General features: G+C 41.8%; 105 protein-coding genes, 1 pseudogene and 1 riboswitch (2 of these 107 running past the window's edge). Of the genes and pseudogenes, 43 read left to right on the forward strand and 63 right to left on the reverse strand.

Annotation, left to right across the window (positions count from 1 at the left end; translation table 11 throughout):
* Positions 1 to 492, forward strand: the 3' portion of a protein-coding gene (locus IRQ78_RS08540; protein ID WP_194441802.1) for a TetR/AcrR family transcriptional regulator. The gene continues 36 nt to the left of window position 1, outside the view; only the last 492 of its 528 coding nucleotides appear in the window; its start codon lies off the left edge, out of view; it ends in the stop codon at positions 490 to 492.
* Between the two features lie 72 nt (positions 493 to 564).
* On the opposite strand, the gene IRQ78_RS08545 is transcribed toward IRQ78_RS08540, so the two are convergent.
* Positions 565 to 1,047 (reverse strand): winged helix-turn-helix transcriptional regulator, encoded by a 483-nt coding sequence (locus IRQ78_RS08545; RefSeq protein ID WP_054551119.1) that lies wholly within the window; start codon positions 1,045 to 1,047, stop codon positions 565 to 567.
* A gap of 166 nt (positions 1,048 to 1,213) precedes the next feature.
* On the opposite strand from IRQ78_RS08545, the gene putA reads away from it, so the two are divergent.
* Both putA and IRQ78_RS08555 read left to right on the forward strand, forming a co-directional pair.
* Entirely contained in the window at positions 1,214 to 5,017 is a 3,804-nt protein-coding gene (gene putA, locus IRQ78_RS08550; protein ID WP_138599685.1) for a bifunctional proline dehydrogenase/L-glutamate gamma-semialdehyde dehydrogenase PutA, read from the forward strand.
* A gap of 152 nt (positions 5,018 to 5,169) precedes the next feature.
* The gene (locus tag IRQ78_RS08555; RefSeq protein WP_054551117.1) at positions 5,170 to 6,378 is read left to right on the forward strand and encodes an HD-GYP domain-containing protein; all 1,209 of its coding nucleotides are present in this window, start codon (positions 5,170 to 5,172) and stop codon (positions 6,376 to 6,378) included.
* Between the two features lie 20 nt (positions 6,379 to 6,398).
* Here the strand turns inward: IRQ78_RS08555 and IRQ78_RS08560 are convergent, their stop codons facing one another.
* Together IRQ78_RS08560 and IRQ78_RS08565 are read right to left on the reverse strand one after the other, a co-directional pair.
* Positions 6,399 to 7,448 carry a general secretion pathway protein GspB gene (locus IRQ78_RS08560; protein ID WP_194441803.1) on the reverse strand — a complete coding sequence of 350 codons (1,050 nt, stop codon included), beginning with the start codon at positions 7,446 to 7,448 and terminating at the stop codon, positions 6,399 to 6,401.
* 13 nt (positions 7,449 to 7,461) lie between these two features.
* Entirely contained in the window at positions 7,462 to 8,382 is a 921-nt protein-coding gene (locus IRQ78_RS08565; protein ID WP_138599682.1) for an ExeA family protein, read from the reverse strand.
* A gap of 125 nt (positions 8,383 to 8,507) precedes the next feature.
* On the opposite strand from IRQ78_RS08565, the gene IRQ78_RS08570 reads away from it, so the two are divergent.
* Positions 8,508 to 9,617, forward strand: coding sequence for a tRNA nucleotidyltransferase (locus tag IRQ78_RS08570; RefSeq protein ID WP_054551114.1), 1,110 nt, complete (start codon positions 8,508 to 8,510; stop codon positions 9,615 to 9,617).
* On the opposite strand, the gene IRQ78_RS08575 is transcribed toward IRQ78_RS08570, so the two are convergent.
* From IRQ78_RS08575 to IRQ78_RS08590, 4 genes are all read right to left on the reverse strand, one after another.
* Positions 9,605 to 10,126, reverse strand: a complete 522-nt coding sequence (locus IRQ78_RS08575) for an Lcl C-terminal domain-containing protein (RefSeq protein WP_194441804.1) — start codon at positions 10,124 to 10,126, stop codon at positions 9,605 to 9,607. The genes IRQ78_RS08570 and IRQ78_RS08575 overlap by 13 nt on opposite strands.
* Position 10,127: 1 nt before the next feature.
* Complete coding sequence (locus IRQ78_RS08580) at positions 10,128 to 11,804, reverse strand: Lcl C-terminal domain-containing protein (protein WP_194441805.1); 1,677 nt, start codon at positions 11,802 to 11,804, stop codon at positions 10,128 to 10,130.
* 83 nt (positions 11,805 to 11,887) lie between these two features.
* Complete coding sequence (locus IRQ78_RS08585) at positions 11,888 to 12,220, reverse strand: hypothetical protein (RefSeq protein ID WP_054551111.1); 333 nt, start codon at positions 12,218 to 12,220, stop codon at positions 11,888 to 11,890.
* A gap of 27 nt (positions 12,221 to 12,247) precedes the next feature.
* Complete coding sequence (locus IRQ78_RS08590; RefSeq protein WP_138599679.1) at positions 12,248 to 12,961, reverse strand: DUF2982 domain-containing protein; 714 nt, start codon at positions 12,959 to 12,961, stop codon at positions 12,248 to 12,250.
* 242 nt (positions 12,962 to 13,203) lie between these two features.
* Between IRQ78_RS08590 and IRQ78_RS08595 the strand changes: the two genes are divergently transcribed.
* The 3 genes from IRQ78_RS08595 to msrA all read left to right on the forward strand — a co-directional run bounded on the left by IRQ78_RS08595 (position 13,204) and on the right by msrA (position 17,976).
* On the forward strand, positions 13,204 to 14,256 hold the full coding sequence (locus tag IRQ78_RS08595; protein WP_138619266.1) for an efflux RND transporter periplasmic adaptor subunit: 1,053 nt from the start codon (positions 13,204 to 13,206) through the stop codon (positions 14,254 to 14,256).
* A gap of 3 nt (positions 14,257 to 14,259) precedes the next feature.
* Complete coding sequence (locus IRQ78_RS08600) at positions 14,260 to 17,358, forward strand: efflux RND transporter permease subunit (protein ID WP_058585800.1); 3,099 nt, start codon at positions 14,260 to 14,262, stop codon at positions 17,356 to 17,358.
* 84 nt (positions 17,359 to 17,442) lie between these two features.
* Complete coding sequence (gene msrA / locus IRQ78_RS08605) at positions 17,443 to 17,976, forward strand: peptide-methionine (S)-S-oxide reductase MsrA (protein WP_054551107.1); 534 nt, start codon at positions 17,443 to 17,445, stop codon at positions 17,974 to 17,976.
* Positions 17,977 to 18,036: 60 nt separating this feature from the next.
* On the opposite strand, the gene IRQ78_RS08610 is transcribed toward msrA, so the two are convergent.
* The 3 genes from IRQ78_RS08610 to IRQ78_RS08620 form a co-directional block, all read right to left on the reverse strand.
* Entirely contained in the window at positions 18,037 to 19,890 is a 1,854-nt protein-coding gene (locus tag IRQ78_RS08610) for a TonB-dependent receptor domain-containing protein (RefSeq protein WP_138599676.1), read from the reverse strand.
* Positions 19,891 to 19,924: 34 nt separating this feature from the next.
* Positions 19,925 to 20,080: riboswitch (cobalamin riboswitch) on the reverse strand.
* A gap of 189 nt (positions 20,081 to 20,269) precedes the next feature.
* Positions 20,270 to 20,509, reverse strand: a complete 240-nt coding sequence (locus tag IRQ78_RS08615) for a hypothetical protein (RefSeq protein ID WP_054551105.1) — start codon at positions 20,507 to 20,509, stop codon at positions 20,270 to 20,272.
* Between the two features lie 143 nt (positions 20,510 to 20,652).
* Positions 20,653 to 21,135: a YajQ family cyclic di-GMP-binding protein gene (locus IRQ78_RS08620; RefSeq protein WP_054551104.1), complete on the reverse strand. Its 483-nt coding sequence runs from the start codon at positions 21,133 to 21,135 to the stop codon at positions 20,653 to 20,655.
* Positions 21,136 to 21,292: 157 nt separating this feature from the next.
* Between IRQ78_RS08620 and IRQ78_RS08625 the strand changes: the two genes are divergently transcribed.
* Both IRQ78_RS08625 and IRQ78_RS08630 read left to right on the forward strand, forming a co-directional pair.
* Entirely contained in the window at positions 21,293 to 21,643 is a 351-nt protein-coding gene (locus tag IRQ78_RS08625) for a VanZ family protein (RefSeq protein ID WP_054551103.1), read from the forward strand.
* Positions 21,636 to 22,529, forward strand: a complete 894-nt coding sequence (locus IRQ78_RS08630; protein WP_194441806.1) for a ketopantoate reductase family protein — start codon at positions 21,636 to 21,638, stop codon at positions 22,527 to 22,529. Before IRQ78_RS08625 ends, IRQ78_RS08630 begins: the two co-directional genes overlap by 8 nt.
* A gap of 83 nt (positions 22,530 to 22,612) precedes the next feature.
* On the opposite strand, the gene thiI is transcribed toward IRQ78_RS08630, so the two are convergent.
* Both thiI and IRQ78_RS08640 read right to left on the reverse strand, forming a co-directional pair.
* Complete coding sequence (gene thiI, locus IRQ78_RS08635) at positions 22,613 to 24,070, reverse strand: tRNA uracil 4-sulfurtransferase ThiI (protein WP_054551101.1); 1,458 nt, start codon at positions 24,068 to 24,070, stop codon at positions 22,613 to 22,615.
* A gap of 108 nt (positions 24,071 to 24,178) precedes the next feature.
* A complete protein-coding gene (locus tag IRQ78_RS08640) occupies positions 24,179 to 24,832 on the reverse strand; it encodes a TetR/AcrR family transcriptional regulator (RefSeq protein ID WP_138619258.1) in 654 nt (217 codons plus the stop codon).
* A 217-nt stretch (positions 24,833 to 25,049) separates the two neighbouring features.
* Here IRQ78_RS08640 and coaD point away from each other — a divergent pair, with 217 nt between their 5' ends.
* Both coaD and IRQ78_RS08650 read left to right on the forward strand, forming a co-directional pair.
* On the forward strand, positions 25,050 to 25,532 hold the full coding sequence (gene coaD, locus IRQ78_RS08645; RefSeq protein ID WP_054551099.1) for a pantetheine-phosphate adenylyltransferase: 483 nt from the start codon (positions 25,050 to 25,052) through the stop codon (positions 25,530 to 25,532).
* Complete coding sequence (locus IRQ78_RS08650; RefSeq protein ID WP_194441807.1) at positions 25,529 to 26,905, forward strand: capsule assembly Wzi family protein; 1,377 nt, start codon at positions 25,529 to 25,531, stop codon at positions 26,903 to 26,905. Before coaD ends, IRQ78_RS08650 begins: the two co-directional genes overlap by 4 nt.
* Positions 26,906 to 26,914: 9 nt before the next feature.
* Here the strand turns inward: IRQ78_RS08650 and IRQ78_RS08655 are convergent, their stop codons facing one another.
* The 9 genes and pseudogenes from IRQ78_RS08655 to argC all read right to left on the reverse strand — a co-directional run bounded on the left by IRQ78_RS08655 (position 26,915) and on the right by argC (position 34,862).
* Positions 26,915 to 27,448 carry a hypothetical protein gene (locus IRQ78_RS08655; protein ID WP_054551097.1) on the reverse strand — a complete coding sequence of 178 codons (534 nt, stop codon included), beginning with the start codon at positions 27,446 to 27,448 and terminating at the stop codon, positions 26,915 to 26,917.
* 47 nt (positions 27,449 to 27,495) lie between these two features.
* Complete coding sequence (locus IRQ78_RS08660; RefSeq protein ID WP_194441808.1) at positions 27,496 to 27,966, reverse strand: hypothetical protein; 471 nt, start codon at positions 27,964 to 27,966, stop codon at positions 27,496 to 27,498.
* 63 nt (positions 27,967 to 28,029) lie between these two features.
* Entirely contained in the window at positions 28,030 to 28,563 is a 534-nt protein-coding gene (locus tag IRQ78_RS08665; RefSeq protein ID WP_054551095.1) for a hypothetical protein, read from the reverse strand.
* A 14-nt stretch (positions 28,564 to 28,577) separates the two neighbouring features.
* Positions 28,578 to 28,784: a hypothetical protein gene (locus tag IRQ78_RS08670; RefSeq protein ID WP_054551094.1), complete on the reverse strand. Its 207-nt coding sequence runs from the start codon at positions 28,782 to 28,784 to the stop codon at positions 28,578 to 28,580.
* Positions 28,785 to 29,036: 252 nt separating this feature from the next.
* Positions 29,037 to 30,901, reverse strand: a pseudogene (gene argH / locus IRQ78_RS08675) (argininosuccinate lyase).
* A gap of 52 nt (positions 30,902 to 30,953) precedes the next feature.
* A complete protein-coding gene (locus IRQ78_RS08680) occupies positions 30,954 to 32,156 on the reverse strand; it encodes an argininosuccinate synthase (RefSeq protein ID WP_054551091.1) in 1,203 nt (400 codons plus the stop codon).
* Positions 32,157 to 32,165: 9 nt separating this feature from the next.
* A complete protein-coding gene (locus IRQ78_RS08685) occupies positions 32,166 to 33,086 on the reverse strand; it encodes an ornithine carbamoyltransferase (protein WP_054560941.1) in 921 nt (306 codons plus the stop codon).
* 7 nt (positions 33,087 to 33,093) lie between these two features.
* Complete coding sequence (gene argB / locus IRQ78_RS08690) at positions 33,094 to 33,852, reverse strand: acetylglutamate kinase (RefSeq protein ID WP_138599667.1); 759 nt, start codon at positions 33,850 to 33,852, stop codon at positions 33,094 to 33,096.
* Positions 33,852 to 34,862 (reverse strand): N-acetyl-gamma-glutamyl-phosphate reductase, encoded by a 1,011-nt coding sequence (gene argC / locus IRQ78_RS08695; RefSeq protein ID WP_194441809.1) that lies wholly within the window; start codon positions 34,860 to 34,862, stop codon positions 33,852 to 33,854. The genes argB and argC overlap by 1 nt, the downstream gene beginning before the upstream one ends.
* A 221-nt stretch (positions 34,863 to 35,083) precedes the next feature.
* Here argC and argE point away from each other — a divergent pair, with 221 nt between their 5' ends.
* A complete protein-coding gene (argE, locus tag IRQ78_RS08700) occupies positions 35,084 to 36,232 on the forward strand; it encodes an acetylornithine deacetylase (RefSeq protein WP_194441810.1) in 1,149 nt (382 codons plus the stop codon).
* Between the two features lie 293 nt (positions 36,233 to 36,525).
* Here the strand turns inward: argE and panP are convergent, their stop codons facing one another.
* Positions 36,526 to 38,154 (reverse strand): pyridoxal-dependent aspartate 1-decarboxylase PanP, encoded by a 1,629-nt coding sequence (panP, locus tag IRQ78_RS08705; RefSeq protein WP_194441811.1) that lies wholly within the window; start codon positions 38,152 to 38,154, stop codon positions 36,526 to 36,528.
* A gap of 248 nt (positions 38,155 to 38,402) precedes the next feature.
* Between panP and IRQ78_RS08710 the strand changes: the two genes are divergently transcribed.
* A complete protein-coding gene (locus tag IRQ78_RS08710) occupies positions 38,403 to 40,253 on the forward strand; it encodes an EAL domain-containing protein (RefSeq protein WP_138599663.1) in 1,851 nt (616 codons plus the stop codon).
* Here IRQ78_RS08710 and trmB read toward each other — a convergent pair.
* The 8 genes from trmB to folB all read right to left on the reverse strand — a co-directional run bounded on the left by trmB (position 40,250) and on the right by folB (position 46,404).
* On the reverse strand, positions 40,250 to 40,915 hold the full coding sequence (gene trmB, locus IRQ78_RS08715) for a tRNA (guanine(46)-N(7))-methyltransferase TrmB (protein ID WP_194441812.1): 666 nt from the start codon (positions 40,913 to 40,915) through the stop codon (positions 40,250 to 40,252). The two genes, IRQ78_RS08710 and trmB, sit on opposite strands and share 4 nt — an antisense overlap.
* On the reverse strand, positions 40,915 to 41,682 hold the full coding sequence (locus tag IRQ78_RS08720; protein WP_054551083.1) for an ABC transporter permease: 768 nt from the start codon (positions 41,680 to 41,682) through the stop codon (positions 40,915 to 40,917). Before IRQ78_RS08720 ends, trmB begins: the two co-directional genes overlap by 1 nt.
* Positions 41,682 to 42,611, reverse strand: coding sequence for an ABC transporter ATP-binding protein (locus IRQ78_RS08725; protein ID WP_166340578.1), 930 nt, complete (start codon positions 42,609 to 42,611; stop codon positions 41,682 to 41,684). The genes IRQ78_RS08720 and IRQ78_RS08725 overlap by 1 nt, the downstream gene beginning before the upstream one ends.
* Positions 42,608 to 43,231 (reverse strand): flavin prenyltransferase UbiX, encoded by a 624-nt coding sequence (locus tag IRQ78_RS08730; protein WP_054551081.1) that lies wholly within the window; start codon positions 43,229 to 43,231, stop codon positions 42,608 to 42,610. Before IRQ78_RS08730 ends, IRQ78_RS08725 begins: the two co-directional genes overlap by 4 nt.
* Positions 43,232 to 43,253: 22 nt before the next feature.
* The gene (gene mpl / locus IRQ78_RS08735; protein WP_054551080.1) at positions 43,254 to 44,597 is read right to left on the reverse strand and encodes a UDP-N-acetylmuramate:L-alanyl-gamma-D-glutamyl-meso-diaminopimelate ligase; all 1,344 of its coding nucleotides are present in this window, start codon (positions 44,595 to 44,597) and stop codon (positions 43,254 to 43,256) included.
* Positions 44,598 to 44,756: 159 nt separating this feature from the next.
* Entirely contained in the window at positions 44,757 to 45,560 is an 804-nt protein-coding gene (locus IRQ78_RS08740) for an undecaprenyl-diphosphate phosphatase (protein ID WP_194441813.1), read from the reverse strand.
* Complete coding sequence (folK, locus tag IRQ78_RS08745; protein WP_194441814.1) at positions 45,557 to 46,045, reverse strand: 2-amino-4-hydroxy-6-hydroxymethyldihydropteridine diphosphokinase; 489 nt, start codon at positions 46,043 to 46,045, stop codon at positions 45,557 to 45,559. Before folK ends, IRQ78_RS08740 begins: the two co-directional genes overlap by 4 nt.
* A gap of 2 nt (positions 46,046 to 46,047) precedes the next feature.
* Positions 46,048 to 46,404: a dihydroneopterin aldolase gene (gene folB, locus IRQ78_RS08750; RefSeq protein WP_138599658.1), complete on the reverse strand. Its 357-nt coding sequence runs from the start codon at positions 46,402 to 46,404 to the stop codon at positions 46,048 to 46,050.
* A gap of 227 nt (positions 46,405 to 46,631) precedes the next feature.
* Here folB and plsY point away from each other — a divergent pair, with 227 nt between their 5' ends.
* On the forward strand, positions 46,632 to 47,234 hold the full coding sequence (gene plsY / locus IRQ78_RS08755; RefSeq protein WP_194441815.1) for a glycerol-3-phosphate 1-O-acyltransferase PlsY: 603 nt from the start codon (positions 46,632 to 46,634) through the stop codon (positions 47,232 to 47,234).
* A gap of 9 nt (positions 47,235 to 47,243) precedes the next feature.
* On the opposite strand, the gene tsaD is transcribed toward plsY, so the two are convergent.
* The 3 genes from tsaD to IRQ78_RS08770 form a co-directional block, all read right to left on the reverse strand.
* The gene (gene tsaD / locus IRQ78_RS08760; protein ID WP_054551076.1) at positions 47,244 to 48,257 is read right to left on the reverse strand and encodes a tRNA (adenosine(37)-N6)-threonylcarbamoyltransferase complex transferase subunit TsaD; all 1,014 of its coding nucleotides are present in this window, start codon (positions 48,255 to 48,257) and stop codon (positions 47,244 to 47,246) included.
* A 62-nt stretch (positions 48,258 to 48,319) separates the two neighbouring features.
* Complete coding sequence (locus IRQ78_RS08765) at positions 48,320 to 48,910, reverse strand: YjaG family protein (RefSeq protein WP_054551075.1); 591 nt, start codon at positions 48,908 to 48,910, stop codon at positions 48,320 to 48,322.
* The gene (locus IRQ78_RS08770) at positions 48,894 to 49,259 is read right to left on the reverse strand and encodes a putative signal transducing protein (protein ID WP_054551074.1); all 366 of its coding nucleotides are present in this window, start codon (positions 49,257 to 49,259) and stop codon (positions 48,894 to 48,896) included. Before IRQ78_RS08770 ends, IRQ78_RS08765 begins: the two co-directional genes overlap by 17 nt.
* 86 nt (positions 49,260 to 49,345) lie before the next feature.
* Between IRQ78_RS08770 and IRQ78_RS08775 the strand changes: the two genes are divergently transcribed.
* The 4 genes from IRQ78_RS08775 to IRQ78_RS08790 all read left to right on the forward strand — a co-directional run bounded on the left by IRQ78_RS08775 (position 49,346) and on the right by IRQ78_RS08790 (position 53,098).
* Positions 49,346 to 49,753, forward strand: coding sequence for a DUF2721 domain-containing protein (locus IRQ78_RS08775; RefSeq protein ID WP_054551073.1), 408 nt, complete (start codon positions 49,346 to 49,348; stop codon positions 49,751 to 49,753).
* Between the two features lie 51 nt (positions 49,754 to 49,804).
* The gene (locus IRQ78_RS08780; RefSeq protein ID WP_054551072.1) at positions 49,805 to 51,331 is read left to right on the forward strand and encodes a response regulator; all 1,527 of its coding nucleotides are present in this window, start codon (positions 49,805 to 49,807) and stop codon (positions 51,329 to 51,331) included.
* Between the two features lie 119 nt (positions 51,332 to 51,450).
* Complete coding sequence (locus IRQ78_RS08785) at positions 51,451 to 52,338, forward strand: LysR family transcriptional regulator (RefSeq protein ID WP_054551071.1); 888 nt, start codon at positions 51,451 to 51,453, stop codon at positions 52,336 to 52,338.
* Between the two features lie 139 nt (positions 52,339 to 52,477).
* Complete coding sequence (locus IRQ78_RS08790; RefSeq protein WP_054551070.1) at positions 52,478 to 53,098, forward strand: 2OG-Fe(II) oxygenase; 621 nt, start codon at positions 52,478 to 52,480, stop codon at positions 53,096 to 53,098.
* On the opposite strand, the gene ubiA is transcribed toward IRQ78_RS08790, so the two are convergent.
* Positions 53,099 to 53,977, reverse strand: coding sequence for a 4-hydroxybenzoate octaprenyltransferase (gene ubiA, locus IRQ78_RS08795; RefSeq protein WP_194441816.1), 879 nt, complete (start codon positions 53,975 to 53,977; stop codon positions 53,099 to 53,101).
* The gene (locus IRQ78_RS08800) at positions 53,974 to 54,519 is read right to left on the reverse strand and encodes a chorismate--pyruvate lyase family protein (protein WP_194441817.1); all 546 of its coding nucleotides are present in this window, start codon (positions 54,517 to 54,519) and stop codon (positions 53,974 to 53,976) included. The genes ubiA and IRQ78_RS08800 overlap by 4 nt, the downstream gene beginning before the upstream one ends.
* Positions 54,520 to 54,720: 201 nt before the next feature.
* Between IRQ78_RS08800 and IRQ78_RS08805 the strand changes: the two genes are divergently transcribed.
* Positions 54,721 to 55,089 carry a flagellar basal body-associated protein FliL gene (locus IRQ78_RS08805; protein WP_371351978.1) on the forward strand — a complete coding sequence of 123 codons (369 nt, stop codon included), beginning with the start codon at positions 54,721 to 54,723 and terminating at the stop codon, positions 55,087 to 55,089.
* A 41-nt stretch (positions 55,090 to 55,130) separates the two neighbouring features.
* Here IRQ78_RS08805 and glpG read toward each other — a convergent pair whose 3' ends face one another.
* The 6 genes from glpG to IRQ78_RS08835 all read right to left on the reverse strand — a co-directional run bounded on the left by glpG (position 55,131) and on the right by IRQ78_RS08835 (position 60,359).
* On the reverse strand, positions 55,131 to 55,946 hold the full coding sequence (gene glpG, locus IRQ78_RS08810) for a rhomboid family intramembrane serine protease GlpG (protein WP_194441818.1): 816 nt from the start codon (positions 55,944 to 55,946) through the stop codon (positions 55,131 to 55,133).
* Entirely contained in the window at positions 55,943 to 56,260 is a 318-nt protein-coding gene (gene glpE, locus IRQ78_RS08815) for a thiosulfate sulfurtransferase GlpE (RefSeq protein WP_054551065.1), read from the reverse strand. Before glpE ends, glpG begins: the two co-directional genes overlap by 4 nt.
* Before the next feature lie 54 nt (positions 56,261 to 56,314).
* Positions 56,315 to 57,340 carry an L-threonine 3-dehydrogenase gene (tdh, locus tag IRQ78_RS08820; RefSeq protein ID WP_054551064.1) on the reverse strand — a complete coding sequence of 342 codons (1,026 nt, stop codon included), beginning with the start codon at positions 57,338 to 57,340 and terminating at the stop codon, positions 56,315 to 56,317.
* A gap of 55 nt (positions 57,341 to 57,395) precedes the next feature.
* A complete protein-coding gene (locus IRQ78_RS08825) occupies positions 57,396 to 58,592 on the reverse strand; it encodes a glycine C-acetyltransferase (protein ID WP_054551063.1) in 1,197 nt (398 codons plus the stop codon).
* A 163-nt stretch (positions 58,593 to 58,755) separates the two neighbouring features.
* Entirely contained in the window at positions 58,756 to 59,301 is a 546-nt protein-coding gene (gene gmhB, locus IRQ78_RS08830; RefSeq protein WP_138619224.1) for a D-glycero-beta-D-manno-heptose 1,7-bisphosphate 7-phosphatase, read from the reverse strand.
* Positions 59,298 to 60,359 (reverse strand): glycosyltransferase family 9 protein, encoded by a 1,062-nt coding sequence (locus IRQ78_RS08835; RefSeq protein ID WP_194441819.1) that lies wholly within the window; start codon positions 60,357 to 60,359, stop codon positions 59,298 to 59,300. The genes gmhB and IRQ78_RS08835 overlap by 4 nt, the downstream gene beginning before the upstream one ends.
* Positions 60,360 to 60,483: 124 nt before the next feature.
* Here IRQ78_RS08835 and IRQ78_RS08840 point away from each other — a divergent pair, with 124 nt between their 5' ends.
* Positions 60,484 to 61,206 carry a 3-deoxy-D-manno-octulosonic acid kinase gene (locus IRQ78_RS08840; RefSeq protein ID WP_054551060.1) on the forward strand — a complete coding sequence of 241 codons (723 nt, stop codon included), beginning with the start codon at positions 60,484 to 60,486 and terminating at the stop codon, positions 61,204 to 61,206.
* On the opposite strand, the gene hldE is transcribed toward IRQ78_RS08840, so the two are convergent.
* The 3 genes from hldE to IRQ78_RS08855 are packed head-to-tail and all read right to left on the reverse strand — an operon-like array spanning position 61,196 to position 64,712.
* Positions 61,196 to 62,635 (reverse strand): bifunctional D-glycero-beta-D-manno-heptose-7-phosphate kinase/D-glycero-beta-D-manno-heptose 1-phosphate adenylyltransferase HldE, encoded by a 1,440-nt coding sequence (hldE, locus tag IRQ78_RS08845; RefSeq protein WP_194441863.1) that lies wholly within the window; start codon positions 62,633 to 62,635, stop codon positions 61,196 to 61,198. The genes IRQ78_RS08840 and hldE overlap by 11 nt on opposite strands.
* Positions 62,635 to 63,225, reverse strand: coding sequence for an SIS domain-containing protein (locus IRQ78_RS08850; protein ID WP_054551058.1), 591 nt, complete (start codon positions 63,223 to 63,225; stop codon positions 62,635 to 62,637). The genes hldE and IRQ78_RS08850 overlap by 1 nt, the downstream gene beginning before the upstream one ends.
* A gap of 32 nt (positions 63,226 to 63,257) precedes the next feature.
* A complete protein-coding gene (locus IRQ78_RS08855; RefSeq protein WP_194441820.1) occupies positions 63,258 to 64,712 on the reverse strand; it encodes a capsule assembly Wzi family protein in 1,455 nt (484 codons plus the stop codon).
* A 154-nt stretch (positions 64,713 to 64,866) separates the two neighbouring features.
* Between IRQ78_RS08855 and waaA the strand changes: the two genes are divergently transcribed.
* Together waaA and IRQ78_RS08865 are read left to right on the forward strand one after the other, a co-directional pair.
* Positions 64,867 to 66,126 (forward strand): lipid IV(A) 3-deoxy-D-manno-octulosonic acid transferase, encoded by a 1,260-nt coding sequence (waaA, locus tag IRQ78_RS08860; RefSeq protein WP_194441821.1) that lies wholly within the window; start codon positions 64,867 to 64,869, stop codon positions 66,124 to 66,126.
* Positions 66,127 to 66,197: 71 nt separating this feature from the next.
* Positions 66,198 to 66,719, forward strand: a complete 522-nt coding sequence (locus IRQ78_RS08865) for a DUF1415 domain-containing protein (RefSeq protein WP_194441864.1) — start codon at positions 66,198 to 66,200, stop codon at positions 66,717 to 66,719.
* Between the two features lie 75 nt (positions 66,720 to 66,794).
* Here IRQ78_RS08865 and IRQ78_RS08870 read toward each other — a convergent pair whose 3' ends face one another.
* The 4 genes from IRQ78_RS08870 to purL form a co-directional block, all read right to left on the reverse strand.
* The gene (locus IRQ78_RS08870) at positions 66,795 to 67,130 is read right to left on the reverse strand and encodes a YdbL family protein (RefSeq protein ID WP_054551056.1); all 336 of its coding nucleotides are present in this window, start codon (positions 67,128 to 67,130) and stop codon (positions 66,795 to 66,797) included.
* Between the two features lie 9 nt (positions 67,131 to 67,139).
* Positions 67,140 to 67,322: a YnbE family lipoprotein gene (locus IRQ78_RS08875; RefSeq protein WP_194441822.1), complete on the reverse strand. Its 183-nt coding sequence runs from the start codon at positions 67,320 to 67,322 to the stop codon at positions 67,140 to 67,142.
* Complete coding sequence (locus IRQ78_RS08880) at positions 67,315 to 69,798, reverse strand: YdbH domain-containing protein (protein WP_194441823.1); 2,484 nt, start codon at positions 69,796 to 69,798, stop codon at positions 67,315 to 67,317. Before IRQ78_RS08880 ends, IRQ78_RS08875 begins: the two co-directional genes overlap by 8 nt.
* Before the next feature lie 161 nt (positions 69,799 to 69,959).
* Positions 69,960 to 73,844: a phosphoribosylformylglycinamidine synthase gene (gene purL, locus IRQ78_RS08885; RefSeq protein WP_194441824.1), complete on the reverse strand. Its 3,885-nt coding sequence runs from the start codon at positions 73,842 to 73,844 to the stop codon at positions 69,960 to 69,962.
* Positions 73,845 to 74,155: 311 nt separating this feature from the next.
* Between purL and mltF the strand changes: the two genes are divergently transcribed.
* Positions 74,156 to 75,625, forward strand: a complete 1,470-nt coding sequence (gene mltF / locus IRQ78_RS08890) for a membrane-bound lytic murein transglycosylase MltF (protein ID WP_138599644.1) — start codon at positions 74,156 to 74,158, stop codon at positions 75,623 to 75,625.
* Positions 75,626 to 75,727: 102 nt separating this feature from the next.
* A complete protein-coding gene (locus IRQ78_RS08895; RefSeq protein WP_165385080.1) occupies positions 75,728 to 75,898 on the forward strand; it encodes a hypothetical protein in 171 nt (56 codons plus the stop codon).
* On the opposite strand, the gene tadA is transcribed toward IRQ78_RS08895, so the two are convergent.
* On the reverse strand, positions 75,899 to 76,396 hold the full coding sequence (gene tadA, locus IRQ78_RS08900; RefSeq protein WP_194441825.1) for a tRNA adenosine(34) deaminase TadA: 498 nt from the start codon (positions 76,394 to 76,396) through the stop codon (positions 75,899 to 75,901).
* A gap of 180 nt (positions 76,397 to 76,576) precedes the next feature.
* Between tadA and IRQ78_RS08905 the strand changes: the two genes are divergently transcribed.
* Positions 76,577 to 77,881 (forward strand): inosine/guanosine kinase, encoded by a 1,305-nt coding sequence (locus tag IRQ78_RS08905; protein WP_054551050.1) that lies wholly within the window; start codon positions 76,577 to 76,579, stop codon positions 77,879 to 77,881.
* Positions 77,882 to 77,887: 6 nt separating this feature from the next.
* On the opposite strand, the gene glsB is transcribed toward IRQ78_RS08905, so the two are convergent.
* The 5 genes from glsB to ftsY form a co-directional block, all read right to left on the reverse strand.
* Positions 77,888 to 78,808: a glutaminase B gene (glsB, locus tag IRQ78_RS08910; RefSeq protein ID WP_166340525.1), complete on the reverse strand. Its 921-nt coding sequence runs from the start codon at positions 78,806 to 78,808 to the stop codon at positions 77,888 to 77,890.
* Positions 78,809 to 78,888: 80 nt separating this feature from the next.
* Positions 78,889 to 79,752, reverse strand: a complete 864-nt coding sequence (gene rpoH / locus IRQ78_RS08915) for an RNA polymerase sigma factor RpoH (protein WP_054551048.1) — start codon at positions 79,750 to 79,752, stop codon at positions 78,889 to 78,891.
* A gap of 272 nt (positions 79,753 to 80,024) precedes the next feature.
* Positions 80,025 to 81,011, reverse strand: a complete 987-nt coding sequence (ftsX, locus tag IRQ78_RS08920) for a permease-like cell division protein FtsX (RefSeq protein WP_054551047.1) — start codon at positions 81,009 to 81,011, stop codon at positions 80,025 to 80,027.
* Positions 81,008 to 81,685, reverse strand: a complete 678-nt coding sequence (gene ftsE / locus IRQ78_RS08925) for a cell division ATP-binding protein FtsE (RefSeq protein WP_194441826.1) — start codon at positions 81,683 to 81,685, stop codon at positions 81,008 to 81,010. Before ftsE ends, ftsX begins: the two co-directional genes overlap by 4 nt.
* A 53-nt stretch (positions 81,686 to 81,738) precedes the next feature.
* Positions 81,739 to 83,745, reverse strand: a complete 2,007-nt coding sequence (gene ftsY / locus IRQ78_RS08930; RefSeq protein WP_194441865.1) for a signal recognition particle-docking protein FtsY — start codon at positions 83,743 to 83,745, stop codon at positions 81,739 to 81,741.
* Positions 83,746 to 83,954: 209 nt separating this feature from the next.
* Here ftsY and rsmD point away from each other — a divergent pair, with 209 nt between their 5' ends.
* From rsmD to IRQ78_RS08995, 13 genes are all read left to right on the forward strand, one after another.
* Positions 83,955 to 84,572, forward strand: coding sequence for a 16S rRNA (guanine(966)-N(2))-methyltransferase RsmD (rsmD, locus tag IRQ78_RS08935; protein WP_194441827.1), 618 nt, complete (start codon positions 83,955 to 83,957; stop codon positions 84,570 to 84,572).
* 145 nt (positions 84,573 to 84,717) lie between these two features.
* A complete protein-coding gene (rpsU, locus tag IRQ78_RS08940) occupies positions 84,718 to 84,933 on the forward strand; it encodes a 30S ribosomal protein S21 (protein WP_002957797.1) in 216 nt (71 codons plus the stop codon).
* A 21-nt stretch (positions 84,934 to 84,954) separates the two neighbouring features.
* Positions 84,955 to 85,401 (forward strand): GatB/YqeY domain-containing protein, encoded by a 447-nt coding sequence (locus IRQ78_RS08945; RefSeq protein ID WP_054551044.1) that lies wholly within the window; start codon positions 84,955 to 84,957, stop codon positions 85,399 to 85,401.
* A 136-nt stretch (positions 85,402 to 85,537) separates the two neighbouring features.
* Positions 85,538 to 87,289, forward strand: coding sequence for a DNA primase (gene dnaG / locus IRQ78_RS08950; protein WP_194441828.1), 1,752 nt, complete (start codon positions 85,538 to 85,540; stop codon positions 87,287 to 87,289).
* Between the two features lie 123 nt (positions 87,290 to 87,412).
* Positions 87,413 to 89,272 carry an RNA polymerase sigma factor RpoD gene (gene rpoD, locus IRQ78_RS08955; RefSeq protein ID WP_054551042.1) on the forward strand — a complete coding sequence of 620 codons (1,860 nt, stop codon included), beginning with the start codon at positions 87,413 to 87,415 and terminating at the stop codon, positions 89,270 to 89,272.
* 65 nt (positions 89,273 to 89,337) lie between these two features.
* Positions 89,338 to 90,219, forward strand: a complete 882-nt coding sequence (gene prmA / locus IRQ78_RS08960; protein ID WP_138619134.1) for a 50S ribosomal protein L11 methyltransferase — start codon at positions 89,338 to 89,340, stop codon at positions 90,217 to 90,219.
* Positions 90,220 to 90,489: 270 nt separating this feature from the next.
* Entirely contained in the window at positions 90,490 to 91,461 is a 972-nt protein-coding gene (gene dusB, locus IRQ78_RS08965; protein WP_054551040.1) for a tRNA dihydrouridine synthase DusB, read from the forward strand.
* A 21-nt stretch (positions 91,462 to 91,482) separates the two neighbouring features.
* Positions 91,483 to 91,773: a DNA-binding transcriptional regulator Fis gene (gene fis, locus IRQ78_RS08970; protein WP_002957804.1), complete on the forward strand. Its 291-nt coding sequence runs from the start codon at positions 91,483 to 91,485 to the stop codon at positions 91,771 to 91,773.
* 179 nt (positions 91,774 to 91,952) lie between these two features.
* The gene (purH, locus tag IRQ78_RS08975) at positions 91,953 to 93,539 is read left to right on the forward strand and encodes a bifunctional phosphoribosylaminoimidazolecarboxamide formyltransferase/IMP cyclohydrolase (protein ID WP_138619132.1); all 1,587 of its coding nucleotides are present in this window, start codon (positions 91,953 to 91,955) and stop codon (positions 93,537 to 93,539) included.
* Between the two features lie 99 nt (positions 93,540 to 93,638).
* Positions 93,639 to 94,460: a class I SAM-dependent methyltransferase gene (locus IRQ78_RS08980; RefSeq protein WP_194441829.1), complete on the forward strand. Its 822-nt coding sequence runs from the start codon at positions 93,639 to 93,641 to the stop codon at positions 94,458 to 94,460.
* 15 nt (positions 94,461 to 94,475) lie between these two features.
* Positions 94,476 to 95,762: a phosphoribosylamine--glycine ligase gene (purD, locus tag IRQ78_RS08985; RefSeq protein ID WP_194441830.1), complete on the forward strand. Its 1,287-nt coding sequence runs from the start codon at positions 94,476 to 94,478 to the stop codon at positions 95,760 to 95,762.
* 92 nt (positions 95,763 to 95,854) lie between these two features.
* Positions 95,855 to 98,353, forward strand: a complete 2,499-nt coding sequence (locus tag IRQ78_RS08990; RefSeq protein WP_194441831.1) for an EAL domain-containing protein — start codon at positions 95,855 to 95,857, stop codon at positions 98,351 to 98,353.
* 47 nt (positions 98,354 to 98,400) lie between these two features.
* Positions 98,401 to 99,210 (forward strand): DUF2797 domain-containing protein, encoded by an 810-nt coding sequence (locus IRQ78_RS08995; protein ID WP_188728008.1) that lies wholly within the window; start codon positions 98,401 to 98,403, stop codon positions 99,208 to 99,210.
* Here IRQ78_RS08995 and IRQ78_RS09000 read toward each other — a convergent pair.
* Positions 99,207 to 101,711, reverse strand: a complete 2,505-nt coding sequence (locus IRQ78_RS09000; RefSeq protein ID WP_194441832.1) for an EAL domain-containing protein — start codon at positions 101,709 to 101,711, stop codon at positions 99,207 to 99,209. The two genes, IRQ78_RS08995 and IRQ78_RS09000, sit on opposite strands and share 4 nt — an antisense overlap.
* 78 nt (positions 101,712 to 101,789) lie before the next feature.
* On the opposite strand from IRQ78_RS09000, the gene IRQ78_RS09005 reads away from it, so the two are divergent.
* A complete protein-coding gene (locus IRQ78_RS09005; protein WP_194441833.1) occupies positions 101,790 to 102,080 on the forward strand; it encodes a hypothetical protein in 291 nt (96 codons plus the stop codon).
* Here the strand turns inward: IRQ78_RS09005 and IRQ78_RS09010 are convergent.
* The 6 genes from IRQ78_RS09010 to IRQ78_RS09035 form a co-directional block, all read right to left on the reverse strand.
* The gene (locus tag IRQ78_RS09010; protein ID WP_138601705.1) at positions 102,077 to 102,997 is read right to left on the reverse strand and encodes a histone deacetylase family protein; all 921 of its coding nucleotides are present in this window, start codon (positions 102,995 to 102,997) and stop codon (positions 102,077 to 102,079) included. The genes IRQ78_RS09005 and IRQ78_RS09010 overlap by 4 nt on opposite strands.
* Before the next feature lie 68 nt (positions 102,998 to 103,065).
* Entirely contained in the window at positions 103,066 to 104,613 is a 1,548-nt protein-coding gene (locus IRQ78_RS09015; RefSeq protein ID WP_194441834.1) for a serine hydrolase, read from the reverse strand.
* Positions 104,610 to 105,125 carry a gamma-glutamylcyclotransferase family protein gene (locus IRQ78_RS09020; protein WP_175082464.1) on the reverse strand — a complete coding sequence of 172 codons (516 nt, stop codon included), beginning with the start codon at positions 105,123 to 105,125 and terminating at the stop codon, positions 104,610 to 104,612. The genes IRQ78_RS09015 and IRQ78_RS09020 overlap by 4 nt, the downstream gene beginning before the upstream one ends.
* 7 nt (positions 105,126 to 105,132) lie before the next feature.
* Positions 105,133 to 105,753 (reverse strand): LysE family translocator, encoded by a 621-nt coding sequence (locus IRQ78_RS09025; protein ID WP_194441835.1) that lies wholly within the window; start codon positions 105,751 to 105,753, stop codon positions 105,133 to 105,135.
* 6 nt (positions 105,754 to 105,759) lie between these two features.
* Entirely contained in the window at positions 105,760 to 106,542 is a 783-nt protein-coding gene (locus tag IRQ78_RS09030) for a hypothetical protein (protein ID WP_054551028.1), read from the reverse strand.
* A gap of 3 nt (positions 106,543 to 106,545) precedes the next feature.
* A complete protein-coding gene (locus IRQ78_RS09035; RefSeq protein ID WP_054551027.1) occupies positions 106,546 to 107,016 on the reverse strand; it encodes a CreA family protein in 471 nt (156 codons plus the stop codon).
* Between the two features lie 103 nt (positions 107,017 to 107,119).
* Between IRQ78_RS09035 and IRQ78_RS09040 the strand changes: the two genes are divergently transcribed.
* Together IRQ78_RS09040 and IRQ78_RS09045 are read left to right on the forward strand one after the other, a co-directional pair.
* Positions 107,120 to 107,707 (forward strand): outer membrane beta-barrel protein, encoded by a 588-nt coding sequence (locus IRQ78_RS09040; RefSeq protein ID WP_166340506.1) that lies wholly within the window; start codon positions 107,120 to 107,122, stop codon positions 107,705 to 107,707.
* Positions 107,708 to 107,717: 10 nt separating this feature from the next.
* A complete protein-coding gene (locus IRQ78_RS09045) occupies positions 107,718 to 108,047 on the forward strand; it encodes a 5-carboxymethyl-2-hydroxymuconate Delta-isomerase (RefSeq protein WP_194441836.1) in 330 nt (109 codons plus the stop codon).
* 1 nt (position 108,048) lies between these two features.
* Here the strand turns inward: IRQ78_RS09045 and IRQ78_RS09050 are convergent, their stop codons facing one another.
* Entirely contained in the window at positions 108,049 to 110,178 is a 2,130-nt protein-coding gene (locus IRQ78_RS09050) for a winged helix-turn-helix domain-containing protein (RefSeq protein ID WP_194441837.1), read from the reverse strand.
* A 330-nt stretch (positions 110,179 to 110,508) separates the two neighbouring features.
* Between IRQ78_RS09050 and IRQ78_RS09055 the strand changes: the two genes are divergently transcribed.
* Positions 110,509 to 113,529, forward strand: coding sequence for a TonB-dependent receptor domain-containing protein (locus IRQ78_RS09055; protein WP_194441838.1), 3,021 nt, complete (start codon positions 110,509 to 110,511; stop codon positions 113,527 to 113,529).
* A gap of 48 nt (positions 113,530 to 113,577) precedes the next feature.
* On the opposite strand, the gene zapE is transcribed toward IRQ78_RS09055, so the two are convergent.
* Positions 113,578 to 114,687 carry a cell division protein ZapE gene (gene zapE / locus IRQ78_RS09060; RefSeq protein WP_194441839.1) on the reverse strand — a complete coding sequence of 370 codons (1,110 nt, stop codon included), beginning with the start codon at positions 114,685 to 114,687 and terminating at the stop codon, positions 113,578 to 113,580.
* 58 nt (positions 114,688 to 114,745) lie between these two features.
* Here zapE and rsuA point away from each other — a divergent pair, with 58 nt between their 5' ends.
* A protein-coding gene (gene rsuA / locus IRQ78_RS09065) for a 16S rRNA pseudouridine(516) synthase RsuA (RefSeq protein WP_187489807.1) crosses the window boundary here: on the forward strand, positions 114,746 to 115,343 show its 5' portion. The gene runs 101 nt beyond the window's last position; the window shows 598 of its 699 coding nt (coding positions 1-598); its start codon is at positions 114,746 to 114,748; its stop codon lies beyond the right edge, outside the window.

Below are 115,343 nucleotides of genomic sequence, written 5' to 3' on the forward strand. Positions count from 1 at the left end.
ACAGCCTCATGGCAGCTTTTTTCAGAGCTCGGCTACCACCAGACCAGCACACGAGATATTGCAAGAGCAGCTAATGTCGCCAATGGCACAGTATTTAGTCACTTTGCGACTAAAGTTGAGATTCTTAAATACAGTTTTGAGAGTGAACTAGAAGATATTCTAAGCCGCGCTAAACACTCAGATTCGAGTACTACAGCGACAGATAGAATGTACCATTACGCTTGTTTTCTTTATGAGTTTTACCTTGCAAAAAAGGAGTTTAGCCGAGAGTTATTTAAAGAAATTATGTGGCAACAGCACGAGCTTGAACCGCAGCTTAAAGCATTCAAAAAGCGCCTGATCAATGACAATGAAGCAACCGCTTTAGATGCAGATATCATTATTGATATTTACTTTATGACGCTCATGGAAGGGCTTAATCAGGAAGACAGTTCTGTCGATTCGATGCTGGCAACACTCAAAGCAAAACTATCAAAAATTAACATCAATTAGGTTAGTTGTATAAACTGTAGCGCCGTTCGTTCAGTGCTACAGAAAGATAGGAAACCACTCGGTTTCCTTACGTTAAATATCGAATCTAAGGCCTGTGTCCTGTTTTATTTTTTCGATCACCATATAGGTGTGATGCGTACCCACTCCGGGAATATCAACTAAATCACCCAGTACTTGGCGATATTCATCCATATCTGAGACCCGTACTTTTAATAGGTAGTCATAGCCACCAGCGACCATGTCGCATTCAACCACTTGCGGAATATTCAATATATATTCGCGAAACACTTTAAATACCGATGTATTCGAGGTCACCAATGATACCTGTACATGTGCTAACAAGCTCTGGTTAAGTTTTGCTTCGCTAAGCTTTGCGTAATAGCCTTCGATATAGCCTTCTTGCTCTAAACGTTTTACACGATCTAGACACGGGCTTGGGCTCAGATTTACCTGTTTTGCGAGGTTTACGTTCGATATTCTGCCATTTTTTTGCAGAGCGTCTAAAATTGCTAAATCGATGCGATCTAACATGCGTAATCTATTCGGACTGGTCATAACAGAATTTTATGCGGCTAAGTTAACGGTATGCCCTGTAAATTATCGTAAATCGAAAAATTTAACCAGCATATTCTGCTGGATTTTAATTAGAATGCACGAATTATATCAATGGTAAGAAATGCAATAAGTTCATTTCTAGACTCCACATACCAGAGGGTTACATATGCTATTTAATGGCGATTTGACAACTGAATGTCCAATTAGACAAAAGATCCGTGATTTCTACCGTATTGACGAAAATGCGGTTATTGATCATATTTTGCCTTTGGCTGAAGTAGGCGTGAAAGCGCGTAGCCGAGCGTGGGAACGTGCTCGTCAAATGGTTTTAAATATCCGTCGCGATCAGGATGGTCAAAGCGGTGTAGATGCATTACTAAATGAATTCTCACTTTCGAGTGAAGAAGGCGTTGTATTAATGTGTCTTGCAGAAGCACTATTACGTGTTCCAGATAAAGCAACGCAAGAGTCACTAATTCGTGACAAACTTGCTAAAGGTGACTGGAGCTCGCATTTAGGTAGCAGCGATTCTTTATTTGTAAACGCCTCTTCTTGGGGTCTGTTAGTAACCGGTAAAATGGTTAACTACAGCGACAAGTCAAAAGAGCAGCAATTCGGTGTTCTTAAGAAAACAATTGGTCGTTTAGGTGAGCCTGTTATTCGTAAATCTGTGAACTTCGCGATGAAGATCATGGGTAAGCAATTCGTTATGGGTCGTACTATCAACGAAGCGATTGAACGTGCAGCCGATAAAGAGCAAAAAGGCTACGTATACTCATACGATATGCTAGGTGAAGGCGCACGCACAATGAAAGATGCAGAGCGTTACTTCAACAGCTACATGACAGCTATCCACGCAATTGGTAAAGCAGCAAATGGCCGTGGTCCAATCAAGAGCCCTGGTATCTCAGTTAAAATTTCTGCGATTCACCCACGCTATGAATTCACACATCGTGAACGTGTTATTGCTGAAATCGTACCTAAGTTAAAAGAACTTGCGCTTGCAGCGAAAAGCTACGATATCGGCTTTACTGTTGATGCTGAAGAAGCTGACCGCTTAGATATCTCTTTAGATGTTATTGAAGCGGTATTCAGTGATGACGATTTAGGTAACTGGAACGGCTTTGGTTTAGCAGTTCAAGCATACCAAAAACGCGCTATTTTTGTGGTTGAATGGGTTGCAGAGCTAGCTCGTCGCGTTGGTCGTAAACTAATGGTTCGTCTTGTAAAAGGCGCATACTGGGATACAGAAATCAAAACCACTCAACAAGATGGTTTAGATCACTACCCGGTATTCACGCGTAAAGCGACCACAGACGTTTCTTACAAAGCCTGTGCTATCAAACTACTTGAAGCACGTGATGTACTGTACCCGCAATTTGCTACACACAACGCCTACACTGCGGCAACTATTTTAGAAGTTGCAAAAGGTGACAACGAAGGTTTTGAATTCCAACGCCTACACGGTATGGGTGAGTCGTTATTCGACCAAATCGTAAGCCAAGAAAAAATTCAATGTCGTGTTTACGCGCCTGTAGGTCAACATGAAGACTTACTTGCCTACTTAGTACGTCGCTTATTAGAAAACGGTGCAAACTCATCATTCGTAAATGCGATTGTTGATACCACTAAGCCTGTTGAATCACTGTTACCTGACCCTGTAGAAACACTGCAAGGTTTACGTAACAAGTACAACACGCAAATTAAGATGCCAATTGATTTATACGGTGAAGAACGTGCTAATTCAAAAGGCATGGACTTAACTGATATCAATGTAATCACACCATTTAAAGAAAACCTTGATACCTGGTTTGCTGAGCACCGCATTGAATTAAGCGATGTGCCAGAAGGCTCTCTTCCGGTGAAGAACCCTGCGAATCACAAAGAAATCATTGGTCATGTGAAGCTACAATCTTCAGACGAAATGACTGCACTTTTAGAAAATGCAGAAAAAGCATTTGAGTCATGGTCACAAACGCCAGTAAAAGAGCGCGCAAACCTATTACGCCGTGTTGCTGATATCTTAGAGCGTCACCACGATGAGTTAGTGGCACTGTGTATCAAAGAAGCAGGTAAAGTAACTCAAGATGGTATCGATGAAGTTCGTGAAGCAGTGGATTTCTGCCGCTACTACGCTGCACGCGCTGAGGAACTTTCTGAAGATGAGCGTTTTGAAGCACGTGGTGTGATCTTATGTATCAGCCCATGGAACTTCCCACTTGCAATCTTCCTAGGTCAAGTTGCTGCGGCAATCGTGACAGGTAACACAGTTATTGCTAAACCTGCTGAGCAAACAAGCTTAATTGCACTTCGTACCATTGAACTTATGCTATCTGTTGGCTTACCAGAGCACGTTGTACAACCTGTTATTGCTCGTGGTAGCGAAGTAGGTAAAACAATCGTTCCTGATGAGCGTATTCAAGCTGTTATGTTCACAGGTTCTACAGAAACCGGTACTGTTATTTCGCAAACATTGGCTGCGCGTAATGATATTCAAGTACCGCTTATTGCTGAAACGGGTGGTCAAAACTGTATGATCGTTGACTCAACTGCTCTACCAGAGCAAGTTGTTGATGATGTAATCAGTTCAGGTTTCCAAAGTGCTGGTCAACGCTGTTCTGCACTACGTGTATTATTCTTACAAGAAGACGTTGCTGATGGCATCATTGAGATGATCAAAGGCGCTTTAAAAGAACTTCACGTTGGCGACCCTTCATTACTTTCAACTGATATCGGCCCGGTTATCGACGAAAAAGCACTTAAAAACTTAAGTGACCACGTTGAATACTTAAAAGGTAATGCAACACTTCACTATGAGTGTGCTATTCCTGATAACAGTGAAAATGGTGCTTACTTCTTTGCGCCTCGTTTATACGAAATCAAAGATTTATCTGTACTTAAGCGCGAAGTATTTGGTCCTTGTGTACATATCATCCGCTTTAAAGGCACAGAGCTTGATAACGTGATTGACCAAATCAATGGCACGGGCTTTGGCTTAACGATGGGTGTGCATTCACGTATCGAAGAGCGCTGTGAGTACCTAGCGAAAATGTCACGTGCGGGTAACGTTTACATCAACCGTAATATGATCGGTGCGATTGTTGGCGTACAACCTTTCGGTGGCCGTGGTTTATCTGGTACTGGTCCTAAAGCGGGTGGCCCTAACTACCTACAACGTCTAGTGAAAGAAAAAGCATCACCAGATAACGTACAAATGACTAACCTAACACCTGATGAGTTAGATACTCACCACTATTCAGGTGCAGCTGAGCAAGTTGCTAAGCTAATGGATAACTCATTACGCGATGAGAAGATCTGGCGTGCGACACCACTAAATGACCGAGTTTCTGCTGTACGTCAATTACTTGCAAAAGTAGCGACTGTAGAAATTATTGACGAGCTTGCCGATGACTTAGCATTAACGCTAGCTGATGCACGTGCGCAACTTAACCGTCTTGAAAAACACATGCGTAAGCACACTGTGTTGCCTGGGCCAACGGGTGAGTCAAACACACTTCACTTAGAGCCTCGTGGTTGTGTGGTTTGTTATGCAGATAAGAGTACGTCATTTAACTTCTGGGCAATTTCGGTTATCACAGCACTTGCTGCTGGTAACACGGTAATCACGGTTGCTTCTGAGTTATTCTTTGACGAAGCGGTTGCATTCAGAGACAAGTTTATCTCTACAGGTATCGCTGAAGGTGTATTCCAAGTTGCTAAACCTAATCAGTTACAAGCTATCTTAGCGCACCCTCACCTTGCAGGTGCGGTTGTTGCAGCTCGTTCATCACGTTTAGGCTACTTTAGCCAGCAGCTAGCACAACGTAAAGGTGCAATCCTGCCAGTGATCAGCTCTGAGTACTACGACACGCTAATCAAGCGCTTACTGACTGAGAAAACAATCAGCGTTGATACAACCGCATCAGGTGGTAACACATCACTAATGACCTTGGTTGAAGACGACGAGTAAGTTGTATTGCAATAACTAAATGAGAAAGCCCTCGCTAGTCGAGGGCTTTTTGTTTACAGCCATAAAAACCCCTCCTTTTTACTATTATTATTTACTGATACACGAACTTTCTGCTAATTTTATATTATTGTAGTCGTTTAGAAGTAAAGGTCTTGAAAACACTTCCTATCAATCAACTTAAGCCGGGCATGTTTGTACAGAGCGTGACAAAACAAACAGGCAAGATCCGTATAAAAAACCAAGGTTGGGTTAAAACACAGGGAAGTATAGACAAGCTGATCAAAGCTGGCATATTAGAAATTGCGATCGATCCAGACAAAACACTGACCTTAGACAGTGACAATAAAGTGGTTGAGCAGCAACACAATCCGCAACCAGTAGGAGACGCTGCCGCTTTCGATCCTTGGCACACCACTCACAGTGTGTCGGCAGAAATGACTAAAGCCAATAACTTATATAACGAAGCAAGATCATTACAAAGTAAAGCCTTTGACGATATTCGTAATGGCAACAAAATTGATATTGCCCCTTTTCAAGAGCTCGCGACTGGATTTATTGACTCGGTTTTTCGTAACCAAGATGCGCTTGCTTGTATCACCCGTATGCGTGACAAAGATACTTATCTACTTGAACATTCAATCAATGTTTCGATTTTAATTAGTATCTTTGCTAAACACTTAGGTATCGAAAAAACCATTATTGAGGAGCTTGCGACCGGTGCTTTACTGCACGATATTGGAAAAATAAATATTCCCGATGAAATACTCAATAAACCCGGCAAATTAACCGATGCCGAATACCAAACTATTCAAGACCATGCTCGTTTTAGTAAAGAAATTTTAGAACAAGCAGGCTTGAGCGGAATTGCTGTTGATATAGCAGGCTTCCATCACGAACGCTTAGACGGCAGTGGCTACCCATTTGGTAAAAGTGCTGAAGAGATTAGCTTGTACGTACGTATGGCTTCGATTGTTGATGTTTATGATGCATTAACCGCAGAGCGGGTCTATAAAGCTGGTATGGAGCCAATTAAGGCATTTAAAATATTAAAAGACGGCTGTCCAGATAGCTTTGACGGAGACCTAGTCACTAAGTTTATTCAGTGCATCGGTGTTCACCCAGTCGGCACCTTAGTGAAACTTGAAAGCCAAAAATTAGGTGTGGTCACTCACAGTAACCCTACTAGCCCTTTAAAACCTCAAGTTAAAGTGTTCTATAACGCTAAACATGCACGCTATACCGAAATACAGGATATAAACTTAGCAAATAGTCGCTGTCACGACAGTTTAGAAGCCGCCGTCAGGCCGACTGAGTTCAACATCGACCTGATCCGCTTTTTTAAGAACTCAATTTTACCTTAATCCCTTAAGCTCAGGACTGGCTATTCAGGCCAGTCTTGTAATGCTTTTAAGGTAAACTCATAGCCATCGTAACTTAATAAGCTCTGCTCTGGGGTAATTTCAACCACAGATAGAACACCAATGTTATCGCCTTCATATAACTCTCGACCATTTAACTTGATCCAGCGCTTCGATGTTTCTGAAGCATAAATATGCGCTTGGTATTTAATGGTAGGAATAAGGCTTTGTAATGCGTCAGGCAAGAGCTCAATAGGCTCTGCATAAGACGTGTTTTTAGTGCTACGGGTAATATCAACACTATGTTTGTTATCAACATCTTCAACCGCTTTAGCAAAGGCATCTTTCAATGTATCTGGCACATCTCTTAATTCATCATTTGTTGATGGTTGAGAAGCCGGTTGACTTGGCTGACCATCAAGCGGCTTGCCTAGCACCTTATATTTACTTAAATCAATGCCATTACTGCTCATTTGCTGCGGATTGATTTGCTGCATTGGCTGCGAAAACTGTGGCTGTGATTGATACACGGGCTGATTTTGATACATAGCTTGCTGCTGGTACTGAGGCTGAACTTGATAACCTTGATTAGCATACACTGGGGCTGAATTGACAGGTACTTGCACCCACTGATATTGCTGACCTTGCACTGGAGTCTGCTGCATCATTTGTTGCGGTACAGATTGTTGCACTTGCCCTTGTGGCATGGCAGCTGATTGCCCTGAGTTATTGGTCACTTGCGGGGTTTGGCTTTGTGCTACTTGCTGTTGCATCGTTGGTTGTTGTGTTTCAGGGTTTGCCTCAACTTCAGTCGCAACGCTTTCTGCGGCTTCATTACTGTTATTAACAACCTTTGGCTGCTCAGCAACTTTAGTTTGCTGTAACCATTTACCAATCGAAAAACCTGCCATAAGGGTTAATATCGCCGCCAGTAATAGGCCAAATGAAAAGGCCAAACGGCGATAGCGCGTTAATTCTTGCTGTTGTTTGAGCGCAAGAGCGGCTTGGTCATGATCTACAGCAGTTTGTGCATGCTGATCAGACTGTTTAATTGCATCTAATAATAAGGACATAAATGAACACTCGTTATATTAGGTAGGATAAACCAATACCCATTCCTAATACGGCTAAAAATGAAACTGGGTAAAGCCAAACATAACTCGGCTCTTTATTTGTTACTGTTGCAACAGGGGTACTGGTTGGAGGAAGAGCCTCAGCAGCAGAGAGCATTACAAGCTCACTGTCAATACTTAGCTTTTGCTGTGAAAATGCACCAACGAGGCACCGCTCACACAACAAATTGATTAATCTCGGCACCCCTTGAGTAACCTGATAAATCGCTTTTAACGCATCCCCTGAGAACAAGGCTTGCTCTGTCCCCGCTTTAAATAAACGATGCTTAACATAGGCAAACACCTGCCCTTCAGTAAGTGGCAATAAGTGATAACGAGCCGTAATGCGCTGGGCAAGCTGCCTTAATTCAGTGCGTTTTAATAACTCTTGAAGCTCAGGTTGCCCTACTAACACAATTTGCAGTAGCTTTTTATGATCTGTTTCGATATTGGTTAACAGGCGCAATTGCTCTAGCACATCAGGGGCGAGTAATTGAGCTTCATCAATAATTAAAATGGTATGACCGCCCGCTTGATTATTTGCCTCAAGGTGCTTTTTAATCACATCAGTAAGCGTCTTCAGAGTCGCATTCGCGCTGTCATACTCAATCTTTAATTCGTCACAAATACTGGCAAGCAGCTCAAGCTGTGACAAAGCTGGGTTATGAATTTGTGCCACTTGCGTGTTTTCAGGTAACTGCTCTTGCAGGCTTCTTGTTAGTGTTGTTTTACCTGTACCCACTTCGCCTGTTAATAATACGAAGCCTCCCGCTTCACCTAATCCATAGGTAAGGTGCGCTAATGCCTCTTTGTGGCGCTCACTAAGAAATAAATACTCAGGATTTGGGGCAATCGAAAAGGGTTTTTCTGACAAGCCAAAATAGCTTAAATACACCGTGTTATTCCTTGCGTTTAAAATCACGGTCTATAATGGCAAAAAACATCGCTACTTAAAACCTTGTTTACATTTTATTGGTTAAATAACGTAAAATAGCGAAAAGGTAAAATTATAGGTGTTTTATGCAGGTTTATTTAGTCGGTGGCGCAGTCAGAGACGCCCTACTTGGTCGTGACGTTAAAGAACGCGACTATGTGGTAGTTGGTGCCACGCCAGAACAACTGATCAGCCAAGGTTATCAACAAGTTGGTAAAGATTTTCCGGTATTTTTACACCCACAAAGTAAAGAAGAATATGCGCTGGCGCGCACCGAGCGAAAACAAGGTCAAGGTTACACTGGCTTCATTTGTGATTTCGCGCCGGATGTCACATTAGAGCAAGACTTAGTTCGTCGAGATCTCACCGTAAACGCCATAGCACAAGCCCAAGATGGCAGCTTAGTTGACCCATTTTCTGGCCAGCAGGATCTTGAAAATCGTGTCTTACGCCATGTCTCAGATGCCTTTAGTGAAGACCCTCTACGAATATTGCGAGTAGCCCGCTTTGCTGCTCGTTATCATTACCTAGGTTTTACTATTGCGCCAGAAACCCAGTCACTATTGACCGAGATGGTTAAAGCCGGTGAACTGAACACGCTAACTGCTGAACGCGTTTGGTTAGAATGCGAAAAATCCCTCAGTGATGGCGCATTTAGCGAGTTTCTAAATGTACTTGCCAGCATCCATGGCCTGTATGTAATTAGCCCTGAGCTTGAAAGTAAATGGTGTGATGAGCTTTACCGTACCTTACAAGCTCGATTTGCCTATGCGAATGAACAACAAATTAGTGACACTGCGTTATTATTCAGCCAAGTTACCTTAGCGCTTTCAAGCAATGAGATAAAAGCGATAGCTAGCAACATACGCTTACCTAATGAAGTGCGCGATTTAGCGCTGTTTAGCCAAACTCATCAAACAAGTTTAAGTGCAGAAAAGCCGACTAGCGAGACCGTTTTTGCTTGCTTTAATCAACTTGATTTATGGCGTCGCCCTGAACGTTTTGAGCAGGTACTCAAAACATTAGAAGTTAGTCACCAACAGCCTGTAGTTTGTTATGACTCTCTCAAAAACGCAGCCACGCAAGCACGAGCAGTCAGCCCGCAACAGTTTATTGCACAAGGTATTAAAGGCGCAGAAATAAAAACCGCGCTTGAGCAAGCGCGGTTAGAGATTATTAAAGGCTACTTTTCGTAGCGCACTAAACGCAAATAAACATCGGACGTTTTTGCGTGAAGACTGTTGATGCCTTTATCAAATTGATACACCCAAGCTAGATCAGTACGACTGATACCTGAAGTGCTACTCCAATAGTTTTGCAGCTTAGTCGATAAAAATGCGTTTTCGTTAATGCTAGGCTGCACACAACTGTGCTCTAAAATACTGGCTAACTCTTTAACATTTGGCACATGCCAATCGCTGTAATCAGCAAAGGTTGCATTTTCAGCCCCGCGTAAAGCTTCGCCCCAAGTAAGCTGCTGACTATTACCTTCACACGTATCCGTTTCAGTGTTGTAGCTTTGACCAAACGTACAACGTTGCCACATTAGACCTGTTTCGCTGTCGCTCACTGTGCCATCTTCGTTAATAATAAAGCGGCTATCAGGAGTCGTTTCATTGACAGCGCTATAACATACTTGCGCAGCGGCATAACCCGATTGCAGAGCAATAACAGTAAGTGCTGTAATTAATGGTAACTTTCGCATATTACTCTCCTGGCGTTCTAACTAAGCGCACAAAGGCGGTGTTACTTTTCGGATACGCTAAATCATTAGCACTACTCATATCGATAATATAAGCTTGCGATAAACTTGTACCGTCTGCCGCGGTTTGCGAAGTCCAATAAGGCATAAATGAACTGCTACCAGTGCTTAACTGAGTATCACTTGGTTGATTTGGGAAGAAGTCACTGTTAAGTAACGTAGACTCACCTTGCTTGGCATAATCTAATAACCCTAATAATTCCGTGTAAGTTGGCACACGCCAGTTTGTACCACCGCAAAAGTCGCTGCTGTTCACATCATTAATGTAAGTTTGTAGGCCACAGTCACTGGTGCTTGGACAGGTAGAGCCCGCAGCCCCTTGTACACTACCCGTTTGCACACCGCTTGAACCATTTAAATACCAAGTATAATGATTTGATGCTGCACGCTCGGAGGTTGCCGGTGGCAATGTTGAACTTGCTTCTTTTACTTCCCAAATAAGCCCAGTTACATTATCGCGTACGCAACTAAAGCTAGTCGCATCATCTGGAAGTTCGTCAGCAAACTCATTCATCTTAGTAAAATCAAATGCCAAATCACCTAGGCCGACTTTATCGAGCTGATTTGCGACGCTGTCACGACCTATATCTGCGTCTTGGCTTGGGAAGTCTTCGCTGTCACAGTTAATTTTTTGCGAATTGTTGTAGCAATCACTCATCCCGGTATCGTTAATTAACCCCAGTGGTTTTGGGCTAATATCAATAATCACTGTATCTGTGTCGCTACGCGATTTACTGTCTGTCACGGTAACTTCAAAACTAAGCTCTGAATCGGTATCAACATCAGGGGCTACAAACGTCGTGATACATTGGTTCTGGTTTGCCAAGGTCACAGTTTCGCCTGTTAATTGCTGCCAAAAACATGATTTTGTTGCCGTCACAATTTCACTATTGCTGGCATCAAGGGTTACGGTATCAAACTCGATAACCTGCTGATCAACACCTGCATCAGCAATAATTACCTCAACCGTTTTGTTTAAGGTGAACGACGCCTCTGTACTTGCTGATCCACCTTCATCATCCGTTACAGTTAAACGCCATGTCATCGCTGTATTTGATTCAAGTAGTGGGTGAGTAAAGCTAATGGTTTGGTTGTTGTAGCTGTCAGCCGTTAAATCAGGGCCATCAAGTTGAGTCCATAAATAACTGTCAACTGTACCGTTTTCATCTATATCAGCAGATTCTTCGCCACTTAATGTGATCACATCATTATATTTTGACGGTAACTCTTCTGGCGCAGTTTGGGTGATCACTGCAACTGGCAGTTGATTATTCGAGGTAATAAAAATACTGACCTGATCGGAAACAAGTTGCCCATCGTCGGTTTGGTAATTTACTTTTAAAACAAGTTCTGAGTTAAGTTTAATATCAGGAGCTGTAATGGTTTGTTCAGCACCTTCGGCAGGAAAACCTTCTACTGCGGGGCCACTGACTCGCTCCCAGGTAAAGGTACCATCAGCAGGAGAGCCTTTAGCTGAGACAGTAAATTCACTTTTTTCAATAATTTGTTGATCTGAGCCAGCATTAACTGTCGCTGCGATTGTATTCGAATCACTCGAACCGCCACCACCACAAGCTGTTAATGTTGTTAATGCTATTAGGCTAAGAGGCACTAATCTCATGAATACCACCTTAAAATACAAAGCCGGCAATAACCGGCTGCCAAATAAACTAACAACTAGCAATTAAAATGCCAAACTTGGGGTTATAAATAACTTTCTTGGTGGATACGTACGAAGAGCTTGGTGCCTATTTTACTGTAATCTACTTTGTATTCTCTGCCATCTAGGGCTTGGATAAACAACAAACGTTTTTCTTCTGCAAATACATCTGGGCTTGATACATACACCATTTCTAAATAACGCTCTTTAGCCTCGCGACGATTTTTTGGCAGGTCTTCTTTAAACGGCTCTAAACCATTTTGAGTTACTTTAATGCGCGGATGGTTCTCACCATTCACAACCACTAAATCGAGTTTCTTATCTTTATGTATAATTGTGTTTCGACCGCTTTTAATAAAAGAACGTTCTTGACTCATAGTCTTTTCCTACTACATAACTGCCGCCTATAGCTTACTTTTCTGTAAGCGAGTCTCTAAAAACTCTTTAGGGTTCAGTTTCCAACGATTCAAATCAGCACTGAATTGCCAAATATCAACATCAAGAACATTGGCAGGTAATAGTAAATCGTATCCTGTCAACTGCCTTAAATGTTGCGTACGATTGGCAAACATGGCAATCAATCCTTTATAAATCTGACCACTAGGGGCCGTGTAGTCCGTCTCTTCTATTAACCATTCTGATGGGCAATCACCATTTTTGCAATACTTTTGAATGACTTGCATAAATAAATGACGTTGCTCGATAAGTAATCGTCCGGCAATTCTTGGGTGAATCTGTGTTAAAAATTCATCTATGTTATTGAGTTTAATACCAACTGCATTTAACTCAAGGTATTCTAAGCCCTGTTCCACTTTTGGTATACCACTATGATGAAAATTAGCACGATTTAACTGCCAATTCCCAATCTTATGATGATAAATAAGCAAATTCTGAGTAAAAGTTAAGCTAAAGTATGGTTCTTGAGTTTTTAAAAAGCCAATAAAAATTGCCGCTATGCAGGTTGTGGCTAAAAAAATCTCAACAATGCTAATTTCACCGGGTCTCAATAAGTTAACCAGCATAATAATGATTAACCCAATTCCGCCAACAATTAAAAACTCACTGCCATGGCGAGATGATTGAGCACGCACTTTTAGTGCAGGAAGATTTTTATCCATAAACAGAGAAGTAAAAAATAAACATCACAATTGTGACCAATATTATTTTTCTGAGCGTTAAACAATAATTACACTTTGGTGCTTTACTCATTCTAAACCTTTCTTAATTTGTCACAATAAAGGAACAAATTAGCATAACTTTTCACTTTTACGCTAAATGCACAAATTTATGAGATACCTGACATACGTGGCACGTACTAATTTTGTACACTACACTCAACTAAATTTCTGGTAACACGACGATGTACTCTACACAATCTGGTAAGGCACTATTCCCTTTTATTATTACCCTTTTTCTAGGGTTATGCATTTACTTATACCTTCCTTCGAGCCAAGGTGAGCAGAGCAACTTCTCAGGCGCTGCAACTCAAGTAACAGCTCACACTGTCACATCTGAAGAAAATGCTGTGCTCATAGAAGCAATAGGTAGTGCTCGTGCTAACCAAGCGATCTATATTCGCAGTGCGCAAAACGATTATGTTACCGATATATTTTTCAATGATGGCGACTTAGTCAGTAAAGGTCAAAAACTGGTTCAGTTACAGTCTCAAGAAGAAGAATTAGCAGTTAAAGAGCTAAGCATTAATTTACGCGAAGAGCGCCGTCAACTTGATCGTCTCACTGAACTATCACGCTCACAATCAACGGCTAAATCTTTACTAGAAGAGCAGCTTTCACGTGTTGATGCAACCGAGGCGCAGCTTGAGAGCGCCAAAACCAAGCTGGCAGAAATGACAATTAAAGCACCGTTTTCTGGCTTACTTGGCAAGCGCGAGATTTCAATTGGTACTTATGTTAGCAATACTACAAACATCACCACCCTTGATGATATCAGTATCATTAAAGTCGACTTTAAAGTGCCAGAAAAATACCTAGCGCAGTTACAACTGGGTATGAAAGTGATGACGCAAAATGATGCTTACCCAGAAAAAACCTTCAACGGTAAAGTGACCCACATTAGCTCGCGTATCGATTCAGTCACTCGTAGCGTTGAAGTGACAGCAAGCTTTATCAATGAAAAAGGCCTATTACGCCCAGGCATGCTGTTAAATACAGCATTAGAGTTAAGCTCAAACCAAGCGCTAATGGTACCAGAGAAAGCCGTCATTCCTCAGCAAGACAAACACTACGTGTTCCAAATTGAAGATGGCGTTGCTAACAAAGTCGAAGTACATGTAGCGGGTCGTCACAATGGCTGGGTAGCTATTGATAAAGGCCTTGAAAATGGTCAGCAAGTCGTGACTGAAGGCATCATTAAGATCCGTACTGGCAGCAAAGTAAGTATCAAGGGCTAAACCATGAAAATTACTGATACTAGCGTTAAACGCCCGGTCTTTGCGATCGTAATAAACCTGTTGTTACTTACCTTTGGTTTGGTGGCATTTTCTATGCTACCACTGCGCGAATACCCAGATATTGAAACACCGATTGTTAGTGTGAGCACTGATTACACCGGCGCCAGCGCAGAGATCATTGAAACTAAAATCACCCAAGTACTCGAAAACCGCATTTCGGGTATCGAAGGCATTAAAAGTATTAACTCGTCGAGCCGAAATGGCCGCTCAAACATCACCATTGAGTTTAATATCAGCCGCGATATCGATGCCGCATCAAACGATGTACGCGAACGTGTAGCTCGTGCCCTTGATAGCTTACCAGAGCAAGTTCGCCCGCCAGAGGTCTCTAAGTCAAACAGTGATGAAAGCCCTATTGCCTGGTTCGTACTAAACAGTACTACCATGGATTCATTACAGTTATCTGATTACGCACAGCGCTTTATTGTTGACCGATTAGCCGTTGTTGATGGTGTCTCTAACGTACGCGTGGGTGGCGAGCGTAAATACGCCATGAAAATCTGGTTAAACCGTAAAGCGATGGCAGCACGCGGTATTACCAGTAGCGATATTGAAAACACCTTACGCACTGAAAACGTTGAACTACCTGCCGGTGAAATCGAATCTATCGACCGTGATTTTACAGTACGTACCGCGCGTAGTTATAAAGATCAGCGAGATTTTAGAAACTTAGTGATCAAACGTGGTGATGATGGCTATTTAGTACGTTTAGGTGAAGTGGCCGATGTTCACCTAGAAGCTGCTGACGACGAAAGCTTATTCCGTGGTAATGGCCGTAATATGATTGGTTTGGGTATCGTCAAGCAAGCCAAAGCCAATACCCTAACCGTGGTTGATAATGCCCGCGCTGAGCTTGAAAAAATTAAGCGAAACCTGCCAGAAGGCACCACCATTCAAGACAGCTATGACTCATCAATTTTCATCAAAGAATCGATTGATGAAGTATATAGAACCCTTGGGATTTCAATGGCGCTGGTTGTATTAGTTATTTACCTATTCTTAGGCAATATTCGCGCAACCCTAGTGCCTGCTGTAACCGTACCAGTGGCGTTAGTAGGCAGCTTTATGTTCTTGCTCGCTATGGGTTACTCAATCAACTTGTTAACTCTTCTGGCACTCGTGCTTGCTATCGGTTTGGTAGTGGATGATGCGATTGTAATGCTTGAGAATATTCACCGCCGTATAGAGCTGGGTGAACCACCACTGCTTGCTGCATTTCGTGGTGCCCGTGAAGTTGGCTTTGCGATTATTGCCACCACCCTCGTACTGATTGCGGTGTTCGTGCCGCTAGTGTTTATGGATGGCCGTATTGGTGCCCTATTCACAGAATTTGCGATGGCAGTAAGCGCCGCAGTGTTCTTCTCTAGTATTACGGCATTAACACTTTCTCCAGCGCTTTGCTCTAAAGTATTGAAAGCTTCAGAAAAAGAAAGCAAGTTTAGCCAGTGGATGGATAGAACCTTTAACAAAATCGAAAACGCCTATCGTAACTCTCTGGCTTCAAATATGGGCCGTAAGTGGAGCTTGCTACTGACTATGATTTTGGCTGGTGTTGCCAGCTTTATGCTATTTCAAAAAGTGCCATCAGAGCTTACGCCAAAAGAAGACCGCGGTACTTTCTTTATCATGATGAGTGGTCCTGAGGGCGCAAGTTATGAAAATAACGCTGCAAACATGGCAAAAATTGAAGAACGTTTAATGCCTTACTCTGAATCTGGTGAATTAAGCCGAGTGCTTGTTCGTGTACCTGGCTGGGGTGGCCAAGGTGGTGTTGCTATCATTGGTATGGCCGACTGGGATAAGCGTAAGCGCTCAACATGGGAAGTAATGGACGAAATCAGCGGCAAAATGACTGAAGTGACCGATGTGCGTGCATTTGCAATTATGCGCCGTGGTATTGGTGGCGGTGGTTCATCTCGCCCGATTGAATTTGTACTGCAAGGTAACGATTACGACCAACTAGCCGATTGGCGAGACCGTATCATTGAGCGTGCTGAGAAAAATCCTGGCTTGGTAAGAATCGATCACGATTACAAAGAAACATTCCCGCAGTTTTTAATCAATATTGATAAAAACAAAGCCGCTGATTTAGGGGTTTCTGTATCAGATGTAGGCCGCACACTCGAAACCATGTTAGGCCAACGCCGCGTAACGACCTTTATCGACCGTGGTGAAGAATACGATGTGATTTTAAAAGGCACCAAAGAAGACTTTGCTAATCCGACTGATATCTCAAATATCTATTTAAAATCACGCAGTGGCGAATTAGTACCGCTTGATAGCTTAATTAGCTTAAAAGAAGAAGCCACAGCATCGCGTTTAAACCGTTATAACCGTATGCGCGCAATTACGTTAAGTGCGAACTTAGCAGATGGTTATACCCTAGAAGAAGCGCTTAACTTCTTAAATCAAGTTGCAGCAGAAGAAAACGACATCGACGGTGCAATTGACTACAAGGGTGAATCGCAGCTGTTCTATGAAGGCGCATCGGCAATGACCTATGTATTCATACTGGCATTGACAGTCACCTTCTTAGTACTTGCAGCCCAGTTTGAAAGCTTTATTCACCCATTTGTGATCATGCTTACTGTGCCACTTGGTTTAGTGGGAGCATTATTTGGTTTGTGGTACACCGGACTTACTCTAAATATTTACAGCCAAATTGGTATTGTAATGCTGATAGGTTTAAGTGCGAAAAACGGTATCTTGATTGTTGAGTTCGCCAACCAACTGCGCGATAAAGGCGTTGAGTTTAACGAAGCGATTAGCCAAGCTGCTACGCAGCGTTTACGCCCAATTATTATGACCTCATTGACCACAGTAATGAGCTCGGTACCGCTGGTTCTTGCAAGTGGCCCAGGTGCAGAAAGCCGCATGGTAATTGGTGTGGTGGTGTTTACTGGTGTTATTGTTGCAACCTTACTTACCTTATTCGTGGTACCTGCAGCATACAGTGCACTTGCTCGAAATACTCAGTCGCCTGAGTACTTACAAAGCAAGTTAGAACAGCAAGCAAAAGACAAGCCGTTAGAAGAAATTTAAAACGCACTTTATTGATACAAAACGCCGTCTTTACGGCGTTTTGTTTTTTCGGCTATAGTCAGCAAAACGATAAGGGAGTTTAATATGGATAACAACATACAAATAGCCACTTTTGGCGGCGGCTGCTTTTGGTGTATTGATGCCGCATTTAGACGTGTGAAAGGCGTGCTTAATGTCAGCTCTGGCTATGCAGGCGGTGAGATTGAAAACCCTAGTTATCAGCAAATTTGTACTGGCTTAACGGGTCACGCTGAGGTGGTTCAGCTCGATTTTGACAGTAGTATCGTGAGCTATAACACCCTGCTTGAAATGTTCTTCACTTTACACGATGCCACACAATTAAACCGCCAAGGTAATGATGTCGGCACTCAGTATCGCAGTGTTATTTATTATCATAATGAACAGCAAAAAGCAGAATCTCAAGCCATGATTGATGCTTTACAAAAGCAAATTCGTGAGCCGATTGTCACCGAGCTGAGTCCGCTTACAAACTTTTACCCTGCAGAGCAGTACCATCAAGACTATTACAATGAAAACCCAAATCAAGGTTATTGCAGTATTCTTATTGCCCCAAAGCTTGCAAAGTTCGAACAGTATTACGCAGCTAAACTTAAATGAAAAAAGCCCGCTAAGTAGGTAGCGAGCTTTTAAACGCAGAACTAATAATTTTCCTTATTATTAGAACTGATAACGGGCACCTACAAACAAGCGACGCTCGGCCGTGTTGTAATAATAAAATTCGTCGTTGATGTAATCACCATCTAGGTCTGTACCATAGGCATCAACGGCGTTGTACTCTTTATCGAATAGGTTTTCTACACGAAGTGACACTGTTAAGTTGTCAGTCGCTTGGTAGTGACCAACTAAATTCCATAACGTATACGATGGTAAGTGCGTTAACTTGCCATCACGATCACCACGGTATTGCATATCGATACCAGCATCAAAATCACCCCATGCTTTGTTTAATGACCAATTCACACTGTGATTTGACACATAGGTTAGTGACTGACCTGTCTCAGTATCTTCCGCAGAAAGGTAGGTAAAGTTAAAGCTGTGATCAAAGCCAAACACTTGGTTTTTAAAGCTAAACTCAACACCTTCGTGGCGAGCTTCGTTTATATTAGTTGGGATCCACTGCCCTGATGCATTTGGTGCCCAAGCGATTTTGTTGTCGATTTCGCTGCGGAAAATCGCAATATCAAGGCTGATATCATTCACATTGAGTGATAAGCCAAGCTCTTGGTTATCTGATGTTTCAGGGTTTAACTCTGGGTTACCTGAGCCCGGGTAATATAGGTCATTAAATGTTGGAGATTTAAAACCTGTGCTTTGACTTACGCGGAATGTCGCGATGTCATTTAAGTGATAGCCAACAGCTGCAGTGTAAGTTGTTTCATCACCAAACTGCTGATCATCATCTTGGCGAACGGTTAGGTTTGCCAGCACGTGTTCGTCGTCATAATAAGCGCCAACAAACGCAGCGAATACTTCACGGCTGTCTTTTAAATAAGTACCTGAGTTAGTGTTCACTTCATCTTTATACCAATTCAGACCGCCACTAAGAGTCAGTGCTTGATTGAAAAAGTATTGGCCATTGTAATCAATTTGCTCACGCTCAGTTTCAAACTTATCAACCACCGTTGCACCCGTGTAATCAATGCGTGAGTCATCTGAGCTATCACTTGATATGGCAATATCAATGGCATGACTGTGTTTTTCGAAAGCCTTTTTCCAACCTAGTGAAGCTTGGTAATTTTCGAACTCGCCTTTTTCTACGGTGCTGTCTGCAGGGCTATAAGCACTATCGTATTTTGCTTCGCCTTCTGAGTATTGTGCTTGCGCTAAAAACTCACCTAACTGCTCATTTTGATAACCAAGATTAAAGCCAAGGTTTTTGTTCTCGTAGCCGTCTTCATCTGGCGCTAAGCCTTGCAGAACATCAAAACCATCTGTTTTTTCATAACCGGCATTAACGGCAACATCAACACCTGCAAACTGACCACCTGTCGCTACTTGGTACTCTTGGTAAGAGTCTGAGCCAAAAGTAACATCTAAGGTCGTGTTTTGTGCTTTACGGGTAATGATATTAATTACACCAGCTAGCGCATCAGAACCATATACAGCTGCACGTGAGCCTTTAATTACTTCAACACGCTCAATACTGTTTAAAGGAATATTGCTAATACTTTTATAGCCAAGTGTTGCAGAGCCTGTGCGTACACCATCAATTAAAATAAGTGTATGACGAGAACTTGCACCACGTAATGACACACCAGAGCTTTGCCCAAAACCACCATTGGCATTAATTTGAAAGCCTGCTTGAGTGGCTAGTAAGCTTGGTAAGTCACGAACATAGCTTGCTTCAATATCAGCGCGGTCAATGACAGTAACGCTGGCTAATACATCATTAATTGATTGTTCGAATTTATTGGCAGAAACTGTGATGTGCTCGATTGATTGCTCGTCAGCAGATACAGAAAAAGACAACGCAGCAGCAACCGCTACGCCTAACGCAGATTTATTTAGCATGATATCCCCTAGCCTGTGCCCACCGCACACGCGAATAGTAAGTTACTTCAAGGCCGGTCTCCGGACTCTGTACATGCATGGCATCTACATTACCGTTGCGGGGGCAGTGTTGGCATTGTTTTCTCCCTGAAAACGCACCAACTTCCCGATTATCTTGCGACTATTTCACCCTTTGAAATAAAACGTATCTGAAGATACAGCAAGCACCTCGAAAATAGGCCGTTATTGTGATGATTTTGGGGAGGAAAGTCAATGGACGGCTATACTTCTAAACCAAAGTTTTAAGTCTAAAGCTTCAAGCTGCAAGTTAAGTGCTAAGGTGTAAGCCTAAAGTAAAAAAGCCAATCAGCATGGCTGATTGGCTTTTATAAAACAATGATTACCAGAAATACTCATGGGGTTTCGAGTTTCCTAACGGAAAAACAATTCCTTCTGGGTCAGCACCATTAAGCACAAGCTTACAAAGAGCTTTATTTAAACGTCTTCTTGGCTTGGTCATCGTCATTTTCACCCACCAACTTGGTGTTTGTTGGTAAAAATAAGTACTGTGTGGGCCTGTGTATTTTCTGTTTATTTTACCGTGTTTATTACGATCTATTGCTTTGTTTTTTACTGACATAAATATCCTCTAGCTGAAAATAGCTAGAAGATATCTTTTTCTCTGTAACCTAATATTTGTCTCAAAATACGCTCCTTGTAAAGTTCAAAAACTTGTAGGCTTATAGCTTAAAACTTACAGCTTAAAGCTAAAAACATAGAGTATTAATCGCGGAAGTTTTTGAACTGGAATGGTTGACCTAAATCAGCAGTACGAACAACTTGCATTGCTTCTTGTAAATCATCACGCTTTTTACCAGTTACACGTAATTCTTCACCTTGAATAGCAGCTTGTACTTTAATTTTTGAATCTTTGATTAACTTAACGATTTTCTTCGCTACGTCTTTTTCGATACCTTGCTTAAGAGCAACGTCACGCATTACGTATTTACCGCTACGCGATTCATCTTTAAGCTCAAGGCTAGATACATCTAAGCCACGCTTTGAAATTTTCGCAGCAAGAATGTCAAAAAGTTGCATTACTTGTTGCGGTGCTTCTGCTTTTAACTTGATTACTTTATCACTTAGTTCGATTGATGCATCAACACCACGAAAATCAAAGCGTGTCTCTAGTTCACGCTTTGCATTATCTACTGCATTCTGCGCTTCGTTCATTTCTACTTCAGAAACAATATCAAATGAAGGCATGGGGTTCTCCTAACATAGTCTTTTTTAAATTCATTTATGGTTGGCAATTATAACGCTTATTTGTCGATTCTTTCTATTTTTATCCGGCTTGTTCAGGTGCGATGCAAAAATTGTTTGATATACTGGCCATTCAATTTCGGCATTTTTAGGGTTTATTGTGACAAGGCGTGTTTACCAAGTTATCTTTTTAGCCAGCATTATTGGCTTTACGATTTTGTTTGCCAAAGAAATTAAAGGGGTGAGTAACCTCTTCCCACACGTAGATAAAGTGGCGCATTTTGGTATTTTCTTTGTACTGGCTTTGGTGATGGATAAAGCCTTTAAATTACCACTTATGGTGCAAATTTTACTGTTAGCCGGATATGGTGCGGCCATTGAGTTTATGCAAGATATGCTGCCTTACCGTCAAGCCTCGGTTGGTGACTTTATCGCTGACTTTATTGGTGCCATCAGCTATTTTGCTATAAAACTTGGTTTTCATTTAGGTAGAAAGCAACGTAATGGCTAATGTTTTAATTGTTGGCGATGGTGCGATTGGCTTATTGTTTAGCCATTTTTTATCTGCACAACATGACATCACATTACTGACCCGTAAGCCGACCCTGACCACACGTTTTTATCAAGCAAGCAATGGTAAATCACACCCTATCAAAGCCCATCTCATTAATCACAAAGAGCTTGGTCATACAGCGCCCTTTGATTTGGTGTTAATAACAGTAAAAGCATTTCAAGTTCAAGCGGCCTTTAAGCAAATAAAACCTTATCTCAGTAGAACATGCCAAATCGTTATTTCTCATAATGGCATGGGTAATGTTGATGAACTTAATGCCCAGCTTTTGAATACGCAAGGATTAGCGTTTTTAACCACGCGTTTAGCTGGTTTTAAAACAACGCCTTATAGCGTAAACCATACAGGTAATGGTGAAAGTGTGCTAGGCGCATGTAATGCAGCTGCAAGCGAAAGGCTCAACGAGCTTGAGCAGCAGTTTAGTTACTTGCCGCATTTTTCTGTGAGCGATGATATTCACTCATTGCGATGGCAAAAACTGTTAGTGAATATTGCCATTAACCCGTTAACAGCAATTCATAACGTAAAAAATGGCCAGCTACGTGCACCGCAATTTAACACACGCATTATTAATTTACTCAATGAGGCCTGCTTGGTTGCCAATAAACAAGGGGTTAAAGTAAAACTCAGCGAGGCGCTGGATCAAGCCTACTCTGTGATGACAGCCACCGCTGAAAACTTTTCTTCTATGCAACAAGACATCAGCCATAATCGAGAATCTGAAATTGATGCAATTTGTGGTTATGTGTGCGAGCAAGGCGCTAAGTTAGGAATAAAAACCCCCTATAATCAAGCAATGCTCAGCATGATAAAAATAAAAAGTTAAGCTACAAGGGGAAAGGGGAAAGTTCTCGTAATGATTTCAGGCATTAAAAAAGCGCGAACATGTCGCGCTTTTATCAGTATCTTTTACGGACGATACACTTTTACGTTGCTAAAGCCTTCTTCGTGCAAGATCAGCGCTTGTAGCTGACTCATCACACCTTTAGCACAATATAAGTAATATTCTTTATCTTTTGGTAAGTCACCAAATTTAGTTGCTAAGCGGAAGAAAGGTAAATGTACAACTTCAATACCTTCAAGTTCTAGTGGGTTTGCGTCTTCTTCTTCAGGTGAGCGAATATCAACAACAACCGCCCCTTCAGGTAAATCAGATACAGACTCAGCTTCTTTCACCTCTTCTTTTGCTTCGGTGTCGATATCGCGAATATCCATCACACGTGCATTTTCAACAACTGTATTTAGCACGTCGAAGTCAAACTTAGCTTCTTCGGCAAGAATCGTTTTGATTTTAGCTTTAACCGTTGGCTTTTTAGAAATTACGCCACAGTATTCAGGCATGCTTTCTGCCATCTCTGCTGTGCCGATTTGACGCGCAATATTGATAATATCTTGCTTGTCGTGTTGGATTAACGGGCGAATGATTAAAGTTTCCGTCACACGGTCAATCACACTTAGATTAGCCAATGTTTGGCTTGATACCTGACCAATACTTTCGCCAGTCACTAGCGCTTGTACACCTAGTTTTTCTGCAACTTGGCTACCGGCACGCATCATCATACGCTTAAGCACAACACCCATTTGGCTGTTTTCAACATTCTCTAAAATCTCAGCAACAACAGGTTCAAAATCAACAGTAACAAACTTCACTTTGTGAGTAGAGCTGAACTGTTTCCAGATATAATAACTCGCCTGCTTAACACCGATTTCGTGCGCAGCACCACCTAAGTTAAAGAACAAGAAGTGAGTACGCGCACCTTTACGGATCATTTGGTAGCTTGCAACACCAGAGTCAAAACCGCCCGACATAAGCGATAATACATCTTCTTGTGTTGGCAACGGGAAGCCCGCCATACCTAAGTGAGTTTGAGTAACAATGTATGCTTTATCATCACGTACTTCTAAGCGAACAGTCACTTCAGGGTGAGATAATTTAACGCGCGCACCTTCAACATGCTGGTTTAAACCACCACCTACGTAGCGCTCTACATCGCTCGATGTGAAATCATGCTTACCAGAACGTTTACAACGCACACAGAAGGTTTTGCCCGCAATCGTGTGGCCGATTAGTTCAAGTGCTTTTTGGTAAATATCGTCGATTGAGTCGAAGTCTGTTTCTGTTACTTCAATAAACTGTACGATACCTGGAATGCGTTTTAAGCCGTCGATAATATCTAAGCGAACTTGCTCAGAGTCTAGCAAGCTAACAACAGAGATATTGTCCCAGTTGTTTCTTACCTGCACTTTTTCGTCAACACGACGCAAAACGATCTTAATGTTATTTTCTAATAACTTGGTAAAACGCTTACGAACAGATTTACTCTTGATCGCGATTTCAGGGTGTAATTTGACGATAAATTTAAGCATAGTTCACTCTTAGACTGTGGATTTCACACGCCCTAAGGTATAGCAACCTCAAGGGCGCGCGATTATAACAAAAATTATAGCGTCTAGGAAATAAACTGCTTTGCGGGGTTATTGTTCGCTTTGCTCTGTTTCAGCAAGGGCTAAATACTTTGCCCTTAATTGATTTACTTGCTCTAAGTGTTGCTCGGTGCAATGGGCTTTTAATAGCAGCAATACCTTTAAAATACCGTTATAAATATCGGCTCTGGCAAGTTCGCCGCTTAAGCGGCGAGCTTTGATGTAAGGTGTCCAAAAGCTCACGGTCATTTTAAGCATATGCGCAAGCTCTGTAACATCTTCATCTTCAATACAAATGATACCGCCTTCTCGTAATGCAAAAAGTACCTCTTTTACTTGCTCCAAAAGCTCTGCTTGAAACGCAATGTAGCCTTTTTTCAGCTCTTCATCACGAGATAAAATATCGCCTAAGTTGTCGTAGAAAAACTGAAAACGCCACATAAGTTCAAATAGCGAATCAAGATAGCCCGCTAGGTTTTCTAGTGCATCATCGTCAGGAGTCAGTGGCTTAAAGTGGGTATGTAAATGGTCGCTATACAAAGCAAATATGTGGCGAATAATATCTTCTTTATTTTTAAAGTGATAATACAAGTTACCTGGGCTTATCCCCATATGCGAAGCAATATGGTTAGTTGTTATGGCACGCTCACCGTGGCGATTAAATAATTCGATGCTGGTGTGTATGATCTTGTCCTTTGTGCTCATAGCCTATTTACTCTGTTTTTTATGATTATTACGGTCCCCAGCCGAGCAGTATAAACAAATGCGCGACAATTAAATACTACCTTGAAAAATATTAACCTCAATCGGCTTAGTACCTTATATAGGTGAAGGTTCCTAATCCGATACGCGTATTTTCTAAGCTGCATAGTCGAGAAAACACTGTTAATATAGCAAGCAAATTTATAAATCGCTGATAGTTATGAACGTTACTGCAATCTATCCGGGCACTTTCGACCCACTTACAAATGGCCATACAGACTTAATTCATCGCGCGGCAAAAATGTTCGATAAAGTGATTGTTGCCATTGCGCATAATCCTAGTAAACAACCTTGCTTTACCCTTGATGAGCGTGTTGAACTTGCTAATAAGATTTTGGCGCACCTTGATAACGTGAGTGTAATTGGTTTTTCTGGCTTATTGGCTGATTTAGCTCGCGACCATAAAGCCGAAGTGCTTATTCGCGGTATTCGTGCTGTGTCTGACTTTGACTATGAATTTCAGTTAGCTAATATGAATCGTCGTCTAAACCCTGATCTAGAAAGTGTATTTTTAACACCAGCAGAAAAGAATTCGTTTATATCATCAACTCTAGTTAAAGAAGTTGCACGCCACAATGGCGATGTGAGCGAGTTTGTTGACCCTATTGTAGCCAAAGCCTTACAGGATAAAATTCACGGATGAAATTAAAAAAGTTCATTAGCTTAACTGCATTACTAATGATCTCTGCGCCAAGTGTTGCTGGGCCATGGATAGAAAGCGACGACCCACTGCTTCGCGCTTCAATCGAAATGCTATTTAACCAAGGCATTATTAAACAACCTATTAATAGCTACCCATTAATGTGGCAAGGTATCGCACGGGACCTAGACGTTGCCAATACCAGCCAACTTGATGAGCAAAGCTTATTTGCGTACCAGCATGTAAAACATGCTCTTGATAATGCAAAGCAAAAAACTAGCTCAGGTATTCGCCTAAACTACAACAGCGAGCCACTGTCTCAGCAAGGGTTTGGTAAACGCCACCAGCAAGAAAGCGGTGTAAATAGTTATGGTTCAATCACAGGGAAGCGTGTTAGCGCTAAAGTCAGTGTAAATTACGCCGATGATGCCCTTGATAAGCAGCATGTTACTTACCAAGACAGCTATTTAGCCGTACTCTTAGGAAATTGGTCACTTAGTGCAGAGCAAGTAAGTCATTGGTGGGGGCCAAGTAACGATAACGCCCTACTACTATCAAATAATGCGGCGCCAATGAAAGGCGTGCGCTTTACCAGAGCAAATACACAATATGTAGGCCCAAGTTGGTTATCATTTATCGGTAACTGGCAGTTAACGGGTATCTACGCCAAACAAAAGTCATATCTAAATAGCTCAGATGACGGTAACTTTTGGGCGCTCCGATTTGCAAGTACGCCATTAACAGGCCTTGAAATAGCAATTAACAGTGCAGGCTCTGATTATTTAACTAACTTAGAAATTGACCCTGTTACACTCGAAAGCAGTGAATCAACACACCGTTTAACTAGCTTAGATGTTAAGTACTCAACCTCTTTAGCGGCGCAACCTGTGGCATTTTATGCTGAAGTAATGGGTCGAAATGAAAGTGGCTTAGCACCGAGCGAGCCATTTTATACGCTAGGTGTTGAAAGCTATTTTGGCTCGAAAGAGAGCCTATTAAAAAGCTACTTTGAATACTCCAATACAGAGCAAACTTGTGAGCAAATTAGTGATTGCGTATATGGCTCTGGTAGCTATACACAACGCTCACGTTTAATTGGCAGCTCAACACCACAACAAAGTAAATCGGCTATCCTAGGCGCCTATTACCATACTCTAAACGGTTATGGTGGCCATGCTAAGCTTCGTTGGATTGAAAGCGAAGCAGCGCAAGCTGAGCTCGCATCAGATATGAGTCAGCTGCAGTTAGAACTCGGTTATCAACAATCTGTCTTTAATGGTCTGTGGAAAGTGACGGGGCTTATTTCAAAAGATGAAATAGGCGATGAGTCAGAAACAAACACAGCCCTTAGAACCAGTTGGGAATTCCGTTTCTAACTAATGAGGTCAAGCTGGTTCAGCTTGGCCTCGAACTCGCCTATATAGCTTCACAAGCCCTAAAAAGTCTTTATTACTGAAAAGAGCGATGAGCATCATGATATCCATCAGATTCACAGTGATACTGTAAACATCCCAAAACCACCAACTTCCAGTATAAGCATAGTTAATATCGAAATACATGGCTAAAAACAGTGATGAATTGACGAGAAGCCCAGTGTACACATAAAGCTTAGCTGGAGCCTGTGCAAGATTTCGCTTTCGAGCAATTAACCATACAATTAGCAGTATTGTTAAATCAGATAGCGCCCAAATAACATAAGCAAAGCTTGAATCTAAAATATCATAACCAAGCGCGATATTGAGTAATGGGTCGCTCATCATGTAAGAAATAAACAGTGCAAGTGAAATCCACATCACTGTTTTGTCACCATTCGGTACAGATGATTTCTTTACCATGTTATAAAGAAACGACATCAAAAACCCCCACATGATGAATGCTGCGAGGTATACTCCAAAGTTGTCTTGGATTAGTTTAAGCATGAAGTAAGTCTTAAAATTTAGCTACTCTAAAAATACTACGAGTTTCATTAAGCGTTAGTAAGGTGTTCAGGTTTATCTAAAAATGACGCTCTAATTTTATATTTCATAAGACGGCAAAGTTTATGCAAAAGAAAAAAGTCGCGATTCGTAATCAATGCAATGAGCATAATTATATCAACGGTATTTACTCCAAACGAATAGATACTCCAGAGTGCCCAAGGTGTTCTGTTTTCGATAACAAAAATATCTAAAAATATACTAATCATCAAAGTTGCGTTTAAAAGCAACCCGAAGACAATGTAGTAGATCGCATTAAAAGTGCATATTTTTGTAAAGCAAATCCACGCTAAAATTGTTGTTATGGTTAGCAGGTCGAAATAAAACCAGTTTAGATAGCTATAAATAGATAAGTTAAAAATACCACTTAAAAAGTATGAAACCATCATTATAAACGCCAAAATAACTAAGCGTTTATCAGGTTTATTAATGTGGGTCACTAAATTAAAAAGAAAAGCCATTAAGAACCCCCATTCAATGAAAGATCCTATCAAACTTCCGACAAAGTCACTTATGTACATTTACTAAGCTTGTGTTCTAATTTCTTTTGGCTTAATTGACTCAGTAATAAAGTTTTTGAGTTTATGGAGACCCAAAATATCACGGTCTACAATAAGCGCAATTATCATTATTAGATCTATGATATTGACACCAAAAGAATAAACATCCCAAAAAAACCAAGGTTGAGTGTTTCCGTAAACGTACAGGTCAATATACATAAGGACAAAAAGAATTGAATTAAGAGATAAGCCTACAACAAGGTATAGAAATGAGGGGGTTGTTCTTCTCATAAAGAGATAAGCAATTGTTAGACAGACAATCGTTACAATGTCGTAGATCGCCCAGTCAAGGTATGTTGCAGGAACTGGTGATAACCAAGTGAAGAAATAGTCACCTGTTAAGTAGGATGTTGCCATGATGAATGAACTGAGCAATAAGGTAGTTTTTCTTTTTATACCTAAGCTAAAAACAAAGGTATTGAAGAAAAATGCCATCAACAAACCCCAAACAGCAAAAGCTGATAATGAAAAAACACCAAAAAGCTCAGTCAAAAACATTTAATACCCGTCATCTACTCTTCTTTCTTTTTATTTGGGAATACAGCACCGCCGCCACGTTGAAGGTCTGCGTCACCAGATAAAGCCAAGGCTTCACTTGATAAAGTTACTGTATCAGATTGCAGGGTTTTATTACTAGTAGTTTGTTCCAAAGCAGGCTTTGTTTGTTGCATTTGGCTGTAAGCTTGCATTTGCAATTGGCTATTGTTTGAAACTTGCATAAGTTAATTCCTTTAAGTTAATTGTTTTTTCAGTACAGCTTACAATAGCTTGTAAGCTGAGTTAAGCGTTCTCATTTTTTTGACGCTTTTTTATACTTCATCGCGACGTTGCCACCGCATTGATAATAAAAGCAATTAACGATCCAACTTTTACAAAAGTTGATCATTTTGATCATAAAAGTCAGTAAATCTAAATTTCAGACATAAAAAAACGCACAGGGGTAACCGTGCGTTTTTCCTATCCAGGGAAAATTAAGCCACGTGTTTACACGGGATCACCGCGCTATTACTTGGCTTTAAAATATATTCCATTGCCACTTCATCGCAATTATCTTTACGAAGGCAAAGCTCACAATCTTTGATCACTTTTTCTGGCAAACTGTCTTTGCTACAAAAGCTGAAACCTTGGCTTGCAAAAAATTCTGGCACTCTTGTCAGAACAATTACCCGACTAAGCGCCAAGCTTTTGGCTTTTTTTAGCAAATGTTCAACAAGTTGACGTCCCTGCCCGGCAATTCGTGATTCGGGGTCCACCCCGAGCGAGCGAATTTCAGCAAGGCCAGTATCGTAAATATAAAGCGAGGCACAGCCTGCAACTTGGTTTTCAACTTCAGTGACAGCAAACTCATTAATTGAGTGAATCATGTCGCTTTTAGCTCGTGGTAGGTTTTCACCTACCGTAGCCCAATGCTGAATTAGCTTAGCAATAGACTCAACATCATTTAAGGTTGCGTCACGTACCGCTATTTGCTGTTTTTTTTTGCGTATTTAATGGCACTTGTTACTTGCTCAAGAGAGGTGCCACCCAGAGCTTGTCTTGCTTTAATACAGGCGTCTATTTCTAATACAGGATATACATCTGATTCGAAAATGCTATGCACTGACTTAAATTGCTCTAAACTTAAATCTTCTAAGTTATTCCCTTGTGCAATAGCCATTTGCACGAGCGTACCAACAATGTGATGACCTTCCCTAAATGGAATACCTTTAGCCACTAAATAATCAGCAAGTTCAGTCGCATTTGAGTGACCACCTTTTGCAGCTGCTAATGTTTTATCTGCATTAACTTTAATGCCTTTGATACACGCTTGCGCCATATGAATACATGCCAGCCAAGTTGGCATCGCATCAAATAAGCCCTCTTTGTCCTCTTGCATATCTTTATTGTAAGCAAGTGGTAGCGCTTTTAATGTCATCATCATGGCACTGAATGCGCCAAAAACGCGGCCAGTTTTACCACGAATTAACTCTAGTGCGTCTGGGTTTTTCTTTTGCGGCATTAGTGAAGAGCCTGATGTTACCCCATCAGAAAGCTCAATAAAGCCCGCTTCTCCCGAATTATAGAAAATTAAATCTTCGGCCATACGCGATAAGTGAATCATCGAAATCGATGCACAGCTTAATAGCTCAACCACAAAATCACGATCTGATACAGCATCAAGGCTATTGCGTGTAGCACCGGTAAAGCCTAACCCTTCGGCAAGCATTTGCCTATCAATTGGGTACGCAGTACCGGCTAATGCACCGCTACCAAGTGGGCAATAGTTCATACGGTTTTTGGCATCGCTTAAACGGCTCTCATCACGCTCAAGCATTTCAACATAAGCCATACACCAATGACTAAATAACACAGGTTGTGCACGCTGTAAGTGCGTGTAACCCGGTAAAATAGTGCCAAGCTCACGCTCAGCTAAGGCAATAAACTCACCTTTCAGCTCTGCGATTGCTGCAAGAATATGCTCAGCTGTATCACGACACCATAAACGGAAATCTGTTGCTACTTGGTCATTACGGCTACGACCAGTGTGTAACTTTTTAGCAAGGTCACCCACTTTATCAATCAGTGCTGATTCAACATAAGAATGAATATCTTCATGCCCTGCTACAGCCACTGCTTGTGGGTTCGCTTTAACTTCATCTAACAGCTTATTAAGTGCCGCAACTAAGTCATCGTATTCTTGCTGATTTAAAACGTTTACTTGTTTTAACGCTCCAGCCCATGCAACTGAACCAATAATGTCTTGCTCTGCAAGTTGATAATCAAAAGGAAGTGAATCGTTGAATTGTTTAAACGCTTCATCTGGACCCGTAGAAAAACGTCCGCCCCATAGTGCCATTGAACTGTCTCCAAATTCGGCTATTGCCCTGCAATGCAGGGCAATAATTAAATTACTTTTTCGTTAGTGCTGAGATTCTGCTTGAAAGCGAGAATAAACGAATGAAACCTTCTGCATGAGATTGGTCATATACATCATCTTCGCCGAAGGTTGCGAAATCTTCGCTGTATAAGCTATTCGGTGATTTTTTCTGTACCGCAGTGACTTGGCCTTTATAAAGCTTAAGTACTACTTCACCCGTTGCTAACTTAGACAGTGATTCAGCACCTGCAAGAATCGAGTCTTTTAATGGCGTAAACCAACGACCATCATAGACTAAATGAGAGAACTCACCACCAAGCACTTCTTTCCATTTACGGCTTGATTTATCTAGCACTAACTCGTCAATCGCTTGAAGAGCAGCCATGATCACAGTGCCTCCAGGTGTTTCATAACAGCCACGCGACTTCATACCCACTAAACGGTTTTCTACGATATCAACACGACCCACACCATGCGGCGCAGCAATGTCATTTAATTTAACTAAGCAGTCATATGGTTTTAATGACTCACCGTTAACAGCAACCACTTCACCTTCAACAACGTTTAATGTTACATATTCTGCTTCATTAGGTGCTTGCTCTGGCGAGTTAGTCCATGTCCATACTTGATCACTTGGTTGGCACCATGGATCTTCAAGCTCACCACCTTCGTGAGAAATATGCCAAGCATTCGCATCACGGCTATAAATTTTCGTAGCTGACGCAGAACACGGAATATTACGCTCAGCTAAGTAATCAAGTAATGATTCACGGCTTGATAAGTCCCACTCACGCCATGGTGCAATCACTTTTAGATCTGGTGCAAGGGCTGCGAAACATGACTCAAAACGCACCTGATCGTTACCTTTACCAGTACAACCATGTGAAAGCGCATCAGCACCTACTTTACGGGCAATTTCAACCTGCGCTTTAGCAATGATTGGACGCGCCATAGACGTACCTAGTAAATAAGTGCCTTCGTAAATAGAACCCGTTTTTAAAGTTGGGTAAATATAATCACTGACCATTTCGTCTTTTAAGTCTACGATATGGCATTCCGACGCACCTGAAGCAATGGCTTTTTCTTCAACGCCTTCAAGCTCCTCTGCGCCTTGGCCTACATCAGCAACAAACGCGATTACTTCACAGCCGTAGTTTTCTTTTAACCATGGCACGATTGCCGATGTATCAAGACCACCAGAATAGGCTAATACGACTTTTTTAATTGAACTCATTGGTGTTCCTTAAACAAAATTTGGATTTAATAATGTGACAAGTAGAGCGTTTTGCGCGTGCATACGATTCTCTGCTTGTTGAATAATTTTTGATGCTGGACCATCCATTACCTCAGAGGTAATTTCAAACTCACGATGCGCTGGCTGACAATGCAGTACAGTCTGCGCACCGGTTTTCTCTAATAGGGCTTGGTTAAGCTGATAAGGCATATATTTAGCTTTTACCTGCTCAAGCGGTGTTTTATCACCCATTGAAACCCAAGTATCAGCATAGACTGCATTTGCGCCAACTGCCGCCTCAATTCTGTCACTCACCATAACAGACGCGCCATTCATTGCTGCAATTTGCTCTGCTTGCTTGAGAATTTGCGAATCTGGCGAACTGCCTTTAGGACAAACTGCAACAAAATCAGTGCCTAAAGTAGCGGCTAATAACATTAGAGAGTGTGTGACGTTGTTACCTTCACCTAAGTAAGCAAGCTTTAGTTTGCTAACATCGCCATGCACTTCTTGCAGCGTTAAAAAGTCAGCAAGTGCTTGGCATGGGTGATATAAATCACATAGGCTATTAACAACAGGCACCGATGAATATTCAGCAAGTGTGGTCAGTGTTTTGTGCGCATTCACGCGAGCAACAATGCCATCAGCCCAAGTTGAGATATTAAGGGCAAAATCTTTAACTGATTCACGAGCGCCCATAGCACCATTTTGTGAATCTAAATAAACCGCGTGACCGCCTAATTTATTAATACCAATATCGAATGACAAACGAGTACGTAAACTTGGCTTTTCAAACAAGGTAACCACTGATTTGCCCGCTAATGCTTGGCTGAAGTCTGTTGGGTTTGCTTTAATTTTTTGCGCTAAGTTTAGTAATTTAAGTGCGCCTTTTTGGTCTAATTCAAGACCATTTAAGAAATTTTTTAACATGAAATACCTATGGTGTAATTTTCGTTCCTACATGCTCGCCTTTTAATAAAGCGACTAAGTTCTCTGGCTTCAGCCAGCTTGAGATATACACACCACGTCGTAAATGTTGGGCAGCAAGAAGGCTGGTCTTTACTTTGACCTCCATCCCGCCCTGAATAACTCCTTCAAGGATAAGTGTTTCGATTTGCTGCGTATTAAGTTGATGTAGTGGCTGCTTATTGGCATCAAGCACAGCCTCTACATCTGTCATAAAAATAAGTTCTGCATTAAGCTCTTTAGCGATAGCCGCTGCAGCTTCATCTGCATTGACGTTGTACCATTGGCCATCTTCCCCAAAACCAATAGAGCTCACTAGAGGTAAACGACCTTGTTCAAGCATGCTAGGTAGCACGCTGTCACAACTACCTGAGCACTGACCTACTTGCGCCAATACTTTAAGTTTTTCAGATACCAGTACACCCGCTTCATAAAGGCTTAAACCAACCGGTTTGTGGCCAGCGCTGATTGCTTGGCTCATCAATTGTTTATTGGCACAACCGGCAAGAGCACCAACAATATATGGCATTTGCTCATTTGGGCTGATACGTAAGCCTTGATGTTTTGCAGTTACAAAGCCGGCGTCTTTAAGCCAAGCATCAACCAAGGCACCACCACCATGAACAATAACAAAGTTATCTTGTTCAGAGGCTAAAACATCAAAAAGCGCTTTTGCGGCATCTGCGCTATTTAACACAGCACCACCGACTTTAATGATCCAAGTTTTCATTACAGCGCTCCTACCAAACCAGTGTGGTGAGGTTCACCCATGGCTAAATTAATACACTGTAATGCTTGCCCAGCTGCGCCTTTTAGAAGGTTATCAATCGCTGACATAACGATGAGTTGCTCACCTTTTTGCTGCCATGCAATATCAACAAATGGTTGTTTAGCGACGCCTTTAATGCTTGGAATTTTATTGCCAAGTAAACGAATTAACGGCTCGTTAGCTAACACTTGATACGCCGCGCTCACTTGCTCTACTGTTACGCCTGGTTTTAATTGCACATAAATAGTTTCTAAGATTCCGCGAGGGAAATTACCTAAATGTGGGGTGAATAACACAGGGTGACCAAGGTGCTGCTCAATCTCAGGTGTGTGTCTGTGGTTAAACAAGCCATAAGGAGCAAGTGACACTTCGCAAAAGTGCGTGTTAACACTGGCTTTTCTGCCAGCGCCTGTAACACCTGACACCGCATTAACAATAATGGCTTGATCAGCTAATAGCCCTGCTTCTTTAAGTGGTTTTAAAGAATTAAGAGCCGCTGTTGGGTAACAACCCGCGACAGCTACAAGGCTCGCTTTACTAATCGCATCGCTATTCCATTCGGCTAAACCATACGCTGCTTGCTCTAAAAGCGCAGGGTGTTCATGTGCGAAACCGTAATAAGTCAGGTAATCCTCATTCCCAGCTAAACGGAAACCACCAGATAGGTCGAATACTTTTTTACCCATGGCTAAAAATTTCGGAGCAAGATCAACACTGACCTTGTGATCAGTACACAGGCATACATAGTCAGCATTGCTTTCGATATCTTGGAAAGCCTCAGCTGTTAGAGGTTGTAGTGGATACTCTAACAATCCAAGGTGCTCAGGGTATAAATCGCTTAATAATTTGCCTTTATCTAAACTCCCTTCAGACACATAACATGCTTGTAGGGTCAGTTTGGGGTGCTTAGCAACTAAACTTGCTAGCTCTGCGCCGCTATAACCACTTGCGCCAATAATCACTACATTCATTGCTTACTTTTACCTATTAAATCTGTTTATCGATACGCCTAAAATTACTCGCTCAATTGCGAATAAAAACACTGTCTAAAGTAATCAAATCAGGTTATCGTCGTTTCGTGTTCATCGTACAGCTTTACTAATATTTATGCTCAAAAAGTGAATTGATATTCATCATAAATACTTTTATATTGTTATGCAATTAGATTGAATAATTATTTTTGGATTTTTTTATGTCGCTACCCTCTTTTATATCTATGTATCAGCAGCTAATTGCTGCCCCTTCAATTAGTGCGATTGAAGATTCTTTGTGCATGAGCAATAAAGGGGTAATTACCTTGCTCGCAGACTGGTGCGAAAGCCTGGGTTTTACATGTGAAATCACAGAGCTTGAAAACGGCAAAGGTCGTTACAACTTATTAGCGAAACGCGGTAAAGGAGATGGCGGTTTAATGCTTGCAGGTCATACTGATACTGTGCCATTTGATGATAGCCGCTGGAACTACGATCCATTTAAACTCAGCGAGCATGACAATAAACTTTATGGCTTAGGTAGTATTGATATGAAAGGCTTTTTTGCCTTTGTACTACAGGCTATCAGCGAGCTTGATGAAACTAAGCAAACAGAGCCACTTTTAATCCTAGCCACAGCCGATGAAGAAACCACAATGGCAGGTGCGCAACAAATTTGCCGTCACCCAGACTTAAAACCAGCGCGCTGCATCATTGGTGAGCCAACTGATATGACACCGGTATTTACTCATAAAGGTCATATGAGTACAGCCATTAGAGTAATTGGTCGCTCAGGCCATAGCTCTGATCCTGAACGTGGTTTAAACGCCATCGAAGTCATGCATAAAATGATTACAAAACTGTTAATCATCAAAGAAGAATTAAAGAATAAATATTCAGTCGAGCACTTTGAAATTCCGTACCCAACCTTGAACCTTGGCCATATTCATGGTGGCGACAATGCCAACCGCATTTGTGGCTGCTGTGAAATGCACATTGATATGCGGCCTTTGCCTGGTTTAAGTGTGCAAGAACTACAAGCCATTTTGCTAACTGCTGCAGAAGAGATTAATGCCCAATACCCAAATGCAGTGAGCGTTATCGACATGCATGAACCTATCCCAGCATTTAGTGGTAGCACTGATACAGCACTTGTAAAGCTGGCCGAAAAAATCTCAGGTCAACCCGCTGTCGCTGTAAACTATTGTACAGAAGCCCCTTTTATTCAACAGCTTGGCTGCGAAACCATCGTCATGGGGCCCGGCTCAATTAACCAAGCCCACCAGCCAGATGAGTTTTTGGCGATGGAAAAAATTAAACCATCACAAGCGATTATCAGTAACATGATTAAAGCAAGCTGCTTTAGTTAATATACCCAAACCACCTCAAGATGCGAGTTTCAGTTGGAATTAAAAGCGATTTAGGCAAGGCATTGATTGCAAGTAATAGTGGTTCTATTGTTAAAATCAATAACGCAGTATAAATCGCTTTTAAACCAACCCTTCGGGCGCTTCACAGGCACTTACTCTCATCGTTGTTACTTCTTAAAAGGGACTACCATTCTTGCAAAGTAACGCCTTGATATTAAGCACCTGTGAAACGCTGAATTCTGCATCTTGAGGTGGCTTGGGTATAATAAAAAGGGAGCATCACGCTCCCTTTGTTAATCCATATACTTACTTAAATATTTTTTAAATACCGGGTCGGTTTTCGCCAGCTCTTTTTGCTCCGCTAAAATATCTTTTAGAATTGCTTTAGAGGTTAACGGGTTGGCTAATACAACACGAAAAACCACGGTGGGCTGATGGTCATATTTTGCAGGTGTTAAACGTGTACGCGATACAAAAGAGCGACCCGCTTCACGCTGACGCTTTTGCATGCTTGCAGTAAAGCGATTCAACGAAGCGTAAATATCTAATTTAGTTTCTTCGTCTGCTTCTTTCAGTTTCGCTTGGATTTCTTTTGGTACGTAACGATAGGTTAATAGGCAAAGTTCAGGCTCAGAGATTAATTCAAAATCTTCATCCTGCTTGATCATATCGGCAAAAGTGCGCGCTTTCACGATACTGCGATCAATTAGCATCTCGTAGCCTTTACGGCCAATAACACGTAAGCAAGCATGCACTAACATTGCCATACCTGGGCGGCTGCCCTCAAGGGTATGACTGCCTAAATCTTTTGAGCCTTTACGAAGAATATATTCCGCATGATGCTCAATAGCATCCGTCGCTGCAGGGTCTTTAAATAACACTAACCCCGCTCCCATTGGTACATACATTTGTTTGTGTGCATCAATAGTTATTGAATCAGCGCGCTCAATACCGCTCAATAGGTGGCGGTAATTTGAAGATAGTAAGGTTGCACCACCCCATGCAGCGTCGACATGAAAATGACAGCCAAGTTCTTCGCTCAAATCAGCCATTTCATTTAGTGGATCTATGCTGCCCGTTTCAGTCGTACCAGCAACACCCACAAGTGCCATTACCTTAATGCCAGCCGCTTCAAGCTCATGAGCCTTTTTACGCATCGCATCGACATCGACTTTATTATTTTCGCCGGTTGCAATTGCGACAATGTTATCGCGACCAATACCTAGTAGATCAACGGTTTTACCTAATGAGTAATGGCCTCGCTCAGAAACAAGCACAGCTAAGCCTTTGTAACCATAGTGCAGCATTCCCGCGATTAATCCCTGTGCAGCAATGCCTTTATAGTCACCATCGGCTTTTAATAAACGGTTGCGGGCAATCCATAGCGCAGTAATGTTAGCGACAGTGCCACCTGAACAGAATGCACCTAATGACGTTTTCGCACTGTGCATCCATTTGCTATAAAAGCTGTCGTCTTCACCATAAGCAAGGTGATGCATCATGCCCAAAACTTGTCTTTCAAGTGGCGTAAATGCCTTTGAAGTTTCAATTTTTACTAGGTTTTGGTTTAGACCGACCATTAATTTAGAAAGCGGTAACACAAAATGCGGTAACGCTGAGGTCATGTGACCAATAAAGCTTGGTGCAGCAGTGTGCACTGAATGAGCAACCAACTGCTCCATAATATCTTGAGCATAATCAGAAACAAAGGTTGGCTCTTCTGGGATAGTGGCCGTTTGAAAGTCTTTTTCAATTTCGTGCAAAGGCTTTTCAATTGCAGCTATATTCTCATTTAAGAACCCAGCTAAGTTGCTAGAAATTTCAGATTCGATTTTACTTAATGTCGAGTCTGGTGCTTCTGGCACCGTAAAAATACGAATCAAGCTTTCTTTAGAGGCGACGGCACAACGCTTTTGATCCATCCTAATACCCATAATTAGCAGCTAAAAATGCACCTGATGATGGGACATCTTGGTGAACACTTTTGCGGCACTGTTGCTACGAAATTGGCTAACTTTACTGGAATATCACGAAAATGTCTCGCATAAAGCTAAAAAGGCATAATTTCGATGACAAAAAAATGATTTATTGATGAAATTTGCGGTCAATTTATACTATCAGAGAAGTATTTTTTAAGTATAATCAAACGATAACCGCAAAGGGAACGTTTATGCCCAAAGGAATGCAAAAAACTAGCTGGCTGCTATATGGTTTCGCCGTTTTTTTTATTAGTTTATTTGGCTATATCTATTATACCTATGAAACCACACGTAGTGAGATCATGGCAAATATCGATAGCAAATTGCTAAATGCCGCGGTCAGTGTCAAGCATATCCTAGGTGATGACTACCATAATACAGTCAATGCTGGTCTACCTATTTCCAGTTCTACCTACAAAGAAAAGAGTCTTGCCCTTTCAGAGTACGCAAAGCAAATGCAACTTGCTTATGTGTATGCAATGGTCCTTCGCGATGACAAAGTCTACTTTAGCGCCTCAAGTTACACTCAAAAAGATCAAAACACTGGTCGTGTCACACAGTTTTTAGATGCCTACCCCGAAGCGACAGAACTTAACAAAGAAGCCTTTTATTCGACCGAACCCGTTTTTGAAATATCGCAGGATCAATGGGGGTATTTTAAAAGTATCTTTGTTACTTTTGTCGATGATAATGGCCAAACTTATATAACTGGCGCAGACATTACTATAAGTGACTTAAACCAGCAGCTTCAGCAAAGCGTTACAAGGGCGATGGTTACCAGTAGCTTTTTCTTCTTTATTGCATTACTTATAGCAGGATTATATTTCTTACAGCTTAAACGCTCGCTATCAACAGACGCACGCACTGGCTTTGCTAATCATGTTGCCCTTGAATATCACATAAAGAAAACGACCAAACACCGTATGGAATTGGCGATTATCATCATCAACGAGCTTGAAGACATCAGCAGTTTTTATGGCAGTGAAGTGAGTGATAAAGTAATGGCTAACATACTTAGGTACTTTCAATCACGTATACCTCGTGATGGCGGTATTTACCGTTTAACAACCAATAAAATCGCATTATTACGTACTCATACTGATGAGCATAATATCGACGAAGTAATAAACGCTTTTAACAATGCGATCCCAGCACTGAAAGAACCGTTTATTTATGTCAGCTTATCCGCAGGTGTCGCTACAGGTAATAAATTATTACTGATAGAAAACGCCCACATAGCACTTCAGCAGGCCAAACTAAACAACCAGCGTTTAATACGCTATGAAAATGTTTTTAAACAAGTTGAAGAACAATTTAAAAGTAACGTTTTCCTTGCTAAAGAAGTCAAAGAAGCCTTCGATAACAATCGCATAGTGCCTTATTTTCAAGCAATTTATAACAACCAAAGTAAGGCCGTAGATCATTATCAATGCCTTGCCAGAATGGTAAGTTCAACTGGTCGTATTCACGCACCTGATTACTTTATGATGGTACTAAAGCGCTCACGCATGGATGGCCCCTTGAGACGTACTATATTTACTCGTTGTATTGAGCAGTTTAGGAAAACCAATGTACGCTGGAGTATCAACATTACAGCACAGGATATCCTTGACCCAAGCTTGAGCGAGTTTTTTGAATTACAGCTAAGGCGTTATCCACAACCCCATAATATTATCTTTCAATTCCATGAACGCGATGCGATTGCTTACTTTGGTGAAATAAAAACCTTTATTAGCACTTTAAAGAATAAAGGTGCTCAGGTTTTTATTAATGAATTTGGCGCAGGCTTTTCAAACTTGCCTCACATTAGGAAGCTTGAGATCGATGGCTTGAAATTAGATAAAGGGTTGGTAAGCCAAATTCATACTAATAAAGATAACTATCTGTTTATTGAAAACTTGGTGAAATACGCTCAGCAACTCAAATTAGATGTAATCGCTGAGCAAGTTGATAACGAACAAATAGCAGACGCGCTTGCTCGTGCAGGTGTTACTTTAATGCAAGGGAGTCATTTTGCACCGCCAACTCCCTATATTCATTAAAGGTTGATCACCAAGCGGTGGCTTTGTTGACCACTGGCCCAATATTTACGTTCGAATGGGGTAATTGCAGTATCGCTTTCATACAGCTCAACATCGCACTTATGCCCTGCAAGCTCTAATGAGCGAGCAAACTCTTTTACGTATATATCCCAATTGCTTCTGAGCTCTAAGCGACCGCCTAATTTAACGATAAACGGAAATATAGCAGCGCCATGCCATCGTCTTTGCAAGTGCTTGGCTTTTGGCCAAGGATTTGGATACAGCAGATAGTGATGGCTTGGCTGCCAGTTTGCAGCCACCGCCAAGCGCCAGAAATCGTTTAAATCAGCTTGCACTAAAATGTACTGTCCCGCATCCGTTTGCTTGTATTCGATATCATGCTTATCTAGACGATGTGATGATTTATCAATGCCAATCACTAACGCATCTGGGTGGCGCTTTGCTAAGTTTGCGGTGCTTTCACCTACCCCACAACAGGAATCAAGAATAATAGGCCCTGCAAACGCTTGCACCTTTTCGTTTACCTGATCAAAAGCCGCTTGCGTATGCTCTGCAATCGGCTTTTTAAATTCAGCACTTAAGTGCTTTAAAACAATTTCGTCTAGCTTTTCATGTAAGCCAGGTTGATTCGATACAATACTTCTCGAATTTGCATCCGTCATTAGTGTCTAAGCCCCACACCACGTTTAATAAGGGTTAATGCTAAGGTAAATAACCCCACAATAAATAAACCAAGTACACCAAATGCTACCGATAAGTCGACATCAGACACACCTAAGAAGCCATATCTAAATGCATTCACCATATAAATAATTGGGTTTACTTGCGATACGCCTTGCCAAAATTCTGGCAACAAGGTGATAGAGTAAAACACCCCACCTAGATAAGTCAGCGGCGTTAAAATAAAGGTCGGGATAATACTAATATCATCAAAGCTATTAGCATAAATAGCATTGATAAGTCCGCCTAATGCAAACACAGCCGACGTTAAAATAACCGTAGCCATAATCACAAAAATATTATGAATTTGAATATCAACAAATAGCAAAGAGACACAGGTAACAATTAAACCAACCAGCATGCCTCGTGTCATACCACCGCCCATGTAGCCAAGTACAATGATGTAGTTTGGCACTGGTGCAACTAAAAGCTCTTCAATGCTTTTTTGAAATTTAGTCGAATAAAAACTCGAGGCAACATTCGAGTAAGAGTTGGTGATCACCGACATCATAATCAGACCCGGGACAATAAACTCCATATAAGTAAAGCCACCCATATCACCGATACGAGAACCAATCAGATTACCAAAAATCACAAAATACAGGCTCATCGTGATTGCCGGCGGAACTAAGGTTTGCACCCAAATACGTAAAAAGCGAATACACTCTTTGATCCAAATACTTTTTAGCGCTACTCCATATTTAAACATTATTCGCCTCGCCCTTGTTCTAATAACCCTACAAACAGCTCTTCTAAACGGTTTGCTTTATTTCGCATACTCAGCACTGTGTTACCTTGCTCGCTCAAGGCACTAAATACTTGGTTTAAGCCCTGAGACTTCGCCACTTCAACTTCTAAAGTGTGGTCGTCAGTCAGTGTGTATTTGTAACCGTCGATGCTAATTGGCTGCACAGGTTGCTTTAAATCCAGTACAAAGGTTTCTTTATCAAGCTTGGCAAGTAACGCTTTAATGGTGGTGTTTTCAACAATCACACCGCTGTCGATAATCGCGATGTTTTTACATAACAGCTCAGCCTCTTCAAGGTAATGGGTAGTCAAGATGATGGTCACACCTTGCTTATTTATCTCGCGAAGAAAATCCCACATAGAGCGGCGTAGCTCAATATCAACACCGGCTGTTGGTTCATCTAAAATAAGCAATTTAGGTTCATGCATCAGTGCACGAGCAATCATTAAACGACGCTTCATACCACCTGAAAGGGTGCGCGCTTGTTTATCTTTTTTCTCAAATAAACCAAGCTGCTTTAAGTATTTTTCAGCACGCTCATGCGCCAGCTTTCTTGGTACACCGTAATAGCCCGCTTGGTTCACCAAAATTTGATTTAGTGTTTCAAACTGACTGAAATTAAATTCTTGCGGCACTAAGCCAAGTTCTGACTTAGCTGCTTCAAGGTCTGTATCAATATCGTGACCAAATACCTGGACACGACCGGCACTTTTATTCACTAACGATGAGATAACACCAATAGTGGTTGATTTACCTGCCCCGTTTGGTCCAAGTAAGGCAAAGAAGTCGCCTTGCTGAACTTGTAAATCAATGCCTTTTACGGCTTCAACACCATTTTTATAAACCTTTTTTAGGCCTTCAATATTTAATGCGATCGTTTTTTCGCTCACTGTTTGCCCTCTCCATAACCCCAACGTTTCGTCAAAGTATGTTCAATGTTTAAATGATCTAAAATTCGCGCCACCATAAAATCAACCAAATCGGAAATCTGCTCTGGTTGATGATAAAAGCCCGGTGCCGCAGGCATAATAGTTACGCCTAGTCGTGCTAGCTTCAGCATGTTTTCAAGGTGGATTTCGCTAAATGGCGTTTCACGCGGGACTAAAATCAGCTGCCCACGCTCTTTAATGACCACGTCAGCGGCGCGTTCGAGTAAGTTATCTGATGCCCCGACCGCAATTGCAGATACTGAACCTGCACTACACGGGCATACCACCATTTTTTTCGGCGCAGCAGAGCCAGATGCAACAGGGCTAAACCAGTTGTCTTTACCAAATACTTTAAGTTGCTCAGGAGCGGCATTAAAAAGTGTACTCAGTTGCTCTGTCGCTTTGTCTTCATTACCCGAAAGTTTGATATTCGATTCTGTATCAAAGACCACTCTTGCCGCACTTGAAATCAATACATACACCTGAAACTGCTGTTCAAGTAATACTTCTAATAACCTTAAGCCATAAGGAGCCCCAGAGGCACCACTAAAAGCTAACGTTATTTTATCTTTAAATTGCATACAGTTAAGCTCCGTATACTGGTTAGTTTTGTTCAAGAGCAGTGATTAAACGCTGATGAATACCTTCAAAACCACCATTACTCATAATTAAAATATGTTGTGACGGCGCACTGTTGCCAACAACCTGAGTAATGATTTCCTCAGTGCTTTTCATGCAATGCATACCTGCTTTGTCTGCATATTCTTTCAGCGACCAGCTTAAATTTTCTGGCTCAAATAAATACACATCATCTGCTGCATCGAGTGAATCAATTAAGGTTTGTTGATGCACGCCCATTTTCATAGTGTTTGAACGAGGCTCTAAAATAGCAACTATCTTATCAGTGCCTACTTTTGCACGTAGCCCTGCTAAGGTCGTTTTAATTGCCGTTGGATGATGGGCAAAGTCGTCATACACTTTTATTGAGTTAATGTCGGCTTTCAGCTCCATACGACGCTTAGGAGAGATAAACTCAGCTAAGCCTGCAATACTGACTGATACCGCGATGCCTACGTGTCTGGCTGCTGCAATGGCCATTATGGCATTTTTGACATTGTGCTCGCCCATGGCTTGCCAGCTGACAACACCTTGTACTTGTGAATCTAGTAGCACTTCAAATTCACTACCATCAGCTTTAAGTAAGCGGTAATCCCAATCACCTAACAGTGTTTCGCTTTCGCTCCAAAGGCCACGTTCAATCACATCTTGTAGTGCTTCGTCTTGGCTTGGCCAAATTACTTTGCCACTACAGGGTAATGTACGCATCAAATGATGAAATTGTTTCTTTATCGCGTTTAAATCTTCAAAAATATCAGCATGATCAAATTCAAGATTATTCAGAATTAAGGTACGCGGTAAGTAGTGTACAAATTTACTGCGTTTATCGAAAAACGCCGTGTCGTATTCGTCGGCTTCAATAACAAAAAATGGTGTTTCGCCAACACGAGCAGAGACACCAAAGTTTTGCACGATTCCACCAATCAAAAAGCCCGGTGTCATTCCAGCGTATTCAAGTAACCATGCTAGCATACTAGCAGTGGTTGTTTTGCCGTGTGTGCCTGCTACAGCCAACACCCACGAATTTTGCAGTAAATTATGCTTTAACCATTCTGGGCCAGAAGTATAAGGTAAGCCTTTATCAAGAACGTATTCAACGCAAGGATTGCCTCTACTCATAGCATTACCAATTACCACCATATCTGGCGCAGGTTCTAGTTGGGCAACGTCATATCCTTGAGTGAGCTTTATACCTAGCTCTTCTAATTGTGTGCTCATCGGTGGGTACACATTTTGATCAGAGCCTGTCACTGTGTGACCTAACGATTTAGCGATTGCGGCAATACCACCCATAAAGGTGCCACAAATTCCAAGAATATGAATATGCATCTACTGTCCTGAGCAAAATGAATAAGAGATAAGTAAGGCGCTATAATGCCAAATATAAGCTTTACTTACCATTACTACACGGCATTAGACTTTTGCCAAATAGCCAACATAAAAAAACACCTCAACGTGAGGTGTTTTTGAATTAAGTTTAAAGCCTGTTTACAGCATTAAGAATGCAAACAAACCAACACCTAATAGTAAGCGATAGATAACAAATGGCATCATGCCCATGCGCTCAATCACTTTTAAGAAAAAGAAAATACAGGCGTAAGCCGACACAAATGATAAACCAGCGCCTAGTAAAATTGCATGCCAATCAATCGCCTCACCTGCAGTAGCCAACTGATATACATAATATGAACCTGCTGCAGCAATAACTGGAATTGACATTAAAAATGAAAAACGCGCAGCACTTTGTTTGTTTAGGCCCAGCATTAAACCCACTGTAATAGTAATACCTGAACGGGATGTACCAGGGAATACCATAGCAAGCACTTGTGAAAAGCCCAGCAATAGCGCACTAAAAAAGTTTACTTGGTAAATATTTTTAACTTGCTTTGCTTTAGCATCGGCATACCAAAGTAGCAAACCAAATACGATGGTTGAGGTGGCAATAACCCATGCATTACGCGAGTAGCTCTCTACAAAATCTTTGAATAAGTAACCAATTAATAATGCAGGAATAGTCGCAACAATAATCCACCAGCCTAAACGACTATCATCGGTTGCACCTTGTGCACCAAACGACTTAAACCAAGCACCAAGAATATCGACCACTTCTTTTCTAAAGTACAATACAACAGCACCTAAGGTTCCAACGTGAACAGCCACATCAAATGCTAAGCCTTGATCGTGCCAACCTAAAACTTGTGAGGGTAAAATTAAATGCGCTGAGCTCGAAATAGGTAAAAACTCAGTCAATCCTTGGATCAGGGCTAAAACAATTATCTCAATAATACTCATGGGTTAGAAAACTCCACCTTCCATAGTTTTTGTTGGGGGTTGTTATAATTATTCCATAACTCAGCCAAAGTTAGCTTAGCTACGGGGTGATAAAAATCAGGCGCTATTTCAGCAAGAGGCTGTAATACAAACGCATTTTTGGTTATTTCATCCCGCGGTAATTGCGCAGGTGTTTCACAGATAATGTCATCATAAAACAATAAATCGAGATCTAATGTCCGCGGGCTAAACTTTTTATCTTCACGGGTGCGGCCATTATCAAGTTCAATTTTTTTCAGTAATTTACATAGTTCAGCTAATGGCATATCTGTTTTTGCTGCAACAACTGAATTATAAAAATTACTACCTGCAAACCCCACCGCTTCACTTTCGTATACTGATGAATGAATAAAATCAGGAAAGTAAGCTTTCAGCGCGATAAGCGCCTGTCGAAGATAATGCTCTTTATTGACATTAGAACCTAGGCTTATAAAAATTTGCGCCATCTCTAATTTGCCTTACACCGGGTGATCTCAACTCCAACAGTTTGCGCTTGTGGCACTGCGGCTGGTTTACTCACGCGAATAGTGACTTGGCTGGTCGCAAACTCAGCTAAAATAATGGCAGCTAATTGCTCAACTAAAGTTTCTAGTAACTCAACAGGTTTTGCCGTTGTGTGCTCAATCACTCGCTCACTCACTTTGGCATAATCAAGAGCCAAATTTATATCATCTGTCGCCGCTGCGGCAGAAATATCACATAACATTTCGATATCAAAATACAGGCTTTGTTTACTTTCTTTTTCAAAATCATACACGCCAATGATGGTGTCTACGTGCAGTTGTGATATATATACCTTGTCCATTGATACTCCAAGCGACATAAATATTAAAAACAATACTCAGCCTTAACGCTTATTAATTTTAATAATGCGCTATATAAGCTGTCATACTGTTTTAATATGTAAAAATTACCCCTACAATAACGAATAGATGCATTGCATAGGGTGCTTACATCCGACTCGACGAGAGTGGCAAATGGTTTTGCCGCCAATGATAGCCCAAAAGTGCAGATTAAAAAATAAGGAAGCGCGTGTTAGAAGTTTTAATGTTAGTTTTGGCTTACATACTAGGTTCGGTCTCTTCCGCTATCCTTGTATCTCGGCTGTTTAAACTACCAGACCCACGCAGTCATGGATCGAATAACCCGGGTGCTACAAATGTTTATCGCCTTGGTGGTAAAGTCCCCGCTGTTTTAGTTCTTGTCTTTGATATTTTAAAAGGAACCATCCCTGTTTGGGGTGCTTACTTTTTAAAGATAGAGCCACTAATGTTAGGTTTAATTGGTGTAGCTGCTTGTTTGGGTCATATGTATCCACTGTTTTTTAGCTTTAAAGGTGGTAAAGCCGTCGCGACCGCTTTTGGCACGTTATTACCCATTGGTTTATCGCTAGGGGGGATGTTGATTGCAACTTGGCTTTTAATTATTGCTATCACGCGTTACTCATCTCTCGCGGCACTGGTTACGGTTTCATTAGCGCCTATTTATACTTGGTGGATAAAACCTTTGTATACTCTGCCAGTTACCTTTTTAACCGTACTGATAATTTTCCGCCACAGAGCAAACATTACTCGCTTGATGGCTGGGGAAGAACCTAAAGTAGGGGCTAAGAAGAAAGCCCCAGAGCAGGAATAGTGATGTAAATTAAAGCGCTTCGAGTGAATCAATAGGCCAGCGCGGCTTAGTTTTCATATCAAGGCTAGCAAACTGCCCTGCCTTTAAGCGCTGCATACCAGCGTAAGCAATCATTGCACCGTTATCTGTACAAAACTCTGTGCGCGGGTAATACACACGCCCTTTCATGCCTTGCATTACTCGTTCAAGTTGCGCACGCAATTGCACGTTTGCACTCACACCACCGGCGATCACTAAACGTTTGATACCGGTTTGCTTTAATGCACGTTTGCATTTAATGATTAAGGTATCAATTACCGCTGTTTGGAATGCATGAGCTATATCAGCTTTGGTTTGCTCGTCATCATCGCTATCACGAATAGCAAGCGATGCCGCCGTTTTTAAACCACTAAAACTAAAATCTAAGCCTGGTTTATCAGTCATCGGACGTGGAAATACAAAACGCTTAGGCGTACCCTGCTCCGCAAGTTTTGCTAAACGCGGGCCACCTGGGTAATCAAGACCTAATAACTTCGCGGTTTTATCGAATGCTTCACCAGCCGCGTCATCAACTGACTCTCCCAGCACTTCGTATTCACCAATGCCAGATACTTTTACCATCATAGTATGGCCGCCAGACACCAGTAGTGCGATAAACGGAAATTCCGGTTTGTCCTCTTCAAGCATTGGCGCAAGTAGGTGACCTTCCATATGATGTACAGCAACCGCTGGAATATTCCAACCATAAGCCAGTGAGCGACCAATTGAGGTTCCCACCAGAAGCGCACCAACAAGTCCAGGGCCTGCGGTGTATGCAATGCCATCTAAGTCTTCAGGACCACAGCCAGCTTGCGCAAAGGCAGCATCAATCAAAGGTAAGGTTTTACGTACGTGATCGCGTGAAGCAAGCTCAGGAACCACACCGCCATAATCAGCATGTACTTTTACTTGGCTATACAGTTGATGTGCTAATAAGCCTTGTTCATCATCATAAATGGCAATACCCGTTTCATCACATGATGATTCAATACCTAAAATTCGCATCAATTACTCCGCCAAGAAAAAACAAATGCGTATTTTACAGTGAAAATACGCATTACTGAATATTAAATTGCAATACCAATATTGGTTTGACCGTCAGATACCGCAAGTTGCTTAAGCTCTTTTACGTTCTCTGAGGTAATTCGGCCCATTTGCTCTACAAAATCAATAAGCTCTGCAAGCACATCAATTTCATACTGCATTAAAGGGTGTTCACGAACAGCTTTGTTATCAGCAATTTCACCATCCACTGTTAGTTGATATTCAATGAAACGAGCCACTGAAGCCTGTGAAATTTTACTAATATTTAAAAACTCTTGTTCATCTTTGGCTATCAAACCGTGCAGCATGCCAAGCAAAGCTGTCGCTGTATCGATTGCGGGATAGGTGCCAAACATGTCAAAGTCAGTAAGCTCTGGCACGTTTGGTTCAATTTTTTCAATTTGCTTTTCAAGGCTGATTTTACTTTTTGGCAGTAAGATTTTTTCCCAGCAAACACTCAATGCGCTACGAAAAACCGCGGCATCACCGAACCCTGTTGCTTCACTAAATAAACTGTAATTAGGCAGCATACGCTCAAGTAATGCGCCACCTAATACCGCTTTTTGCAAATAGTTTAATTCTCTAATACGTTGAAAATTATTCGCTTTCGTCATTCTTTACAGTCCCACAAGACCAACATATTTCAAATGTTGCTCCGTTAAGCTCATGACATTTTGGGCATACCCAGTCAGGAGCCGATTGTTTTAATTGCCGGTAGTTTAGCAATATTTCTTGCGCCTGGCGCTCTTTTAATGCGTAAACAAGTATATCGACCCCTGTTTGTTCAAATGGGATCTCCCCAAGCGCCCCTTGTAAAAGCTCACCTTGCAGTTGCGATTCGATCCCTTTACTTTTTAAAAGCCCTTTAATAATGTTTGCCTCTAAGCCATTTTCAGCCTGAAACACTTTTACCCAAGTGAATGGGTCCTGCTTCGCAGGTTGATTTAAATTACTGTTTTGCAAATCACTTCCCTTTTACTTTTCTATCTTTAAATCCTAAACTACGCTAGCAACTAACTTCGCTGCAATGCTTATTTCAAGGTAGCCACATGACTTTAACAACACCGGGATTGTTATTCCCAGCAATTTCTTTACTGTTACTTGCTTACACCAACCGTTTTTTGGTGCTTGCTCAGCTTATTCGAGAGCTCAATGCACGTGAAGGAGAAAGTATCCGCCCATTAGTTGTTGCACAGATTACCAATTTAAGAAAACGCATTAAATTAATTCGCGTAATGCAAGTTTATGGTGTTGCCTCTTTTTTAATGTGTACCTTATCAATGTTTGCATTATTTATAGAATTTAATACTACTGGAATCATTTTATTTGGCATCAGCCTCGCGTGCTTAGCCTTGTCGCTTCTCACCTCTTTGTATGAGATCCACATTTCTTGCGATGCAATCGAGATTGAATTGAAAAATATCGAAAAAAAACCTCTTTCAGATAAGGCAGAGTAAAATTCACCCTCTATACTTATTGTATGAGATACAACAATAAGTGGTGCTTTTGTGGATGATTTTTTATTTTCTGAAGAATCCTTAGAAGAAAATAATGTAGGTACGGAAGAGGCTGAATACTGGCATATTCTTGTTGTTGATGATGAAGAAGATATTCATCAAGTTACGAAACTAGTATTAGCTGGGTTCACTTTTGAAAATAAAGCGCTTCGCTTTTATCATGCCTATTCTGCTGCTGAAGCGAGAGAGCTTTTAGGTAAAGGAACTCCATTTTCAGTGGCACTTGTTGATGTGGTAATGGAAACAAACCACGCAGGCCTCGATCTCATTCAATACATCCGCGATGAAATAGAAAACCATGATATACGTTTAATACTGCGTACAGGTCAGCCTGGGGAAGCCCCTGAAGAAGCCATCATTCGTGATTACGATATCAATGATTACAAAAATAAAACTGAGCTCACCGCGATAAAAATGAAAACTTTGCTCTATTCAGCGCTACGTTCACATCGTGATATTCAGATTATTGATCATCATAAACATGGCCTCGAACAAATTATCAATGCCTCAGCCAATTTCCTAAAATGTGATAGTGTGCAAGAGTTTGCCTCCACAATTTTAAACCATGTTACTAACGTAATGGGGATAAGTGACAGAGAAATATATTGTGCCGCTGCGGTTAACCTGCAATCATCGCCAGCTAATGACTTTCAATTACTTGCCGCTTCAGGTGTTGAGCCAACTCCATGTAAAAATAAAATTCCTGAGGATGTAAAAAACTTATTTATTGATGCACATGAAAGAAAATCGTCTTTAAAAAACAGCACAGATTACATTGGCTACTTTCCAACAAAAGCAGGCCTTGAAACTATGTTGTATGTCAATAAAGGTTCAAAACTGCAAAATACAGACTATCAACTGCTAGAATTTTACGCCAATAATATCGCACTTGCTTATGACAACTTAAAGCTTAGAGAAATGGTCAAAGAGTCACAAAAAGAGTTGTCGTATATTCTTGGCGAAGCAGTCGAAAAGCGCTCAAAGGAAACTGGCTCACATGTTAAACGTGTCGCTTTGTACAGTGAGTTACTCGCAAAATTATATGGCTTGGATTCGTTCCGCTGTGAAATCATTAAACTGGCTTCACCATTACATGATATTGGTAAAATTAGTATTCCAGACAAGATTCTAAATAAGCCTGGTAAACTCACTGATGAAGAATGGGAAATAATGAAAACTCATGCCGAAACTGGCTATGAAATACTAAAAAACTCAACAAACGAAATATTAAACTGTGGGGCCTTAATTTCCTACCAACACCATGAAAAATGGGATGGAACTGGTTATCCGCAAGGACTAATTGGTGATAATATCGATATTGTTGGTCGAATTACTGCAATTGCAGATGTATTTGACGCACTTTGCAGTGACCGATGCTACAAAAAAGCATGGCCACTCGATGATGCTCTCTCATTGATAAAAGAGCAACGTGGGAAACATTTTGATCCAATTTTAGTCGATCAGCTACTTGAAAATTTAGCGCTTTTCTTAGAAATTAAGGAACGTTATCCTGATTGATGTAACTTTTCTGTAAAACAAGTACTTCCCAATACGGGTACAATACTTTACTATGCCTCTCGTGATGTAAAATTGTACCGCCTGGATGTAGGGCTTACTTATAACAAGGGACTATTAAAGTGAGATTTGAACAACTTGAACAATTCGTAGCATTAGGCGTGCTAAGGCATTTCCGCCAAGCTGCAGAGAAAACTCAAATAAGCACTTCTGCATTAACTAGAAGTATTCAAACACTTGAAGATGAAATTGGTTATGAGCTAGTTACTCGCTCTACTCGCTCAGTAAAGTTAACCAAAGAAGGTGAGCTTTTCCTAGAGTATGCAAAACAAACTCTCGACAATCTTGAAGAAACCAAGAAGCATTTATTTGAATCATTAAACGGCTGCGCAAGTGAAAAACTGATTATTGGCTACACCAACAAAGCGAGCACGGTTGTGCCTGTTTCTTGCGGTCAGTTTTTAGCGCAGTACCCTCATGTGAAAATCGAGATGCAGCTGCAAGAGCAAAGTGAACTAGTACGTAAACTGCAATTAGGTGAAATTGATATCAGTGTATGTTCGCAAGCGATGAACAGCATTGGCAGCGATATACATTTACCTGATCAACTAATCATTTTCGTGGCTAAAAATCACCCGCTTGCAAATAAAAGTGACATTAGTAAACGCGACTTAGCTGACTACCCTATGTACAGCTGTTTTTCACAGTCAAAACAAGTGCAATCTATGCTAAACGATGCAATTGATTCTTTTGATAAGACATCAAGCATCAAAGTAGGCAGTATTGAACAAGTTATGGATGGTCTGAAAAAATCAAACCATATCGCGATTGCCAGCATTGAGCATGCTAATAGTGTGTCATCTGATCCGGAGTTACTATTATTAAAAACTAATAAAGGTATCGCACACGACCAGCTAATAATCCAAACAAACCAACAAATCAATGAGAATTCTCACGTTAGCCACTTACTCGATCTCATTGAAAAAACGGCCCTTTCAAGCCAAGGTTAGAAGCTATTTAATCTACTGCTAGCCTGTAATTAATCAGGCTAGCCAATCTTTTTTATTTCTTCATTTTTACTGCATAAAAAGCGTGCATCACACAATTTTTCATATACACTTACGCACCTTTTTTTGATTGTTCACATGAATGACCGCACCGCTTATTACCGACACATACTTAGATGCTATTGAACGTACTGGTTATGCTGTTGTTGAAAACGCGATTAATGAAAGCTTAATTGCTGATTTAATTGCCGATTGCTATCGCATTAATCCGCATTTTCATACCGCAGGTATTGGCCGATTAAACGACCAACAAATAGATAAAACTGTGCGTAAAGATAAAACCTTTTGGTTTGATAGCTCAAGCCAAGCACAAATTACTTATCTGGCAACCATGGAAGCAATAAAGACACAGTTAAACCGTGGCTTTTATTTAGGCTTATTTGACTATGAATGCCATTATGCAAAGTATCAACAAGGTGACTTTTATAAAAAGCACTATGATGCCTTCAAAGGCCGTTCTAATCGCATTTTTACAACGGTTTGTTACTTAAATACGCCAGAATCTGGCGGTGAATTGGTGATCTACAAACCAAAGAGTAAAGAGATTGAAATAGTCATTAAACCTCAAGCGGGCTTATTGGTGATGTTTGAAAGCGAACGCTTTATGCATGAAGTATTACCCGCAAACGATGTACGCTACTCAATTGCGGGTTGGTTCAGAAAAAATGCCTCAATCAGCGGTATTATCGACCCACCAAGATAATTAAAAGGACAGTGGCAAGGATGCTGCTAAACCGATAAAAATCACTAACCCCACATAGTGATTATTCAAAAATGCTTTGAAGCAAGGCTCTCGCTCTCGTTTATGAATAAGCGTTTGTTGATAAAGTAAAAAACCAACCGCTGCAGCTAAGCCCAGCCAATATGGCAAGCCAAGCTGATGACTCATACCTATGTAAGCAAGAATCGCAATAAATAAGGCATTGAGTAAAAAGATGATATGTCTGTCATAGCTGGCAAACAAGATTGCTGTCGATTTAACGCCAATCTTTAAGTCATCATCTCTATCAACCATGGCATACATGGTGTCATAAGCCACAGTCCAAACAAGATTCGCGATAAATAGGAGCCAGGCTTCTAATGGTACTGAGCCAATTGATGCCATATAGGCCATTGGAATAGCCCAACTGAATGCCGCGCCAAGTACAACTTGCGGCAGCTGGGTGTAGCGCTTCATAAATGGATAACAGAACGCCAGTGCTAAAGCACCAAACGACAATAATATCGTTGACCATCCAAGTGTTAACACTAAACCAAACGCCACCACAATGAGCAGTACAAATAAGCTCAGAGCTTCACCACTTGATACTAAACCTGCTGCCAGCGGTCGCTGGGCTGTGCGCTTAACTGAGCCATCGATTTTACGATCGGCAAAGTCATTAATTACACACCCAGCACTGCGCATCACAAAGACACCCAAACTAAATACCACAAAATTGAATAAGCTCGGCGTGCCAAGCTCAGCAAGCCACAACGCCCAATAAGTTGGCCATAATAGCAACAAGGTACCAATAGGCTTATCGGTACGCATTAACTGTTTATAGTAAGGTATATGTGCGACCTTAAGTGCAGCTAGCTTCATAGGTAAATATACGCTCCAGGTAAGAATACTTCAGCTACGAGAAAATGAGCATTAGATAAGCTAAATACACTGCGCCTTCCCCACAATGCTTGTGAAGAGTAGCCTATTTCAGCTGTTAAAGCTTGAATAGCGTGCTGCTGTGAAAACTCAGCAACTTCTATTTCAGTGCGCGATAAGTTTGGGTCTTGAAAAATAACATCGCCCAGCGGCCTTGTCCCCATACTTAGTAACTGCTGCTTTTTTAATGTATCATCTGCCGGCAACCAGCTTTGTGCATAAACCATTGGTTTACCATCGCATAGTAGTAACACTTCGCGATTTAATGCCTGACTTAAAGAGGTATTGAGTAATGCTTGTTGCTCGCGGGTTAAGTCAAAAGGTGCTTCGTTTAAAACTTCAACTGAAAAGACCTGACAGTGACTTTTAAGCTTAGCTGTTAATGACCCAGCTTCAAGCAACCAACTTTGCTGTTGTTGCGTCAAATCTGGAAATGCTGAAGCAGGCTGCCAATTTGCAGCTAATGAAACTGGGAATGTGATCACAACGACTCATTATTTTTAAAAACCGTGCAAATGATATCACTGCTGCACGTTTCGAAAAAGTCATGATTTAATCTCAAGCTGGGTTAAAAAACGCAGAACAGCCTGTATCTTAAGTGAATTTGGGTATAGACTAAAAATCATTGAAAGGGTGGAATATTCTTAACTATGAAAAAATCATTGTTATCAATTTACTTGATAAGCATGCTACTTGTTACTGCAACAAGTTGGTCTGTTCGCGCTGAATCAAATGTTGGCTACTTTGGTTTTGAGCCTGACATCATCACTAACTACATAGGTCAAGGTAATAAAAAACTTGGCTATGTTCGTATTACGGTGGATCTCATGCTCAATGATCTATCTGATATCGCAATCGTAGAACATCACACTCCACTATTGCGTGATGCGATTGTTGAAATACTCTCAAAAGAGCCTGAAGAAAACATTAAATCGCTTACCGGCCGCGAAGAAATAAGAAAGCGCTGCACCGAAAAGCTAAAAGCACTACTAAAACAAGAAACAGGACAAGAGATTGTCCGAGAAGTGTTATTTACTAAGTATTTATATCATTAATTGTAAGATGGCGGCATTAGCCGCCATTTTTGTTTACGCGATTATTTGCGTGAAAGAAGCTTATCTGACACAGCATAAGCCATACCAGCCAATAACCCCGCTAAATGCGCCCAGTTCGCCATACTCACAGGCAACATATCTACAAAGCCTAGAATAAGCCAAACCAACATAAAACCAACGATGCTATTACTTACTAGTGGCGGCTCTGTTGGCCTCATTACGCTGTAGATCCAACAAAAACCAAGTAAGCCATACACAACGCCGCTTAAACCACCAAAGTTAGGCCCAACAACTAAAAACTGTGCCCAGTTACTAATGAATGCCGTCACTAAAAATAAACCCACTAAGGTTAATTTACCGCTGCGTTTTTCTATATCGTTACCCAGCGTCATCCACCAGATCAGATTAAAAATAAGATGAACAGCGCTAAAGTGCACAATGGCAGGTGTAAACCAAGTTAGAGGCTGTGCAGGATTAAACTGCAGCATACTGTAAATAGTTTCAAAACCACCCAATAAGAAGGCCACAAATATGGCTATCGAGACTAGAGTAACTGTACGGTTTAGCCAGCTTAATGCCTTAAAACGGACTTTTAAATTAAGTGATTGGCCTTGATATGACAGAGGCGATCGTGTACTGCCCACCTGCCATGAAGCTTGTTGGTATTTTTCGTCATGAGGGTTAGCCGCAAACTCCTGCCAAAGAGATTGGGCTTGATGAAAGTGCTCTGGAGCAACACAAATAATCACTGTTTGTCCATCTTGCGAGCGCAACTCTCCATGTAAGCCCTTACTTTTTATGTAATCTATAAAGCCTTGTGCGGCGCGAGGATTATTTATGCTACCCAACTCAATCATCGTTCAATGTGCTCCGGAAGTTGTGCCTGCCAAGCTGTAAAGCCACCATCCATGCTGTATACGTCTTCAAACCCCTGCTCAACTAAATAGCTTGCAGCACCTTGAGAGCTCACACCATGATAACAAACGATGATGATTGGCTGATCAAACTCTTTATGCATCATAAATTCGCTGATATTAGCATTTGATAAATGCTCCGCGCCTGGGATATGCCCAGTTTGAAATGAGTTAGGATCGCGAATATCAGCAATCACAACCTCTTCTTTATCTAACAGCGCAAATGTTTCGCTCACTGAAATATGTTTATACGACATAGTACTCTCTAAACTAAAAAGGCGGCCAAAGCCGCCTTATCAAATTACTCGGTATTAATCCCAGTTGAGGATTACTTTACCTGATTGGCCTGAAATCATTGTATCAAAGCCTGCTTGGAAGTCATCCACGGAGAACTGGTGAGTGATAATTGGTTTCAGATCAAGGCCTGACTGAATTAGACTCGCCATCTTGTACCAAGTTTCAAACATTTCACGGCCGTAAATACCTTTAATAATTAGACCTTTGAAAATAACCTGGTTCCAATCAACCGCCATATCTGAAGGTGGAATACCTAACATGGCAATTTTACCACCGTGATTCATGTTGTTTAGCATGCTGTTAAATGCTACTGGCACACCTGACATTTCAAGACCAATATCAAAGCCTTCAGTCATGCCAAGCTCTTTCATTACATCTTCAAGCTTTTCAGTTGCTACGTTTACAGCACGAGTCGCGCCCATTTTACGCGCTAAATCTAGACGGTATTCGTTCACATCGGTGATAACCACATGACGTGCACCCACGTGTTTGGCAACAGCAGCTGCCATGATACCAATTGGGCCAGCACCTGTGATTAATACGTCTTCACCGACTAAGTCAAACGACAACGCTGTGTGTACTGCATTACCGAATGGGTCAAAGATTGATGCTAGTTCATCAGGAATGTTATCTGGAATTTTAAATGCGTTGAAAGCTGGGATCACAAGGTATTCAGCAAATGCACCTTCACGGTTTACACCAACACCTGTTGTATTACGACATAAATGCACACGACCAGCGCGACAGTTACGACAGTGACCACAGGTAATATGGCCTTCGCCAGAAACACGGTCGCCAACTTGGAAACCACGTACTTCCTGACCCATATCGACCACTTCACCTACATATTCGTGACCAACAACCATTGGCGTAGGAATTGTATTTTGTGCCCACTCATCCCATTTATAAATATGGACATCTGTTCCACAAATTGCTGTTTTGCGGATTTTAATAAGCAGATCGTTATGGCCAACTTCAGGTTTTGGCGCATCAGTCATCCAGATCCCTGGTTCTGCTTTTAATTTAGATAATGCTTTCATGATTTACACTCAATTAAACAAAACCGAAGCAAAAGCTTCGGTTTAGGGAATAAAATTAGATAACACCCATTTCTTTACCAATACGGGTAAAGGCAGCAATAGCGGTATCTAATTGCTCTTTTGTATGCGCCGCAGAAATTTGCGTACGGATACGTGCTTGACCTTTAGGTACTACAGGGAATGAGAAACCTGTTACGTAAATACCTTCAGCAAGTAATTTGTCAGCCATGGCTGAGGCAACTTTAGCATCGCCTAACATGACAGGGATAATAGCGTGGTCTTTACCTGCACAGGTAAATCCTGCTGCTTCCATTTGTTCACGGAAATACTTTGCGTTATCCCAAAGTTTAGCGCGTAACTCGCCGCCATTGCTTAGCATCTCAAGTACTTTAATTGATGCAGTAACAATTGATGGTGCAAGTGAGTTTGAGAAAAGGTAAGGACGAGAGCGCTGGCGTAACCACTCAACAATTTCTTTTTTACCTGATGTGTAACCGCCTGATGCGCCACCAAGTGCTTTACCAAGGGTACCCGTGATGATATCAACACGGTCTAGTACACCGCAGTACTCCGGCGTACCTTTACCATTTTCACCAACAAAACCAACAGCGTGAGAGTCATCAACCATCACTAATGCATCATATTTATCGGCAAGGTCACAAACCGCTTCAAGGTTACAAATAACGCCGTCCATTGAGAAAACGCCGTCAGTAGCGATTAACTTAGTTTTAGCGCCCGCTTCATCAGCAGCAATAAGTTGCTTTTCAAGGTCACTCATATCGTTATTTGCATAGCGGAAACGCTTTGCTTTACAAAGTCGTACACCATCAATGATCGAAGCATGGTTTAGTGCATCAGAGATAATCGCATCATCTGGACCTAGAATTGTTTCGAATAAACCTGCGTTTGCATCAAAGCATGATGAGTAAAGAATGGTGTCTTCTGTTTCTAAGAACTCAGAGATCTTTTGCTCTAAAGTTTTATGGATATCTTGAGTACCACAAATAAAGCGCACAGACGCTACACCAAAACCGTGATCATCAAGGCCTTGTTGAGCAGCTTTAATTAACGCTGGGCTATTTGCTAAGCCAAGGTAGTTATTAGCGCAAAAGTTAATAACCTTATCACCAGAGGCAACTTCAATTTGAGCCTGTTGCTGCGACGTGATAACACGTTCGCTTTTGTATAAGCCCTCAGCTTTCACTTCATCAATTTGCTGCTGCAACTGATTAAAAAACGCAGATGCTCTCATCTGTAATCTCCACATATTCTTGTACCTAATCAGAAATGATTAGCATGAATTTAAATTTTGCACCTATTGTAAAAGCTTAGACGAACAATTGCACTGTTTGCAGTTCGTCGCAAACCCTCAACTGGTGTGGGTTTGTGAACTTAAACTGGTCTTACCTCATAAATTACAAATATAAATTGGGTAAATCAGCTAAAGATTCACAAACAATATCGGCATGTTGTTCTGTTGACTCAGCATAACTTTGCCCTGAGCGAACTAAAACACGGGTCGCGATATTGGCTCTTTCAGCGGCAATAAGGTCGCCAAGCTTATCACCGACCATAATACTTTGTGATGGGTCGATTTGATGCTCATCGATGGCTTGTAACAGCATACCCGGAGCAGGCTTGCGACAGTTGCACTCTTGCAAATAAGCAGGCTCAGCCTTGCTTGGATGATGCGGACAAAAATAGACATCAAGAATTGTAACGCCATGGCGTAAAAATTCGCCCTTCATCCACTCAGTAAGGTTGGAAAAATCTTGCTCTGAATAATAACCACGGCCAATCCCCGATTGGTTAGTTACTACCACAATTTTATAACCAGCGTCGGCGAAGGCTTTGCACGCCTCGAATACACCGGGTACAAATTCAAACTCTTCTGGTTTGTATACATAGCCATGATCAATATTGACCACACCATCACGGTCTAAAAATAAAACTTTGCTCATGAAAATTGCTCTTTATCTACCACGTGGTCAAACATCGAAATCACCTTTTCTACACTTATTTGCGCCATTAAATCCGCCCCTTTAACGCGTGTTCCCCAAGGTAGCTGTTGCGCTGTTTTGCCTGTTTGTTCACGTAAGTTTTGGTGATAAACCTCAACAACATACTCTTGATACAAATAAGGTCCTGTGCGTTTTGGGTTTGAGTGGGCATACAAACCAATAACAGGTGTTCCTACCGTTACAGCCATATGCGCAGGCCCAGTATCAGGCGCTAACACTAACGCAGCACGTTTCAAAACACATAGCAGTTCTTTTAGTTGAGTTTTCCCTACTAAGTTAAGCACAGGTGCCGAACTCTGCGCGATAATTTGCTCGGCAAGTTCAATCTCTAAAGGGGTTGGGCCGCCAGTAATAACCACCGAAAAGCCTTGTTGATGAGCGTGTTCAGCAAGTGCAGCATAACGCTCAGGTAACCAATTTCGCTCTTTTTTACTTGCCGCAGGCGAGATAACAAAAATACGCCCGGCTAAACGTTCTTCACCTAATAGCGCATCGGCTGCTTGTTGATGCTGCTCAGTAATTGGCATTTGCCATTGAGGTTTGTAATCAGGGATGCCAATTGCTTGAGCAAAGCCTTTAAAACCTTCTAATACATGCGCCTCTGATTGCGGGGCAATACGCTTATTAATAAACAAACTATGCAACTCTTTTGAGCGTGCCCAATCAAACCCCACTTTGATCTTTGCAGGAATACAACGGGCTGCTAAATTCGCTCTGAGTGCGACTTGCATATGTAATAGCACATCAAATTTACGCCCCTTGAACGTGTCTTTAAGTTGCTGATAAGCCTGTTTGCCCTGCTTTTTATCGAACACAACAAACTCAACACCTGGTAAATCGGCCAGTAACATAGCCTCAACTTTACCAATCACCCAGGTAATTTTTGCCTTCGGTTGTGCCTTTTGAATTGCTTGCACTGCTGATACGGCATGACATACATCACCAATAGCCGAAAGCCTTAAAATGCAAATATCTGAATAGGAGGTTGATTGAGTCACGTGCGCCCTTAGCTACAGCAAATAATATGCGATCTTAAATTAACTTGATGCTAATGCAAGCACTTATGCGAAAAGCTAAAAATACGGTAAGATAGCGCTAATTTTATTTAATCTTGAAGTTGTTATGTTTGAAACTCAGCATCTGCAAAACACCACCCTTTTGTGTCACCCAGCTTATAAAGACGAGCTCACGCAACAGTGGTTCGATGCCAATTATTGGCAACAACAAGATAAAATCGTTGGTGCCAAAAAAGGTCGTGCAACAGCGTGGTTTTTTAAACATCAACAGCTTACAGGCGTTCTTCGTCACTATTGGCGTGGTGGTTTAATTGGTAAGTTACTGAGCGATCAGTACCTATATGTTGGTTTGAAGCAAACTCGAGTCTATAAAGAATTTACACTGATGATGCGTTTGCTTGAGCTTGGCCTAAATGTGCCGACACCCATTGCGGCAAAAGTGACCAACCACGGCTTAATCTATCGCGGCGATATCATCACCGAGGCAGTAACAGGCGCCAAAAGCGTGTTAGATATTTTAATCACGCGTCCACTTAGCCAGTCTGAGCTAAAAGCGATAGCAGTCACTCTCAGCGAATTTCACAATCATGGCGTCTATCACGCAGATTTAAACATCAATAACATCTTGTTCGATGATACAGGTAAGGTGTTTATCATTGACTTTGACCGCGGTGAAATCAAACAGCCACATGCTAGCTGGCAAACAGAGAACATTAAGCGCCTTGCCCGTTCATTTGCAAAAGAGCAAGGGCGTAATGAAGTGATGCATTGGCAACAAAGTGATTGGCAGTCACTGGTGTGTGACTACCAAGCATTGCTTAAGACTTAATTTTGCTAATTACGTTTGATGTTGAGCAGCCATTAAGAAACTCAAGTACTTCGACTTTTCCGCCATGGCGTAGAACATGATCGGCACCAGCAATTTGGTCAACGGTGTAATCGCCGCCTTTTACTAGCACATCAGGGCTAATTTGCTCAATCAGCTTAGCCGGCGTGTCATTTTCTTCAATGCTGCCAAATGGAATAACCCAATCAACTGACGCAAGCGCACTTAATACCATAGCACGCTCATCCAATGGATTAATTGGTCTTTCTGGGCCTTTTAAGCGAGTGATTGACTCATCATTATTTAAGCCAACAACCAGCCTATCACCTCGTGCTTTAGCCTGAGCAAGGTAGCGCACATGGCCTGCGTGAAGGATATCAAAACAACCATTAGTGAACACTATTTTTTCACCATTTTGCTTAGCAAACTCAATATGCTGAAGCACATCTTCAAATGGCGTTTGATAATGCTCGCCGGTTTGCTGTAAATATTGACCAAGTTTACGGCTCAACTCTTCTGGGGACACGGTTGCGGCACCCAGTTTACTCACCGCAATACCAGCAGCGAGGTTGGCAATTTCAACTGCATCTTTTGCTGCCATACCCGCACCAAGCATCACTGCTAATGTTGCAATTACAGTATCACCAGCGCCGGTTACATCGCTGACTTCAAGCTGCTGGGCTGCAAAATCATGTTTTTCTGCTTGGCTGATTAACGACATCCCCTGCTCTGAGCGCGTTAATAGCATCGCAGCGATGCCCGCTTCACTGATTAGCTTACGAGCGCTGTCAGTCAAGTTTTGCTCAGAATCAGTTTTACCACCAGCAAGTTTAAATTCGTTTAAGTTAGGGGTTATGTAATCGGCACCACGGTATAAGTTTAAATCAGATGATTTAGGATCAATAAGCACCGTTTTACCTGCTTTCTTTGCAACCTGAACCATTTGTTGAATTAAGCTCAGAGAGCCTTTGTTGTAGTCAGAAAACAACACAAAATCGTAGTCATCTAAAACCAGCTCTAAACGGTTTAATAACAGTTGACTGTGTTGCTCAGTAAAGGTCTCTTCAAGATCAAGACGCACAACTTGTTGATGGCGGCTGATTACTCGCATTTTAGAAATAGTCGGTAAATCGCAAACACTCACTAATTGCGAATCAATTTTCTCTGAACTTAAAATTGTTTCGAGGATTTGCCCACTTTCATCTTCACCAACTAAGCCTAGTAGACCCACTTTACCATCTAAACGGGCAATATTTTTTGCAACGTTTGCTGCACCACCGGCTTTGTCTTCAAACTTACTGACTTTTACAACAGGTACAGGGGCTTCAGGCGAAATACGACCTGAGTCGCCATGCCAGTATCTATCTAGCATGACATCACCAACGACTAAAATACGCGCCTTTGAAAGGTTTTTTAGTAACGCTAAATCCATTACTTTTGCTCCGCTACAACCATATCGATGGCTTCGCATAACCAATGCCCGATAAACATGTGCGCCTCTTGGATACGCGCGGTTTCATCATTTTTAATAATAATAGGTAGCTTAGCGATATCTTTTACCTTACCACCATCTCGACCTGTTAATGCCACAGTAAAGGCGCCGATTTCATTTGCCGCTGCCAGTGCAAGATTGATGTTAGGGCTAGTGCCAGATGTGGTTAAGCCAATCACCAAATCTTCAGGCTTACATAACGCCTGCACTTGGCGCTCAAATACAGTATCAAAATGATAGTCGTTACTGTGAGCGGTTAAAATTGAGGTATCTGTTGTCAATGCGATAGAAGCCAGCGGACCGCGCTCCAATTTATAACGCACAACAAACTCAGCAGCTAAATGCTGTGCATCAGCCGCGCTACCACCATTACCAAACCAAATAACCTTACCACCTGCTTGTAAAGCACTGTGACAAGCTTCTAGTAGTTTCATTACTTCAGGGTGGTAGGTTTCCATCGTCTCAAACAACATTTGATGACGATTTAAACTTTCTAGGTAGCTTGCCGCTACAGAATCAAGATTTGACATAAATATTCCTTAAAAAGTATTAACGGCTTTGCTTACCAAAAATAGGCTACAGATAACCAAGTATAGTTATCGCCAAAAACATCTTCACCATAGGTAAGAGTTGTCTCTAATGTATGCTCGTTTAATTGACGCGTGTTACTTAGTTGAAGTTCAATTGCATCATCGTATTCTCGACTAAATCCACCTATATCATACTCGTAGTTACTTTTATTCGAAATGGTTGAAACTTTAGCACGCCATAGAGACTGAAAAGATTCAGAATAAGTCACTTCTAAAACATTTACTTCAGACGGTACGCCGTCACCAAAGTAACGCTGATCTGCAGCAAAATGTCCAACAACAAATCCATCTACCGTATTACCCTTAGTAGGATAAATATAGTTTTTATACCAAAAGCTGTGCATATTGGTATGTTCAAATCTAAAACTTATTGAGTCTGTTAATTTTGGGAAAAAAGCCCCTAAACTATAAGCGACATTACCAAACTGATAGTTTTTGTGCTCTTTAGTATCTTCACCACCGTATTCAAAATAAAGCTCTGTTGGCAATCCCCAATTAAAGTTAATTACATTTGTAATTGAAGCGAACTGATCGCCCAGCTCCGCATCAGAGCTACCTACTAATGCAACATTATCATTTCCGGCAGGATCAAAAAAAGCGTCAAATACATCTCCAGCATCTACTTTACGAGGCCCACCGCCAAACTGCATCATTCGGTTAAGGCCAATTTTCCAACCACTAATAGGTTCAATACTGAAGTGAGTACCCGCAAGTTTAGGCGTACCACTATGAAGTTCACCTTGATATAAAATACCATTCTCAACATGTTCTAACTCTGAATAATACAATTCAAAATCAAAATTCCACCAATTATGAGCAGGCTTTACCATACCAATCGAAATTGACGGGGCTGTTTTTGCGTTGGTTGAAATGATTTGTGCAGAATGCTTAAACGGCGAGAACCAATGTTCTTTATACCCAAGGTTTAACTGTAAATCTTCACCAGCAAAACTAATAAACGAATTGTAATTTACAAACTTATTTGCCTTCGCTCGGTAATCAACTCCAACCTGTACTAGCGTGTAATCATTGGCACGCCAAATACCTTCAAAAAAGCCTTGTCCCCATTCATCAGAGCTAAGTCCGCGTTGATTTGCTATTTTTTTACTGTTGTCTGTATCAACTTGTAATTTAACACCTGCACGTGTTACTGCATCATCACTTTGATAAGGCTTTATTTTATAACGGATAGCTGTGACTAGTCCTGGCTCTTTTTTTTCAAGCTCAAGAAGCGCACTTTCTACTTCCGATAAACGATAAGGTTTAACCATAGGCGCGCCTGTGGTTAAGGCAAACAAAGTATCTAATTGATGATCAAGCTGTGCATCCATGCCAATCGGTAAGTAGGCGGTAGGTGCTGCAAATAAAGGCATTGAACAACTTAGAAAAGCACCAATTACCGAGGCTTTTATCATTTTAAATTTCATAACTGCTTCGTTGATTTATTAAGTAACCGAAATATTACCAAATTAGCTAACAGTAAACACTTTAAAACTTTCTTTAATAACCCTTTTTAACATTTTATATTTAGATCCCGAAGGTTCCACGCTATCATAACGTTTTACCTATATAGGCTAAGCAATGGCGCGCATTTTATACTCTTTACTTTTATACCTACTAAGCCCACTGGTTGTTTTTTACCTGTATGTTTTACGCGGCAAAAAGAATAAGGGTTACCGTGAGCATTTTGCTGAGCGCTTTGGCTTTTCGAACTTATCTCATCACGATGTTGTTTTTCATTGTGCCTCTGTCGGTGAAGTGTTAGCAGCAACCCCACTTATCAAGGCCGTTCAATCAAAAAACCCTGCACTTACTATTTTAGTAACCTGTAATACCCCAACGGGTCGCGAACAGATAAAAAATAACTTTAAAGATGCGGTAAGCTGCTGTTATTTACCGATTGATTTTTTCTTCGCTACCAATCGATTTTTAAAACGAATCCAACCAAAGGTACTGTGTATTTTAGAAACTGAGCTTTGGCCAAACCTGATGGCGCAAAGCAACAACACCGGCACAAAAGTACTTGTTTTAAATGCCCGACTTTCAGCTAAATCACAGCAAGGCTACCAAAAGGTAATGCCCTTAACTAAGGTGATCATGCACTCTATTAGCGATCTGGCCAGCCATAATCAAGATGATGCAAAACGCTTTATTGAACTTGGTTTAAAGCCTGAAAAGGCACGCGTATTTGGCTCAATTAAATTTGATATCATGCCTACAGATGAGCAATTAAATAAAGTCGCAGCACTTAAAAACCAATATAACAACGAGCGATTTATCTGGGTTGCAGGCTCTACTCACCCTATTGAACACGAGCTTATTTTAACTGCTCATAAGAAGCTGTTAAAAGCGTTACCCAACGCTCTTTTGATTATTGCTCCACGTCACCCAGAGCAATTTGATAAAGTCGCTGAAGTTTTAAAAAGTTCAAATTTTAGCTTTAGTCGTCGCAGTGAAGATGACTATAACAAGCAACAAGTTGTGTTAGCTGACACGTTAGGTGAGTTACAATGCTTATATGGTGTGGCAAACATCAGCTATGTTGGCGGTAGTTTAATAGAGCGAGGCGGCCATAACCCGTTAGAGTCAGCAGCGTTTTCGGTTGGCGTATTAGCAGGCCCTCATACCTATAACTTCGACCATATTTATCCTGAACTGATTAGTGCTCAGGGAGCTAAAACCGTTACCGATGAAAATCACCTTGCTGACACACTTATCGCTTTGAGCACTGATGTAAAAAAGACGATTAAGCTCGGTCAACAAGCTCAAAAATGCGTTGCTAACAATCAAGGCGCCATCAGTAAAACGGTTAATTTAATTGAGCATTACTTAGAAAAGTAAGATAGAAAAGTAAAATAGAATAGAGAAATAATGTGACTTCAAAGCAAGCGATAAATCGCCCAGAAATACAAATGCGCGAATGGGTATCAAGCGTAATCGTAAAATACAATTTCTGCCCGTTTGCCCGTAAAGAAGTTGAAAGCAATTGCATTCATTATCAAATCAGTCAGTCTATTACGCTTGATGATGCAGTAATGGATATGCTTGAGCAATGTAGCGCGTTAGACCAACAAGCAGAGCGCGAAACCACTTTGTTGATGTTTGAGCAAGGCTTTAAGGATTTTGAAGAGTTCTTAGATTTAGTCGATTTAGCCAATGCGCTTTTAGCTGCGCAAGGCTATGAAGGTAAGTATCAAATAGCCAACTTTCATCCTGACTATGTGTTTGCTGATAGCGATGACAGCGACGCTGCAAACTATACGAATCGTGCACCTTACCCAACACTGCATTTGATCCGTGAAGCCAGCATGAACGAAGCGTTAGACAGCTACGATGAACCCGAATCGATCCCAGAGCACAACATTAAACTAGCAAGACGCAAAGGCATCGACTTTTGGCAGCAGCTGCTGCAAAACTGCATCGATAAGCGCTAACACCTACCGGCGTTCAATAGATAAAAAGCCAGCAATGCTGGCTTTTTGTTTTTTATAGCTATTAAATTTAGTGAATTATTTTTTTACCCACTCACCGTTCACTTCAATGTAGTGACCCGGCTTAGTTTTTTCGATAGTTTTAGCCGCAGCAAGGGCTTCAACTTGTGCTAACGAAAGGTTGTTCTTTTTCGCAAGTTTTAAATATTGCTCTTTACGCTTTGCATTAATTTCATCAACGACCGCTTTTGCTTCGCTATTATTAACCACTAAACCTAAATAGCCTGAGCTGTCTTCACCCACTAAGCCTTGGCTCTTTGCATCATCAAGGCTGATAGCCCAAGCAGAGAAAGATAAACATACAGCACTGATCAAGGTGATCACATTTAGTTTTTTAAGTTGTAATTTACGCATGTGTGCTCCTTAGAATAATTCGCTGTCATCACTGAATAAGGTATCAAGTTCTTTATCCACTTTTACGCGGATCTCATGGTCAACTTTTACATTTAAGTTGATTGTAATCGGCTCTTTTGCTGCCACCTCAACACGGTGCGTACAGGCACTCAGCGTGCCTACCGCCGTCAGCATTACTAACCACTTAGCCATCATTGCTTCCTTTTTTTGCATACTCTTTCTCAACTTTTTGAGTGATTTCATCACTTAAACGCAGCGCTCTAAGCAAGGTAAATACATTCTCTTCATGGTTATAATTAAAGTTCACTGCTTGCTGCTGCGCTTCATTATAACCCTCTAAATTAACACCTAAATGCAACCATCCATCCGGTTTGAGGTTAACACTGCTACGTAGTTTTTTAATATCTAAATTCTCAAGTAAACTCAGCGTGGTACTCAGTTCCTGTTGCTGCGCTTTTACAGCTTCAAAACCCGCATTATTAGTGATCAGTAATTTACCATCACCTTGATTAACTAGCTGCCCTTGCTTTACCTCGATGCCCTGTTTATTTATTACAACGGGTAAGGTGCCTGCTAAGCGCCCACTTAAGCTAATTCCTGATTCAGCATCAAGGGTGACCAATTTACTGGCATCAATATTTTCAAATTTAACAGTCGCGGTTTGGCTATCACTGAGTGGGCAGAACTTATTCACCACAAATGCCCCACCCATAACCTGACCAGTTAGATTAGCTACGCAAGGCTGATTAGCTGTTACCTGCAACTGACCTTGTATATTTTTGACCACGGCACCTGCGCGCAGTTCATTGAGTGTAAATTTAGTCGCTACAATATTAAGCTGCCCTGAATTAAACGTGCCGTTCAAATTCACTGCGAAATCATTCGCTAGATAATCATTATAAAGCGCAGTGAATTTACTTATTTGCACGCGCCCTTGTGCTTGTTGAAGGTTTACATCCCCTTTTATATTGCCCGAAACGACTCCATCAGTGACTGTAGCAAGCGGCTCAAACTGAGCAATTATCGGGTTTAGCTTGGATACTGCCTGCTCTGGTATCACTAATTCAAATGGGTGAGCAACCTCAGACATATGATGGCTAACAAGCGCTTCAAAGCCATCTGCAAACACATGATGCGTTGCCTGCAAGGCGCGGCTTTGAAGAGCTTTTGACACAACAGACAACTTATTTAAGCTAAGCTCTGCTGTTGATAATTTAGCGGCCGTGGTTTTGGCATCAATATCAGCAAATAACTCCCCCACACTGAGATCTGTACTAAGAGTAAGCTCATTGCTAATTTTTGCTGCGTTCATATCATCATAAGTTAATGATTTAACCTTGCTATTAGCTTTAACAACGAGGTGCTGCTGGGCATTATACTCAGCGTTAATTGCGCTGCTAAAATCAGTTATCTGAGCACCCGAAATTAGGGCATTTTTAACACTTATATTAGTTTTCAGTTTAGCTGTAGGGCTAGTAAATAACCCTTCAATATTTAGCTTTCCTTTAGCCCCAATATCTTCAACCCCAAAACCCTCAGTCAAGGCGCCATCAGACTGAAAATCTAAAAATGCAGGTAGTGAATCCACCGACAGTTGATAATCAGCGCTAACGCTGCTTTCATGCAAATGCGCGTTGAACTTAAGCTCATCTATATCTTTACTATTGAAATCAATGCTAACTTGACTATTAAGTGATGCCAGCGGATCCTGTAAAGAAAGGGATGTATTACTGACTGTCACCTCACTTTGCCCTTCTATAGCTTGCAGCTTTACAGTTGGGATTGATAGCAACTTACTTTCTACACTAACTGGTTTTTCAATGTGTAACTGCCAAGTAAGCGGTAACTGCGCTTCAACAAATGATTGATGCTGCTGGTCTGCGATGGTGTTTAAGCAGTCTCGCTTTGCACTAAGTTGATTTTGTAAAGCTGATAAATCCGCGTATAAATGCTGTTGATTTAATTGATACTTAGCACTCAATTGCCCTTCACTAGCAAAACCTAGGTCACACTCCCCTACAGCATGCTGATAACTTGCATTGATTGAGCTTTCAATTGCAACTGTAATTCCATCAAACTTAATCTGTGATTGAGTGGTAAAATGGCTGCTTGTTGGCAATGTTACGAACCGCTCAGCCACTTGCTCATCAAAGGTGATGTTGGCTTTGACTTCATAATTAGATATTACAACGTCAGCATTGAGATCCCGTGAAATCGTAAAATGATTTAGGCGTTTTTCTTGTATCGCCAACCTAACAGGATTTTGGGTAAACGGTGAGACTACATCAAGCTGCTCAATACTTATTAGCGGTCTTTGCTCGGGTAATACCAAAGCAAGCTTTTTAAATTCAGTTTGTGAAGTGTCAGGTTGGTGATTATTACTCTGATTGCTAATTATAAGATTGGCTCGAGAAATACTAATCTGTTGCTTATTCGCAATAATGCCAGCTAACTCAATTTGCTGCCCTTGGTAGGTTAAGCATAATTTCTCGATATTCAAATCAAGCTTGCGAGTTAATGACCAATCAATGCAGTGAAGCTCAGCGCCATTTTTACTGAGCATAGGTGTTAAATACCACGATGTCAGTGGTAACCTGAACAGATACGCCAACAGCACCATGCTTAGCACGATACCTAGTAACCCAACACACGCTCGCTTAAAACTCAAAAAACTCTCCTTGCTTCTCGCTTCTCGCTTCTCGCTTCTCGCTTCTCGCTTCTCGCTTCTCAGATCATTATAAACAAAAAGGCCACACATGATAGTGCAGCCTTTTTAGTTTAAAGGGTTTGTATGAACCTAGCTTGTATATCTAGGTACATAACTAAGTTCTAGCCAACGTTTTTACGAGCGTTGCGGAACATACGCATCCATGGGCTATCCTCAGTCCACTCATCTGGGTGCCATGAGTTAGCAACAGTACGGAATACACGCTCTGGGTGCGGCATCATAACCGTTGCACGGCCATCAGTAGAGGTAATACCTGTGATACCTTCTGGCGAGCCATTCGGGTTAGCTGGGTATTGCGTTGTTGGGTTACCGTAGTTATCAACAAACTTCACTGCCACAGTACCTGATTCAAGCGCTGCTTTAACTGCATCACCGTTTGCGAACTCAGCATGACCTTCACCGTGAGAAACAGCGATAGGCATACGTGAACCTGCCATACCATTAAAGAATACCGATGGGTTTTCTTGCACTTCTACAAGGCTAAAGCGAGCTTCAAAACGCTCTGACTTATTCGTTACGAAACGTGGCCAGTGCTCAGTGCCCGGGATCAATTCTTTCAATGTTGAAAGCATTTGACAGCCATTACACACACCTAAGCTGAATGTATCTTCGCGGTGGAAGAAGCTTTGGAACTGCTCACGCGCCATCTCATTAAATAAGATTGACTTAGCCCAGCCTTCACCAGCACCTAATACGTCACCGTACGAGAAACCACCACATGCCACTAAGCCTTTAAATTGCTCAAGTGTTAAACGACCTTCAAGAATGTCGCTCATGTGCACGTCAACCGCAGCAAAGCCTGCACGGTTAAATGCCGCCGCCATTTCTAAGTGAGAGTTAACACCTTGCTCACGTAAAATAGCCATTTTCGGCTTCGCACCAGTTGCAATGTAAGGTGCTGCAACATCTTCGTTTAAGTCAAAGTTTAGTTTTACGTTAAGACCTGGGTCTTTTGCGTCAAACTTAGCGTCAAACTCTTGCTTAGCACACTCAGGGTTATCTCGACGTGCTTGCATTTGGTAAGTTGTTTCTGCCCAAATAGTACGAAGCTCAGTACGCGTGTGGTTAAGAACCACATCATCACCACGAGTGAATACCACACGGTCATCAGCGTTTAGTGCGCCAATTTCATGGCTGATAGCTGCTAAGCCGTGGTCTGCAAGAACGGCTTTCACTGCGTCTAAATCAGCGTTTGCCACTTGGATAACCGCACCTAGCTCTTCATTGTAAAGCGCTTCGATGTCTGAACCTGTTAAGCCAGCAAGGTCTACTGTTACACCCGTGTGACCAGCAAATGCCATTTCAGCAACCGTAGTGAATAAACCACCATCTGAACGGTCATGGTAAGCAAGTAGCTTGTTATCAGCAACAAGCGCTTGCATTGCTTCGTAGAAGCCTTTTAATAGTGCTGGGTTATCAACATCAGGCGTTACATCACCTAGTTGCTTATAAACCTGTGCAAGGCTTGATGCGCCCATACGGTTTTGACCCGCACCTAAATCAACTAATAATAGTGATGACTCACCTTTATCAGTACGTAGCTGTGGCGTTACTGTTTTACGAACATCTTCAACACGACCAAAGGCAGTAATGATCAATGATAATGGTGCAGTAACCGATTTTTGCTCGCCGTTTTCATCCCATTGAGTTTTCATCGACATTGAGTCTTTACCCACAGGAATAGTTAAACCAAGTGCCGGACAAAGCTCTTCACCCACCGCTTTAACAGCTTCGTAAAGACCCGCATCTTCGCCTGGGTGACCTGCTGCAGCCATCCAGTTTGCAGATAGCTTGATATTTTCAAGGCCACCTATGTTCGCACACGCGATGTTCGTTAGTGACTCAGCCACAGCTAAACGAGCAGAAGCACCGTAGTTTAAAAGTGCAGCTGGTGTACGTTCACCTAATGACATTGCTTCACCGTGGTAAGTATCAAACGCAGCGGCTGTTACCGCACAGTTTGCTACTGGCACCTGCCAAGGACCTACCATTTGGTCACGCGCAACTAAACCCGTTACCGTACGGTCACCAATGGTGATTAAGAATGTTTTCTCAGCAATCGTTGGTAAGCGTAATAAACGCTGTGCAGCGTCTGCAGCATCAATGTTAGCAACGTCTAATGGTTGAGATTGCGCTTTTTTCGATTCAACTTCACGGTGCATTTTTGGTGCTTTACCAAGTAAAACATCAAGCGGAAGATCAACAGGGTTGTTACCGAAGTGGCTATCTTCAACCGTTAAGTGACGCTCTTCTGTTGCTTCACCAATAACAGCGTATTCTGCACGTTCACGTTTACAGATTGCTTCAAAGCGCGCGAAGTCTTCTGCCGCAACTGCTAATACGTAACGCTCTTGAGATTCGTTACACCAAATTTCGTGTGGTGCCATACCCGGCTCATCGTTAGGAATGTCACGAAGTTGGAATTTACCACCACGACCACCGTCGTCTACAAGCTCAGGGAATGCGTTAGAAAGACCACCTGCGCCCACATCGTGGATGAAAGCGATTGGGTTTGCATCACCTAGCTGCCAACATTTATCAATAACTTCCTGACAACGACGTTCCATTTCTGGGTTTTCACGTTGTACCGATGCAAAGTCTAAGTCTTCGTTTGATTGTCCTGATGTCATACTAGACGCAGCACCACCACCTAGGCCGATGTTCATTGCCGGACCACCTAGTGCAATTAGCTTAGCACCTACAGGGATTTCGCCTTTTTGAACATGCTCAGAACGAATGTTACCTAAACCACCTGCAAGCATGATTGGCTTGTGGTAACCACGTACCTCGATACCATTATGGCTTGATACTTTCTCTTCGTATGTACGGAAGTAACCAAGTAAGTTAGGACGACCAAATTCGTTATTGAATGCCGCACCACCTAATGGGCCTTCAGTCATGATATCAAGTGCATTTACGATACGACCAGGCTTACCAAAGTCTGTTTCCCATGGCTGCTCGTAGCCAGGAATTCGTAGGTTAGATACAGTGAAACCAACTAAACCTGCTTTAGGCTTAGAACCACGGCCTGTAGCACCTTCATCACGAATTTCACCACCAGAACCTGTTGATGCACCTGAGAATGGCGCAATCGCTGTTGGGTGGTTGTGCGTTTCAACTTTCATCAAGATTTCGATGTTCTCTTGATGGTATGCGTACTCGCCTTCGTTATTTGGGAAGAAACGACCTGCTAGCGAGCCCTTCATTACCGCTGCGTTATCTTTATATGCAGATAGTACGTTTTCAGGGTTTTGCTCGTAAGTGTTTTTGATCATTTTGAACAATGATTTTGGCTGTTCGATACCATCAATTGTCCAATCGGCGTTAAAGATTTTGTGACGACAATGCTCAGAGTTTGCTTGTGCAAACATGAATAATTCGATGTCGTTCGGGTTACGCCCTAACTTTTGGAAGTTTTCTACCAAGTAATCAATTTCGTCATCTGCAAGCGCAAAACCTTGCTCAACGTTTGCTTTAGCAAGCGCTTCACGGCCACCACCTAAAATGTCAACTGATGACATTGGACGCGGCTCATCGTGACGGAATAATTTAGCTGCATCAGCCATATCCGCGTGCGTTGCTTCAGTCATACGGTCATGTAATAACGCTGCAACTTCAGCTGTTTGCTCAGCTGATAAGTTACCTTCTACGTAGTATGCAATACCACGCTCAACACGGTGAACTTGGCTTAAGCCACAGTTATGTGCGATATCAGTTGCTTTTGATGCCCAAGGCGAGATAGTACCTGGACGCGGCGTTACAAGAATTAACGTGCCAGCAGGGGTATGCTCGGCAATTGTTGGACCATAAGTAAGCAGTTTTTCCAGCTTGGTTTGCTCATCAGCTGAAAGCTCGGCTGTAAGATCAGCAAAATGCATGAACTCAGCATAGACGTCAGTGACTGGAAGTTGTGCCTGTTGGCAACGCGCTAAAATTTTCTGAACTCTAAAATCGGAAAGTGCTGGTGCACCACGAAGGATCAACATAGGTATTTTCATCCGGGGTTAGGGATTGAACGATATTTTAGGCGCATATTATAGTGCAAATAACGTCTAGATTTAACTCAAAATTACGCTTTTATTTAAATAATCTTCATAACCGCTTTTAAGGTTGCAACAATTAACTAGCTTAGTCGTCTTTATTTCTCTGCAGGTTCTTGTTCTGTATGACTTATCTACCAGCTGCCTTGTTATAGTTATTAATTTTTAAATAGATCTATAACACTATTCGCCAAGTGACGTGGCTTAGAAGTTTTGTTATAACACTAAGATAATGGTTTAAGGGGCATTTATAATTTATGCAAAAGTTACTCGCTATTTTTAGTTTAGTGCTCATGTTATGTGCGTGCGATATGCAACAGCAACCGTCGCAACTTGCTCATATCAAGGCGCAGAACAAAATTAGAGTCGGCACATTAGCTGGCGCGAGTAATTACTATCAGGCTCCACAAGGTGTGCAAGGCTTTGAATATGAGCTCGCCCAAGAATTTGCTGACTATGTTGGTGTTGAGCTTGAAATGGTGCCTTTTTTTAATCTATCCGATATGTTCGCACGCTTAGAAAGTGGCGATTTAGATATTATAGCGTCAGGTCTTACCTATAATACGATTCGGGCTGAGCATTACCGCTTCGGCCCAACCTATCGCACAATAAGCCAAAAATTAGTTTATAAACAAGGCCGTAATAGACCCCGTGAATTTGCGGATTTAACCGGCAATCTGACTGTTCTCGCCAAAAGCAGTCACTCGTTGGCACTACAACAATTAAAACAACTTAATCCAGAACTTAGCTGGAACGAAACAGAAGATATGGATGAAGAAGAGCTTCTGCAAGCTGTTATCGACGGTGAAATTGATTACACCCTAGCAGACTCGCACACCTTATCGCTGTTTCGCCGCTACCACCCAAACTTGAGTATCGGCTTTTCGGTTACCCGTAATGATCCTATCGCTTGGTTACTAAGAAAAGATGGTGATGACTCTTTATATGCCCTCATGGTGCCATTTTTTGGCGACGTAAAACAAAGCAACCAGCTTTATGTGTTAGAAGAAAAATACTTCGGCCATGTTCGCCAGTTTAATTATGTGAACACACTTGCTTATATCGAAGCCATAAAAGACACCTTACCCAAATATCAACCTTGGTTTGAGCAATACGCAGGTAACATAGACTGGCGATTACTGGCAGCTTTGAGTTATCAAGAATCGATGTGGAACCCAAGGGCTAAGTCACCAACTGGTGTTCGCGGTATTATGATGCTAACCCAAGCAACGGCAAAACAGGTCGGCGTAACAAATCGCCTAGAGCCTGAGCAAAATATTAAAGGCGGTGCGCAGTATCTTGCCAAAGTAATTTCTTGGATCCCTGAACGCATTCCGCAGCCCGACAGAACTTGGTTTGCCTTAGCCTCTTACAATGTTGGCTGGGGACACGTCAACGACGCACGCATTATTACCGAGCAAGAAGGTGCAAGCCCCGATAAGTGGGCTGATGTTAAAAAGCGCTTACCGCTTTTAATTAAAAAGCGTTACTATCGAAAAACCAAATATGGTTATGCCCGTGGCGATGTTGCAGTAAAATACGTTGATAATATTCGTCGCTATTACGACGCACTGGTTTGGCTTGATGAAAATGATGCGATTGCTAACCCAAGCGAAGAAGAGCAAAGCACTGAAGAAGCTAAACCTGAAGCGCAAGCGAGCGAACCAAAGCCAAATGACAACACGCAACAAACCGACTCAGAGCAGCAAGAATTAGAAAACAACTAACCTCAAGCACCGAAATCTGTTTACTTGTCATCAAATGATCATTATCTTTTAGTAGAAATGGAACGGACCATGCCATGCTTTACTCTCACTTAAGGAGCACTCATGTTAAAAAGAAGACGCACGACACATAAGTTCAAGCGTAATGTTATTTACTCAACGGCGACCCGCCGTCGTATCATGCTACGTAATACACACAAAAAAGTTATTTGGCGTCGCCGCTTATTTGCGATGCAGTTAATGGAAGCACAAGTTCCTGCAACGCCGGTTGTATAACTAGGCGTTGCGAGCAGCCAGCTTTGCCGCCTTTTTCTCTTCTCTACGACGCTTAAAAAACGCTGAAATTACCGCCCCACACTGCTCACTCAGTACATCACCGGTTACTTCAACTTGATGATTAAGCCTAGGTTCTTGCAGCAGATTCATAATTGATCCTGCCGATCCCGTTTTGGCATCTTTAGCACCAAATACCAATCGCTTAATACGGCTATGCACCAACAGACCTGCGCACATAGAACAAGGTTCTAACGTTACATACAGGGTGCAATCGATTAATCGGTAGTTATTAAGAGCTTTACCTGCTTCGCGGATTGCCATCATTTCAGCATGAGCGGATGGGTCGTTATCGATAATTGAGCGGTTATAACCATAGGAGATCAGTTGATTGTCTTTTACCAGCACAGCACCAACCGGAATTTCATTAATAGCAGCCGCTTCATTGGCGTAGTTTAATGCTTTTTCCATCCAATATTGGTCGCTAAATTGTTCGCTCATATATCACACAAATATTGTAAAACTGTGAGTAATTATACCTAGTTAGTGAAAAATGTCGGCATTAAATACTGCTACACTTAAAAATTAACGCAAAATTTAGTGGCTTTTTCATGGCTCAATGGACCCATATTGCGCTATAATCTCGCGCTTTTTTTATTTAGCTTACAACACGGGTAGCAAATGAAATTTCCTGGACGCCGCAGGCATAAACATTATTTTCCGGTGGAAGCCAAAGATCCACTGACGAATCAACTTAACTCAACCGACCGACTACAACGTAGTTATATTACGGGTATCGACCAAATTGTGGTAGATATTGAAGCGAAAGTTGATCAAGCTTTCCTAGATGAATTTCAATTGCGCCGTGGCATGTCGCAAGTGATCGATAACGATATTACCAACGCACTATACGACAGACTAAAACTCGACAATATGATCGATTATGAGTTTGCCGGTGGTACGGTAGGTAACACCATGCACAATTACTCTACCCTAGCTGATGACCGATCAGTACTTTTAGGGGTAATGAGTGAAAATATCAAAATCGGCAGCTATGCATACCGTTTTTTATGTAACACTTCTAGCCGCGTTGACCTTGACTACCTTCAGCCTGTAGATGGCCCTATTGGTCGTTGTTTTACTTTAATTGACGAGACCGGTGAACGTACCTTCGCAATCAGCGCGGGGCTTATGAATCATCTGCGCCCTGAATCAATCGATCAGGCACTTATTGAGAATTCATCAGCACTGGTGATCAGCGCATACCTAATGCGTACTCAAGGTGATGAAACCATGACAGAAGCCACCATGCAGGCAGTGAAATATGCCAATGATGCAGGTGTCCCTGTGGTTTTAACCCTTGGTACTAAGTTCTTGATTGAACAAGACCCTACTTGGTGGGCTGACTTTGTAAAAGAGCATGTTGATATTCTTGCTATGAACGAAGAGGAAGGCCTTGCGATTACCGGCTTTGAAGATCCGCTTCTAGCTGCCGACAAAGCGCTTGATTGGACTGATTTAGTTATTTGTACAGCTGGCGAAAAAGGCTTGTTTATGGCCGGTTACGTCGACGACTCATTCAAGCGTGAAACAGAATACCCGTTATTACCAGGCGCGATTGCTGACTTTAACCGTTATGAATTTTCGCGCGCAATGCGTAAAGACGACTGCCAAAACCCTATTCGTGCGTACAGCCATACAGCACCGTTTATGGGCGGCCCAGATAGTATTAAAAATACCAATGGCGCAGGCGATTGTGCTCTGGCTGCGGTACTGCATGACCTATCAGCAAACGTTTACCACAAACTTAATGTGGCAAACTCAGCGAAGCATCAGCAACCTGCTATGACCTACTCATCGCTTGCACAAATTAGTAAATACGCTAACCGTGCAAGTTATGAAGTACTTGTTCAGCACTCGCCACGTTTATCGCGTGGTTTACCTGAACGTGAAGATTGTTTAGAGCAAGTTTACTGGGATCAATAATCTCCACTAAAAAATCGAAATATCCAGTTTCTGGGATAAACGCTCAAGAGCCGCTATCCCAGCCACTGAGTTACCATACGAGTTAAGTCTAGGCGCCCACACAGCCACAGTAAATTGATTTGGTAACACAGCTAAAATAGTACCCGATACCCCTGACTTACCCGGCATACCAACACGGTAGCCAAAATCCCCAGCTGCATCGTATAAACCACTGGTAAACAGTAACGAGTTTAACTGCTTATTTTGCCTTGCACTAAGTACTTCATGGCCATTGGCATCTTTACCTTGGTTTGCTAAGTAATTGTAAGCTTTTGCTAATTCTACGCAGTTTAGCTCTATGGCACAGAAGTTAAAGTAAGCCCATAACACATCATCAACTTCATTATTAAAGTTGCCGAATGACTTCATTAGATGCCCCATCGCGGCGTTGCGATGACGAAACTCATATTCAGAATTTGCCACTTTCTTATCAATAACAACCTGAGCATTTCCTGATAACTGACGAAATGACTCAAGCATAGAGTGCATCGGCGCAGATAAACGGCTATATAACGCGTCACAGGTGACAATCGCGCCGGCATTAATAAATGGGTTGCGTGGTATGCCCTGTTCAAACTCAAGCTGTGTAAGTGAGTTAAAAGCGGTGCCTGATGGCTCTTTACCGACTCGCTGCCAAAGCTCATCACCATAACGCTGAAGTGCTAAGGTTAAGGTCATTACTTTCGAAACAGATTGAATCGTAAAACGCGCACCACAATCACCCGCGCAATAGGTTTGCCCATCAACTGTATGGATAGCAATGGCAAACTGGTTTGGCTCAACTTCTGCAAGCGCAGGAATATAATCAGCAACCTTACCTTGGCTCAGTAATGGTTGAACTTCTTTTGTGATTTCATCTAATACATGTTGATAATCAATCTGTGACATACCGCGTCCTTTAAAACAAAAAGCCCCGCATTTGCGAGGCTTTATAGTCTACTAAAGATGGTTTGCTATAGCGATTGCTATTAGCTCATAGCTGATTGCAGTTTTTTCATCGCTGTTTTTTCTAGCTGGCGAACACGTTCTGCTGAAACGTTATATTTCTCAGCAAGCTCTTGTAATGTTGCTTTATCGTCAGCTAACCAACGTGCACTTACGATGTCTTGAGAACGTTCATCAAGGGTTTTTAACGCGCTGAATAAACGTGCATGAGACTGTTCTTGCCATTGCTGCTCTTCGATATCATCAGCAAGGTCAGCACTGCCATCTGTTAAATACTGTACTGGCGAGTATGTGCTTGTTGGTGCGTCGTCATTGTCGTCGCCCGTTAAGTCAAAGCCCATATCTTGGCCACTCATACGTGATTCCATCTCACGTACTTCTTTTTCACTTACACCTAGCTCATTAGCAACGGTGCTAACCTCAGCTTGGTTAAACCAACCTAAACGTTTTTTGTTTTTACGCAGGTTGAAGAATAATTTACGTTGCGCTTTTGTTGTTGCAACTTTCACGATACGCCAGTTTTTCAGTACGTATTCATGAATTTCAGCTTTGATCCAGTGTACTGCGAATGAAACTAAGCGAACACCTACACTTGGGTCGAAACGTTTTACCGCTTTCATCAGACCGATGTTACCTTCCTGAATTAAATCAGCTTGCGGTAAGCCATAACCTGAATAGCTTTTCGCAATATGAGCAACAAAGCGTAGATGCGACATAATGAGTTGCTTCGCAGCTTCAAGATCACCTTCTTCCTGAAGACGTGTCGCCAACTGCTTTTCTTTCTCTGCATCAAGCATAGGAATAGTGCTAACCGCTTGAAGGTAGCCGTCCATACTTGCGCTCTGTTGACCTGCAGTAAGTGCCATTGCGTATAAATCTTTACTCATTTTTCACCTCAGTGATAAACATTTGAAACCATCTTAGCACTCTTTAAGCGAGAGTGCTAACTTCAATTAAAAACTTTTTTAAAGTTCAAATCAAGTGGTTTTTTTAAGATAATTTTATTTTACTTTAAGGCGCTGAATAAGCGATGAATTCTAGCTTTTAAAGGTATTTTGAAAGATATATAGCCCACCATTCAAAATCTAAACAAACAGCATAAAGGCTTAATATGACAAATTAACGACAAGCAAAAGCGCTAAAATAATAGCGCTGATAGCTACACTTTATCGGGTTCAATTTCTTTTATATAGCGGTTAACTGATAGGTAAGAACCAACAAATCCTAACCCTGTTGCAAGAGCGACTAAAATGCCAAACTCTGTGAGTGTTAAACCAATTAAGTCAAAGCTGGTTTCATAAACACCCGCAACATCACTTACAGCAGCACCAAGCCACCACATCATTAATGCAACACAAATAAAAGAGAACAAACCGCCAATAATACCGTACCAAATCCCTGTCCATAAAAATGGCGCATGAATAAAGGTGTTTGTCGCCCCAACTAACTTCATCACCTGAATTTCATCTTTCTTATCCATGATTGATAAGCGGATAGTATTACCAATGATCAGGGTGACGGAGGTTAATAATAGTAGAGCAATGGTGATCACGCTTTCTTTTAATAAACTTAAAAGTGCATTTAATCGCTCAAGCCAAGCAATATCGAGTTTACCAAAATCCACTTCTCTTTCGCCTTCAAGCTTTTGCAGTAATTGTTTTGCTGTATTTGGCTGACGGTATCGTGCTGTCGGCGTTACGATAACAACATCAGGTAACGGGTTCGCATCTAAATATTCAAGTGCTTGGCCAAATCCTGATACTTGTTTAAATTCAGTGAGGGCATCGCCCTTTGATATAAACTCTACTTTATCTACTTCAGGGTAGAGTGCTAAACGCTTAACCAAGGTTTGCGTTTGCTGTTCGCTCATAGTTTCTTTTACGAATAACGAAATCTCTGCTGCATCTTCAAAACCACTGCTCACTTGCGAGACATTTTTAACCACTAAATAAAGCGTCGCTGGCAGTGTTAAGCTTAATCCTAATACGGCAATGGTCATCAATGAAGCTAAAGGCGTTCGCCACATTTCACCGAGGCTATGCACACCTTGGCGAATAAGATTAATAAAGAAGAAATAAGGCGCTGCTAAAAATGACTTTTTCTGACGTTCGTTTTGGCTGTTGCGGCTTTTAAACAATAAACTCATAGTGCCACCTCAGCTAACGGATCCTCAATCATGCGGCCATCTTTCAGTGTTAGACTGCGATAACGCATACGCGCAATTAAGCCAATATCATGGGTTGCAATCAGCACGGTTGTGCCATGATTATTAAAGTCTTCGAATAAACGTAATATGTCCATTGAAAGCTCAGGGTCTAAGTTACCGGTTGGTTCATCAGCTAATAGAATTGGCGGTGAATTAACGATAGCGCGAGCAATACCCACACGCTGCTGCTCACCACCTGATAAGGTTGCAGGATTACACTTCGCTTTATCAAGTAACCCGACTTTATCAAGCGCACCATGAACACGCTTAGCTATTTGCTTGTGGTGCGTACCTTCAATAATTAAAGGTAAGGCAACATTATCAAACACTGAGTAACGTTCTAGTAAGCGGTGATTCTGAAAGATGATACCAATATCGCGGCGCACGTAAGGGATCTGACGTGATTTAACAGCATTTAAATCAACACCATTAATAAGCACCTGCCCTGCCGATGGACGCTCCATCAAACTAATAAGCTTCAATAGGGTACTTTTACCTGCGCCACTGTGCCCAGTTAAAAAGGCCAGTTCGCCAGGCTTAATATGAAAGCTGACTTTTTCAAGGGCACGATGGCCACCTGGGTATGTTTTACTGACTTGCTGAAAATTTATCATTTTAGTTATCAATCATCTTGCAGCGAAAAAGGGAGCAAACTCCCTTTAGTTAATTATGCGTCATCCTCGTCTTGGCTAAATAGTGCATCAATAAAGTCACTACTATTAAAGGTACGTAAATCATCAATACCTTCACCAACACCAATGTAACGAATTGGGATATTAAATTTATCTGCAACGGCGAAAATCACACCACCTTTAGCGGTACCATCTAGTTTAGATAAAGTAATGCCCGTTAAACCAACACATTCATTAAATAATTTAACTTGGCTAATTGCGTTTTGACCTGTGCCTGCATCAATAGTTAGCATAACTTCATGCGGCGCATCTGGGTCAATTTTCTTCATTACACGGGCAATTTTCTCAAGCTCTTGCATTAGGTTATCTTTATTTTGCAAGCGACCTGCTGTATCAGCGATTAACACATCAACATTACGGGCTTTTGCCGCCTGAAATGCATCAAAAACCACTGACGCACTGTCTGCACCTGTATGCTGGGCAATCACAGGAATGCTATTACGCTCACCCCATACTTGCAGCTGCTCAACCGCTGCAGCACGGAATGTATCACCCGCAGCAAGCATCACTGACTTACCTTCGTTTTGGAACTGCTTCGCTAATTTACCAATCGTGGTAGTTTTACCTACCCCATTTACACCCACCATTAAGATAACAAATGGCTTTTTGTCACCACTTACAACCAGCGGCTGCTCAGCGGTTTTAAGCATACTTGCCATTTCTTGCTTCATTAACTCATATAAAGCATCGCCATCTTTTAACTGCTTACGATCAGCGGCATCGGTTAGGTTATCAATCAACTTCATTGTTGTATCAACACCTAAATCGGCTGTTAGTAATTGTGTTTCTAGTTCTTCAAATAACTCATCGTCAATTTTCTTACCACTAAAAATAGACGCAAAGCCAGAACCAATATTAACGCGAGTTTTTAATAAACCTTTTTTAAGGCGTGCGAAGAAACCTTCTTTCTTTGGTTTTTCAGCAGCGGCTTGAGCTACTTTCTCTTGCTCTAAACGCTCCGCTTCTGCTTTCTCTGCCGCGATACGCTCTTGCTCTAAACGCTCCGCTTCCGCCTTTTCTGCTGCGATACGTTCTTGCTCTAAACGTTCCGCTTCTGCTTTTTCTGCAGCAATGCGTTCTTGCTCTAAGCGTTCCGCTTCCGCCTTTTCTGCTGCGATACGTTCTTGCTCTAAACGTTCCGCTTCTGCCTTTTCTGCAGCGATACGTTCTTGCTCTAAGCGCTCCGCCTCTGCCTTTTCCGCTGCAATGCGCTCTTGTTCTAAACGTTCAGCTTCCGCTTTCTCTGCCGCGATACGCTCTTGCTCTAAGCGCTCCGCCTCTGCCTTTTCTGCAGCAATACGTTCTTGTTCTAAACGCTCAGCTTCCACCTTTTCTGCTGCGATACGTTCTTGCTCTAAACGATCCGCTTCTGCCTTTTCTGCCGCGATACGTTCTTGTTCTAAACGCTCCGCCTCTGCCTTTTCTGCTGCAATGCGTTCTTGCTCTAAACGCTCAGCTTCCGCCTTTTCTGCTGCGATACGTTCTTGCTCTATACGTTCAGCTTCTTCCTTTTCTGCTGCAATGCGTTCTTGCTCTAAACGCTCCGCTTCCGCCTTTTCTGCCGAAATACGCTCTTGCTCTAGGCGCTCCGCTTCCGCCTTTTCTGCAGCAGCTTGCTCTGCTTCACGCTGCGCCTGTTCTGCGGCAGCACGTTCTTGCTCTAATTTCATTGCTGCTTCTTGCTCAGCAAGTCGAGCTTGTTGTTCTTGACGTTGCTGCTCTGCCGCTTGCTGCTCTTGAGCTAAACGCTCAGCTTCTGCCTTTTCAGCAGCAATGCGTTCTTGCTCTAAACGCTCAACTTCTGCCTTTTCTGCCGCAATGCGTTCTTGCTCTAAACGTTCAGCTTCTGCCTTTTCGGCTTCAATTCGCTGTTGTTCTTCTATTTGCTTCTGGTTATCAGCCTCTTTTGCTGCTTGCTCTGCTTGTTGCTTATCTGATTTGCCAAAACCAAACCAAGACAGGAATTTACTTTTTTTTGCCATACTTGCTAATAACCACTTATAAAAATCTGATAAACTTACATGAATAATAGTTTGGTGACAGTTCAGCTTTTTAGCCAAACATAAACAGGTACCATCTATCGCTAAGGTCGCAATACTATCACTTTTAGCGCAGTAGAAAAATGACACGCTAGCTATTGCATACAATATTATCTGAGCTAGGGGTCAGTTACCAATGATTAGTGAGTTAAATGAGAAAAAAATCAACAGCTAACCGCCAAGCAAAAGCAGCGAACAATAAATCAGCAAATGGTTTTATTCGTATTATTAGTGGGCAATTTCGTGGTAGAAAATTACCAGTAAAAGATGTGCAAGGCTTGCGTCCAACCACAGACCGTATAAAAGAAACAGTATTTAACTGGCTCATGCAAGATACCCGAGGCGTAGCTGTTCTTGACTGCTTTGCTGGTTCTGGCGGCTTAGGGTTTGAAGCTTTATCGCGCTTTGCTGATCATGCTGTGTTTTTCGAACTAGATAAAAGTGCCGCTAGCCAGCTAAAAGAAAACATTAGCACGCTTAAATTGGATAATGCCGTCGTAAAACAAGGCAATAGCCTTTCATTATTAGAACAAAACACGCAAAACGAGCAATTTGATCTAATTTTTGTTGACCCGCCATTTCGACAAAACTTGGCTGAAAAAAGTTGTTTTTTACTCGAAAAAAATAACTGGTTATCTGCCCAAGCACTTATATATGTTGAGGTCGAAAGCGAACTAAGCGACCTAAGCTCACCAGATAACTGGATGCTTTTAAAAGAAAAAACTGCCGGACAAGTAATTTGTCGGCTATATCAACGCCAGACAAATTAACACTGTTTTGCAAACCTAGTTTCTGTTAATATTATTCTTTACATGTGGTGTTGCTTCGGATTACAATACCGCACCATTTTTGAACCACTTGGTCGTTATTCGATCAACTTGAGCAACGCTCATTATTTAGGTAGGTGAATTTTTAATGCCAGTAATTAAAGTAAGAGAGAACGAACCGTTTGACGTAGCACTTCGTCGCTTCAAGCGTTCATGTGAAAAAGCAGGTATCCTTTCAGAAGTTCGTCGTCGCGAGCACTATGAAAAACCAACAGCTGAGCGTAAGCGTAAAAAAGCTGCTGCAGTAAAGCGTCACATGAAGAAGCTTTCTCGCGATAACGCACGTCGCGTTAAATTATACTAATCAGTATTTGGTCTTGTATAAATGAGCCTTTTATTAACGCTAAAAGATGCGCAAAAAGATGCGATGAAGGCAAAAGACAAAGAACGTCTTAAGCCTATCCGCATGGTACTTGCTGCAATCAAGCAACGTGAGATTGACGAGCAAATTACGCTTGACGACGACGGTATTACCGCTGTTTTAGTAAAGCTTGTTAAGCAACGTCGCGATTCTTACACCCAGTACATTGATGCGGGTCGTGAAGATTTAGCTGAAATTGAAGCCAGTGAGATTAAAGCACTTGAAGAATTCTTACCTCAACAATTGAGTGAAGAAGAAATCATTGCTCTTATTGACTCGGCTATAGCTGATACAAACGCAGCGGGTATGCAAGACATGGGTAAGGTAATGGGAGTTATCAAAAGCAAAGCTGAAGGTCGTGCCGATTTAGGTAAGATTTCTGGCTTAATTAAGCAACGATTAACTGCTTAACCCCCACATACAGATGTATGATTCAAGCAAACCGAGCCTAGTGCTCGGTTTCTTGCTTTTAGTCTTTCATAAACACAGTAATTGTGTTCAAATCTTATTTTACAACGCATAGATAGCGCAGGAAAATACAACAGCTATGGCCGGAAAGATCCCTCGACAGTTTATTGATGATTTACTCGCTCGCACAGATATTGTTGAGTTAATTGATTCGAGAGTTGGCCTTAAAAAAGCAGGTAAAGACTATCAAGCCTGTTGCCCATTCCATAACGAAAAATCACCTTCATTTACCGTTTCTCAAGATAAACAGTTTTACCACTGCTTTGGTTGTGGTGCCAATGGCAATGCAATTTCATTTGTCATGGAATACGACAAATTAGAGTTCGTTGACGCCATTGAAGAATTAGCGAGTATGCTCAATTTAGACGTACCTCGCGAACAAGGCACAAGCTCAGGCCCGCAACGCACTGCAGAACAAAAGCGCTCTGATTACGATTTAATGTTACATGCTGCTCGCTTTTACCAACATCAATTAAAGCATCATGCCAACTCGAAAACGGTTATCGATTATATCAAGGGTCGTGGTTTAAGCGGTGAAACAGCGAAAAAATTCATGATTGGTTATGCGCCTAGTGAATGGGAAGCGCTATGCCAGCAACTTGGCCGCAATAAAGAACAAAAAGAGCAGCTTGTAGAACTAAAGCTAGCCTCTGAAAAATCGCCTGGTCGTCAATTTGACTTCTTCCGTGATCGACTCATGTTTCCTATTCGCGATAAACGCGGTCGGGTGATTGCATTTGGTGGCCGTGTTATGCAAGCGGATCAAGGTCCTAAATACCTTAATTCACCAGAAACCCGTATTTTCCATAAAGGCTTTGAGCTTTATGGTTTATACGAAGCCAAGCAAGCTCACAAAAAGCTTGAACATATTTTAATTGTTGAAGGTTATATGGATGTTGTTGCTTTAGCTGAGCAAGGCATCGAATATGCCGTTGCCGCCCTTGGCACAGCAACGACCGCAGAACATATGCACACTTTATTTAGAACCACAGATAAAGTGATTTGCTGCTACGACGGTGACCGTGCAGGTCGCGATGCAGCTTGGCGTGCACTAGAAAATGCACTGCCTTATCTTGGTGATGGTAAGTCGTTAAAGTTTGTGTTTTTACCAGATGGTGAAGACCCTGATTCACTGGTACAACAAGAAGGTAAAGACGCTTTTGAAGCTAGGTTAAGCGAAGCGGATGATTTTACTAAGGTGCTGTTTAATAAGCTCAGCCAAGAGATAGACCTAACTCAAGACGCAGGTAAAGCAAAGCTCCTTAGTGATGCCCTGCCACTAATTGAAAAAATCCCTAGTGATTTTTACCAAGAAAATATTTTGGAACATCTTGGCCGCTTAATTGGTCGAACAAGAGAGCAATTAAATACTCGCGTTAAGTCGCCAAAGCAACAGCATGCGATTGAGCGTAAATTTAAAATAACGCCGATGCGCCAAGCGATTGGTATTTTATTGCAACACCCAAATTTGGCGACCAGCATTGCTTATATGCCAGAGTTAGCTGAGATGAAAATAGCCGGTATTGAGCTATTTTTACGCATTCAGCACTTAGCACTAGAACGTGAAGGTATCACCACCGCACAAATTTTAGAGTCATTTAGGGATGGCGCTGAATATGACGCGCTGGTGAAATTAGCCACTTGGCAGCATCAAATAAATGACGATCGTTTAGAGACGGTTTTTAAAAATACTTTTAAATTTATTGAAGACCAGTGTTTAAATTATCGACTAGAGACCCTATTAATAAAAGACAAGACCCAAGGCTTAAGCAGCGAAGAAAGGCTGGAATGCCACTTACTAACGCAAGCGTTAAAAGGCAGCAACAGCTAGTCAGAATTGAATAATGCTGTTATACTGTGCTATTCACTGCGTCTAGTTAGTTTTCGTGTCGCTTAATTAGTAAGCGAGCTGGCGCCTGTTGTATCAACTTTCAGAGTGGAAGAATAAATCTCTATGGATCCAACTCCTCAGTCACAATTAAAGCTTCTGATTCAAAAAGGTAAAGAGCAAGGTTATTTAACTTTTGCAGAAGTTAATGATCACCTTCCACAAGACATTATCGACTCAGATCAGGTAGAAGATATCATTAGCATGATTAATGATATGGGTATCAAGGTAAGTGAAAACGCACCTGATGCCGATGAATTAATGATGCAAGAAACAACGACAGACGAAGACGCAGCAGAAGCCGCGGCAGCTGCACTTGCGACTGTAGAAAAAGAGATCGGTCGAACAACTGACCCTGTACGTATGTATATGCGTGAAATGGGTACTGTTGAACTTCTTACGCGTGAAGGCGAAATCGTAATCGCTAAGCGTATTGAGGAAGGTATTAACCAAGTACAGATTTCAGTTGCTGAATACCCAGAAGCAATTACTTATCTACTAGAGCAATGGGACAAATTCGAAGCTGAAGAAATGCGCTTAAGCGATATTATCTCTGGCTTCTTTGATCCTAATAATGAAGACGAATCACAAATTTCTGCAACACACATCGGTTCTGAGTTAAACGAAGAGCAACTCGACGAAGAAGACGACGAAGACGATGATGACGAAGATAGTGATGATGATAACGATGATGATAACGATGGCGACACAGGTCCAGATCCTGAAGAAGCCCGTATTCACTTCGAAAACTTACGTGAGCTTTATAACAAAGCACGCGAAACGTTCGAAGAAAAAGGTCGCTCACACCCTGACTCACTTGTAGCTATTGCAGAAATCGGCGAACTATTTAAAACATTTAAATTAGTGCCAAAACAGTTTGACCGCATGGTTAACAACATGCGTGAAATGATGGACCGCGTTCGTGTACAAGAACGTATCATCATGAAGCAAGCTGTACAAATTGCTAAGTTACCGAAAAAGAACTTTATCAAGCACTTTGCAAATAACGAAACAGACACAAGCTGGATCGACCTTGAGATTGCTGCAAACGAGAAATACTCAGTAGCACTTGAATCAGTTAAACCAGAAATCATTCGTTGCATCAGCAAACTAAGTGCGATTGAAGAAAGCACTGGCCTTAGCATCGAACGAATTAAAGACATCAACCGTCGTATGAGTATTGGTGAAGCGAAAGCTCGCCGTGCGAAGAAAGAAATGGTTGAAGCGAACTTACGTCTTGTAATTTCAATTGCGAAAAAATACACCAACCGTGGTTTACAATTCTTAGACCTTATCCAAGAAGGTAATATTGGTCTAATGAAAGCGGTTGATAAGTTCGAATACCGCCGTGGTTATAAGTTCTCAACTTATGCAACATGGTGGATCCGTCAAGCAATCACACGTTCGATTGCTGACCAAGCACGTACCATTCGTATTCCTGTGCACATGATTGAGACGATCAACAAGTTAAACCGTATCTCTCGTCAAATGCTACAAGAGATGGGTCGTGAGCCGAGCCCAGAAGAATTAGCTGAGCGTATGTTAATGCCTGAAGACAAGATCCGTAAGGTACTTAAGATCGCTAAAGAGCCAATTTCAATGGAAACACCAATCGGTGATGATGAAGATTCGCACTTAGGTGACTTCATTGAAGATACCACAATCGATTCACCTATTGATTCAGCAACCATGGAATCACTACGTGGCGCAACAAACGATGTACTAGCGGGCTTAACAGCACGTGAAGCTAAAGTATTACGTATGCGTTTCGGTATCGACATGAACACTGACCATACATTAGAAGAAGTAGGTAAACAATTTGACGTAACACGTGAGCGTATCCGTCAAATCGAAGCGAAAGCGTTACGTAAATTACGTCACCCTTCTCGCTCTGACTTACTAAAAAGCTTCTTAGATGCTAAGTAATTTAGTATCGCGTTATTAACTAAAAGGCCGCTGTTGCGGCCTTTTTTTCTATTCGAGAGATATTCATGGCTTGGATCCAAATTCGCATCAATGCAAACGCAGACAACGCTGAATTAATCAGCGACTTACTCATGGACACTGGCAGTGCCTCAGTCACTTATGTTGATGCCAAAGATACTCCTATTTATGAGCCAAAGCTTGGTACTGTGCAGTTATGGGCTGATACCACAGTGATTGGCCTGTATGACGCAAACCATGATATGGACAGCGTTGTAGCAACATTAAATGCTGAAGCAACACTCGCCGATAAGCTCGTTTATAAAATTGAACAGCTTGAAGATAAAGATTGGGAACGTGAATGGATGGATAACTTCCACCCTATTCAATTTGGTGATCGCTTATGGATCTGTCCAAGTTGGCGCGATATTCCCGACCCTGATGCGGTTAATGTATTGCTCGACCCTGGCCTTGCTTTTGGCACAGGTACCCATGCAACCACTGCGCTTTGTTTAAAGTGGCTAGAAAGCCAAGATTTAACAGGTAAAACCGTGGTCGACTTTGGTTGTGGCTCAGGTATTTTAGGAATTGCGGCGATCAAACTCGGGGCAGAGCGTATGATCGGTATCGATATAGATCCTCAAGCCCTTGAAGCAAGCCGCGATAATGCAAAACGTAATGGCGTTGCAGATAAACTTGAAGTGTATTTACCTGAAGATCAACCAGAGTTTACAGCCGATATTGTGGTTGCAAACATCTTAGCTCAACCACTTCGTGAACTACATGAAGTGATTTTAGGTCTTTTAAAACCGAATGGTAAAATTGCTATGTCAGGAATTTTAGAAGAACAAGCTCAGTCTGTAGCCGATGTTTATGCCCCGTTTTTAGCACTTGATGAAGTGGCTGTTGAAGGTGAATGGACCCGTGTCAGCGGCGTCAAAAAAGCTTAAACAGCACTAGAGCATTTACTCAAACATAATAGGTAAAGCCTATATTTAACAGGCTTTACCTTATTTTTACAGTTAATCGTTTCGCACTTTTTTGCGAGTAAAAAAATTTCTGTTCAAATATCAAACAAATCAACCTACCCGTCAAACTGTTATCAAAAGTCAATACGAAAAGGGCAAAAAAAAGTCACTTTTGTTCAATTTATAGCCTTTGATTTTTGTCAAAAAAACCGTAAACTTAGCGCCCCTTGAAAAGAGGCCAATTGAATAACAGTGCGTATCGGTTCATACCAACTTGAGAACAATGTAATTGTCGCGCCAATGGCAGGCATTACAGACAGACCATTTAGACAACTTTGCCGTCGCTTAGGTGCGGGCCTTGCTGTTTCTGAAATGCTCTCGTCAAACCCGAAAGTATGGAAAACTGAAAAATCGATGAACCGTATGGATCACAGCGGTGAATCGGGAATTCGTTCGGTGCAAATCGCCGGAGCCGATCCTGAGCTTATGGCACAGGCAGCACAATTCAATGTCAGCAATGGTGCACAGATCATAGATATCAATATGGGGTGCCCAGCTAAAAAAGTGAATAAGAAACTCGCAGGCTCTGCCTTATTACAGTTTCCTGAATTAGTACAAGAGATACTCGATGCCGTTGTAAACGCTGTTGATGTCCCTGTCACTTTAAAAATCCGTACTGGATGGGATCAGGATAACCGTAATGGTGTCGAGATTGCGAGAATAGCTGAACGTTATGGCATTGCCTCACTGGCAGTACATGGGCGAACGCGCGCATGTATGTATAAAGGTGAAGCAGAGTACGCCACAATTAGGGATATTAAACGTTCAGTGTCTATCCCTGTCGTTGCCAATGGTGATATTACTTCACCAGAAAAAGCAAAGCAGGTTTTGGATTATACGGGTGCAGATGCCATTATGATTGGTCGAGCCGCCCAAGGTCGCCCTTGGATTTTTAGGGAGATAGACCACTATTTGCGAACTGGAGAACATTTGCCAGCACCTGAAATTGCAGAGGTGCGTAGCATTTTGATGGAGCATTTAGACAATCTTCATCAGTTTTACGGGGAGCCAATGGGAGCGCGTATCGCTCGAAAGCATGTATCTTGGTATTTGCAAACCCATGACAGTGACGGTCAGTTTAGGCGAGTATTTAATGCGTTAGATAACCCACAGGCACAAGTCGACGCATTAGAAGAATACTTTAAAACACTAGCAGCTAACTAAGAAAGAAAGAGACATATAACGATGTTCGAACAAAACGTGACTTCTCCATTTATCACAAACCCTCATGTACAGTCACACGAGAAACCACAGCCGTTGCGTGATGCAGTGAAAAAAGCTGTTCATCACTACTTAAAGCAGCTTAATGGTCAAGACGTACAAGACGTATACGACCTTGTTCTTTCTGAGCTAGAAGCACCATTACTTGAAGAAGTAATGACGTACACGCGTGGTAACCAAACTCGTGCTGCAATCTTACTAGGTATCAACCGTGGTACTTTACGTAAGAAGCTTAAAAAATACGGCATGAACTGATATAAAAGTTTTTAAAGAACTGATATAAAAGTTTTGAAAAAAGCACCTTAGGGTGCTTTTTTTATAGCTGTTAAAAACTATGCAAAATCCTCACGCTTTAAACGTCGTTTTTTAAAGCAGATTCAGTTAAAATACCGCCTTTCTAAGCTAGCTCAAACATTGAGGTAATCAAAACTACAATGGATACACATCGTCCAATTCGTCGCGCACTATTAAGTGTGTCAGATAAAACCGGTATCGTTGAATTTGCTCGCGCTCTTGAAGCACAAGGCGTGGATATTTTATCAACTGGCGGTACTTGCAAATTACTTGCTGATAACGGCATCAAAGTCACTGAAGTATCTGACCATACTGGTCACCCTGAGATCATGGATGGTCGCGTAAAAACACTTCATCCAAAAATTCACGGCGGCATCCTAGCGCGTCGCGGTCAAGATGAAGACGTAATGAGCGAGAATAACATCTCTGCTATCGATATCGTTGTAGTTAACTTATACCCCTTCGCAAACACTGTTGCGAAAGAAGACTGCAGCCTAGAAGATGCGATTGAAAACATTGATATCGGTGGTCCAACTATGGTTCGCGCTGCGGCGAAAAACCATAAAGACGTAACTATCGTAGTTAATGCAAAAGATTACGACCGTGTGATCAGCGAAATGCAAAGCAACAACGGTTCAACAACGTATAAAACACGTTTTGATCTAGCTATTGCTGCTTACGAGCACACAGCTCAGTACGATGGCATGATTGCAAACTACTTTGGCAAGATGGTTCCTGACTACACAGAGGAAGCAGCTGAAGAGACTAAGTTCCCACGTACTATCAACATGCAGTTCACTAAGAAGCAAGATATGCGCTACGGTGAAAACTCACACCAAGACGCTGCTTTTTATGTTGAAAACGACTTAACTGAAGCATCTGTTGCGACGGCAGTTCAACTGCAAGGTAAAGCACTTTCTTACAATAACATTGCTGATACTGACGCAGCATTAGAGTGTGTAAAAGAATTCGACGTACCAGCGTGTGTTATCGTAAAACATGCGAACCCTTGTGGTGTGTCAATTGGTGACAACATTCTTGAAGCTTATGATCGTGCATTCAAAACTGACCCTACATCAGCATTTGGTGGCATCATCGCATTCAATAAAGAACTTGATGCAGACACAGCTGAAGCAATTGTTGCTCGTCAATTCGTTGAAGTTATCATTGCACCTAAAGTATCTGAAGCAGCTGCACAAATCGTATCTGCAAAGCAAAACGTACGTTTATTAGAGTGTGGTGAGTGGTCTGGTAATGCAACAGGTCACGACATCAAGCGTGTTAATGGCGGTATTCTAGTTCAAGACCGCGACCTAGGCATGGTAACGCAAGGCGACCTTAAAGTTGTATCTAAGCGTCAACCAACTGAGCAAGAATTAAAAGATTTATTATTCTGCTGGAAAGTAGCTAAATTCGTTAAGTCTAACGCAATCGTTTATGCACGTGACGGTATGACGATTGGTGTAGGTGCAGGCCAAATGAGCCGTGTTTACTCAGCTAAAATTGCGGGTATCAAAGCCGCTGACGAAAACCTTGAAGTAAAAGGTTCAGTTATGGCATCGGATGCATTCTTCCCATTCCGTGACGGTATTGATGCAGCTGCAGAAGCTGGCATCACCGCTGTTATTCAACCAGGTGGCTCTATGCGCGATGAAGAAGTTATCGCTGCAGCTGACGAAGCTGGTATGGCAATGGTATTTACAGGTATGCGCCATTTCCGCCACTAATCACATAAAGGGTTAAGCAAATAGCTTAACCCTTTTTGTTTGCCACAAATTCACGTATTCTGATTAATAATAATTACCCATATAATGAAGGAATAGATGATGAAATTTGCCGTAAAAACGTTACTTGTTGCCAGCCTTGCACTGACATCAGCACAGGCTCTAAGCCATGGCCATGAATCAGCGCTTACACAAGCCGTGCAATCAAGTGAACGTGATGCTAAAAATAGCGCACGTGATAAATATCGCCATCCAGTTGAGACACTTGAGTTCTTTGGCTTTAAGCCAAACATGACCGTTGTTGAAATTGCGCCGGGCGGTGGTTGGTACAGCGAAATCCTTGCGCCAGCTGTAAAAGGCCATGGTGTTTACTACGCGGCACATTTCCCTGCTGATTCTGAGGTGGGTTATTACCAACGTTCATTAGCTGGTTTTAAGAAAAAGATGAGCGATGACGCACGCTTCAGTGAAGTTAAACTAACTGAGTTTGCGCCAGTGACGCATCTTGATATTGCACCAGCGGGTGGCGCAGATCTTGTCTTAACATTTAGAAATGTACACAACTGGTACATGGGTAAAGATAAAGAAGGCGCGTTAAGTGCGTTTAAAGCATTTTATAAAGCACTTAAACCAGGCGGCACTTTAGGTGTGGTTGAACACCGTCTACCTGAAGCGCGCAGCGATGAAGATCAGAAATCATCAGGTTATATGAAGCAAAGCTATGTAGTTGATATTGCAAAGCAAGCTGGCTTTGAACTGGTGGCAAGCAGTGACATTAATGCAAACCCACTTGATACAGCAGATCATCCTAAAGGGGTGTGGACACTACCTCCAAGCCTTCGTTTAGGCGAGCAAGATGCCGCGAAGTATAAAGCGATTGGTGAGAGTGATCGTATGACGCTGAAGTTTAAAAAACCGCTATAAATAGGATTATACGCCATGAATGTACTTGTCATCGGCAGTGGCGGCCGCGAACACGCTCTTGCGTTTAAGGCTGCACAAAATACTAAAGTAAACACCGTTTTCGTAGCTCCTGGTAACGCAGGTACTGCACTAGAGCCAAAACTTGAAAACGTTGCTATCAACGTTGAAGACCTAGCAGGTTTAGTTACTTTTGCTAAAGAAAACAACGTTGAGTTAACTATTGTTGGTCCAGAAGTACCGCTTGTTTTAGGTGTAGTTGATACATTCCGTGAAAACGGTCTAGCTATCTTTGGCCCAACAGCAGGTGCTGCACAGCTAGAAGGCTCTAAGTCATTCACTAAAGACTTCTTAGCACGTCACGATATTCCAACAGCTGATTACCAAACGTTTGAGCAAATCGACCCAGCACTGGCTTACCTAAAAGAAAAAGGTGCGCCAATTGTAGTTAAAGCTGACGGCTTAGCAGCAGGTAAAGGCGTTATCGTTGCGATGACAGAGCTTGAAGCTGAAGAAGCTATCCGCGATATGCTTGCAGGCAACAGCTTTGGTGAAGCGGGAAGCCGTGTAGTTATCGAAGAGTTCTTAGAAGGTGAAGAAGCTTCTTTCATCGTGATGGTTGATGGCAAAAACGTACTGCCATTTGCAACTAGCCAAGACCACAAACGCGCTTACAACGGTGACCAAGGTCCAAACACTGGTGGCATGGGTGCATACTCACCTGCTCCAGTGGTGACTGATGAAATTCACCAACGTATTATGAACGAAGTGATCAATCCAACAGTTGAAGGTATGGCAAAAGAAGGCCACCCTTACACTGGTTTCTTATACGCTGGTTTAATGATCACCGCTGATGGTACGCCAAAAGTAATCGAATACAACTGTCGTTTTGGCGACCCTGAAACACAACCTATGATGCTTCGTCTTAAGTCTGACCTTGTTGAACTTATCGAAGCGGCTAACCGTGAAGAACTAGATAAAACAGCAATCGAGTTCGACCCACGTGCAGCAGTCGGTGTTGTATTAGCAGCTAAAGGCTACCCAGATAGCTACCCGAAAGGTGACACTATCAATGGCTTGCAAGTTACTTACCCTGAAGGTGAGAAAGTATTCCACGCAGGGACTAAGCAAGACAGCGACAACGTAGTAACAGCTGGCGGTCGTGTACTGTGTGCTACGGCACTTGGCAACACTGTAACTGAAGCGCAGCAACGTGCTTATAAACTAGTTGATCAAATCAGCTGGGAAGGCATGGAATATCGTACTGATATCGCCTATCGTGCAATTGCTCGCGAACAGAATTAAGGTCAAACCAGTCTAATTCTGAAAAAGCGCAGTTTATCTGCGCTTTTTTAATGCTACACTATGAGAATATTTACCTAGATAAAGAACTAATTTTGAATAATAAAGCACTGAAATATAACTTTGTTTCATTTCTTATTCTGACAATTTTGTTTTTTATCATTGCTACCCTAGCTGTACATTTAGCCAGCCCTACCCGCTACACCATAGATAAAACAGCCCCCATCTACAGTAATACGGCGTATCGAATAGATAGCAGTAAAGCGCTAACACTCGAGCAGTTTTTAGCTGAGCCAGACAAGCTTAAACATCGCCCTTTTAAAGATGTTGAATGGGATTTAGCAGCGCAAGATTATTGGTTAAAGCTTGATTTAGAAAACCGTCAAGCTAAGCCTGTGGAGCTGGCGATTCACTTTGACAACCCTATGGTTGATTACCTTAGCGTTTATCATGTTGATGATACAGGGCAGCTTATAGATACAACCGAGCTAGGTGATAAAGTCTCTGGCCTTAGTTTGTTTCAATACAGTACACCGCACAGCATGCTCACCATGCAGGGCTATGAACAAACATCCCTCATTATAAAAATAGATACGGTTGGGATTAGCAAAACACCTATTAATATTTATGGTGAAAAAGAGTTTCAAGACCTACTACGTTCGCAATCAGGAATTTGGGGGATCTTCATTGGTGTGCTGATCATGGCAGCTCTGTATAACTTGGTATTATTTTTAGGGATCCGTGACCGCGTCTATCTTATTTATATAGGCTACATCATCTCAGCACTACTACTTATGGGCTCAGTGCTAGGCTTTGGTTTTTATTTATGGCCGTTATCGTGGCAAATCTTTTTTAATGAGCAAGTGGTCTTCAGTAACTACGCGATTGCATTTTTCACCGTCGCCTTTTGCACCATGTTCTTACGCTACCATAAAGACAATTGCCGCTTATACAAACTCAGTATCAGCTTTTTAGCCTTGCTGTTCAGCCTCGGTTTGCTCAGCTTTTTTATGTTGGAATACCATTCCTCGAAAATCTTTTTTGCCATCATGGTGCCGTTATACATTTTATGTATTTGCATGATTTACAAAAAGTTGGTGAGTGGTTTTCGGTGGGCAAAGTTTTACGTCATGTCGTGGGTGCCACTGATTGTAGGCGCTGCCATTCAGCCGTTAGAACTAACGGGCTTTATTCCCTACAGTTTTGCTGTTAGGCACATATTTTTAGTCGCCATTCTCTGTGAGATTGTGCTTATGGCAATGGCGCTGGCAGACCGTGTTCGTTATCAACGTGAAAAAGCGCTGTATCATGCAACCCATACGCAACAAACTGAGCTACTCAACCAAGCAATGCTCAAACAAGCCTATATGGCGATTACCTCGGAGCAAAGACTAGCTAACCTTTGTTTAGTGAAAATAGAGCAATTCAATGCCCTTATGAGCATTCTAAAGCCAAGCCAAAGCAGCCAAATAATTATCACTGTTGCCCAATCGCTAGAGCATCAAATTAATAAAAATAGGCAATTTATTAATTTAGAATCAGCGTTAGATAACAGTCCAAAAGTGGCTGACTTAGGCAATGGTGTACTGGCTTTTATTTCGACCAAAATTCAATCGAAAGCAGAAATCTATCAAGAACTTAGCAATATATGCAAGCAGCTACCTAAGCAATATAAAGTGGCAGGCTTAGACCTTCAGCTTTATTACCGCTATAGCATTACTGAACCGGTGAGTGATGATGGCTTTGATATTTGGCTGCAACGTGGCTACTTAGGTTTATCGCAAAAACATCAAAATATAGACTTTAGTAAAGCTCATATTGATATGGATGTGAGCCTTGCTGCTGAGTTACAACAAGCAATGCGAAGTAATACCTTAGCTATTTACTTACAACCCATTATTAGTTTACGCAGCGGTGCTATTTCTGGTGCAGAGGCATTATTACGCTGGCCAACAGCAGGTAAACATCTTGATATTGAGCAACTCATTTTATTGGCTGAGCGCACTGGTTTAATTAACGAATTGAGCTTATGGGTGATTGATCAGGCTTGCCTAGCCGCTGCAAAGCTTAATCGACAAGGCTATCGCGACCATACCATTAGCGTTAATTTAAGTGCTAAGAATCTCGCGATCCCTAAGCTGGTCGAAAAAGTCGAAAACACCATTCTAAAACATGGCATTACTGCGGATCAGTTAAAGTTTGAATTAACTGAGTTTGCGCTTATAAAGAACCATGATGAAATGGTCAGCTTTATCAGCGAACTCAATAAACTCGGTAGCAAGGTGGTACTCGATGATTTTGGTACTGGTTACTCGTCGTTAAACTACTTAGTAAATTATTCTTTTAGTACGATTAAAGTCGATAAGAGCTTTATTCTAGATTTAGTGAATAACACTACCAACCAAGTGGTGGTAAAAACGGCCATTGATATGGCCCATAACCTTGATATGAATATCACCATCGAAGGCATTGAAGACCAAGAAACAGAAAAAATGCTGATCAAGATGGGCGCAGATCAAGGGCAAGGCTATTATTACAGCAAAGCGGTGCCGATTAATGAGTATCTAAGCTTTATTGCCTCACAATTTAAATAGGCCGTGTTACACTGCCCTTTTTTAACATCTTTAGGGGCCATGTAAAGATGCAAGGTACGATCAGAAAATTAAAGTCGACACTGACCTCTCCTGTCGAATATCAATTACCTATCGGTGATGAGCTAGTTTCATTAAATGACTATATTGGTAAGCCGCTCACGCTGACTTTCACCGGCAATATTTTTTGCTGTAACTGTGGTAAGAAAACCAAGAAAAGCTACTCTCAAGGCCACTGTTTTGTGTGTATGCGCAAACTGGCTAGCTGTGACATGTGTATCATGAAACCTGAAACGTGTCACTTTGATAAGGGCACCTGTCGTGAGCCACAGTGGGGTGAAGAAAACTGCATGATCCCGCACTACGTATATTTAGCCAACACTTCAGGCCTAAAAGTAGGTATTACCCGCCATACTCAAATTCCTACACGCTGGATTGACCAAGGTGCGACGCAAGCTTTACCTATCTTCAAAGTACAAACCCGCCTTCAATCGGGTTTAGTTGAGGTTGCTTTAGCCGAGTTTATTGCTGATAAAACCAATTGGCGAAACATGCTAAAAGGCCAATCTGAAGCGATTGATTTAAAAGCTGCGGCAGCAGAGTTGATCCCACAAATTGATGCTAAGCTGAGTGAACTTGCAGAGCTATTTGGCGCAACAGCCATTGAAAAGCTCGATGAAGAGGTGGTCGAGCTAGACTACCCAGTAAGTGAATACCCAAGCAAGATCAGCTCTTTCAATTTTGATAAAGCACCAGAAGTATCGGGTATTTTAAAAGGCATTAAAGGCCAGTACTTAATTTTTGATACTGGCGTCATTAATATTCGTAAATTCACTTCTTACGAAATTAGCCTAGCTTAGGCTCTTTTTTCGGTATTGAGATAAAAGTCATACCATTGTTGCTTCGCTATTGGGCGGCAAAAGTAATAGCCTTGAATGGTATCGCAGTTAAGTGAACGTAAGTAATTTAACTGCTCTACCTTCTCTACCCCTTCCGCGACAACATGAATACTCAAGCTTTTCGCCAGGCTAATAATCGCCGTGACAATTTCACTATTACCGTATTCATCTGGCACTTTTGCGATAAAGCTGGCATCAATTTTTAACGTATCAATTGGCAGTTTGGTTAAGTAGCTTAAAGCCGAATAGCCCGTGCCAAAGTCATCTAACGTTATATGCACGCCTAACTTTTTAAGCGCGAGTAACTCTTGCTTAGCCTCACTAAAGTGGCTGATAAAACAGCTTTCAGTAAGCTCTACTTCAAGCTTGTGTGGGTCTACATCGTAACGCTCGAGTAAGCGCTCAACATTCGATGCTAACTGCCCCTGACGCAAGTGATTAGCCGAAATATTAATTGCTAAGCGCCCTGCTTCAATGCCTTGTTGATGCCATTTTTCTAACTCTTTACAAGCTTGCTCGATGACCCATAAATCAAGTTTCACAATTAGGCCAAGCTCTTCAGCAAGAGGAATAAATTTACCGGGTGATATCACCCCAAGATTTGGCTCATGCCAACGTAAGAGCGCCTCTACCCCTAAAATTTTGCCAGAATTTAACTGCTGCTTAGGCTGGAAATAAAGCTCAAACTCATCGCTTTCGATGGCGTTTTGTAATCGGCTCATCATAGCCAATCGCTCTAAAGAACGTGCATTCATCGCAGGTTTGAATAATTGAAATGAATTACGCCCCACTTCTTTAGCACGGTACATAGCAATATCGGCATGCTTGAGCAACGTAGCGCTATCTACGCCATCATCAGGGAAAACTGCAGCGCCAATTGAGGCTGTAATTGCAACCACATGCTCGTTAATAGCAAGCGGCATACTGACTTGCTGTAATACTTGTTCTGCAAAGTTGAGCAGTGTTTCAACCCGATTTACTTCACATAACAGGACAAACTCATCGCCACCTAAGCGTGCAAGGGTATCCCCTTCAGGAAGAATTGATAAAATACGCTCTGCCACTTGCTGTAATAAGTTATCGCCAGCGTCATGCCCTAAACTGTCGTTCACCTCTTTAAAGCGGTCTAAGTCAATAAACATCACTGCTAATAGATCATGGTTTCGTTTGGCGCTGCTAAGAGCTATTGAGAGTCGGTCATGAAATAAGCGCCGATTAGGCAAGCCTGTCAGTTCATCGTAATAGGCGAGCTGGGCAATTTTTTCTTCTGCACGCTTGCGCTCTGTAATGTCGCTAAAAATTGCCGCATAAAGTACTTCATCAAAGTTAGGATCTTTAATCTGGATAATGGTGAGCCACTCAACAAACTCTTCACCATCTTTTTTGCAATTGCAGATCTCCCCCTGCCAGACCCCTTCGTATTCAATGGCATGCCACATCTTTTGATAAAACGAACGGCTATGTTTTGTAGAACTTAAAATATTAGGGCGCTTTCCAATTACTTCATGCTCAGCAAAGCCGGTCAATTTAGTAAAAGCAGGGTTAACTTGAATAATCGTGCCGTCTTTACGGGTTAGCATTATGCCATCGAGTGAGGCATCAATAATTTTATTTGCCAAAAACAAGTTACGTTGTGACTTTTGCAAAGCAATATCACGCTGCTCAATTGCCCGCTCAAGCTCGCAGCAATAAGCTGACTCGATCTCAGTGATCAAATCAGCAAATGAAATCACCCCGCAAATTTCATCATCTCTGACCACCAAATGACGCACATTACGATCTGTCATAGTGCGATACGCATCAAATAAACTGCTTTCACAATCAATTTCAATGAGCGGATAGCTGGCATATTGCCAACAAGGATTTAGCCACTCGGTTTGAATGATCAGCTCAACAATATCACGCTGAGTAATAATACCGTGCAGTTCAAGCTCTCGGTTATAAACCAGTACACTATCAAGGCGGCCTGCACGCATCAGCTGCACAACCTCTTCTATTGGAGTTTGCGCATCAACTATCTCTAAGTCAGTGCGATACTGCTCATGAATAGGCCGAAATTGTAGGTAGTGGTCCAAACCTTGGTTATGCACAATATCAGATAAGTTCAACATACCTGCAGGCTGATTCTCGCTATCCATCACCAATAAATGACGAATACCATGCTGTTGAAAACGCAGGGTTGCATCACTGACTGAGCATTGATTCGGCACTGTAATAACAGGCGCAGACATGACCTCGTGAATGGCTAGGTTTTTATAAAGCGGGCTGCTGATGTCAATTTTCAAACAATCAGCTTCCGTCCAAATCCCAACCACGGATTGCTCATGCTTGATAAAAATCGCCGTCACATTGTGAACATGCATCAACCTCACCGCATCGACCAAAGGCGTATGCGCAGGACACGATACCAACTTTTGCGAAAAGACATCACTGACCTTTTGATGTCGTCTTGGTTGATTCATAAGTCGACTTTCCTAGTTCTTACATGAATTGGCAATTATAATCATTTCAACCTTGGCAACTTTGACACAGGACAATAAATGCACTCATCATTTCCTAAGATTATTTTTTCAGACCATGAATTAGCATTAGTAGAAGATGAAGCCGATATAGAAAGCTTTGTATATGGTTTGAGTGAAGAGCAGCAAGAAACTATCTTGCTTTTAACAACAGGGCAGTATGTCAACTTGCAGGGAGAAAGCGTGAAAGCGTTAACTGACGTTGAACTTGCGAATAGAGTGACAGAATATCTAGCACAAGAAGGAGTGTGCTGCTTAAGTAAGGTTACTCGGCTTACACCACCGCAAGCCTTTGCGATGCTGGTAGATTAAGGGGCATCCACCAGCGCTTTAATGTGCGCAACGGCACTGCGACCAAGGGCTGATAAAGCATAGCCCCCTTCAAGATAAGAGATAATCCCTTTGCAACCTTGCTGCTGACAAAATTCAGCTAATTGCGTGGTTAGCCATGCGTAATCATCTTCAACAAACTTCAGGCTTGCCATGTCATCTTCAAGGTGAGCATCAAACCCGGCACTAATAAACAATAGTTCAGGTTTAAATTCATTGAGTTTTGGTAGCCACTGCTCAAGGTAAACAGCTTTTAAGTCATTACCATCACTGGCAATTGGCAGCGGTGAGTTCACTAACGTCGCGTTATTTTCAACGGCGGTATTTGGGTAAAACGGGTGTTGAAACAAAGAGCAAAACAACACAGTGTCATCATCTAAAAATATATCTTGTGTGCCGTTGCCATGGTGTACATCAAAGTCCAAAATAGCGATGCGTTTTACACCTTTGCTTTGCGCGTACTTCACGGCAATGGCTAGGTTATTAAAAACGCAAAATCCTGCAGAGGTGCTGCGGTTTGCATGATGCCCAGGTGGTCTAACAGAACAAAACGCGGCATCCAGCTTATCAGCAAGGATTTCATCAACGGCGAGTAATCCAGCACCAACGGCTCGTTCAATCGCTTTCATTGAATCTGGGCACAACCAAGTGTCGCCGTCTAATTCAGCAAGTCCTTCATCTGGAATTGTTTGCTCTACATGGCTTACCAAAGGTTCATCATGAGCACGTAAAAAGTCGTCGCGGCTGGCTTTAGGAGCTTGTAAGTGAGTAATTGCTATATCAACACCACTTGCTAGCAAGCGGTCGGTGATCACATCTAAACGCGCAGGGCATTCGGGGTGATCCTCAATCATTTTATGTTTACGACAAAATGGATGTGAGATAACTGCCGTTCTCATAATACGCTCCTTGAATTATTTTCCCCCAGTATAACAAAGCCACCTAATGGTGGCTTTGCGACTTTGGTTTACTTTTTAGCGCGTAAATCTAAATTCCTAAAGTCAAAACTAAAGTCTGTCACCGCCGTTGAGACAGCGCGCATTTTTGCACTACTCACTCGGTTATCAGGGCTCATTTGAAACTCAATGTAAGCATCTGCTTCGAGTAACTTTTCATCCCACTTCACAATAAACGTATTGCCGGTGTAATGCTCCAGCTGACCTTTCAAACGCTTTGTATGTGTAAAATCAATACGTAGCTGCTCATTTAACTCCTCGATTACCACATCACCATACCAGTTATCGTGCAGCGTGCCTGTGTAGTTGATGTTTGGTAGTTTCGCTTGATAATCAGCAGGTGTTTCTGGTTTTGCGTTTGCGTAAGCTTCTTTTTTACCTTCAAAGTGCTTTTTAGCAAGGTCTTCAACCCAGTCTTTATCTTCAAGATCTAATGCATCTTCTAATACTTCGTAAGTCACCGCAGAAAGCGCGCTGAATGCTTGCTGGTTACTCAAAATAACAATACCGAGGTTTTTCTCTGGTAATAATGTCACTTGAGACACCATGCCTAAGATACCACCACCATGGCCTAGCTTTTTAATGCCGTGGAAATCTTCAATGCTCCAGCCTAAACCATAACCTCTAAATTGTTGGTGGTAAGCTTCATAAGCACTTTTTGATGCCATTGACGTAATGTGCGGGTGCCACATTTGTTGCTGCTGCTTTTCTGTAAATAACTGCTGGCCATTTGGCATTTTGCCATGAGCAAGCTGCGTGCGTAGCCATTGGCTCATATCGCTTACGCTTGATGCAATCGCACCAGCGCCACGAAAATCTTCAAGGTAGTTCACAAAAAATGGATGTAGTTGGCCATCCATTGGAATATGACCCGTCGCCCAGTTTTTATTGCTACTAGGAATGCGTGAAAAACCTGCACGTGAGTTTTTCATATCAAGTGGCTGAAGAATATTCTTCTCGATGTAATCATTCCAGCTCATGCCTGAAACACGGGCTACTACCTCACCGGCTGTTACAAACATTAAGTTGTTATAGGCGTATTTACTACGGAAGCTACTCGCTGGTTTTAAGTATTTAAGACCTGCGATAATTTCATCAATCGATTTGTCAGTATCTGGCCAAATCATTAAATCGCCTTGCCCTAAACCTAAACCGCTACGGTGGCTTAATAAATCGCGAATGGTCATTTCACGTGTTACGTAAGGGTCATACAGACGAAACTCAGGAAGATGATCAATTACTTTGTCATCCCAGCTAAGCTTACCTTCATCAATTAATTTAGCTAACGCTGCTGCGGTAAATGCTTTGGTGTTTGACGCGATACCGAATAAGGTGTCTTTATTTACTTTTTTACCGGTATCAAGGTGAGATACACCAAAACCTTTTGCTAACACGACCTGGTCATTTTCAACAATCGCTACAGCCATACCCGGTACGTCAAAACGTGCCATTGACGTTTCGATTACTTTTTCAATTTTTTTAGTATCAATATCGGCATAACTGTAAAACGAACAGCTCGATAACAGCGCCGCTGCAACGGCTAATTTACGAAATATCATAATATCCCTTGGTGATTTTTATTGTTGTGAATAGCGAACTCTTTCGCTGCTCGGGTTTTATCTGGATCATCGCAACTTGGCCTTGCGAGTATTGCTTCACTGTAATGATTTGGTACACCTGCTTCAAGCGCTCCGCGATGAACATGCTGAAGATACCAGTCGAATGGCAGTAAAGACTCATCCAAGGTGTTAGCGATATAACAATGGGCAGCAAGTTGCTCGCCATCTAGTAGTTCAACAGTGATATCTACACAGTCATAACGCGGCCCTTCGATATCATCAAGAATCGACTTTTCAGCTTCGTTTAACTGATACACAACACCATATACCAAGGCATCTGCCTGATCTGTTTTACGCACGCTACACTTTGCAGAGCCGTCGGTACTTACCATATCAAACGTCAACTCATAGCCCTTTAAAGTAGCTGTGCCTACCCGCTTTGCTTCAGGTAACCTTGCCAGCAATCTGCTCGATGACATATTTGAACCAAATGAAAAGTTATATAGCGCCATACTTACCTCACACAACAACGCGAATAGCTAAGGCAATTAAGATCACACCAATGCCTCTATCAAACCAGTATCCGCTTTTTAAGAAAAATGCTCGCACTGATGCTTTTGATAACACCAATGATAAAAATGAAAACCACAGCCAAGTCGCCATTGCCATATACACGCCATAACCAGCCTGCACTACAACAGGTGTTTCAGGGCTTATTACAAGAGTAAACAACGACATAAAAAACAGTGTTGCTTTGGGATTAAGGGCATTGGTAAAAAAGCCGCGTCGAAATGCTTTATACACAGATTCAGGCTCAGCAGGAGAAAGGGTTTGCTGTTCACTATCGCTAGGTTTTGCGCTTCGTAAAGCTTGCACACCCAAGTATGCCAAATAAGCCCCTGCAAGGTATTTTAAAGCCATGAATAAGCTAGGTGACTGGGATAAAATTAATGCCACACCTAATACACAATAAGCAATATGCAGCAAAATAGCCGCACCAACCCCTGCACTGGTCCAAAGCGCATTTTTACGACCTTGTTGAATACTTTGCTTTAGTACAATTGCAAAGTCAGGGCCTGGGCTTGCTACCGCAAAAAAGTGAGCAATGGCTATCAATAAAAACTCATCTAAATACTGCACTCAATATTACCCTACTGCTTGTTCATCTAATGCTAATAACAACGGATTTGCACTGTCACTCACCAATGCTTTAATTTGCTTTTGCGCTTTTTTATATTGGCTGCGTAAATGGGGCTTTAAAAACTTCTTCGACTGATTATCCCCTTTAAAATGCGTAACCAGCGCATGCATAAATAGCGTTTGTGGCTCAGTCAACGCCGCTTGGCGATTAGCATAAGGGTTATAACCGCAGCCGCAGCCTCCTTTAAATTGATACACCGTATTACTCATCATCACCCCAAAGCCTAAATAGCATGCCAACGCATCGCTCGCTTGCGGTAAGTACTCTTTACCACCGGGCGGTAATACACCTACATGGTGAATCAAAATGGTTGCTAAGGTACCAGCAAAACTTGCCACTAAATCTTGCGGTTGATTGATTTGGTTCGGGTTAAACGAGATATTCACCGGATGATTTGCCGGCACAATTAAACTCGCCTCGCTACCGCGTAAATTGTCTTGAAATTCAAAATGCGGAAACACCTGAGGTGTAAGCCCAGATGGCGCAACTAAGTTAATTGGCCACGCCTGCATCCCCGCATAATCAACAACTCGGCTAAATACTTTTTCAGCCATTTCACTGACGCTCGATACCCTATCCGGAAAGAACTGCCCGTTAGGTAAAATGATTTGTGTGTGTTTTAAAAAATATTCACTATCAAAGTGTTCAACAGCCCATAAAAAGGTATCGATTAACCACTGCTGCTCTTGCTCATCAACAAGTGGGGCTGACTTAAATAACGCTAACATAAATTACTCTTGTGATTGTGCCCACTGCCATGCATCCGTATTGTAAAGAGGCACGGTTGATAAAGCATGATGATGGCTGCCGCTCGACTCTTTCGTTGAATAAGACAAATATAATAAAGTGCGTGTTGGCGCATCATAAATACGACGCACTTTTAACGACTTAAACAAAATACTTTTCGATGACTTAAACACCACTTCGCCCGATTTACTGCGGTCAATTTGTTGTAATTGTTCAGCGGTTATAGGTCCTGTTTGACGACAAGCAATAGACATATCAGATGGATCAGCAAAATCAAGATTCGCTTCAATATGGCTAATATGGCAAGTAACACCGCTTATAAGCGGGTCTTGTTGTGATACCACTTTAATATCTTTGGTAGTGAATAGCCCCAAACTCACCGAAGCTGCATCATCCGAGCAACCGCTCAACAAAATCAGTGGCGCAGTAAGTGCAGCTAATTTTAGTAACTTCATCCTAGTGTTCCTTATTAAAAAGCGATAGTTGTCCGTTTACAACGATTTGCTTGCTATGTTTCAATACTATCTCAAAATATCTTCAACAACGAGCACCTAAACAATGAAAAAATCGCTTGGTTTACTGTGTTTAATGTTCTTAAGTAGTACCGCTCACGCTGACTACTCTATTAGCGCTGGTTTCGGCAAAAACTTTACTAACTCGGTGCAAACCGAAGAAAACCTTAAAATTGAGCTTGAGGATGACAGCCATTTTACTGTCAGCCTAGATAGAACTATTGATAATGCTCGTTATGGGTTCTTTTATTCTGCAACCGAACTTGATATGAAAGACCAAACCAACAAGCAAGTCGAGATGCAATACCTGCTATTTCAAAGTGCCGTTGAAGTGCCATTAGCTGACCGTATAGTTGGTTTTGTTGGTGCCCAAATTGGCGCAAATCACGTCAGCACTGACTTTGCCGACTCTGATACATATTTTACCTCTGGCCTTTATGCTGGCGCAGATTATTTATTTACTGAACAAGCACGGGTTTATGTTGAAACTCGCTGGCTGGCAACTATTGTAAATAATGCAAGTAACGTATCGTGCACATTGCCAACATCAGAAGACGACCAATGTCTATGGCACTTTGATGGTGATGTGTTAAACCAATTTCAGACAAACATCGGTTTTAGTTACCGCTTTTAAGGAAGACCCCATGCCGCACATTGTTATAGAACACTCAGAAGACTTGCCAATTCTGCCACAAGTGTTAGTTGAAAAAGTTCACCAAGCCGTTTTTGACTCAGGCTTATTTGATCTTTCGACCATAAAGACTCGTGCAATCGCTTATCAACATTACGAATTAGGTGAAGGTAAAGATGGCTTTATACACATCGGCGCATCAATTATGGCAGGAAGAACCGTAGAGCAAAAGCAGATGCTTAGTGAGCAATTATTAAATTGCTTAAGAACATACTGCCGCCGCTCGTATAGTCTAAGCGTTAATATTTATGATATTGATGCTGATATCTATCGTAAGTGCTAGCTTACTTTGGTAAATAAGCTGCGGGTAAACGCTTGATTTCTATCTCAGGCGATAGATACGCAGTGTAAACCAACCAACGTTCATCGGGTATGTAGGTCAGACCCGATGAACGGCTATATGCGCGCTCAGGCAAAGCAATTAAATCATGATGTTGTTTACTAGCTAAGTCATAGTAGCTAATACGATAATCACCTCGGCGCTCTTTATAATAATAAATACGCCCTTCATGATACGCGTTTTTTGCTACTCGTAACCACGCATATTTGCGCGCCAACTTAACATCGTTCACCAGCATTTCTTCAACACCTGTATCATGATGTTTAATCCAAATAGCATGGCGCGAATTGGTAAATAAAATATCGCCCGATTGTGTTTCAACGCCATACTGTGCTGGCATTTCAACAGCTTTTCCTTGGTTTTTTCCTGATAAATCATAACGGTAAAGATAGTCACCATCAGAGACTAAAAAATGCTGACTATCAGCACTAAACTTAGGTTTAGCAGCATAGCTAAATGGCAGTTCGATTTGTTGGCTTTGCTCTACTTTGAAATCATAAAAATATAAACGAGCGCTGCCGTTATCGTTCAATGAAAACAAGATATAACGTCCATCGGCTGACCAGGTCGGGTCACGGATCTCAGCGATACTATGTGAAATATTAGTAAGCTGTTTTCGCGAGCTACTATCGGGGTTTACAATCCAAAGCTGCGAACTGCCTGACTCATTCGACACATACAGCAGTTTATTCTGTTGCTGATTATACTCGGGAAAGAGCGAGCTAAAGTTAGTCGACAACATAGAAAATGGCGAGCTTGCCACCTGTTCGTCTATTTTCAGTCGCGTGATTACCTTATCTAAATCCCATTGATGATAATAAACACTCCCATCGCCACTGAAGTTAGGTGAACTCATACCAGCAATTTGCGTGTTGATTAAGGTTTTATTCTTAATATCATAAAAATAGCCATAACGCTTAGCGCCCTCAACTGCACTAAACGCCAATTGCTCTTTAGACGGATGCCAATCTACACCATGAATATCAACAAAATCATGAGTTAGCCGTTGGCTTTGCCCTGTTTTTACATCTATTAAAAACAACGCTTTTTGGTTGTTTTTAACATTACGCGTAACCACAACTCGCTGTGCATCGGGCGAAAACGACACTGACTCATACACAGTTTCGCAGTCATCATTACAAGGAATAACTGTTTCTTTTGTTTGTTTTTCCTGTAACCCAAGTAGCTTGATACGAGTCACCCTGTTGCCTGACTGCCCAGTGTGATCTGCAATATAGGCTAGAGTTTTGCCATCACTACTGATATCAAGATCTGCTGCATAGCTATTACTGCACTCGCCAAGTACAACACTGGTGGCATTCACCAAAGACAGTTTTACAATTTCACAAACATCTGACGCCATTCGGTAATAGTATAAAGTATTTGAGTCTGGGCTAAACACAGAGCGTCCTTCGGTAAAAGGTGAGTCTGTTAATTGCTTGGCTGGGTGTTCAGGAAAATGTAAATCGCGTAAATAGAGGTTATTTTGTTTACCAAGTTGTCGCCATGAATACACCAAATAGTGTTGATCATCTGAAATTGAAGGATAAATCTCACGACCAGGGCTTGCCGTCACACTCTCGATGCTATTAAGTGGCAACACAAAGCTTGAATTGATTTGCTCTGAGGGCGATAAAAACAACCAATACATTCCCACTAGGCTTATTAAACAAAAAGCCACAAACAACTGCCTTATTTGTACTGCTGTGATACTAAAGCCCTCGGTTTTTACTTCATCGGCTGTAGCTATTGGTTCAGGCTTTAACAGTACCCGGTAACCCGTTTTACGTAATGTCTCTATATAAGTTTGTTCTGGGTCGAGTTCTTTAAATGTTTTTCGTAAATGCCAAATAGCATTCGTTAACGCTTTTTCCCCAACATAAAAATTACCTTCCCACACATGGTTAATAAGATCTTCACGGGTGATAGGTTCAGGGTAGCGCCCAACTAAACAGCCTAATAGCTCAATGAATTTAGGCTGCAAAAGCTGTTCACTGCCATTGCATATCAGTTTATTTTCGAGCGGGTTAACAACACATGGGCCCAGCTGATAAGCGCGATTCGATGTTTCCATTAACTCTAAATAAAACCTCATTTTAGATAAACAGCAGTGTAAGCCCCTACCAATCTAACGTAAAAGCCAAGTATTAACCAGTCTAGAATTGCAATTTAATTAACAATAAGAATTTTCCTAACGCACTGTTTTTAAATGAATAGATATTCAATAGATATAAAATAGAGACATAAACGAGCAACCTAAGATTGTAGTTAAGTTCACATTTCTATAATTATTTTAACGTCAATACCGACCAACCAGAGTGTTGTTCGCTGTAAATTTTAACTGCCCTTAAAAAGAGCATCACTCTGGTTCTAAAAACTAAAAATATAACAACTAGGAACGCCTGTGAGAAATTTACTAACCAAACCTTGTGCCATTGCACTTGCCGTTGCCAGTGGTTTTAGTCAACATGCTTTTGCAGATGAGGCTGAAATAGCTCGCACTGCCAATACCACCCCAACAGCCAATGAGCAAACTGAAGAACCTGAAAAAATTGTCGTGACAGGTTCACGAATAAAGCGTGATAGTTTTTCCATTTCAACCCCCTTAGTAACGATGGATCGTGACGCTATTTCCGATACAGGATTAAGCAACTTATCAGATATTTTAGTTGATAACATGCCAGCTCTTAGCGAGAGCATCGGTAACACCACCAGCCAATCAAGCGTTTCAACTACCGGTCTATCAACAGTTGAACTACGTAACTTAGGCCCTAATCGCACCTTAACGCTGATCGATGGCCGTCGTGTAGTTTCTAATAGCTACAGCGGCAACTATGTCAGTTTAAATACTATTCCGAGCGGCATGGTTGATCGCGTTGAAATAATAAGCGGCGGTGCATCTGCAACTTATGGTGCCGATGCTGTGGCCGGTGTTGTTAATATCATCACTCAATCAAAAAAAGAAGGGTTTGATTTTAAAGCTAAAACTGGCGAGTCAACTGAAGGAGGCAGTAAAGAGTTTAGCCTCGACTTAAACTATGGTACGTCATTCGATGATGGTCGCGGCTATGCTTATTTCAGTTCAAACTGGGACCGTGATTTCGGTATGACTTTTTACGACCGTAAACGCGCACAAATAGAAGATAGCTACGATTACGATAAAGATCGCATGTGTAATGTAATGCAAACAGCAGATGGCGATCAATGTATGCGCGACATCACGCAAGCTGATTGGGTGAGTAAAAGTGATGGTCTTTCTGGTGGTGTGTTTTTAGAAAATGGCAAAAACGACACACAGTTCTGGTACGACGGACAAACCCTGCGTGATGATTGGAAAGGTAATGAAGAAATTTATGGGATCAATTCAAATCAGTATGTAATGCTTGATGTACCAAGCGATAACTTCTCTACTGCAGTTAAAATTGATTATGACCTTACTGACAATGTGATGTTTTACGCGCAAGTGCAATACAGTGACAGTGATTCGTTCAATCATAAATCACCAGAAGACGAATATGAGGGTGCCACAGCACCGCAGTTTGATCCGGCTACAGGTGAGCCTTTAGGGCTTGTAAAACCGGGTTATATTCCAATTGACAATCCGTATGTTCCACAAGAGATTCTTGATGCAAACCCATACAAAGACCGTATTTATTGGGATCGTCGCTTTCATGAGGTTGGTAACATCACTACTGACAATAGTCGAAAAACTATTCGCAGCTGGGCTGGCCTTCAAGGCACTCTATTTAATGACGAGTGGGACTGGGATTTTTCAGTCAGCTATGGTCGATTTAAACAACATCAAGTACGAAGCAATGAATTAAATACAGTTAGACTTAATCAAGCTTTACAAGCTGAAGAGTTAGCTGATGGCACAATTCAGTGTATTGATGAAGCGGCTCGCGCAGAAGGCTGTGTAGCAATTAACTTATTTGGTGAAGGCTCTATTACCGAAGAGATGGCCGCTTGGATCCGCAGCAACCCAATTATTGATACCGAGATAAAACAATATGGTGCGGTAGGCTACATTACTGGTGACCTGTTTGAGCTCCCTGCAGGGCCAGTTGCAGCTGTGTTTGGTGGTGAATACCGCAAAGATAGCCAAGACCTCAAAACCAGTGATGATATAAGAGCAGGCGGTATTACTTTTAATTATGTGCCTACTTTTTATGGTGAAGTTGATGTATATGAAGCTTTTGCTGAGCTTGCACTACCGCTTTTAAGGGATGCAACATTTGCAAAGTCACTTGATACAGACCTATCTTTACGTGTAGCTAACTACAGTATGAATAATGTCGGGACTGTTGCCAGTTATAAATTAGGCGTAATGTGGGAAATTACTAACGGCTATGCTTTTAGAGCTAACTATGCCCGTGCTCAACGTGCCCCAACTATCACAGAATTATTATCACCACCACGCGGCGACTATGACAGCTATGATGATATCTGTGATGGTCTAACAGCTACATCAACTGACGCAGGGCATGATAACTGCCGCAAAGAGCCAACACTTGCAGCCCTAATTGCAGAAGATCCTAACTTTGAATTTGATGATGATAACAACCGTTATTCACCGGGTGTGGGTAATAAAGAGCTCAAAGAAGAAACCGCTGATACCTATACTTTCGGTGTGAGTATTGCCCCTCAGTTTATCCCTGATTTTAATCTTGCGATTGATTTTTATGACATATCTGTCTCAGATGCTATCTCTGAATTAAGTAATGATAATATTCAACGAGAGTGTTATGACTCAGGTACACAATGGGGTGAAAATAATTCTTTTTGTAATGATATTACCCGTAATGATGAAGGTAATATCATTGAAATAGTACAACGTAAATACAACCTCGATGAGCTAACTGCACGTGGTTATGATGTTTCAGCTCAGTATGAATATGATTTACAAAGTTTAGGTCAGTTGGCATTTAAACTTGACTACAATCATGTCATCGAGAACTCGCAAACATACCAAAGCCCTGATGGCGGTAAAGTGACTACACATTATGCGGGCTATGGCGAAAGTAAAGATAAAGCTTCAATGTCTTTAACTTGGCGAAAAGATGAGTTACGGATCCGTTGGCGTACTAAATACTTAGGCTCATTTAAAGCAAGCCAAAGTAGAGAAGAAGAATACTTAGGCTACTTAGCAGATAATGATGAACGCTGCGCAGAAGGAAGCGATGAATGCGTTACGAACCCTGAAAAACTAGCTTTTCAAGATTACGGCTCATACCTAAGACATGATTTGTCAGTTTCTTATAAATTAGGACTGTCTAACAAAAGTGATTTACGTTTATTTGGTGGTGTGAATAACCTTTTTGATAATAAAGGGGACTTTTACCCATCAGGCCGCGGTAATTATTATTCAAAATACGGTGGTGGCAAGGGGCGCTATGCATACATAGGTGTATCATACAGCTTCTAGCCTCAGCGCTCGAAAATAAGAAGCACGCCTCAGTGGCGTGTTTCTTTATCAATGCCAGCTTTGCATCTCAACTAATCGAGACTCGGTACGCGCATATTCAAATGCCAGCTTTTGGCCTTGATATAAATCGCTAATGCCCACCTCAGCCGAAATCACCAGCAATCGGCTGCGATCATAAAACTCATCAATCAAAGCAATAAAGCGCCGCGCTTCATCATCTAAAAAGTGTTCTTGTAAATCTTGCTTTTCTCGCTGGTAGCTATCTTCAATACCATGCACAATTTGTTTGCCTGTGGCTCCGCGCCCCATTACTGGCACATTGAGTAAATACACCCGCTGAAAACGCTCTGCCAAATCAATATAATCCGCGGTGCTTCTAGGTCCTGAGCAAAGCGTCATAAAATCAAACATAATGGCGTCTTGAGCGAGCAAGATACAGCTAAGCTCGCGGTGGCAAACCTCTATCGTTGTTTGCCTTTGTATTACTTGCTCTTGCTTTAAAAAGCGCTCTGTTAGTGCCTCTTTGTTATTAATAAAATAATGTTCGGTTTGTTTACCAAAGCGAAAGCGATGATCTGTATCGCCTTCAACACTTAAAACATGGCAATACTCATTTAATAAATCGATAGTGGGTAAAAATCGTGCGCGCTGCAAACCGTTACGATATAACTGTTCTGGCTGACAGTTTGACGTTGCCACTAACACTACTTGTTGCTCAAACAGGGCTTTGAATAAGCCACCTAAGATCATGGCATCGCCAATATCAGACACAAAAAACTCATCAAAACAAATCAAGCGAATGTGCTCTGCCCACTCTTTAGCAATCACCGTCAGCGGATTTTTCTGCCCTTGCAGCTGAGTTAAGCGCTCATGCACTTGCTTCATAAAATGATGAAAGTGCAAACGCTGCTTAGCTTCAATATCAACAAGCTTGAAAAACACGTCCATTAACATGGATTTACCACGCCCTACTGGACCATACAAATAAACCCCTTTTATTGGCTTAGCGCTTTGCCACCAATGGCTTGGTGCAGCCAGTTCTATGGCTAGATTATCCAGAGCATTAATCGCTGTGCGCTGGGCACGGTCTTCTTGCAAATCACCTTTGGCTATTTGTGCTTGGTAATGCTGTAATATTTGTCCTTGCTGTACTGTCATAGGTAACTAGTATCCGCTATACTCGCCGCCATTGTAGCCGACTAAAAATGTGATCCCAATGAAATTTCCATGCCGTTTAGATAAATTTATTAGCCATATTGCCGAGTTACCTCGCAGTAAAACCAAAGCAGGTATCAAACGTAAATACGCCACCGTTAATGGCGAGGTGATCACCTCATTTGATTATTCAATCAACCAAGATGACGATGTGCGCTGGCAAGGCGAGCCACTGGTATTTTTAGGCAAACGCTACTTCATGCTCCATAAACCAGCTGGCTATGTATGTGCCAATAAAGATGACCTTCACCCGACTGTATTTGATTTACTTGATGAACCAAATATGAGCGACTTTCATGTTGCAGGCCGTTTAGATATCGACACCACAGGGTTAGTGATCATCACCAATGACGGCGACTGGTCACACAAAATTACTGCACCAAAGCATAACAAATTCAAAACCTATTTAGTTGAAACTCAAGAACCTATTGATGAAGAAGCCATTGCAGCATTAGAGCAAGGGGTGCAATTACACAACGAAAAAGAACTAACCCGCCCTGCTATTGTTGAAAAGCTTGCAAGTTACAGCTTACGCCTTTCAATTTGCGAAGGTAAATACCATCAAGTTAAACGAATGCTTGCAGCTGTAGGTAATAAAG

Source organism: Pseudoalteromonas simplex (assembly GCF_015278155.1).
GTDB classification, from domain to species: domain Bacteria; phylum Pseudomonadota; class Gammaproteobacteria; order Enterobacterales; family Alteromonadaceae; genus Pseudoalteromonas; species Pseudoalteromonas simplex.

What these genes read in the sequence shown, in the direction of transcription:
- IRQ78_RS08545 (WP_054551119.1), bottom strand. Translation starts at nt 1,047, where the DNA reads ATGACCAGTCCGAATAGATTACGCATGTTAGATCGCATCGATTTAGCA.
- putA (WP_138599685.1), top strand. Translation starts at nt 1,214, where the DNA reads ATGCTATTTAATGGCGATTTGACAACTGAATGTCCAATTAGACAAAAG.
- IRQ78_RS08560 (WP_194441803.1), bottom strand. Translation starts at nt 7,448, where the DNA reads ATGTCCTTATTATTAGATGCAATTAAACAGTCTGATCAGCATGCACAA.
- IRQ78_RS08570 (WP_054551114.1), top strand. Translation starts at nt 8,508, where the DNA reads ATGCAGGTTTATTTAGTCGGTGGCGCAGTCAGAGACGCCCTACTTGGT.
- IRQ78_RS08575 (WP_194441804.1), bottom strand. Translation starts at nt 10,126, where the DNA reads ATGCGAAAGTTACCATTAATTACAGCACTTACTGTTATTGCTCTGCAA.
- IRQ78_RS08580 (WP_194441805.1), bottom strand. Translation starts at nt 11,804, where the DNA reads ATGAGATTAGTGCCTCTTAGCCTAATAGCATTAACAACATTAACAGCT.
- IRQ78_RS08585 (WP_054551111.1), bottom strand. Translation starts at nt 12,220, where the DNA reads ATGAGTCAAGAACGTTCTTTTATTAAAAGCGGTCGAAACACAATTATA.
- IRQ78_RS08590 (WP_138599679.1), bottom strand. Translation starts at nt 12,961, where the DNA reads ATGGATAAAAATCTTCCTGCACTAAAAGTGCGTGCTCAATCATCTCGC.
- IRQ78_RS08595 (WP_138619266.1), top strand. Translation starts at nt 13,204, where the DNA reads ATGTACTCTACACAATCTGGTAAGGCACTATTCCCTTTTATTATTACC.
- IRQ78_RS08600 (WP_058585800.1), top strand. Translation starts at nt 14,260, where the DNA reads ATGAAAATTACTGATACTAGCGTTAAACGCCCGGTCTTTGCGATCGTA.
- msrA (WP_054551107.1), top strand. Translation starts at nt 17,443, where the DNA reads ATGGATAACAACATACAAATAGCCACTTTTGGCGGCGGCTGCTTTTGG.
- IRQ78_RS08610 (WP_138599676.1), bottom strand. Translation starts at nt 19,890, where the DNA reads ATGCTAAATAAATCTGCGTTAGGCGTAGCGGTTGCTGCTGCGTTGTCT.
- IRQ78_RS08615 (WP_054551105.1), bottom strand. Translation starts at nt 20,509, where the DNA reads ATGTCAGTAAAAAACAAAGCAATAGATCGTAATAAACACGGTAAAATA.
- IRQ78_RS08620 (WP_054551104.1), bottom strand. Translation starts at nt 21,135, where the DNA reads ATGCCTTCATTTGATATTGTTTCTGAAGTAGAAATGAACGAAGCGCAG.
- IRQ78_RS08630 (WP_194441806.1), top strand. Translation starts at nt 21,636, where the DNA reads ATGGCTAATGTTTTAATTGTTGGCGATGGTGCGATTGGCTTATTGTTT.
- thiI (WP_054551101.1), bottom strand. Translation starts at nt 24,070, where the DNA reads ATGCTTAAATTTATCGTCAAATTACACCCTGAAATCGCGATCAAGAGT.
- IRQ78_RS08640 (WP_138619258.1), bottom strand. Translation starts at nt 24,832, where the DNA reads ATGAGCACAAAGGACAAGATCATACACACCAGCATCGAATTATTTAAT.
- coaD (WP_054551099.1), top strand. Translation starts at nt 25,050, where the DNA reads ATGAACGTTACTGCAATCTATCCGGGCACTTTCGACCCACTTACAAAT.
- IRQ78_RS08650 (WP_194441807.1), top strand. Translation starts at nt 25,529, where the DNA reads ATGAAATTAAAAAAGTTCATTAGCTTAACTGCATTACTAATGATCTCT.
- IRQ78_RS08655 (WP_054551097.1), bottom strand. Translation starts at nt 27,448, where the DNA reads ATGCTTAAACTAATCCAAGACAACTTTGGAGTATACCTCGCAGCATTC.
- IRQ78_RS08660 (WP_194441808.1), bottom strand. Translation starts at nt 27,966, where the DNA reads ATGGCTTTTCTTTTTAATTTAGTGACCCACATTAATAAACCTGATAAA.
- IRQ78_RS08665 (WP_054551095.1), bottom strand. Translation starts at nt 28,563, where the DNA reads ATGTTTTTGACTGAGCTTTTTGGTGTTTTTTCATTATCAGCTTTTGCT.
- IRQ78_RS08670 (WP_054551094.1), bottom strand. Translation starts at nt 28,784, where the DNA reads ATGCAAGTTTCAAACAATAGCCAATTGCAAATGCAAGCTTACAGCCAA.
- IRQ78_RS08680 (WP_054551091.1), bottom strand. Translation starts at nt 32,156, where the DNA reads ATGAGTTCAATTAAAAAAGTCGTATTAGCCTATTCTGGTGGTCTTGAT.
- IRQ78_RS08685 (WP_054560941.1), bottom strand. Translation starts at nt 33,086, where the DNA reads ATGTTAAAAAATTTCTTAAATGGTCTTGAATTAGACCAAAAAGGCGCA.
- argB (WP_138599667.1), bottom strand. Translation starts at nt 33,852, where the DNA reads ATGAAAACTTGGATCATTAAAGTCGGTGGTGCTGTGTTAAATAGCGCA.
- argC (WP_194441809.1), bottom strand. Translation starts at nt 34,862, where the DNA reads ATGAATGTAGTGATTATTGGCGCAAGTGGTTATAGCGGCGCAGAGCTA.
- argE (WP_194441810.1), top strand. Translation starts at nt 35,084, where the DNA reads ATGTCGCTACCCTCTTTTATATCTATGTATCAGCAGCTAATTGCTGCC.
- panP (WP_194441811.1), bottom strand. Translation starts at nt 38,154, where the DNA reads ATGGATCAAAAGCGTTGTGCCGTCGCCTCTAAAGAAAGCTTGATTCGT.
- IRQ78_RS08710 (WP_138599663.1), top strand. Translation starts at nt 38,403, where the DNA reads ATGCCCAAAGGAATGCAAAAAACTAGCTGGCTGCTATATGGTTTCGCC.
- trmB (WP_194441812.1), bottom strand. Translation starts at nt 40,915, where the DNA reads ATGACGGATGCAAATTCGAGAAGTATTGTATCGAATCAACCTGGCTTA.
- IRQ78_RS08720 (WP_054551083.1), bottom strand. Translation starts at nt 41,682, where the DNA reads ATGTTTAAATATGGAGTAGCGCTAAAAAGTATTTGGATCAAAGAGTGT.
- IRQ78_RS08730 (WP_054551081.1), bottom strand. Translation starts at nt 43,231, where the DNA reads ATGCAATTTAAAGATAAAATAACGTTAGCTTTTAGTGGTGCCTCTGGG.
- mpl (WP_054551080.1), bottom strand. Translation starts at nt 44,597, where the DNA reads ATGCATATTCATATTCTTGGAATTTGTGGCACCTTTATGGGTGGTATT.
- IRQ78_RS08740 (WP_194441813.1), bottom strand. Translation starts at nt 45,560, where the DNA reads ATGAGTATTATTGAGATAATTGTTTTAGCCCTGATCCAAGGATTGACT.
- folK (WP_194441814.1), bottom strand. Translation starts at nt 46,045, where the DNA reads ATGGCGCAAATTTTTATAAGCCTAGGTTCTAATGTCAATAAAGAGCAT.
- folB (WP_138599658.1), bottom strand. Translation starts at nt 46,404, where the DNA reads ATGGACAAGGTATATATATCACAACTGCACGTAGACACCATCATTGGC.
- tsaD (WP_054551076.1), bottom strand. Translation starts at nt 48,257, where the DNA reads ATGCGAATTTTAGGTATTGAATCATCATGTGATGAAACGGGTATTGCC.
- IRQ78_RS08765 (WP_054551075.1), bottom strand. Translation starts at nt 48,910, where the DNA reads ATGACGAAAGCGAATAATTTTCAACGTATTAGAGAATTAAACTATTTG.
- IRQ78_RS08775 (WP_054551073.1), top strand. Translation starts at nt 49,346, where the DNA reads ATGACTTTAACAACACCGGGATTGTTATTCCCAGCAATTTCTTTACTG.
- IRQ78_RS08790 (WP_054551070.1), top strand. Translation starts at nt 52,478, where the DNA reads ATGACCGCACCGCTTATTACCGACACATACTTAGATGCTATTGAACGT.
- ubiA (WP_194441816.1), bottom strand. Translation starts at nt 53,977, where the DNA reads ATGAAGCTAGCTGCACTTAAGGTCGCACATATACCTTACTATAAACAG.
- IRQ78_RS08805 (WP_371351978.1), top strand. Translation starts at nt 54,721, where the DNA reads ATGCTACTTGTTACTGCAACAAGTTGGTCTGTTCGCGCTGAATCAAAT.
- glpG (WP_194441818.1), bottom strand. Translation starts at nt 55,946, where the DNA reads ATGATTGAGTTGGGTAGCATAAATAATCCTCGCGCCGCACAAGGCTTT.
- glpE (WP_054551065.1), bottom strand. Translation starts at nt 56,260, where the DNA reads ATGTCGTATAAACATATTTCAGTGAGCGAAACATTTGCGCTGTTAGAT.
- tdh (WP_054551064.1), bottom strand. Translation starts at nt 57,340, where the DNA reads ATGAAAGCATTATCTAAATTAAAAGCAGAACCAGGGATCTGGATGACT.
- IRQ78_RS08825 (WP_054551063.1), bottom strand. Translation starts at nt 58,592, where the DNA reads ATGAGAGCATCTGCGTTTTTTAATCAGTTGCAGCAGCAAATTGATGAA.
- gmhB (WP_138619224.1), bottom strand. Translation starts at nt 59,301, where the DNA reads ATGAGCAAAGTTTTATTTTTAGACCGTGATGGTGTGGTCAATATTGAT.
- IRQ78_RS08840 (WP_054551060.1), top strand. Translation starts at nt 60,484, where the DNA reads ATGTTTGAAACTCAGCATCTGCAAAACACCACCCTTTTGTGTCACCCA.
- hldE (WP_194441863.1), bottom strand. Translation starts at nt 62,635, where the DNA reads ATGGATTTAGCGTTACTAAAAAACCTTTCAAAGGCGCGTATTTTAGTC.
- IRQ78_RS08850 (WP_054551058.1), bottom strand. Translation starts at nt 63,225, where the DNA reads ATGTCAAATCTTGATTCTGTAGCGGCAAGCTACCTAGAAAGTTTAAAT.
- IRQ78_RS08855 (WP_194441820.1), bottom strand. Translation starts at nt 64,712, where the DNA reads ATGAAATTTAAAATGATAAAAGCCTCGGTAATTGGTGCTTTTCTAAGT.
- waaA (WP_194441821.1), top strand. Translation starts at nt 64,867, where the DNA reads ATGGCGCGCATTTTATACTCTTTACTTTTATACCTACTAAGCCCACTG.
- IRQ78_RS08865 (WP_194441864.1), top strand. Translation starts at nt 66,198, where the DNA reads ATGCGCGAATGGGTATCAAGCGTAATCGTAAAATACAATTTCTGCCCG.
- IRQ78_RS08870 (WP_054551056.1), bottom strand. Translation starts at nt 67,130, where the DNA reads ATGCGTAAATTACAACTTAAAAAACTAAATGTGATCACCTTGATCAGT.
- IRQ78_RS08875 (WP_194441822.1), bottom strand. Translation starts at nt 67,322, where the DNA reads ATGGCTAAGTGGTTAGTAATGCTGACGGCGGTAGGCACGCTGAGTGCC.
- purL (WP_194441824.1), bottom strand. Translation starts at nt 73,844, where the DNA reads ATGTTGATCCTTCGTGGTGCACCAGCACTTTCCGATTTTAGAGTTCAG.
- mltF (WP_138599644.1), top strand. Translation starts at nt 74,156, where the DNA reads ATGCAAAAGTTACTCGCTATTTTTAGTTTAGTGCTCATGTTATGTGCG.
- IRQ78_RS08895 (WP_165385080.1), top strand. Translation starts at nt 75,728, where the DNA reads ATGTTAAAAAGAAGACGCACGACACATAAGTTCAAGCGTAATGTTATT.
- tadA (WP_194441825.1), bottom strand. Translation starts at nt 76,396, where the DNA reads ATGAGCGAACAATTTAGCGACCAATATTGGATGGAAAAAGCATTAAAC.
- IRQ78_RS08905 (WP_054551050.1), top strand. Translation starts at nt 76,577, where the DNA reads ATGAAATTTCCTGGACGCCGCAGGCATAAACATTATTTTCCGGTGGAA.
- glsB (WP_166340525.1), bottom strand. Translation starts at nt 78,808, where the DNA reads ATGTCACAGATTGATTATCAACATGTATTAGATGAAATCACAAAAGAA.
- rpoH (WP_054551048.1), bottom strand. Translation starts at nt 79,752, where the DNA reads ATGAGTAAAGATTTATACGCAATGGCACTTACTGCAGGTCAACAGAGC.
- ftsX (WP_054551047.1), bottom strand. Translation starts at nt 81,011, where the DNA reads ATGAGTTTATTGTTTAAAAGCCGCAACAGCCAAAACGAACGTCAGAAA.
- ftsE (WP_194441826.1), bottom strand. Translation starts at nt 81,685, where the DNA reads ATGATAAATTTTCAGCAAGTCAGTAAAACATACCCAGGTGGCCATCGT.
- ftsY (WP_194441865.1), bottom strand. Translation starts at nt 83,745, where the DNA reads ATGGCAAAAAAAAGTAAATTCCTGTCTTGGTTTGGTTTTGGCAAATCA.
- rsmD (WP_194441827.1), top strand. Translation starts at nt 83,955, where the DNA reads ATGAGAAAAAAATCAACAGCTAACCGCCAAGCAAAAGCAGCGAACAAT.
- rpsU (WP_002957797.1), top strand. Translation starts at nt 84,718, where the DNA reads ATGCCAGTAATTAAAGTAAGAGAGAACGAACCGTTTGACGTAGCACTT.
- IRQ78_RS08945 (WP_054551044.1), top strand. Translation starts at nt 84,955, where the DNA reads ATGAGCCTTTTATTAACGCTAAAAGATGCGCAAAAAGATGCGATGAAG.
- dnaG (WP_194441828.1), top strand. Translation starts at nt 85,538, where the DNA reads ATGGCCGGAAAGATCCCTCGACAGTTTATTGATGATTTACTCGCTCGC.
- rpoD (WP_054551042.1), top strand. Translation starts at nt 87,413, where the DNA reads ATGGATCCAACTCCTCAGTCACAATTAAAGCTTCTGATTCAAAAAGGT.
- prmA (WP_138619134.1), top strand. Translation starts at nt 89,338, where the DNA reads ATGGCTTGGATCCAAATTCGCATCAATGCAAACGCAGACAACGCTGAA.
- fis (WP_002957804.1), top strand. Translation starts at nt 91,483, where the DNA reads ATGTTCGAACAAAACGTGACTTCTCCATTTATCACAAACCCTCATGTA.
- purH (WP_138619132.1), top strand. Translation starts at nt 91,953, where the DNA reads ATGGATACACATCGTCCAATTCGTCGCGCACTATTAAGTGTGTCAGAT.
- IRQ78_RS08980 (WP_194441829.1), top strand. Translation starts at nt 93,639, where the DNA reads ATGAAATTTGCCGTAAAAACGTTACTTGTTGCCAGCCTTGCACTGACA.
- purD (WP_194441830.1), top strand. Translation starts at nt 94,476, where the DNA reads ATGAATGTACTTGTCATCGGCAGTGGCGGCCGCGAACACGCTCTTGCG.
- IRQ78_RS08995 (WP_188728008.1), top strand. Translation starts at nt 98,401, where the DNA reads ATGCAAGGTACGATCAGAAAATTAAAGTCGACACTGACCTCTCCTGTC.
- IRQ78_RS09000 (WP_194441832.1), bottom strand. Translation starts at nt 101,711, where the DNA reads ATGAATCAACCAAGACGACATCAAAAGGTCAGTGATGTCTTTTCGCAA.
- IRQ78_RS09005 (WP_194441833.1), top strand. Translation starts at nt 101,790, where the DNA reads ATGCACTCATCATTTCCTAAGATTATTTTTTCAGACCATGAATTAGCA.
- IRQ78_RS09010 (WP_138601705.1), bottom strand. Translation starts at nt 102,997, where the DNA reads ATGAGAACGGCAGTTATCTCACATCCATTTTGTCGTAAACATAAAATG.
- IRQ78_RS09015 (WP_194441834.1), bottom strand. Translation starts at nt 104,613, where the DNA reads ATGATATTTCGTAAATTAGCCGTTGCAGCGGCGCTGTTATCGAGCTGT.
- IRQ78_RS09020 (WP_175082464.1), bottom strand. Translation starts at nt 105,125, where the DNA reads ATGGCGCTATATAACTTTTCATTTGGTTCAAATATGTCATCGAGCAGA.
- IRQ78_RS09030 (WP_054551028.1), bottom strand. Translation starts at nt 106,542, where the DNA reads ATGTTAGCGTTATTTAAGTCAGCCCCACTTGTTGATGAGCAAGAGCAG.
- IRQ78_RS09035 (WP_054551027.1), bottom strand. Translation starts at nt 107,016, where the DNA reads ATGAAGTTACTAAAATTAGCTGCACTTACTGCGCCACTGATTTTGTTG.
- IRQ78_RS09040 (WP_166340506.1), top strand. Translation starts at nt 107,120, where the DNA reads ATGAAAAAATCGCTTGGTTTACTGTGTTTAATGTTCTTAAGTAGTACC.
- IRQ78_RS09045 (WP_194441836.1), top strand. Translation starts at nt 107,718, where the DNA reads ATGCCGCACATTGTTATAGAACACTCAGAAGACTTGCCAATTCTGCCA.
- IRQ78_RS09050 (WP_194441837.1), bottom strand. Translation starts at nt 110,178, where the DNA reads ATGGAAACATCGAATCGCGCTTATCAGCTGGGCCCATGTGTTGTTAAC.
- zapE (WP_194441839.1), bottom strand. Translation starts at nt 114,687, where the DNA reads ATGACAGTACAGCAAGGACAAATATTACAGCATTACCAAGCACAAATA.